The following is a 115,343-nucleotide window of genomic DNA, read 5'->3' on the forward strand; positions in this document are numbered from 1 at the left end:
AAAATCACTCGTTTTTGTCGATATATTCCGACAATCAATTGTACTGCCTGTTTGATAAATAACCAAGTACTACCCATAACATACGCGTTTGGGGTGAACACCTCTGGCAGCGGGGCCAGAGGTTAACCAACCTCCTCCCATAGTTCGATGCTGTTCCCTTCAGGATCCTGGATATGAACAAATTTTCCATACTCAGAAACCGCAATTTCATCCAGGATAGTTACTCCCGCACTTTTTAGCTGCTCAACCAACTCGTCAAGCTGCTCCACCCGGTAATTGATCATAAATTCCTTTGAAGAGGGTCCAAAGTAAGTCGTGTCTTTGGCAAAGGTGGCCCAAATAGTGGTTTTTTCTTTGTTCGGCTCTTCAGCATCGCGCCATTTGAAAATGGTTCCGTACTCCGCCACCGGTAAACCCAGATGACGGGCATACCACTCATTCATGCGATGCGGGTCATCACATTTGAAAAAGATGCCACCTATTCCCGTTACTTTTTTCATGTTTAGTCGTTTCAGTTCGTGTTGCCAATACTAACACCGTCAAAACGTAATCTATTTCCGTTGTTACCCCATTTAGCGAGTTGAGGAGGGAAGACCAGGCAAATTGCCCAAAACTGAGGCCGTTAGCGGAATTGTATAAGCCGTCCAGTGATGTTAAAGGGTAGGTGTGTGAAACATATTCAACAAAGGCAGGTCAATCGGATTCGTCACCTCCCTAGTATATACTTTGCCTATCCGGGGTACTGCGCAGGACGAGCAGCAACGTCAGCTCAGTTATTTTGAACGAGTGTTGGTCAGCAATGCCATAACTTTATGTGTTTCTCCAGGCGATAAGCAACTTGTCAGAGTAAAGGCAGCGGTCTCCAAACAAAACGAAATTAGTCCGGGAGCAATGAATCACACGTTGATTATTAGAAGAGTATACCCGCAGGCGAAAATTTGAAGAAGGGTCGGTTACAATTTGTATGCGACTGATGGCGCTGACAGGCCATTCTACTGGTTAGGCTGCTTGACTGGGACGCTTAGCTATTCGTGTTGATCACTTCGTAACGGGCACGTACAAACATGAATATGCCGTAGCAAAACATGCCCAGAGCGACGGCACCCAGCATAAACGAGCCGTAACTGGCTTTCTCCAGAAAGGCAAACGCACGGCTACTGCCTCCGGCCTGGCTGGCATTTGCCTCCATGGCCGCTTTTATACATAAGTATCCGATCAGCCCCCAGACGATGCCCCGGGCTATATACCCAATCTTGCCGGACCGGATAATCATCTCCTTCATTTCGGTTTTGATAGAGGAGGTCCGGACATTCTTCAAGTATTTGCCCGACAAGGCGCGGTAAATCTGGTACACACCAATACCAATGATACACAGCCCAATGAAGCCGACAAGCCACTGTCCAACCGGTTTCTGCAGCACTTCCCGAAGGAGGGTCTGGCGCGAACTATCTCCGCCCTGATTACCCTGGCTACCCAGTACCATCCGGAAAGAACCATAAGCCAGGAACCCATAGACTACCCCGCTGAAAGCATAGCCAATTCGACGACCAATGCCCTTGGCATCGGTCCCTTTGTGCTCGTTATCGAGAAACGCCTGCGTTAGCCGCCAGAGGGCGTAGCAGACTAAACCGACAGCCACCAGTGCCAGCAAAACCTGTCCAAACGGTTGCTCCAGAATAAATCGAAAGACTCCCTGTTTGTTGAGATTTTGTTCCGAACGGCCGCCGATTTCAAACGCAGCCATAAAAGCCAGTATGCCCACCAGGCAGTAAACAACTCCTTTGGCAACCAGGCCAAGCTTGGCAAACCGCTTTACCCATTCAGGCTGGGTCGTGGGTAAGTGGGATGATAGGCTGGATAAGTTAGTCATCTAAATCAATTTATTCGGTCTTCTGTAATTGATAAAATTGATTTTAGCTACTAATTGTTTTAGGCTTGGCTGCGGTACAAGCTGGTGAGGGTTGAAGGAGGGTGATGTTAGCCAAGAGCGGGCTGATTCTCCAACAGATGGACTCACCGCCGACCTTTGCTGCATAGCGTATTTGACCTATTGATGATTATATGACTGTATTTATGACCATTGGCTAAACAACTGACCAACGGTGTTTTTAATACTGATTTATTCGTGGCAAGGACACAATTCGGATAATAAAATCCTGAACTGATATGCAACGAAATAGCTTTTTGAAAGCCTGCCTGGTAACAACTACCTTTTTAGCCTCTCCATTCGTATGGGCAGCCGACACCCTAAAGCGCTACCGGGTTGACAAAGGTTTTAAAGTCGATGCGGGCAATGACCGTTTCAACCATGCCATTTCCCTTTTTGATGGCGATACCTTTATGACGAAGGTATCCACCAAAGACACCAATGGGGATCTGTATGTTTATGAATCCACTCGTGTAAAAGAAGGTGGCCCCGCTCTGCACACCCACTTCGATCAGGATGAGATGTGGTACGTACTGGAAGGGGAATTTTTGATTAAGGTGGGTGAGGTTATTTATCAGGCCAAGGCTGGTGATAGCGTGTTTGGCCCGCGAAACGTGCCGCATTGCTTTGCCAAAATAGGCACCGGTAATGGCCGGTTATTGATGACCTTCCAGCCAGCGGGTAAAATGGAAACGTTTTTTCAAAAGGTAAGCGAAGGGGCATTAAAAACGATGAGTGAAGCAGACCAGGACAAATTCCGGGAGGAACATGGGTTTAAACGGGTAGGCCCTCCAATCAATCAGTTGAAAAAATAGCCCCTGCTTACTGATTCACTAGTTGCGTTTTCACGACGGACTGGTCGGCCAGATCCTCACTGGCGGTTTTCAGGATGATATCACCCGGCTTTAGATCACCAAAAATTTGTGTTTGACCTGACGAATCGTCGCCTTTTTGGACTGTTACCCGAACGGCTTTTCCATCAACCACTTTGAGGACAAACGTACGGTCGATGGTACTGATGATCGCCGATTTGGGGACGTACAGACTGCCTGCCCGGGAGGAACTGACGGGCAACCGAACCGAGGCAAACATGCCCGGTTTCAGTTTATTTCCCTTATTCTGAAAGTCGATCTCAACGAGTTCAGAGCGGGTTTCCGGTCGAACACTATTGGCAATGCGGTTAATACGCCCGGTAAACGATTCATTGGGGAAACTACGAACGGAAAATTGAACCGGAGACCCCCGGTGGATATCGCCCAGGTACGCTTCCGGAACGGCTATACGCAACCGAAGCCGGTCAAGCTGTTTGATCTTCAGCATGGGTACACCATTTTGGCCGCCGGGTCCGACGAATGCTCCCGGCGACAGCCGACGGTCGGTAATGACGCCGGTAAAGGGAGCCGTTATTTTCAAATAGCTGACCAACTGCTGTACGGAATTATAATGGGCATTGGCCGCTACAACGGCCAGACTATCCGAAATGGCTTTGGTACGGGACGCGTCCAGATCGACGGGCGAAATGGCCCCCAGCGTTCGGCTGGTTCGTAATACGCGCAGGAAAGTGCCTTTGCTGGCTCCGTAAACAGCTTCAGCCGCTTTTACTTTCGAATAGGCTTCGGTTAGGTTGGCCGTTAATTCGGGGGCTTCCAACTCGGCCAGTACCTGCCCTTTTTTTACCTGGTCCCCTATATCTACATGCAGCGCTTTTACGTAGCTGCTCACCCGTGGATACAGGTCGGTTTCATAGTAACTTTCCAGCTCGCCGGGTAAATTTAATTCCGAAGTTGGCCGCGAATTAGCCACCCGGATGGCTTCGTATCGGACGTCTTCTTCAATGGGAGCTTCTTCCATCCGGCTTTTTTCGGCCGAGGAGTTGCCGCACCGGCTGAACAGAAATCCTATCCCGATCAGTAAAGTCAGACGTAAACCGGGTCGGAGCACAGCATAGAATATCTCAGAATATAACTTCATGGTGTTGATCGTTTTTAATAGGTTAAACTGGTTTCGGACCGCTCGGTAAGGGCATCGGGTGTTCCATCATAGACGGTGCTGGTTGGGTCATCCGGGTCGAGTGAGGGCGAATCGAAGTCCGTTTTGCGCTGGATAGCGGCAAAAACGACGGGCAAAATCAGCAGGGCCGCAATCGTCGAAAAGAACAGACCACCAATTACCGCCCGTCCCAACGGAGCGGTTTGTTCGCCTGACTCCCCCAGTCCGCTCGCCATGGGGATCATCCCGGCAATCATAGCCAGGGCAGTCATTAAAATCGGTCGCAGACGAGCAGCTCCCGCTACCCGTGCGGCCGCCCGGGCATCCCGGTACCGTAGTCGCAGGGATTCTGCATTGGTCACCAGCAACAGGGCATTCGCAACCGATACCCCTACCGACATGATAATACCCATGTAGGATTGCAGATTCAGTGTCTGACCGGTTATAAGGAGTAAGATGAGGGAGCCTGCCAGTACAGCCGGTATGCTCACCAGAACAACGCTCGCTACTTTAAACGACTGGTAATTGGCCGCTAGCAGCAGGAAGATCACGACGATGGCCAGCCCCAGCCCAAACTGGAGACTACCGAGGGTTTCCTGAAGCAGTTGAGCCAGCCCCCTCAATTCGACCACCGATCCTTTGGGTGGATCTCCGGCCGAAGTAATGGCAGCCTGTACGTCGCGCGTGGCTGTACCCAAATCCATTTGGTTAATATTGGCGGAAACCGTAATGATGCGCCGGGGGCCGATGCGGTCGTACTGACCAGGAACGGTAGTTGGGATAATGGTGGCGATATCGCCCAATGTGGGCCGCAGCTGCCCTTTTACCAGTGGAATGGCCTGAATGTCGGCGACCGATTTCATCTGATCCTGCTCCAGTTGAATCTGCACCTGATAGGCAAACCCTTTGGACTGGTCGAGCCACAGGTTCTTGGCCGTAAATCGGCTCGACGAGGTAGCTGCTACCAATGACTTGGAAATCTCGTCGGTGCTGAGTCCCAGTTGAGCGGCCCGCTCGCGGTCGATCTTGATCGATACGGTCGGATAGCTGAGCGGCTGGTTGATTCGTAGGTCGCGCAGGTAGGGAATTTCCCGCAGCCGGGTCAGAAGTCGGTTGGCATAATGCTGTCCTTCGGTCAGGTCTTTACCTCCCACTAAAATCTCGATGGGGGTTTGTGCGCCCTGGCTCATGATTTTATCAGTCAGGTCGATGGGTTCGAACGACAGGCGTACGTTGGGCATTTTTCGACGCACCCGCTGGCGGATCTGCTCTTTCAGCGCGTCCATGGACTCGACCTTGTAGTCGTCTGACAGGTTAATCTGCAGCACGGCCTCATGCGGCCCGGCGTTAAAGACATACAGAGCGCTGGTACCATAGCTGGAGGGGGTCATTCCCACAAAGGCGGATGATATGGCGACATTTTTCTCACCTACAAGGTCATTGATCTGTTTGATCACACGTTTTGTCAGCGCTTCGGTCCGTTCGATACGCAGCCCCTGCGGCCCCACGATCCGCACCTGAAACTGGTGCGCATGGTTTTGCCGGGGCATCATATCCTGCCCGATCTGAGAAAACCCGATCCCGATCATCAGCCCGCAAACGATCACATATACCCCAATAACCAGGGTTCGATGAGCCATCAGCGTATCGAGCAGGCGGAGGTAACCCAGTTTAAATCGCTCGAAACCCGTCACCTTTTCGGGATGGGTGGCTTCGTAGTTCTCCTGCCTATTTTCGGGTTGATTGTTCAAGTCAGGCAGTATACTCAGGTCATGCGGGCTGGCGTGTTCATGGTTCTTCAGCCACCAGTTGGCAACCACCGGCACAAACACCTGGGAGAGCAGGTAAGAGACCATGATCGAAAAGCCGACCGAGAGCGATAAGGGCAGGAACATACCCCTGGGCACCCCGTTCATGAGAAAAGCCGGGGCAAAAACCGCCAGAATGCAAAGCGTAATGAGCAGAAGCGGAAACGACATTTCCTGGCAGGCATCCAGAATGGCGCGGGCTTTGGGTTTCCCCATCTCCAGGTGCTGGTGAATGTTCTCGATCACCACCGTTGCCTGATCGACCAGAATACCGATGGCCAGCGCCAGCCCCGAGAGGGTCATGATGTTGATGGTCTGACCCGTCAGGTTGAGCAGGAGAATGGCCGTCAGTATGGAAACTGGTATAGTCAAGATAACGATCAGCGAGCTACGCCAGTCGCCCAGAAACAACAGCACCATCAGGCCGGTCAGAATGGCCCCTAGTCCCCCTTCAACTGCCAGACTATGCACCGCCTGAGTCACGTATACCGACTGGTCAAATTCGTAGGTAAGCTGCACATCGTCGGGCAGCAGGGCTTTCATTTCGGGTAGTTTAGCCTTCAGTGCATTCACCACGCTCATCGTGGACGCGTCGGCACTTTTGGTCACGGGAATGTATACCGACCGCTTCCCGTTCACCAGCGCATACCCCACCGGAATGTCGGTGGCATCTTCCACGGTCGCTACGTCGCGCAGAAACACCGTTGGGCCGACCCCTTTTCGTAAGGGGATATTCATAAATTCACTCACCTTGTCGAGTACCGTATTGCTGGGCGTCATCACGGTATAGTCGCCCATCTGCACGCTGCCGGCGGGTGAAATCTGGTTGTTCTTCACCACCGACTGCACAATTTCGTCAGGTGTCAGCTCGTAGCTGCGCATCCGCTCGGGGTCGACTTTTACAACAACGGTTCGTTCGTTACCACCAAACGGAGGGGGGGCGGATGCACCGGGAATCTGGGAAAATAGGGGCCGGATTCGGGTGGAGGCCAGATCCTGCATCTCGCCCAGCGACGCCCGGCGGCTGCTGAACACCAACTGCCCCACGGGTAAGCTGGAAGCATCGAAACGCACGACCGTGGGGGGCACCGTGCCGGGCGGCAGGTAGTTCATAACCCGGCTAACCTGGTTGGCGACTTCGCCCGATACCTGCGCCATGTTGACGTCTTCGTAAAACGTACATTTAACCAGGCAAAGGCCCTGAATATTTTTTACCTCTACCGCTTTGATACCGGATACATACAGCAGCTGGTTCTGGTACCGGGTGGCAATAAAGCCTTCCATCTGGGCCGGGGTCATCCCGCCATAAGGTTGGGCAATGTAAATCGTGGGCAGGTTAAGCCGGGGAAAAATGTCGACCGGTATCTGGAGGAGGGCCAGCACCGCAAATAAAATGACACCCGCCATGGCAACGATGACCGTAATGGGTTTGGCTAGGGCTGATTTAATCATAATCGTTGCGTTAGCGGGGGAGTTGTAGGAGAAAACTATCGAGATCGCCGGCCGTAGCCGCGCGCAGGAGCAAAGCCCGCCAGACACTATTGGTTACCAGCGCCTGGTCGACTTCGGCCCGGTTGAGCAGCGCAGTCGTTTGGGTCAGCGCCAGAATATTGTCCAGGCCCGATTCGTAGCGGGCCTGTGCCTGTATATACGCCTGCTGGGCCGCATCCAGCTGAAGCGGTGCCTGCTGAGCCCGGGCCTGCGCCAGTTCAAGCTGTAATACCGCATTCTGACTGGCCGCCTGAATGGCTAATGACTGCTGATCGAACGATTCCTGGACGCTGTTGATGCGCTCTTTCTGAGCCGAAAGCTGGTATTTCGTACGAAACAGATCGGTTGGCCGCCAGATGGCCGTAACTCCCACAATGTAATTATAGGCGCGCAGGGGCAAACCGGCTCCCGGCGACGGGTCGATGCGGAAGCTGCCATCGGGCCGGGCCTGCTCGCCAATACCGGAGCCTCTTCCCTGAAGGGAGCCGAGGACCGAAATCGAAGGTAAAGCGCCAGCTTTGAGTAGGGTCTCGCCCGCTCTTCCCAGGTCGATGGCTTTCTGATAAGCCCGCAACTGGGGGTGAAGAGTCGATCCTGCCGGTGGGGCGACGGGCAGTTGGGGAATACGGTTATAAAACGCCAGCGAATCGAGCTGGACGTTCGGATTGGGCTGCCCCAGTAGTTCGGTTAGCCGGAGAACCTGCTGCTGAGCCAGCTGCTGACTTTCGAGCAACTGCAACCGGGCGCGGGCTACTTCGGCATTGGTGACCGAACTATCAATACCCGGCCGAAGTCCACCTTCGGTGCTGGCCCGGATGATGAGCTGAAGCGCTTGTGCCCGCCGAAGGTTAGCAGCTTGCAGAGCTACTGATTTGCGGGCGTTGAGGGCTAACAGATAGGCATCGCAAACCCGTACCTGGTGGGTAAACAATTCGCCTTCGTAGTCGGCCCGGGCTTGTTCAATGGCTACCCGCGCCTGATTTCGCCGAGCTTGCCGGCGCCCGAAGGTTACGGCCTCCCAGTCGACGACCAGCGAAGCACCGCTGCTCCAGCTCGCCTGGTTGTTGAACCCATCCGTACGAACACCTGAGATGGGTAGCAATAGCCCGCCGTTGGAAACGTAGGCCCCCCGAACCTGATTGGATGTCGCATTCAGGGCCTGTGCCTGCATACCCGCCTGGGGCAGCAACGACAGGTTCAGAACTTGTGCATCGGCTTCGGCCGCCCGGATCGTGGCCAGTTTACCCCGCAGAATCGGGTAGTTGGTGCGGGCTATGTCCAGCGCCTGCAACAAGGTAAGCTGGTTGGTTGCGGCAGGAGCCGTAGAGCCCGGTTGCGCGTTGGACTGGCCAGACCACAAACCGGCTACCAGCACCAGTACCCCTGCAAATTGTTTTTCTCCGCTGAGCATACACCTGATTCGATGAATAAGGGCAAAGCTACAGCCGCGATATTAGAGCCAGATTAGTGCCAGATTAGTTACTATTAGAGCCCCTCAAGCCGAACGAAGCGGCAGAGTGACATCCGTAATCGTCCCTCCGCCGGTGCGGGGCCGTAGCTGGAGTTGTCCCTGATGCAGGGTAATAATCCGGTGGGCCAGCGTTAACCCAATCCCGAATCCCTCCATCATCTGTACGTTGGAACCCCGCACCAGCGGCAGTAAAACCCGCTCTTCTTCGCCGGGTGCCAAACCAATGCCCCGGTCTTCGATGCGGATTCGGGCCCGCTGTTCGGTATCCATTTCCAAACATAATTCAACCGGTTGTCCACTCGAGTACTTTGCTGCGTTATCCAGCAGATTCAGCAGTGCGGTTTTAAGCAGGTGGGCATTACCCCAAACCATAACGGGCAATTGCTGTTCGATGATACCGTCACTGATTTGTACGGATAAGGCCTGCCCCGCCCGCTGTTTTCCCAGCGTATCGGCGGCTTCGAGCACAACTTCGACCAGCTCGATGGGCTGCCGGTCGAGTTGTGCATCGACCCCGTCAATCCGGGCCAGTTGCAGCAGGCCACTCGACAAGGCCGTTAGTTTATCGAGTTCTTTTACCGCCTGAGCCATACCTCGCCGGAGGCTGTCCAGATCGGTATCATATAACAGCGACGTTTCCAGCCATCCCTTCAGCGTCGTTAGGGGCGTTCGTAATTCATGAGAAGCCTGCGCGATAAACGACCGCTGGTTCTCTACCAGCTGTTCCTGCCGGACGAGTAAGTCATTGAACGCCTGAGCCAGCACGCCAACCTCATCGTGCGGATTATCGGCCTTCAGCCGGAACGGGACTGTGCTGGCCCCTGGCGCATTGATCTGAACAATCAGGTTGCTGAGCGGCTGGAGAGCCTGGCGTGAGAAAAAATACCCCAGCAGACTAACCAGCCCGATCGCCACCACATTACCCACGATAAACAGGTCGCGTAAATCATGCTGACGCTGATACCCGTCCTGATCGTAAGCAGTTGCAATGGCTACATATTCCCGCCCATCGGGAGACGGCGTAACCCCCGCGTAGGTGAGGGCAACGCCGTCTTTGGGGTAGAGGTGTCCCGGACTTTCGTAGGTGAACCTAACCAGCCTCTCCCGCCGGACGCGCTCCCGAAAGGCATTAGTCGATACAAAGTCGTTGGTTTGCTGGCTGGTGTAGATCAGGCTGTCGGATGGCGAATAAACGAACTCCACCTGCTCGAGCATGGACGTAATGACGCTGCCTGCCACCGATCCCCTGAGCGTGAGCAGTTGTTCCGTTACCCTGGCTTTCCGGGATAGCCGGTCTTCGATGGAGCGTTGCCGGAAGTTGGTATAGGTACTGTAGACGTACACCGAAAATATGAACAGAATGCTGGCTACCAGTAACGAAAACCAAAGAATAAGTTTGTGCTTGATTTGCATGCTCAACCTCGTAAAACATACCCCATTCCCACAATCGTGTGCAATAGTTTGGGGTTAAATTCCTTGTCAATTTTTTTTCGCAGGTAGTTGATATACACCTCGATCACGTTTGTCGTGGTATCGAAATGCAGATCCCATACTTTTTCGGCAATATCGACCCGGCTAACGGTGCGTCCCTGGTTGATCATCAGGTATTCCAGGAGGGCATATTCCCGGGCCGTCAGGTCAATGCGTTTTCCGGCACGGAATACCGAATGAGCCTCGGTGTCGAGTTCCAGATCGGCCACGCGCAACACGGTTTTCAATCCCGTTAAGTCGCTGTTTCGCCGGGCCAGCGCTTTGATCCGCAGCATCAGCTCCCGAAACGCGAAGGGTTTCACCAGATAGTCGTCGGCACCAGCGCCAAAGCCGTTTTCTTTGTCGGGCAGGCTGTCCAGCGCGGTGAGCAGCATAACCGATTGGCGGGGTAGTGCCTGCTTGATCCGCCGACATAAATCAAATCCGTTGATGTGCGGTAAATTGACATCCAGCACAATAACATCGTAGCTGTGGTTGTCGGCCAGACTTTGCCCCACCAACCCATCATATGCCAGATCAATTTCGTAGCCTTCGCTCTCGACGCCTTTGCGAATGAACGAGGCCAGGCTTACTTCGTCTTCAACGAGTAGTATTTTCATAGTGAGTGCAGGGGAGGGCAAGAGTCGCAGTTTAGGAATGCTTTTTCAGGAATTGTTTGATTCGCTCAACCCAGGCCCACAGTCGAATATCGGTCGGTTGTCTGGCTGCTGGCAGCTTGCCAATCGGGGTGCCCGGATCAGCCGAAAGGGCTGCCGACTTTGGCACCACCAGTTGCTGGGCTGCATAAAGACTCTGGTGGCCCGACATCAGAAAACTTATGACGCAGGACAAGGCGGCATACGGGGCAATTGACGCACCAAACAATTCAACCGCCAGCATACTGGTTGCAATGGGTGTATTGGTGGTTCCCGCCAGCAGACTTACAAAGCCGATAGCCGCAAAGGTGGATTGATCTGCCCCGACCAGATTGGCGAAGAAACTCCCGGCCGTTGCACCGATAAATAATATCGGCGTAATGACACTACCACTCCGGCTGATACTGAGTGTGATGACCGTAAACAAGGCTTTCAGCAGAAAGGCATACCCTTTCACCGGCATGCCGCGAATGCAGTCTTCCATCAAATTCAGGCCTAATCCTAAATAGTCTCTGGAGAACAAAAGGGTCAAACCGACCAGAATTACCCCGCCCAGCAGCCCCTTTAAGGGGCGCCAGAGGGGGATCGCCTGGGTAAAACGCGTACTGCTTTGGATGACTCGAATGAGGGCGTAGGCGCATACTCCAAAAAATAACCCACCCGCCAGTAGTTGCAGGAAAAAACCTTGCCCGAAAGCCGGAACAAATTTCAGGGGATAATAAAAGAACGTGACCCCAAGGGCCGAAGAAACCTGGTAGGCCGTTAGAGAGGCTACAAAGGCGGGCAGTAGTACATCATAAAAAATAACCCCAACGGCCAATACCTCTATGCCAAACAAAGCCCCCGCCATGGGCGCGCCAAAGACACAGGCAAACCCGGCACAAAAGCCACAAAGGACCATCTTTCGGCGATCAACGTCGTCTACCCGAAACAAATTGGCGCAGACGCTTCCGATACCTGCGCCAATCTGGGCGCAGGGGCTCTCTTTACCCGCTGAGCCACCCGTTGCCAGAATAAGTACCACATTAATGACTTTGGTTGGAATGAAGCCCCCTTCCAGCTTGCCGTAATTTGTATTGATGGCCTCAATCAGGGTGTCGGTTCCGAGATGACGCTTCAAAACAAACTGGCTGAGTAGATTGGCCAGAAAGAAGCTGAGTGGCAGCAGGTAAAAGATAGGCTGATAGGCGTTGCTCTGTTCAATAACGTAATGAAGAAAGCGGATGAATCCCGACGCAACAAAGCCCGCCAGACAGCCGATGAGACTGGCAATGATCAGCCATTTCAGCACTGAAAAGAATAAGATCACTTCCTCATTAATCCGCATTAGGATGTAAACTGTAGAAGTGTACACTCAGTTTATCCGGGCTGCTGGTTACTGCCGGCGGGTAAGCAATAGCTGAAAGGGACCAATAGGACTGGTTGCCCCGGTTAGCGCCCTTATTTACTGGCAACGACCTGCCCATCTCTGTATGCAAGAACGGCTGCCTTATAGCCAATACGCATGGCATTGACGTACAGCGTGTCGCCAGGGTCGAGGGGTATAACCGAGTCGGAATAGACATCCCAGACGGGTTGGGCAGGCACTTTTCCGCCCGTTTTCGCGCCCGTCATAATGACAAAATCCCAGCTCTCGACGGTGTGCATGTCCGTGACGTCCGGCTTGCCCGCTTTCACCACCCGGTACCCAATAGATGCCCCTTTGGTGGCACAGGCCAATGTTACCCCGCCGGAGGCCGGTTTCACCTGCGGTGAAGCGGTAGCCGGGGGCTCGTCCAGACCATTCCACATTTGCCGGAGCATTTCCCGTTCGGGGGTGGCGGCTCTATCGCCCACCTGCCTGATCCACTGTTGATACACGGCCTGTAGCTCGTTTAGCTTGCGCTTATGAGCAGGGTCCGTTGCCAGATTGTGCAGTTCGTAGGGGTCATTTTCCAGGTCGTAGAGCTCTTCCACGGGTTTGGTGGTAAACCAGCTCATCGGTATTGGACCAAGCTTCCCGGCATCCCGTAAGGCGATGATCTCCCGCATCATCGGTATGCTCATCCGGTACTGGATAGGCTGATAATAGGGCTTCTCGGGCATGTAGTTATAGAGATAGCGGTAACGCTTATCCCGCACCATACGAACCCGGTCATATTCCGTATCCATCCGGTCGCGGGCGGCAAACACATACCGGCGAGCGGATTTAGCTTTCTGTTTTCCCAGAAAGGCCTGCCCCTGCATGTAATTTGGAATGGGGATTCCGGCCAGTGAAAGGACCGTCGGGGCAAAGTCAACGGCACTGATCAAGTCGGCATTGACGGTACCGGCGCTGGAGGCTCCCGGAAACCGGATAATGAAAGGAATGTGCGTTCCCCGCTCCAGTATCTCCCGCTTCGTCCAGGGTAGATTACCGCCGTGATCACTATAGAAAAAGATAATCGTGTTGTCATACAGGCCATCCGCTTTCAGCATCCGAATAAGTTCGCCAACCTGGCTGTCCATCCGCTCAACGTTGGTCAGCATGCGGGCAATACCCTGACGAACCACTTTCGTGTCGGGGTAAAGGGGCGGCACGTTCACCTGGCTGCCATCAACCAGCAAACTATCTTTCCGGCTAAACAACTGGGATTCATGCGTAATCATGAAATTGAAAACGGCAAAGAAAGGCTTGTCTTTGGGTCGATTCCGAAAGGAGGCTGCCGGCCCATTTTCATCCCACACCGTTACAGGAGCCACAAATTGATAATCCTGCTTCTCGTTGTTGGTGCAGTAATAACCCGCTTTTCGCAGGTACTCCGGAAAGCATTTTACATTTTCAGGAATGACGGCCGAATACGGGGGAACCGGCTGGTACTTAGGGTCGCCACCGGTACGCATATGCTGCGTACCGATCGACTGCTGGTACATCCCCGTTATAATGGCCGATCGGCTGGGCGCGCAAACACCGGCGGTGGTGTAGACATGCGTATAGCGTACACCTTCCTTCGCCAGTTGATCGATGTTCGGGGTTTTCACCTCTTTATCCCCATAAGCCCCAATGTAGGGCGACGTATCTTCGCAGGTGATCCAGATAATGTTGGGTCGCCCTGCCGCTTGCCGGTTGACGACCTGTTGACCCGAAGCAGTGCCTACACCGGCCCAGACGAGCAGAACAAATACCAGGTGGGCAATCCGTTTCATGACAACAGAATATAGAAGGTTAGGTTATTGCGGACGGCTCTCAAAAATCGTTAAAGCTTCGGTATCCTTGTTTTTGACAATATGCGCCTTTAGCTGCGTTTTCAGGGTGGCCGTTATTGTCTCGTATCCTTTTTGACCGTACACGTTTTTCAGGTTGTGCGGGTCTTTTTGAATATCATATAGCTCCCAGAAATTCTCAGGTCCATAAAAGCGGGCAATGGTATAGCGATCCGTACGAAGACCGAAATGGGGTGACACGTGGTGCGGCTCCGGATATTCGTAATAGTGGTAATAGGCCTGATCCTGCCAGTTGGCTTTCTGTCCCGTCAGCACCGGTAAAAAGGATTTCCCCTGCAGCTCACCGGGAATAGCCGTACCCATAATATTTAACAAAGTCGGTGCCCAGTCGACATTCGACACGACACTGCGTACCTGGGTGCCGGGTTTAATAACGCCCGGATAACGAATAACGAACGGCGTTTTCAGGGATTCCTCGTAGATCCACCGCTTATCGAACCAGCCGTGCTCGCCCAGGTAAAAGCCCTGGTCGGAGGTATAAATAACGACCGTATTTTTGGCCAGACCTGTTTGGTCGAGGTAGGCGAGCAATTTACCAATGTTGCGGTCGAGGGAGTTGGCGGTCGCTAAATAATCCCGCATGTAGCGCTGGTACTTCCATTCCACCAGAGCTTTACCGCTGAGCTTCTGCGCGTCGAATTCGCGGCTGACACGATTATAATACGTCGAAAAGGCTTTCTTCTGCTCCGGGTCAAGCCGCTTGTAGGAACCATTGCGCACATAGTTTTCCAATTGCTTATCCCGCTCCGGAGTAATGGGCTGATTCCCGAAATAGGCTTCATTCAATTCCTTTTTCGCCTGATCCATCTTCGATTCATCCAGGTCATAATCCACGTGAATTTTCAGGTCTTCCTTGAGCCGCATCGTTTTATCGATGGTCATATCCTGCTTCTGAGCCGCCAGCCGCCCTTCGTATTGGTCGTAAAACGTGGGGGGTATCGGAAACGTGACCTTGTCATAAGCGCCCAAATCCTCAATGGCAGGCATCCACTCGCGGTGGGTTGCTTTATGGCCCACCACCAGAAAGAAGGGCTTGGACGTATCCCGCTTCTCCAGCCACTCGGTCGAAAGCTGTGTCACCACGTCGGTAACATAACCGGGATAGCGTTTGGTCTGGTTTTGCGAGTTGACAAAATCCGAGTTGTAGTAGCTGCCATGACCGGGCAGGATGTTGAGGTAATCGAAGCCGTGGGGCAGGCTACCCAGGTGCATTTTACCCACCCAGGCGGTTTGGTAGCCGTTTTTTTGTAACTCTTCCGGAAAAACGGGCTGGTTGATGTCGAATACTTTTTCGTTTAGTTTATAGCCGTTGGTATGGCTGAACTTACCCGTCAGCAACGTTGCCCGGCTGGGTCCACAAATCGAGTTGGAGATGATGTTATTGTAGAGGATGGCCCCTTCCCGTGCAATACGGTCGATATTGGGCGTTTTCGCCAGCTTGCTCCCGTAGGCACTGATTGCCTGTGAGGTGTGGTCGTCGGAGATAATAAAGATAACGTTGGGTTTCGATGGCGGTGCAGCGTTTTCCGTTTCGGGTGAAAAAGCCGGCACGATGACCACCAGCAGCCCTAGTAAAGTCACTCCGGTTAGCCAGTTGGGCAGGGATCGTAAAAACATACGCTGAGAATTTTATGGGTTAATCACTTACAAACCGGGAACGGGTAGTTGACAGAGCGGTATCGGGACTCGATTTTATAGAGATCGGTGAGCGATAACTGCTGCTTTTTGACTCATTGCAAAGAAAGAACTTGCCCTGCTCTACCCGTTTGGGAGTAGCTAACTCCTGAGTGCCGTAGCTCCGGGCAGGCCCGGCTGGTTCTTTGAGGTTTACTTAAATTTTCTGAAGAACTTATTCCTGGTGTAACGAGAATCATGGATGTACTCATACTTAAATATTTGAATATCAATAGCTCGTTTTTGTCATCCCGACGAAAGGAGGGATCTTGGGTAAGTTGGAGCACTTCACTATTACCCAAGATCCCTCCTTTCGTCGGGATGACAAAAACGAGCCTTGCTTAGTCGTTAAAATGTCCATTATTCACGGTAGGGTAAGGCAATTAGCAGTGACAAAAACCTGCAAACGTGCGCCAAACCAGGAATTACTTTTCATACGGGTTGAGTTCGCCCTCCTTAGGCCGGAAGGATCGATGGAACGGGTTCCGCAGAATGACATCGACCATAAAGGTAATCGTTGTATTAAATGGGCTCAGGGCGTCGCTTCGATAGGTTTGATATAATAATAAACCGACATCGATATCTAGTTTCAGGGGACCACTTGTTTGATGCCGGTAATAACCGGAACTTTTGTGAGCTTTAGCCGGCTTGCCTGATACCCATTCAGATCATGAGCAATAGCTGGATTACTTGAATTTCTTTTGTTGTTTAAGTGCAAAGTTGACTAACAGAATCAGCACGGGAACTTCGATCAACGGCCCGATCACGGCGGCAAAAGCAGCCCCGGAATTGATACCGAATACCGCGATGGCTACAGCAATACCCAACTCAAAATTGTTACCTGCGGCCGTGAAAGCCAGTGAGGTTGATTTGCCGTAATCGGCACCGGCCCGTTTGGACAGGTAGAAAGCCGAAAAGAACATGATAGCAAAATAGATCGATAGCGGAAGGGCGATGCGCAGCACGTCGAGCGGAATAGAAACAATGAGCTGTCCCTTCAGGCTAAACATGACCACAATCGTGAACAGTAACGCGTAGAGCGTTATTGGACTGATAGCAGGCAAAAACGTTTGTTCGTACCATGTCTGGCTAAACACTCGTGTGAGGAGCATCCGTGAGAGAAGACCCGCCAAAAAGGGAATGCCCAAATAAATGAAAACGCTTTTAGCTACTTCGCCAATGCCGATCGTTACGCTGTAGCCATGCAGCCCGAACAGGGGCGGCAATACGGTGATGAATAGCCAGGCATAGACGGAATAGAAAAACACCTGGAAGATGCTGTTGAAGGCCACCAGGCCAGCCGCGTATAGCCGGTCGCCACCTGCCAGATCGTTCCAGACAATCACCATCGCAATACAACGGGCTATGCCGATCATGATCAGACCCGTCATGTATTCGGGCTTATCAGGTAAAAACATAACCGCCAGACCGAACATTAGCAAAGGGCCAGCAATCCAGTTTTGCAGAAGCGAAAGTGCCAGGATTTTAGTGTTGGCAAACACCTTGGGCAGTTCTTCATACCTGACTTTTGCCAGCGGAGGATACATCATCAGAACCAGGCCAACGGCCAACGGCACATTTGTGGTGCCGGAAGTGAAACCATTGATGAAGCGCTCCGACTGCGGGAAAAAGTAACCGATGCCCACACCGATCAGCATCGCCAGGAATATCCACAGCGTCAGAAATCGGTCGAGAAACGATAAACGGGGGGTACTCATGATTGGGTGGTTTAAAGCGTGCGTTTCATCACGATTGCCGATGAGGGGCAAAGACCGCTGAACTGCCGGGTTTGCTGGATGACTTCGGGCACAGTATCCCGGCTCACAAAGGCAAAACCGCAGCGCGTAAAATACCCCTCGGCAGTAGTAGTAATCAGGTAGATTTCTTTCAACTGCATGGCTTCGGCGGTAACTGCCAGGCGGTCGATCAGTTGAGCCGCAATGCCTTTTCCCTGATGAGCGGGGTCGACGGCCACCGAACGCAGTAGGCCCACCGATCCGAAGGACTCAAGACCCGCTACGCCCACGGGAATTCCCTCGTCTTTGGCCAGGACGAAATGGGGGAGGCCCGCCGGTAAGTCCTCGGTGAGCAGATCGCCTTGTTCAAGCAAAGCCACAACGGCTTCTTTCTCGTCCGGCCGGGCTGTTTCAATAGAAATGTCCATGAATAGTGCAGGATGGGTTCACAGAATCAATTCTTAACAAACTTCATGTACGTTTCGAGTTGATTGATGATTGGGCAGTGTTGGGCGTGTTAGTTACAGCAATCCGGGCCGCAACAAGCACTGCCGGCTGGTTTTGTATCAGCGCTGCGGACAGGCTTCCGGGCAAAGACAGTCACACTGTAGATCCCTTTGTTCCGTTGGCGGTACTCCGCAATTTCGTCGGCAGACAAATAATTTTGCAGCACCGAATCGGGCAGGTTGATCTCACGTTCTTTTTGCACCTGAATATCCGTAAATCCGTTCTGTTTAACGAGTTGCAAATAAGCGTCCTTCTGGATAGCCCCCGAAACGCAGCCCACATACATTTCGGCATCCTGCTGTAACCCTGCGGGTAAGTCGCCCAGCAGCACAATATCGGATATGCTGAAATGGCCACCGGGCTTTAAAATACGGAAGGTTTCGGCAAAGGCTTTCGGCTTGTCGGGAACCAGATTCATCACGCAGTTACTCACCACCACATCCGCCAAATTGTCCGGTAAAGGCATGTCTTCGATATCGCCATACACAAACTCGACATTAGTAAATCCTAACGCTTTCGCATTCTTGCGGGCGCGGTCAATCATAGCCGGGGTCATATCCAGGCCGATCACGCGTCCCGTTTCGCCCGCTTCTGCACGAGCGACAAAGCAATCATTGCCAGCGCCCGAACCCAAATCCACCACTGTGTCGCCGGGTTTGATCCGGGCAAGTTGGGTTGGTAGTCCGCAGCCCAATCCCAAATCGGCATCGGCTACATAGCCAGTTAATTCCTGGTAATCCTGAGCCATGACAATGGGCACGTTGGCTTCTGGTTCAGATCCCGGCCGGGATTGGTCACAACATGAAGTAGGGCCACAGCAGCCAGCAGTATCGGCCGGACCGTTGTACGGTTGTTCAGCAATGGCGCCGTACTTCTGGCGTACGGTTTCTTTGATTTGCTCGGCAGTTTCCATGTAAATCTCTATCGTTTAAATGTAATATTACGATTGAAGCGGGTAAAAAAATAGCTGCGGCCTTAACAGCAAGTCGCCGTACCAACGACTGTGTCGAACAGCGAGCCAAAAGCTTGCCGTGCTTCTTCCCATACAGTCTCGTTGATGCAGTAGCAAACACGGGGCGGATTGATCTCTCCCTGAATGATGCCAATGCGCTTTAACTCTTTCAAATGCTGCGAAACGGTTGCCTGGGCCAACGGCAATTCATCCACCAGATCACCGCAAACGCAGGCTTTTTTCCGGGCCAGCATTTGCAGGATAGCCACCCGTGCCGGATGCGCGAAGGCTTTCGCCAAATCCGCAAGGCGATTCTGTTCGTCGGTGAATATTTCGGTTTTCGTCACTCCCATGGTGCAAAGGTAGCCTATAATTAATTCATTGTAATATTACGATAAGAGCTTTTTTGTTCTTTTTTTCGGCATTTTATTGGTCCACAGGCTGGTAGTAAATACCAGCGAGAGGAGCGCAGTACGTACAATACGCTGTCTTTCTGATGCATCTGCCGCTGGTAACCGGAAAGGGTCTGCTGGAGCTGTACGGTCTGATCAAACATATAAGCCTCCTTTTGTCGGGCTTCGTCAATTTGCTGATTCTGTTCATTAAGCTGGTACACATTCAGCAAAAGCGACCCCAACAGGACCAGCAGTAGTCCATAGGTGGCTGTGCCCTGAGGTACTGCACCCGGCAATTTCCCATCAACTAAATTCGATAACTTTTTCATGGCCATCTGCCCGAAAGGGCTTTATTGAACGAAAGTTCTGACAGCCGGATAAGAATGAAATGAGAATTAAATTATAAACTGTGCCGCCTGATAACCCAAATAGATTGTCAGGCGGGTAGGGGGGCACTGTCTTCTTCGGCTGCCGGCAATTGGATGCTAACCGTTGTGCCTGCATTGCCCGTGGAATCTTTTTCCGCATGCGTTGGCTCCAGGGTGATCTGTCCGTGATGGAGCTGGATAATCTGTTGGGCAATCGCCAGCCCAATGCCAAATCCGTTTACCTGACCAACATTACTGCCCCGTACCAAGGGTTTAAACACATGCGGTCGGTCGGCTGGAGCAATACCTCGTCCGTGGTCAATGACGCGAACCTCATAGGTTTTCGATTCATTCGGAGTCGGTTGCAGGATCACCTGCACGGGAGCCTGGGAGTACTTACAGGCGTTTTCGATGACATTGGTGAGGGCGGTGGTCAGGAGTGGAGCCGTGCCGGTAACGATAAAGAAACCATCCAGCCCGTCGTCAAAAGAAAGATCGATACCTCGATCCGGGTATTTACGCTGTACCTGGGTCACGGCCTCCAGCAGACAGGTATCCAGCCGAACCGCATCGGGTGCCAGTTGCTCACTGCCAATCTTGGCCAGATTCAGCAGGCTATTGGTCAGATGAATGACTTTTCGTACTTCGTCAATAGCCGACTCCATGCTGAGCCGGTACGCTTCGGCCTCCCGGTCGTAGGTAAGGGAGGTATCCAGCGTACCCAGCAGATTGGTTAGCGGAGTGCGTAACTCGTGCGATGCGTTAGCGACAAACTGCCGCTGGCTCTCAAAGGAGCGCTCCAGTTGCTCCAGCATGGTATTGAACGTGATGGCTAGTTGAGCAATCTCATCACGGCGGTTGCCTTCGTGCAGACGGGTATGAAGATGGGCTTCAGAAATGTGCCGTACTGTCTGTGTCAGGGTGCTGAGCGGTTGTAGAAATCTACCGGCAAAATACCAGCCCGCCAGCAGGATGAGCATCAGTCCACCCAGGTTGCCAATCAGCAGAAGCATCAGCAGGTTATACCGCTTGGAACGCCCCAACTGGTCGAGGCCGGCCACGAAAATATAGTAGGGTTGCCCCCGGTGCATAAACGTCGTTCCTATCCCTTCGACTTGCCCGATGGTAAAGCGCCGAATTGGCAGTTGGGTTGGCCGTTTTCCGTCGGTGAGTTGGCTTACCTGCCGTAACTGAGGCAGTAGCTTCTGTTCCTGCCTGTCGTATTCGGCATACTTATTATCGAAGAGCAGGGAAAAGCGATTATCGTAGATGCTCACCTGCTCGCTCGTGAGTGTAATTAAATCGCTGGCGGGCACGCGGGCATTTAGCAGGTGGGTTACATCCTGCCGCCCGATCAGCACCCGGCCGTACACCCTGGCTTTGGCCTGTAACTGACTGTAAAACTCCTGTCGGCGATACACCGAATAAAACGCGTAGATAAATACCGAGAAGGTAAGCTGGATCGCCAGCGCCAGACAGGTAAAAACAAGGGTAAGTTTGTTGCGGATCAGCATACGTTACTCTTCGCGAAGAATGTAGCCCATGCCCACTACGGTATGCAGCAGTTTAGGTACGAAATCACGATCGACTTTCTTTCGCAGATAGCCCATGTACACATCGATGACATTGGTATTCGTGGCCAGATTAACCTCCCAGACCCGCTCGGCGATATCGACTCGCGAGACAACCTGACCCTGGTTCCGCATCAGGTATTCCAGCAGGGCATACTCGTGGGAGGTCAGCGGTATATGTTTGCCAGCGCGAATGACCTGTCGGGCGTCGGGGTCCAGAACCAAATCGGCTACCTGCAAAACACGTTGCCGCTCCCGAAAATGCCGACGGGTCAGGGCCTGAACCCGCCAGAGTAATTCCCGAAACTCGAAAGGCTTACACAGGTAGTCGTCGGCTCCGCTGCCAAATCCTTCTGCCTTGTCATTGAGGCTGTCGAAGGCTGTGAGCAGCAGCACGGGTATCTCGTTGGTCTGCTTGCGGATGTAGCGACAAAGTTCAAAGCCATTCAGATACGGCAGGTTGACATCCAGAATAACGACATCGTATGAATTTTCCTGAAAGAGCCGCCAGCCAGCTTGCCCATCGGGGGCAAGCGTCACCTCAAAGGCTTCGGCTTCAAATCCCTTACTGATAAAGGTGGCAAGTTTCTGATCGTCTTCAACTACTAACAGTTTCATAAGTGAGTGGTGAATGGTCGTACCCGAACGGATACGGCTATAAAGTGCTGGCAATTGGATTAAAAGCAAATTAAAATAAAAGTGGATTATCCGCCCTATTTTTCTATTTAATTACGGGCGGGCCATTTAACAGCTTCTTAATTCGCTTCTCAATTCACTCTTAAGTTGCCGCCAGACCTTTGGGGCGTAAACCTCACGAAGGAGCTATTCATTCGCCCAGATACAAGGGCGAAGGTAATAAAAAGCCTCTTTGAGGCTCAGCAACGTCTGCATTACACCACCAACACCCGATTCGTCAAGCTCATGTCCATTATGTTCCGTTATCTGCTTATACTGGTGACCGGATGGTTCCTCACCGCCTGTGGTTCTAAACCTGAGACCAGCCAGGTTCCGACATCCCGAGCGGATTCAACCAGTAGCTACCTCACCGATTCCGTTCGGCGCATCAACCCCGAAAGTGAACTCACGCTCAATGGCACCGTTACCTTCGATCAGGATAACGTGGTGCGGGTATTCCCTCTGGTGAGCGGTAATGTCGAAAAGACGACCGTTACACTAGGCGCTTACGTACAGAAAGGGGCGGACCTGGCGCTGATTCGCTCTGGCGATATCTCCAACTATGTCAATGATTACAAGGGCGATCAGGCTGATCTGGAGGTGGCTCAGCAGAACCTGAAAACGGTCTCTGCTCAGTTTAAGGCCGGGTTTGCCTCCGAGACGGACTTTGTGACAGCCAGAAATAATCTCAAAAAAGCCGAAGATGAATTAGGCCGTTCCACCAACGTGCTGCGGGTTTATGGAGGGAGCAGCACGTCGGGCCAGCCCTATTTTACCGTAAAGGCCCCCATTTCGGGTTACATCGTCGAGAAAAATGTGAATACTGGCCAGGATCTACGCGCCGACAATACCAATCCCTTGTATACCATTTCGAGTCTGCAGCGCATCTGGGTGTTGGCAAACGTCTATGAAACGGATATCCCCGAAATCAAGCAGGGCCAGTTGGTCGATGTGCAGATATTGGCCTACCCGGATAAAGTCTTTAAAGGCAGAATTGATAACGTGAGTAGTGTACTGGACGAACAGGCTCGCGTGTTAAAGGTTCGGATTGTGCTCGAAAACAAAGAAGGATTACTGAAGCCGGATATGTTCGCCACCATTCACGTCCATTTGCCCTCGACAACCGACACGGGCAAATCACTTGCGGTACCCCAAAAAGCACTGGTCTTCGACCGGGACCACTATTATGTGGTGGTGCAGACCGGCCCGGATAAGTATGACGTGCGCGAAGTGAACGTGCTTCGCAACACAACCCGCTATGCTTTTGTAACGGGCGGGAATTTGAAGCCCGGCGATCAGGTGATTACCGAAGGCAGCCTGTTGCTGTACAATGATCTGACCAATTAAGCCAAACGAGTGACTATCCGCTGGTACTTCACTTATCGACCATTCGCCTTTTATGAATACCTTCATCCGAAGTCTGATTACGTTTTCGCTGACAAATCGATTTGTCGTTTTCTTTGGTATACTGCTCCTGGTGGTGGGTGGTGTCGTTAGCTTTTTAAATACACCGGTCGAAACCTTTCCCGATGTTACCAACACGAATGTTGTTGTGATTACCCAGTGGCCCGGTCGGTCGGCGGAGGAGATTGAACGGTTCGTAACCATCCCTCTCGAAACAGAACTGAACTCGGTGCCCCGTAAAACGACTCTACGGTCGGTTTCGCTGTTTGGACTTTCGGTCATCACCATGATTTTCGAAGACGGTGTCGATAATTTCACGGCGCAGACCAATGTAGCGAATCGCATGGCCAACGTAACGCTTCCTGATGGCGCCACTGCCGAAGTCGAGCCACCCTATGGCCCCACCGGCGAAATCTACCGGTTTACACTGGAAAGCAAAACAAAGGACGTTACCGAGCTGAAAACCCTACAGGACTGGGTCGTCGAACGCCAGATCAAATCCGTTCCCGGTATCGCCGATGTCGTAAGTTTCGGTGGGAAAGTTAAAACGATTAATGTCGATGTGAACCCAACGCTGCTGGCCAACTACGGTTTCACCGCCCTCGATGTCAGCCAGGCAATTCAGCAAAGTAACATTAATGTGGGGGGCGACGTGATCAAGCAGGGCAACCAGTCGCTGGTGGTACGGGGCATTGGCCTGCTGACAAAACCCGACGATGTGGCCGGGATTATTATTGACAACGTCAACGGGGTGCCCATTAAAGTGAAAGACGTAGCGGTTGTGCGGGAGGGCTTTCAACCCAGGCTGGGCATTGTTGGGCGCGATGCACAGGACGACGTGGTCGAATGTATCGTGGTGATGCGTAAAGGAGAAAATCCCAACGAGGTAATTCCCGCCCTGAAAGCCAAGATCGAGGAGTTGAACACGCAGGTGCTACCCCCCGATGTCAAGATCAAAACGTTTTACGACCGGACCACCCTGAACGACTATACCCTGCACACCGTGGGTGAGAACGTGCTGACCGGTATTTTTCTGGTTACGCTGATTCTGCTCATTTTCCTGGCCGATTGGCGCACCACGCTGACCGTGGCACTGGTGATACCGCTAGCACTGCTCTTTGCCTTTATCTGTCTGCGGGCGCGGGGCATGACCGCCAACCTGCTGAGCATTGGCGCCCTGGACTTTGGAATCATCATCGACGGGGGCGTGGTGATGGTCGAGGGGGTATTCGTCATGCTGGCGCACCGGGCCGAAAAAATAGGCATGCTGCGCTTTAACAACCGGGCCAAGCTGAGCTGGATTGTCTCAACGGCCACCGAGTTGGGTAAGTCGATCTTCACCTCGAAACTTATTATCATCACGGCCCTTTTGCCCATATTCGCCTTTCAAAAGGTTGAGGGAAAGCTCTTTAGCCCGCTGGCCTGGACTATTGGTTTTGCTCTGCTGGGGGCGATGATTGTGAGCCTGACGCTTATCCCGCTGCTGTGCGCGGTGTTACTCAAAAAGAACGTACGGGAACGTAACAATCCGATTGTGAATGGTCTGGAGCGAGGCTATACGCCCGCTCTGGCCTGGGCCATACGTAAGCCCCGCGTCATCATTGGTATCGGATTGGGTGCGCTGGCGTTTGCCATTTACATATTCCTGGCTCGTATCGGATCGGAGTTTTTGCCGCAGTTGAATGAAGGTTCCATCTATGTACGCGCATCGCTGCCCTATTCCGTGTCGCTGGACGAAAGTTACGCCTATACGCGTCGGTTCCGGGCCATTTTCAAGGAGTTTCCGGAAGTGCGGGGTGTTATTTCCCAAACCGGCCGCCCCAACGACGGAACCGACCCAACCGGATTTTTCAACAACGAATTCTTCGTGGATCTATACCCCAAAGAAGACTGGAGACGGGACATTAGCAAGGAAGAACTGATCCGGCAGATGCAGCAAAAGCTGGCCCGGTTCCGGGGTGTTGACTTTAACTTCTCGCAACCCATCTCCGACAATGTAGAAGAAGCGGTGTCGGGCGTAAAAGGCTCGATGGCGATTAAGATTGTCGGGCAGGATTTGAACATACTCGATCAGCAGGCCACAAAAGCATTAGCGGTAATGAAGCAGATCAAAGGGGTGGAGGACCTGGGGGTATTTCGCAACCTGGGGCAGCCCGAGTTTCGGATTACACTGGATCCGGCCCGGCTGGCACAGTATAATGTACCAACGGATGTGGTGCAGTCGGTCATTGAAACGGCTATTGGCGGTAAAACCGCTACGCAATATTATGAGGGCGAACGGCGCTTCGATATTAAAGTGCGCTACGACGAACGCTTCCGCTACTCCCCCGATCTGATTGCCAACCTGCTCGTACCGACCCGCTCGGGCTCAAAAATACCCCTCAAAGAACTGGCCGACATTGGCACCCGATCCGGCCCGGCTTTTGTGTACCGCGAAAACAACGCCCGCTTCATTGCCATTAAGTTCTCCGTCCGGGGGCGCGACCTGGGCAGTACAATTGCCGAAGCCCAGAAAAAAATGAGCCAGGCGATTAAATTGCCAGCCGGGTATCAGCTGCGCTGGGCGGGCGAGTTTGAGAACCAGACGCGGGCCGAAAAGACCCTGATGATCGTGGTGCCGATTTCCATTACCATCATTTTCCTGATCCTGCTGTTCACATTTGGCAGCCCGATTGATGCCACGCTGATTATTCTCAACGTGCCTTTCGCCCTGATCGGCGGCATTCTGGCGCTCTGGCTAACCGGTATCAACTTCAGCATTTCGGCGGGAGTAGGATTTATCTGTCTTTTTGGGGTGTCGGTACAGGATGGCGTTATTCTCATCAACCGATTCAAGGAAAACCTTAAGGAGAAAATGCCTATTCTGGAGGCCGTTCGGGAAGGAGCCCAGACCCGGGTTCGGCCCGTCGTCATGACCGCCCTGATGGCTTCGCTCGGGCTGTTGCCGGCCGCCCTGAGTACCGGTATCGGCTCCGAAACACAGAAGCCGCTGGCCACAGTCATGATCGGCGGTCTGATGACCTGTACCGTTCTGTCGTTGTTAATTCTGCCCGTTATGTATAATTTGATTCACGGCCGCCGGGCAGAAAAAATAGCTGACCGGAAAAAGCAGTCTGCCGTCAGTAAGTAATGATAACTTGCCGGAAGGTGATTGACTAAGAGAAAAAAGTAAGAAGGCCTCTGAAGTTGTACGAAACCCGTTGTTCGGCGTTGTGCAACTTCAGAGGTCTTTGCTTTCACTATCGGTACGGCTGATCAACCACTGGATTGACGTGAATAGTAGAGTTGAGCATTTGATTATCAAGCCTTCAAGTGCCGTAGGTACGACAAGTTTGTAGATGTGAGTAGCAATCATGTTTTTTTGAGGTGATGGGCTGAGATTTCTGTTTCAAACGCGTTACAGTTCCGATAAAGATTCGGAGAAAGTGGTCTCCCCGGATGGAATGATCAGCTTAGGTATTTCCCTGATTCGTTGGACGTTTAGCCCAGACACGGGAGTGTTGTTATGAGGTTTAAGGTACCATTTTAACCAAGAATAAACCCATTTTCAATCCCGTTTTTAGTACTGCATCAGATATTTACGGCTGGTGAAGCAGTGGATTGTCAGGGTCGAATTGCCGGACAATTGTCTCATTGGGATTCGTTTTACTGAAGCGAAATGAATGCAAAACATAGCCCGGGTTTCCATACCCCGTCGCGCCATTGGTGGCGCATGTTTACCAGCACGATCTGGCTCATCGGCTTGCTTGGTACCAGCACGGTGGGCGTTGTGGGCTGGAGTATTTATCAACGGCATAGGCCGGGTATGCCTGTCATGCTGGATAATAAATCCGAGTTTCGCACCCTGGTGTCAAACGATTCGATTACCCGGCACGACAGCCGCAATAAGGTACTGGCACGGGGCCAAAAGCTATCCGGTACGCCGGTAACGGTTCATTAAGTACTTGTGCAGTAGTAATCAGGCAAGTGGTAGATTTGTTAAGAATTGGATAGTCAATTAGTTAGGTACAGAAAACTCGTGAGCCGATTTCCTGTTTACAAATCATTTACTACATAACAAGACCAAACGTAAAAGGCAGTGGAAGGTTGGCGTTATGCCCCCACTGCCTTTTACGTTTGGTCTGCTGATCACGTCTGTAGACGAGCGCCCTGCGGTTCTTCTACTGCACGGCTTTTAACCCTTCTCAGCCTTTATAGGTAGTCATTCATGATTTTATAAATACCCTTCGCTACTTTCCGAATGGATATCCTACGCGCCGGATGGCAAATGATGAACAGGCTGGTAGGCTTATCAACTTCAGATTCTAAGCTTTCTAACCTGACGAAGAACTTTGCCGTTATCGTCAAGAAATACGTGTTTTCCTGCTTTGTCTTTCGCCAGTTCGACCCGGTACACAACCTTTGTCGTTTTTGGGTTTAGTGTAAAGCGCTCCTGGTTACCGAGTACCCGCCAGTCCGAAAACTGTTCGTTAAGCGTTTTCATGACGGATTCCGGCAAAGCAGCCTGATTAAGGGTTTCTTTGTAACTGAGCAGCTTACCTGTTCTGTCGTATGTGGCATCAAACTTCATGTTGTCACTTGAGGCCTGAACATTGTAAAAGCGAACGTCTGACGAGCCGCTGTTGTCCACTTCCTGAACGGCCCACTCCCGGTCTTGCAACGCCTTGGGCAAAAAAGAGATGTCCTTGACGATGACATCGGGGAAATCATTTTTCACCGCTGTCATAACCTCCTGCGGTTCCTCACCCTTTTTGACCCGGGTAATGGTAATGAATTTGTCCCCGGTGCCTTGCGCCAGGACGGCTTCTGATGTCAGACAGAACAGCACCAGTGTGAAATGAATGGTTTTCATGACTAATAGATTGGTTTATTGATTCGAAAGTGTAGTCTGGAATTCCCCTGTATGTAGCCACTGCTGAACTGCCTGGGCGACAGGCCAGCGGGCACTTTCAGCTCTGGTGGAGGAAAAACAGGGCTGCTCCGGCATCGATGGATTCTTCCTCGCCTTTAAGTTGGAAGTACGGATTCGTTTTCAGACTCTTCACAAATTCCTGATTATCGCTGTAGACCATCTCCAGATTGTGCTTGCTGATGGGGTAGAGATCCGAGTCGGCAGACCGGCTGAAGAAATACAGACTTGCGTAGCGATACGAATTCAGGTCAGGATGAACGATACGGTACACCAGCATATCATTTTCATTGATTATTTCATAGGTGAGGCCATCCACTATGCGGTAGTCTTTACCATGTTTGCGAAATCCCCACGTCTTTGATTCAGGAAATTTCTCCGTTACTCTGGGAGACTGCACACAGATATAGCCCCCTGGTGTATTTGCCCAAATGTGATCGCCGGGGGTGTTATCGGCAAAAGTTTCGACCAGGTTGCCGTTGGTAAAATCAGCGACACTCAGATACACCCCATTGTCGGCCAGCTTAACCGGATCTGAACCGGGAGTGGGGGCGTTGACTGCGTGGGGTAGCAGCACCGTGAGGGTGTACGCTTCATTATTGAACGAAGTTGGCTGGATTTGAGCATTGGCCGTAATACCGGCGAAAGCGACAAACGAGAGAACGAGGGAGTAGTTCATACGAAATAGTGTTGTTTATAAAGTTTAACTTTTTTCCGGATGGGTGTACAGTTACTGCATAGCTTTCAACGAATTTGTCATGATCGGGGCGGGCGTTGCAGTGCTAGGCCCCCGGTGCCTGATGGATAGAACAAACGTAGCGGGCCGGGTTAAGAAACGTTTGTGATTTATATTAAAAGACGCTTAACATACACCACGCTTGGCGCGATTCGACCGCGGTTGTATATAACAGTATCCCAATAAAACCGATAGATCAAACTAATTATGACTATCACTTAGGAAAGCTTTTTTCGAGGGGCCGCTAGTTAGGACCCTTATTTTAATACCCATTAAGAAGGTAAGTACCCTGTGCGCCTGAATGCATTTGACAAATAAGACTGGTTGGCCGATCAATATTTATCATCAATGAACGGAAAAAAAACAGAGAAGTGCTCCGTTTATCTGAGTAGATCAATCTGTATATATACCTACCTATCAGTAGGTTTAATGACTGATAGGCAGGCTTTACCTGATTCGATACTGTGAAATATACTTTACTTGTTTTACTCGTACTGGCAGGCTCGTCCCTGGCAGTGGCACAGCCCGTTAAACGGCTCTATATCGCCAACGATGATCATACCGATTACATGTGGACGGCCAACGAAGCTGCGTACGATTCGGCTTTCGTTCAGATGCTGGATTATTACCTGCACCAGATCGATTCGACCCGACATAGCCCGGCCGACTTTCAGGCTCGCTTCAACTGCGATGGCAGTTACTGGCTTCGGGCTTACCAGAAATACCGATCGCCCACGCAGTTCAACCGGCTGATAGCCGCTATTAAGTCGGGTCATATCAGCAGCCCGCTCAATACGCTGGTTAACACCTACGGCGCCCAACCGACTGAAGCCGTAATACGCGGTATGTACTACGCGGGTAGTCTGGAACGGGCGTATAAACTGCGGTTCCGGATGGCGCAGACGATGGAAAACAACACCATTCCGCTGGGATTAAGCTCGCTCTGGGCCGGATCGGGCGCCAAATATAGCTATAAGGGGATTGGCGGATATGGTAGCCAGATGACCTATGCATATCGGGATAATCGCCGGAACCAACTCTACCACTACACCGGTCTGGACGGATCGAGGGTGCTGATGAAATGGTACAATTACAACGAAAAAATAGCCGCTCCACTCGGTGGGTATGCCGAATGCCGGTTGTATCCGAAAAATAGGCCTGCAAATGTCAGCCAGACCGAAGAAATAAGCCGGGTTATTACCAAACTGGATGCGCTCTGCGATACGGTATCCGCTAAATCTAAGTATCCGTTTAACGTAGCCGGGGCGTTTGGCTATGGTTGGGATGATCTGGAAACGTATGTGTCGAACCCGTTCATACAGGCTGCCCGAAACGGCACCACAGCGAGCCGGCAAGTACGGGTTTCCAACGAAGAGGACTTTTTTGACGATGTGGCCCGCTCGTATCCCCGCCTGCCCTCGGAGTCGGTGAGCTACGGCAATGAATGGGATCTGTACTGCGCGTCGATGAACGAAACGACCGCCAGGGTTCGCCGGTCGACGGAGAAACTACGGACGGCCGAAGCGCTGGCATCGTTGGTGGCCCTGAAAACGCCCGACTTTGCCAATCGCCTGTCACCGGCCCGTAATCTGGCCTGGGAATCGTTCGGTATGTACTGGGAGCATAACTGGACTGCCGACGGCCCCGTGAAACAACCCGTGCGGGCCACCTGGCAAAACAAAATACAACGGCAGATCACGGGCTATGTCGACTCGTTGTACCGGCTTTCGGCCAGTGCCCTTGGCGCACAGATCAGAAAAGCCGCTAATCCACGTTTTTTTGTCTTCAACCCCCTCAGTTGGAACCGCAACGACATTGCTGATCTGGCGTATACGGGAACCACTCCCGTCTGTGTCGTCGATATTTCGACCGGCAAAGAAGTCGCCAGCCAGTTGATCACCAAAGGAGATGCGTCTTTTCTGCGCATCTACGCCGAGAACGTACCGTCGGTCGGGTATAAAGTATTTGAGGTAAGGACCGGAACGCCGTCGGCCAGACCCACAGCCGCTACCGTTTCGGGCGAGTACATCAGCAACGGTCGGTATCGTCTGCGACTCAGCCCGTCGGGAGCCATCACCGAACTATACGATGCAAAAGCCAGCAACAAGCAACTGGTGAAAGCTATCGACGGCAAATACGTGAATGATCTGGGCGTGCTGGACGTTAACGAAGGCCGCCCCGTCGTGGCCGAAAATGTGGGGCCGGTGTCGGTAACACTGAAAGCCGTTTCGCCGGTTCCGGTGCCGCACACGGTTCGGGTAACTCTGTTTGCCAATACTTCGCGCATTGAGGTTGAGGATCATATTCAGGCGAATTTCACCGACGTAAAAACGTGGTCGTTTTCCTTCAACCTCAACAAGCCAACCACCCGCCACGAAGAACTGGGAGCTATTCTGACTGCTAAAAAAGAAACGCGCGGTGGGCATTATGCCGCCCAGAACGCTCGGCTCGACTGGCAGACATTCAACCACTTTGCCGACATGAGCGAGGCCAGCTACGGCATTACCCTCTCCAATGTAGACTGTAGTTTTTTTAAGCTCGGCCAGAGTGCCGTGGATTCACTTTGGGAGCAATCGGCCCAGCTTCACGCACTGGCGGGTGGACAGGTCGATACCAAACGTGAAGACAAAGGCGTATTGGGAATACGCGGCCAACATGGAGAGACCAACTTTTTGTATCAGTTTGCGCTGATGACCCATGCCTCCGCTTTCGAGCCTTTAGCCGCCATGAAGTTCTCGCTGGAGCACCAGAATCCACTGACAACGGGCTGGGTCACCGGATCGATGGATACGTACCCATCGCCAGCGTTTTCGCTGCTGCACACCAGCGACCCTAACCTGCTGCTGTGGAGCCTGAAACCCAGCGAAGACGGTATCGGGCAAGGCCTGATGGTCCGGTTCTGGAACGTAGCCAACAAGCCCGCTACCCCGACCTTAACAACTACCTTACCCATTCGGCAAGCCTGGCAAGCAACGCATATCGAAACCAACGAGCAGCCGTTAAAACCCGCCGGGAAGCAGCTACAGGTCAGGTTTGCCCCAAATCAACTGAACACATACCGCCTTCAATTGGCTAATTGATAAGGATTTAAAAAAATTCGTTATCGGAATAGATCTTGAGGGGGACCAAAATCGGGCTGGTCAACTTGTGCAGCAGCCAGGCAGAAGCCATACATTTTGCGCCCACCGAAACCAAAGGCGGGGACCGTTTTTTGCGGCCTATCGCCGACGCGATCCGCCAGTTCAAGGCTAGAGCGACTGCTGAACAGGCCGTTCTGCTGGGGATTGGTTTTGGCGTACGGAGGTTTGTGTTTGCCGACGGAACCGTAGACCAATGAATTTAGAAGCGTCCCTGCAACAGAAACTGGTCGGTGCGGGCGAATAGGAGGGAGTAAAAGCTGAAGTCACTTTTGTTCGTATCGATCCGTTTTTCCAGTCGAAGCACCGGGCTTCCGAGGTTAATTTGAAGTTGACCGGCAATGGATTGATCGGCGGGCAGGGCCTGAATTTTCTGCTCGCCCCCTGTAACGACCAGACCATACTTTGTGCGCAGCAGATCGAAAAACGAGCGATTCGCCAGTCGCTGACGTGGCAAATTGGGCAGATACCGATTTGGTAAAATCAGCTTTTCGTAAAATACGGGCGTACCGTTGACCGCCCGAAGCCGGTCCAGACAATAGTACATCGCGTCCGGGGCTTCATCGGTCGGGTAAAACAACAGCTCTTTGGGGAAGGTACAAAGGTACGGTTTAGTGAGAATAGCCGTTGTGATTAACTCGGGCGAAAGCTCGGTCAATACCACCGTCTTCTCATCGACACCGACTGCGTGCGTTTTCAGGGACATGACGCCCAGTCCAATCGGAATGGCCTGTACAATACTGCCTTTCCCCTGGTGCTTCCGGATATACCCTTCCTGAACCAACAACGACAGCGCCTGCCGGATTGTAGGCTGGGTCAGCCGGTATTGCTGTTGGAGCACACTTTCGGAAGGTAATAGGTCTCCGGCTTTAAATACCCCCCGGATGATGTCCTGCCGGAGCGTTTCATATAAATACTGGTATTGAGGAACGCGGTTTAGCTGGTCAGTCATAGCGCTAATAAAGATAATAGATCGAGATTGAATCGAACCGTGTTGTCATCAAAACTTATTATGCTATATTAAAATAGATCATTAAAATGGACTTTAAATCAGTAAATTATGATATAAATTTTAAACTTATTATAATAAGTTATTTGAATTTGAGCCGATTGTTTATACCTTCGAACCAATAAAAAGGAAAGCTACAAAGTCAACGCAATGGGGCAGTGGTTAGCACAGAAACGAATTGTGATCATTGGCGGAACAACCGGCCTGGGATTATCGGCGGCTAAGTCGTTTGTCGACGAAGGGGCATCGGTGATCGTGGTCGGGCGGAATGCCGAAAGTGGTCAGCTGGCTGAAGCACAATTGCAGGGGAAAGGCATTGCCATCAGCGGTGACGCCACGGACCAGGCTACTGCCCGAATGGCTATCGAACGCTGCCAGCAGGAATTCGGAGGTTTCGATGGCCTATATCATGTGGCTGGGGGCAGCGGCCGGCGGTTTGGTGATGGCCCCCTGCATGAACTAACACTCGATGGGTGGAATTACACGGTTGCGCTGAATCTGACGTCGCTCATGTTATCTAATCAGGCCGCTGTGCAGGCATTTCTGGCGCAGGGAACCGGTGGTACGATTCTGAACATGGGCTCGGTGCTGGGCTCACGACCATCGCCGACCTATTTCGCGACTCACGCCTATGCCGCCACCAAATCGGCCGTTATTGGCTTTACTAAATCGATTGCGGCCTATTACGCACCGAATAATATTCGAATCAACGTATTGGCTCCGGCGCTGGTCGAAACGCCGATGGCGCAACGGGCCGCACAGGACGACACGATTCTGTCCTTTATCCACACCAAACAACCGCTGGACGGCGGGCGCATTGGCCAACCCGGCGACCTCGACGGCGCGGCCGTTTATTTTCTGTCCAACGCATCCCGGTTCACCACGGGGCAGGTGCTGTCCGTGGATGGCGGCTGGAGCGTTGTCTGAACCGCCAGACGGCCCGGCCCTGCGGGATTTCTACAAATTTTAATTGATTTTCAGGATTACTGAAAGTAACCAACAAAGCCTTTTTGCGCTATGCACTTTGCGAGTCCGGGATTTGAATGATTGTCTTGATTACTGAAGGAAATCCACTCGTTACCTAACAAGCTCTTTTTGAATGTGTCAATGCAATTACTAGTCATCAAGAAAGTATTCAAAATCATATGAAAATCCCGCAGGGCCGCCTGGCGGTTCAGACAATCGGCATTGATTTAGGCGGTACGCGTATCAAAGGGGTGCTGATCGACACCACCACAGGTGCCGTTCTCCATCAACTTGTTACCCCAACCGGCGACGGTGACAGCAGCAACTGGCAACAGGCCGTGGCAGATACCGTGCAGACGTTGAGCCAGCAGGCTACCGGGCCGGTGCTAGGTATAGGCTTGTCAGCACCGGGGTTGCCCACACCCGATAACACGGCCATTGCGTGTATGCCCGGCCGATTGCAGGGACTGGAAGGACTCAATTGGTCGGATTTTCTGGGCAAGCCGGTTCGGGTGCTCAACGATGCACATGCCGCCCTGATGGCCGAAGCCCGCTTTGGTGCGCTCAACGGGGTGCAACATGGCCTCATGCTCACGCTGGGTACGGGCGTGGGGGGCGGCCTGTTGCTGAACGGACAACTCTACCAGGGTTTTTTTCAAATGGCCGGTCACCTGGGGCATAGTACGGTGAATGCTGATAGTGTGCAGCCCGACATTACCAACATGCCCGGCAGTCTGGAAGATGCCATCGGCAACGTAACCGTCGGCAAACGCTCGTTCGGGCGCTACCAGACCACTCACGAGCTGGTCGATGGGTACCGGCAGGGTGAGCCGCTGGCTACGCAGGTCTGGCTTACCTCAATCCGGCAACTGGCCGTTGCACTGGCCTCGTTCGCCAATGCGTTCTCGCCCGAAATCATTGTGCTGGGTGGCGGAATCATGCAGGCCGATAAGGCCTTGCTCGATCCGCTCCAAACCTTTTTTGACCTGTTCGAGTGGCGACCGGCGGGTAAAAAAACCAATATTCGAAAAGCATACTTCGAGGATTGGGCCGGGGCTATTGGCGCAGCGGCTTTTCTAAATCAATAACCTAGTTCTTATGAATCTTACTACTGCGTATATCCAACGCTCCCGCGACATCTTAACCACGATCGAAGCACAGGCGCAGGCCATTCAACAGGCCGCCGAGTGGTTTAGCCAGACCATTCTGGCCGGACGCATGGTTCACCTCTTTGGTAGCGGCCACAGCCGGATCATGGTGGAGGAAATGTGGCCGCGCTACGGGTCGTTTCCAGGTTTTAACCCCATCGTTGAGTTGTCGCTTTCGTTTCATAACCTCGTAGTTGGGGCCAACGGACAGCGTCAGGCCATGTTTCTGGAAAACGTACCGGGTCTGGCCCAGCGTATCCTTCGTAATTATGATCTGTCAAGTCTGGACTCGGCCCTGGTCATTTCGTCCAGTGGCTGCAACGTGGTACCCATCGAAATGGCCGAACTATTTCAGCAGCACGGGGTCAAAGTGGTCGCGCTGGTTACGAAACAACATGCCGAAAAAAGCACCAGTAAACGACCCGACGGCAAAAAACTAAGCGATTTCGCCGATTTGATTCTGGATACGGGTGCCCCCGTAGGCGACGCCATGATTACTGTTCCGGGACTGGACACACCCGTTGCCCCCGGCTCAACGGTGGGTGGTGCTGTGCTGGTCAACTGCATCAAGGCCGAAACGGCCCGATTGCTCACCGAGGCCGGGCATCCGCCCAGGGTCTTGTCGGCGGCAAACGTGGTCGGTTCCGAACGAGCGGTTTCCCTCTTTGAAAGCGCCTATGACGAACACGCCCACCGGCTGGCCAAACTGTACCAAAACGTTGGTATACCGTCCTACGTGAGTGGCCAGGGAGTAACCCCAACGCCCCAACAGCCAGGATGAACTGTCCCGCTTCTTTAAATTTTTGCTTGTAAGATGGCGACCGTTTTAAATCATCTCCACCTGCCGCTACTGGCCGAACCCGACATTCTGGTGATCGGTGCCGGTTCGGCGGGTTGCGTGGCGGCCCTGTCGGCTGCGTCCCACGATCCAACCCTATCCGTGATGCTGGTCGAGCGGTATGGTTTTCCGGGGGGATCGTCTACCCAGATGCTCGATACGTTCTACGGCTTTTTTACGCCCGGCGCTACGTCCCGCAACGGCGGACCGCGCAAAATCGTGGGCGGCTGGCCCGACCGCATCGTCAACGAACTGGATAAAGTGGGCGCGGTGTTTCTTCGGCCCAATACATACGGGGCCGGCACCGGGGTGAACTACAACCCCGAACGACTGAAACTCGTCTGGGATCAACTGATTCAGCAGCAGGGCATTCGGTACTTGCTTCATTCTACGCTGATCGACGTAGCCATGGAAGGCGATCGTTATGTCTGTATTTTCTGGAATAAAGGCGGTATTCAGAAGGTGCTGGCCCGGCGGGTCATCGACGCATCGGGCGATGCCGATTTCTGTCATCTGGCGGGATTTGCCTACGAAACGGCTGGGCAGCAGGAACCCGCCCAAAGCCTGACGACGACCTTTCGCATGAGCAATGTGGAACTGGACGAGTACGAACGGGCGGGCGGAAAAAAGATGCTGGCTCTGAAAATGAACGAAGCCGTTACCAGCGGACGGCACCCGCTGCCCCGCAAAGAAGGGTCGGCCCACGAGATGAACGCCCGGAAGTGCATCTCTACCGTGGCCGTCAAAGTAGCCGGACTTTCGGCCCTGAATGCCGACGAACTTACCCAGGCGGAGGTGGAAGGACGACGGCAGGCATTCATTTACGAGGACTTTTTTCGGGACGATGTGCCCGGTTATCAGGATGCCAATATTATTGGACTTTCGCACCAGATTGGTGTTCGAGAGACCCGGCGGGTGTACGGCGAACACCGCCTGACAAAAGAGGAATGCCTGGCCGGGCTCCTGCCCGACGACCGTATTTTCCTTTGCGGAGCCCCCATCGAAGACCACCGGCACGATGCAGGCGGGGCCGATGAAACCTATTGGGAGTACATTCCCGGTTCGGGGGTGTATGGCGTCCCCTACGGCACGATTGTACCCAAAGGAAGCCGGACGGTCTGGGTCGTTGGTCGGTGTTTTTCGGCCACGCACGACGCCCATGCCTCGTGCCGGTCGATGGCGCAAACCATGTCGATGGGGCAGGCAGCCGGATTGGCAGCTGTACAATCCATCCAAAACGACGAAGCGGCTAATGCATTGAATGTGAGCCAGCTTCAGCAGAACCTGCGTAAGCTGGGGGCCATTCTGGACATCCCGGATGTCGTAGCTGATACGTCGCGAAACGGCTGGCAAAACAATAGGGTACCGCAGGCAGAAGTCAACGTTCAGCACTAACCTGATCTCCGTTATGTCCTTTATTCGAACCGTTTTGGGCGATATTCCGTCCGCGCAGGCGGGTATCACCTACGCCCATGAACACCTCATTATCGAGGAAAGCTTTCCAACGCTGGCCAACCCCGACTTTTTGCTGAACGATGTTGACAAGGTATCGGCCGAACTGACCGAAGTATATGCGGCTGGTGGTCGAACGATGGTCGATACCATGCCCGCCAACTGCGGCCGGAACGTGCTGAAACTGGCGGAGGTGTCGCGTCGAACGGGAATCCACATTGTGGTGCCAACGGGTATTCACCTCGAACAGTATTACCCGAAATCCCACTGGCGGTATCAGTATTCCGAAGATCAGTTGACGCGTCTGTTCATCGCCGATGTGGTCGACGGGATTGACCGGTACGATTACAATGGGCCGGTCGTCGCGCGAACACCACACAAAGCCGGTATGATCAAACTGGCCACCGGCGACGACCCCATCACGCCACATCAGGAACTGATTTTCCGGGCCGTTGTCAATACCCACCGCGAAACGGGCGTGCCGATTCTGACCCATACCAACGCGGGCCGTCATGCCCTGGCGCAGGCCGAACGCTTCGATAAACTCGGGGCTGATCTGCGTCACGTTGTCATCTCCCACGTTGATCGCTGCCAGGACGTTGTCTATCATCGTGAGGTGTTGAAAACGGGCGTTCGGGTTGAGTTCGACAGCGCTTTTCGGTGGAAAAAAGGAGAAGAAAACGGGACATACCGGCTGCTGGAACTGCTACTTCCCGATTTTCCGGACCAGATCACAGCCGGGATGGATGCTGCCCGAAACACCTATTGGCGCTCCTACGGCGGCTCTCCGGGTTTAACCTACCTGCTTATCACCTTCCGGGACGAACTCGACCGGCGCGGGTTGAGCGAGTACTGGAACCGACTGATGATTGATACGCCAGCGGCTTTGTATAGCTTTAGTGAAGCCTTATAGACCAATGCCATCCTAACCCGAATACGCACGAACTCAGGACAAAAATTTCTCCGTCAGCACAGTGACACTACCGCCCTGCCGGCGGGCGCCAACTGGGATTCTGTAAGCATGAAACTGAGTGAACCACCTGATCTGGCAACGAATGGCCCTGCAGTAGGGCAGCTTCATTGGCCGTAAGATACCCGATTAGGGACAACCTACTCTTTGATTGACTGATTGTAAACCCCTTTCCTGTATGACAACCCATTTGGTTGCTGGCGCATTTACGACCCTTTGCCTGCTCGTAGCCCAAAAGGACACGGTTCTTGTCCAGACGATTGATACGTCAAAAGACCGGGTGAAAACAGATTTTTCTATTTCCCTGCCCCGATTGGGCAGCGTGAAGCCCCGTTCTATCAAAGAGATCGAATCTTCCACCTGGCTCATCGACAGCGAGACGATGGATCGCGATTTTACCGATTATGACCAGTACAAAGAATATTCGTTCCGTTGGGGATCAAGCGGTTGCGGATGCAGTCGGGCAGTATCTACACCTTTACGGACATCCCTATTTACGACGGACCTATCCTGATTGCCGATAAAAGCCTGGTGATTTTTTTAGTGACAGTTTACGGATTGTTTATAATTAAATCGCTGACTATCAGTGTATGATTTGTCTATATGTAGTTTATCCTGCCTGTAACCTGCCCCGCCAGGACATCACTTGAGGGACTCGTGCGAATGTCAAACGGCTAATATATGCTGGCCATTTTCACCAATCCGTTGCCGCGTCTCTTCGGTAATGTAGCGGCTCTGGTCGATTTGTTGCGGCTGGTCACGGTGGCAGAAATAGCTGTGAATGCTTCGCCGGTCTTTATCGGTCAGGTTGGTGGTACCTCCGTGCCAAACGTGCGAGTTAAAGATAAAGACAGACCCTGCGGGCGCAATGATCCGGATTTCGTCGGGGTGTTTATCAATGGGGTCGGCCATGGCCTCGTCGGGTAAACGATTCAGTTTATGGGTTTTCGGTACAATACGCGTGGAGCCGTTGGACTCAGTAAAATCGTCCAGCAGCCAGATACTCTTGCAGACCTGGTACGCGCCATTGACAACCGTATTTTTCCAGTCGACATGGAGTTTTTGGTGCCCTTTACCTGGTTTGGCGGCCCGGTAGTTCAGAGATGACAGCTTGTATTGCTGACCCAGAACGGCTTCGATCCCCGCCAGCACGCGGGGATGGGTGTAAAAGACATCGAACACATTCCCCTTGTTGACCAGATCGGCCAGCCGGTCGGCCCCTTCTTCTTTAGGATGGCGGATGTATTTCGATTGTGCCAGTTCATGGCCGGCTTCTTCGCCTTCCAATGCCAGTAACTGGTATATCCGATCATTGACCCGATCCACCTGCTCGGGGGTTAACAGTTGCCCCAGGTTCAGGTAGCCGTAGGTGTCTAAAAATTTGATTTCCTCTTGGGTAAGCATGGTCAGCTGGTTTCGGCTAGACTAATTATAGGTAAAACTTACTGGACTTAAGCGTTGTCAATCTACCGCATAAATGATTTGACAAGTTGCACAAACGTTTCTGCATTTCGATAAACTGCAATATGCTCACCGGGCAGGCTTCCTGTTTTTGCCTTGGGGAATTCCTGAGCAAGTAGCTTGTCAACTTGCTTGTTCGGTGCAATGGTTGCCGTTCCGGTTAGTACAAGTACCGGCTTTTGAAAAGCATGCAGCTTGTTGAGATCAACGGTATAGTTTGGCGTGGCCGATAGGCCCCTCAGCCGGTCTTTTTGTTTTATCCATTGCGGCCACATGGGGTGCTGGCGGATATCTGAGTTAGTACAATCTGAAAGTTTGCATCGAAAGCTTTTTACCATATCTTCAGTTATGTTGGCATTGGGCGTAAAGTGGCTGGTCAATTCTTCGATGCCTTTCATTTCTTCCGTCAGTTGTCCTTTCTGCCTAGCCAGATCAAACAGGGGTGCTTCAATCAGCACAAGCGATCGAACCCGGTCAGGGTAATTCAGGGCGAAATCAAACGCGATGACGCCCCCGTAAGAATGCCCGACTACTATGACGGGTGCCATGATGTGAAGCGAATCAAGTGTTGTTCGTATGGCTTTACTTTCGGTTTTTACCGAATAATTACCGGGTAGCTTTCTGCCTTCGTTGGCATACTGAACGTTGAATTGTTGCAGTCGAATGACCAGGAACGAATCTGCCAATAGTTTTGAGTGAGGGGCATAAGCCGTCATATCGAAGGTACCCCCATTCAATAACACGATGGGCTGGCCATGGCCTTCCATAAGTAGCTGTTTGGTTTTTGGCTGAGCCTGAGTAACGAGCGGAGCGATGAGCAAAAGAAACAGTATTATTTTCATGGCAGAATGTTAGTTAAGGGTGGTAATTCATTCGTCAACAGGCGCTTATCTTGCGAGCAGTACTACGAATAAAGCGTCTAATTATGTACGTCTACTGACGCTTTGTGTGAACGGTAGTAATTCGTAAATCCGCTCTAATTGACGTAATCACTTACTAAGTGATTTTGCCAAATCACCGTTTACGGGCAACAATAACCCCACCAGATTCCCTTTTGAGGTTGCTGGTGGGGAGGAATGTATAATTAAATAGGTATCTTAATAAATTCTTACGTAAGCGGCTTATCGTTAGGTAGTGAAGACTTCCCGCATGGTGCCACCCCAGCCGTTTCCTACTTTAACTTTGGTGGTCCAGGTGGGCTCACCCGTGAGAAAACCATGATGACGCCACAAATAAAGGTCACCGCCATTCGTCGTTGTGCGCCCATAAAAAAAGCCATTTCCAACCGCCCAGATTTTATCGATATCCTGCCAGCCGCTGCCCACCCGCACGGGGCCGTGCCAGATGAAATATCCCTGATCGTAGCCGTAATGCCGGTACCAGAGCAAGGTGCCGTCGGGCAGCGTGGCGTAAAGGCACCCGTCAGGCCCGGCAGTCAGGGCCACTGCAGCGTTCCATCCGGTACCAACCTGGAAGGGCCCCTGCCAGCGAAAGGTTCCGTCTCGCCGACCCAGGTGTCGATACCACATCAGTCGGCCATCCGTCGTGACGGCATAGATGACGCCCCCGTCACCCGCAAATACCCGGGCGAAGGATGCCCAGCCAGTTCCAACTTCTTTCCCTCCCTGCCATTGAAACTGCCCCTGGTTGCGGCCATCGTGGAAGTACCACATCAGTTTGCCATCCGTAGTGATGGCGTAAATCACGCCGTCACCCCCACCGAAGACTGACTTAAAACTGTTCCAGCCGCTCCCAACGGCTTTTGGGCCTTCCCATTCCCGCGCCAGCCGGGCTCGTCCGGTGTTTCGGTACCAGTTAAGTGTGCCTTCCGGGGTTATGGTGTACAGGTTCTGCGCAAGGCGACCCTCTACGGGCCAATCCTTACCGCCCCAGGAAGTAACTCCCCCCATCAACCCGTCTTCTTGCGTATGGATCAGTAGTTGAAAATACTGATTGCGGTTGTCGCCCCCGAAATCGATATGCGTGTCGATGCGGTGAGCTGTCGTGCCGGGGTCAATCCAGGTTCGGCGCGTAACGGCGTCGGCCGCCTGTACATACGACGGATCAACGCCAATGCGCAGTTGACCACGCCATCCGTCGTGGACAGTGTCCCAGATGCCAATGGATTCGCTCCTGTCGAAGCCGGACCCCGCACCAACTGCCGTACCCCGCGACATGACGACCCCAAAAGGCAATTTGTTCCACCAGGTTCGGCCCCCGGCCCGGTAGGGGTCGCGGGTGTGCAGGTACAACTCAAACGGCTGACCGCCAATGTCGCAATGAAGCCCGCGTCCATCGTCGACAAAGTGGCCCACAACATCCAGGACCCGACCATCCTCCGCGTACCAGGTACCCAGACTGATCCGGCTGCCGGAGTCGGGCAGCCGACCATTGCCCCGGATATTGATGAACCGGCGGATAATCAATCTGCCCCGCCAGCCATCATGATCCGTTTCCCAGCGGCCCACCCACATGGCTGCCCATTGCGTCTGAACGGGTTGTACGGCGGTGATGAAATACATCGAACCGTACTGGATGGTAAAATGCGGATCGTTGGCATACAGCATTGTGGTGAAACCTGGCAGACTCTGAGAGTTTTTGATAGCGAAGGTCTGGGTATCGTCGTCGTAGCCATAAATTAACAGGACATGGCCCCCTCGGTTAAAATTGTCGTAAACATTCACCACCACATCATACCCGTCGGAAAGTGTCTGGCGTATGTCACCGTTGGTAAAATTGTCTTTTTTACCAAAGGACTTAACGCGGTATTGGGCAAACCAACGCCCCATCAGGGGGATGTTTCGCAGATCGAACTCAAACCAGTCGGCCTGTTCCCGGGTACCGCCCCCCGCCCCCGAGAGCGCCATTCCGGTGTTCGGAATGGAATTTGCCAGATTCTGGAGAGGTCCCTGGTCGATATAAGGTACATGGGCAGAAAGAGGTACGGCCCAGTAGGAGAGGTGATGAACAATATCGGCACTGCCCTGAAAACCCACCAGCGAATGAATACCCGGACCACCCACGTGATTTTCATGGGCTTTGGACAGATGAAACAAATACTGCTCGGAAAGATCAACATGCACCCCAATGCGGGCGTAAGCCGCTTCCAGTGCGGCAATGCCGGCGAACGCCCAGCAAGTGCCCCGTGAGCCCTGGCTTACGTTTAGTGTGGTTTGCCATTGGCGGTGCGAAACTTGCCGGGATAAGGCAGCAAGGGAAGATTTTAACGTAACGATGGGGCCGGACAGTTGCTTGATCCGTTCGAGTCGGGGCAGGAACGTATCGAGGGGCTCAACCAGGGTCTGTGGATCGACAGAATCCGCAACGGAATCCAGAAACGAAAAGTGCTGGGGAGCTTCCGGCGAAACGTCGGAGGAAATGGGCAGGGGAACTTGCAGGTCGACTAGGTTGCCGGACAATGTGGTAGTTTCCATATGAATTGTTTGGTTAAAGCTGGTATGAACAGACGGAGAGGTGCTGCTCCTGATCTTCATTGACACCGTTTGTTGTTGAGCAGAAAAGGGGATCGTATCGCCGTTTTCTGGATGCTGGCGGCATTGGTAAGCGCTACTTCCTTACCCCAGCCTTTCAGGGTGTTGAATTTACTATTGGTCTTCATGTCCATTACGACACACAGGGGATCGCCCCCGCCATCATTACCAGGACCCCATTCCCAAACCAACCACCCGATGTCGAGCCGCTGGGCTTCCGACAAAATAGTTTTATAGTCAACCTGTCCTTTGGGACCGCACATACTTTCTCCACCAGCGTAGGCGCCGTAAGCGGCAAATTCTCCCACAATAAAAGGCAGTCCGGCGTTGAAAGCGGCCGTAAATTGGTCTTTAATGAATTGGGGTGTCGCCCCAAACGCGATTGGCCAGTAGGTATGCACCGAGAAGAGAATGTTTTTGTCCGGGTCGGCCTGGATCACGCCCGGTCCGGTGCGGACCAACTGCTCGAGGTTTTTGCCATAGTCCGTTGCATCAATGACCAAAGGCGTGTGGATACCCGCCTGCCGAAGCTGCTGAACTGCGCTCGTATAGCCCTTCGTAAATTGGGTGTCGGTAACCTGATCGTCACCACACTCATTGGCAATATTGAGCAGCAGGTATTTCTCGTGTTTTCGAATAACGGTTACTATATCGGCCCGTTTCCAGAAGTTGACCATCTGGGCCAGCTTGCTCCAGTCGCCAGTGGCATCATGGGCTTCCACCATCGGAATCATGTTCTGAGCAACACAGGCAGTAATCAGTTTATCGAGATCGGCCGCTTTGGTAGGCTGGCCGTTGTCTTCCACGCTTTGCCAGACGATGCGGACGCAATTGGCACCGGATTGCGCAATTTCTGAAAATGAACTCCCCGTCCGGTCTGTCCAGATATTCATTTTGTTGACGCCCCTCAGCGTGATTTTGGTGCCGCATGGGTCGTATAAAAATCGGTCTTTAACGTAAAATCCCGGTTTGCCGGATGGAGCAGGAGTTGCCATAGTCGTCGAATCATTGGTTTGGCTGGTACAGGTTCTCAGCGTCATGCTGATCAGGAAAAATAAGCTGATGAGGAATGTATTCATGTCAATCGCGGAGAAGGTTAACGTCTGTAAAGGTCATTGGATCAGCACGGGTTGGCAATAACCCTTTACACCCATTGATTTAACGGGTTTCTCTCTTATTTTCACCACCGGTTTGCTACCTGATGGGGGCAGGTTGAGCCGTCATGCCTGAGAATACAGGTGTCTGCGATCAGAGCCGTTTGCCAACCGCTTCTTTATGCGCTATCCTTATGAGAAGTAAGCCATTGGTCATGGTGGTCACCATCCTACTACTTCTGAGCGGGCCGTTAGTCAAGCTGCATGCTCAGGCACCCAATGTAGTATTCAGCCATTTGGCGGATAAAAGTGCGTTTCCGAGTCTCACCGTGTACAGCATTGCCAAAGACAGGCAGGGATTCATTTGGTTTGGTACGCGCCGTTGCCCCGTTCGCTTTGATGGTCAGTCGTTTCGAAACTTCCTCTTTCCCGAATCGTATTTGATAACGGGAATGGCCGCCGACTCGGCCAACCGGATGTGGGTCGCCAGCGACAGGCGGGGTATCTGCCGCATAGACCCCACCACCCTCCAACTAACACCGGTTGCCAACACGCCCCCAACGACCGGCTATCTGTATAAAAGTTTCACCGGCGAAGGCTGGTTCAGCACAGTCAAGGGCATCGGACGAATCAATTTTCAGACGAACCGGATCGACCAGTACGCCCTGCGGCAAACGACGTATCAGGGTTTGAAGGCGAAAGGATTTTTGGAAGACCGGCAGCACCGGTTGTGGGTCATTGGCAGTGACAATGGATTGTTTCGGTTCGACCGCCGTACCAATCGCTTCGAGTGTGTCCTGGGACTCGATTGCCCTGATCCGAAGCGCAGGCAGCTGATATACTTCAGCCGGGGCTGCGTGGATGCCAACGGGATTTTCTGGATTGGTACGTACGGGCAAGGCCTTTTACGCGTCGACCCCAACACTGACCAGTTTGCGTTCTTCAGGGTTCCCAACGAGCCCAATCGCATGTCGTGCGTTGAAGAAGGTGTTGACGAGAATGGGAAGCGGATTCTCTGGGTTGGCGATGAAAACGGACTGCTGGCCTTCCGGCCCGACAAGCAGCAGTTCTTCCGGATGACAACCATTCAGTCGGCGCCGTTTCAGACGTATGTTCTGTATCGTGATCCGGGCAGCGGCATCGTATGGATTGGCACGTCCATTGGCGTGTTCAGCTATAACCCCCGGGATAACCTGATCCGAACCATTGCCCTGCCTACGTCATTGGTTCGTCGGCCAGTTGTGGTGAATGTAATTACCGCCGACAGACAGGATACGTCAGGTCAGACCTTTTGGCTGGGCTTATCGCATACCGGCATGCTGAAGTGGCATCGGCCTACGAATCGCTTTACCCTTATCCGGTATCCTCATGCCGAGTCAGAAGCCATGTGGTTTCAGCAAACGAATCAGCAGCTCTGGATAGGCCTTCGGGAGTGGAGTTATAAAGGTGACGGGGTTGTGGTTTACGATACCCGTGCCAACCGATTTGTAGATATTCCCGCAGCAAAACGGGCAGGAAAACTGTTTTCCGTCCCGTTTGTCGATCATGGCCTGATCGACAAACAGCAGAGGTTATGGGTGGGAAATAATGATGAGGGTGTCCGAGTACTTGATTTGCGAACGGGGGAGCCCCTGCGGTATTGGGCAGATTCCTGCCTGGCCGCTTTGCACCGCAACAATAACTTCCTGACAGGGCTGGCCCTCGACAGCACCAATCGAATATGGCTTTCTACCTACAAAGGACTGTATTACGTGGCCGAGCCGGGGCATCGCTTTATTTGGGCCGATGGCGCAATACCGGGGCAAAAACGGCCCGATGATCTCGCTACAAATGCCCTTATGATTGCCGGAAACGGCCATGTGTGGGCGGCCCGATGGGGTAGTATTACAGAGCAGACGGCAAACGGGCGCTTGAGTACCCTGTTGTCGGCCCGCAATGGGCTGTATGATCGTGAAAACCGTCGCCTGGTTGAAGACGGTGAAGGAACGATATGGATCGGGAACTTCGATGGTCTTTATAGGTACAGACCAGACACCAAACGATTCATGCGGTTAACAACCCGTGATGGGATAAGCCAGAATACCACCACGGCAGCGCTTTATGTGCATCGGGGAACGGAACTGTTTGTAGGTCAGCAGGATGGGATTAATCAATTTGATGTCATGCAGTTGCACCGCCGGACCAGCCTGCCGCCGGTTGTTATTACAGCCTTCCATGTGCATGAACAAGAGCGCCCGCTCGATCCTGCCCGCCCGGTTCAGCTGGTTCGGACGGATAATGCCTTTAGTGTCGATTTTACGACGTTGACCTATAGTCAACTGGCTAATATCCGGTACGCTTACTTCCTGGAAGGATTTGATAATCAGTGGCACCAGAGTGGCGCATCGCAGCGGGCATACTACACAAACCTGGGACCTGGGCAGTATAGGTTGCATTTACAGGCGACCGACTCGTTTGGTAACCTGAGCAGGAAACCCATTCAGTTGTCTATCGAGATTCTGCCCGCTTACTACGAAACCTGGTGGTTTCGGCTGTTGCTGGCAACGCTGGTCATTAGTCTATTATATGGGCTGTATAGGTACCGTATCAATCAACTGATGCACGTTTTGCAGATCCGCAACCGGATTTCGGCCGACTTACACGACGAGATTGGCTCGTCGCTGAGTAGTATTGGTATACTGGGTACCATGATCCGGCTAAATCTTCCGTCCCAGCATCCATCGGGGGCAATGGTTGAGCGGATCGTTACGGAAGCCCGGCAGGTAAGTAACTCCCTGGATGATATTGTGTGGAGCATCAATCCAAATAATGACGATCTAGGCAGTTTTATCGCCCGAATGAATCGGTATGCCGCTGAGCTATTCGAAGCGTCGGGTATTTCGTATCAAATTGCCATTCCTGATTCGGTCCAGCAACTGAATCTGCCAATGGAAAAGCGGCAGGACCTGTATCTTATCGCGAAAGAAGCGGTCAACAACTTGGTCAAACATGCCCAGGCGACGCAGGTCTCACTTAAGATCAACGTTGAATCGAATCGGCTTCATCTGGAAGTGTCCGACAATGGTGTGGGTTTCGACCCGCATGCCGAAACCCAGCGTAACGGTGTTCGAAATATGCTGACAAGGGCAAAGAAGCTGCACGGCGAACTGACAATAACGTCGGCCCCGGGACAGGGGACTTCCCTGAAACTAAGTTTCCCCATAGCACCCTGACCCGAAAGGGTTATTGACAAACCAGTGGCAAATCAGGTAATTTGAAGCGGAAATAGCGTTGCCCTAATCGGTGTGGAATGTCTTCCGTCTGCTTCTCTTTGTGCCTTCTCAGTTATTAACTCCTGCATTATGATAGCCGTATCCATATACGAAGACAATGACGAACTTCGGTCGCTGCTCAAGCTACTCATCGAGAGCAAAGAAGAATACACCGTTGTGGGAGCCTACAGCAATGGAATGCAGATTTTGGAACAGGCAGCCCGCGACAAACCCGATGTGGTATTGATGGATATCGATATGCCCGGGCGAGATGGTATTGCGTGTGTAGCTTTACTAAAAGAGTCCAATGTATCTATCCGGATATTGATGCACACCGTGTTTGACGATGACGAACGATTATTTACCTGCCTCAGTAAAGGAGCGGATGGATACTTATTGAAAAAAGATACCTCTACTCATCTTTTAAATGCCTTGGGAGAAGTGGTTGAAGGGGGTGGGCCCATGTCGCCCGGTATTGCACGGCGTGTCCTGAAAACATTCATGCAGGCACCCGCCCAAAAGAACCTGAAATACGGCATTTCGGAACGTGAACAGCAAATCCTTCAACTCCTGACAAAAGGGTATACCTATCGAATGATCGGCATCCAATGTTCCATTTCGGTAGAAACGGTAAGGCGGCACCTGAAAAATATCTATCAGAAATTACACGTACAATGTGGAACGGAGGCAGTTGCCAAAGCCCTCCGGGAACGAATTATTTGAGGTTAATCCGGGCGTATGCCGGGGAGCACATCGGATAATCGTTAAAATTGATCGTGCAATTAAAAAGCTGGAAATTTGTAGCGATTTGGCCACAAATTTCCAGATCTATATTGATCGAAACGATCAGGTCGCTTAAGAAGCAGCAGCACATCACCCGGTACGCTAACTTCCCGCCATCACTGACCTACTGAAACGATTGATCAAAACGGTTGTTGAGCTTCAGGAGCGCGGCTAATCGGGTTATGTATAGTCTGGAAAGAAAACCCAACGAAAGGCCTTGGTACGAAAAGGCTTTTTTCAGGTTGATGCTATCGAGCAGAAACCGGAAGATCCACATTCGTTGAATCTTACTACCGTATAAATTATAATCCTGCTTAGCCTTACTCTTATATTCTAACCCATCCAACTGATAGGCTTCTTTCGCATGCGCCAGTAACATCCGTTTAATATAGTCAAAGGATAACCGTTTGGCATCGATATAATGGACAAAAGTTAATCGTTCATCATACCATATCTTATACCCGTTGAGGAGTATAAAATAACACAGCTCAATGTCTCCCCCGGAGGATAAGCTGGATCCTTTCCGGTCAGAACTGATGAAGTCATAGTTGCTCAGACTGGTTAAGGCCTCCCGTCTGATAAAGCATCCGGCCCCGTACACCCAACCCCGGCACCTGGACAGGTCACCGGACGTGGGTGCCTGCTTGCCAACGGCATAATACATGGCATATTGATCAAACCACTCTGGTTTGGGGCCGCCATATTCAGCAATACCCAACCCCCCTAATCCGCCGATCGATCTGTTATTTTCGAGAATCGAATAGCCAGTGCTTAAATAATTGGGATTTAGCCAGTTATCGTCATCGCAGAACAGTAGATAATCGTATTTGGCTTCACCTATTCCCTTCTGCCGGGCAAAGCTCAATCCGGGTTGACTTTCATAGACTACTCTAAACGTTAAGCGGGTCGAACTGTACTTGGCCCACTCTGTCTGAGCCACCTCCACGGTATTGTCGGTGGAAGCATTGTTGACCAGAATGATCTCACAATGGAGCGAAGCGGGAATTGTCTGCGCAGCTAAATGCCGAATTGTTTGCGGTAATTGTGACGAAGAGTTATAACAACAGATGATAACACTAATGCCATTCATAGAAGATAACGTCGTTAAAATTCGTTTGAGGTTGTATTTAAAAGTTAATCACAACCCACACGCAGGCCATTAATGGCCGCTGACGGGTTCTTAAATTTGTCAGTTAGTCAAGCTATCCCTGAGGGCTTGCCCTAAAGAACTGTTCAACGAATACTCGCGAAGAGTTGCCAGGCATAGGTTGCCGGCATTAGTGGATAGAACAGGGTACGTACTACATCGACGGGTCGGGTAGCGTCCGTATTCAAGAAGGTGTGGTTTACCCCTAAGTGGCCAGGTGTGGAGTTGGCTGAGTTAGGAAATAAAAGTTAGGCTTCTGGGCAGGTAAGGCCTACAAAAGGGTTAAGAGAGAGTAATCATAAGCTAATGAACACGTCGGTGTGGATCAGTGTAGGCTTACCCTATTGCAAAGTAAAGATGTATATCCATCGATGAAGCGTCATGACTGTTAATAAACAAAAAAAATGATGCTATGGCCCTTAATGTTTATTTTAAATATATGATACTACTTTGCTGTTTGTCAAATTGAAGAATAAGATACGTGCGTGATAACTATACGACCTGAAACAAAAAATGTAACAAATTGTCGTGATAAGGGATTTGACCGTAATTGTCCTGTTTAAAATGACCTAACTCCGGCTCGCTGGTTCATTCAGGGGAAGCTTATTCTTTAGGAACTAGTACAAGCGATTGACCACAGTAATGCGGTCAATTGCCCCCTGAAAGGTCATGTGCGTTGCGTAGAACATAATATTGATCGAGGGTAGTTACTGGCCCTGTAAAAGATCGACATCATCGATTGGCTTAGGGGCATCACTTCGCTGGAAGGGACGGAAGCTATGGAAATGGATTGGCAGGACTACAGTTAGCTTTATTACTTAATAGTAACCGAAAAATGGGTAAATCGGGCACTTCATCGAAATGAGTTCTCATTAATGAGGTTGTTGAAACAAATTTGTGTCGTTACATCAAAAACGAAAATCTTTTGTTTAAATAAACTCATTCGCTACTAAACGATGAAACTCAACGACGAAGAATTAATCCGCCAGCATTTCACAACAAATCCCGCTGTTTGCTTCGAAATACTTTACAACCGCTATGTAGAGAAAGTCTACAAACGGTGTCTATCGCTGACTAAAGACACGGAGAAAGCTCAGGATTACACCCATGATATTTTTATCCGCACCTTCGACCGGCTGGACCGTTTTGAAGGAAAATCTACTTTTTCCACCTGGCTCTACTCGATCTCGTTCAACTATTGCATGGACCAGTTTAAGGTCACCAAGCGATTACCGATGATGAGTTTGGAAGACCATGAGACACATCAGCTAGCGGATAGTGAAGACGAAACGCCCCTGGAAGAACGTTTGCAGCTACTCAATCAGGCGCTGGGTCAGCTTTCTTCCAAAGAAGCGGGTATCCTGCAGATGAAGTACCAGCAGGGTCTGCAAACCCACCAGATTGCCAACCAACTGGGTTTGCAGGAAAGTGCGGTTAAGATGCGCCTGAGACGTTCCCGTCAGAAAGCGTACCAATATTATAAATTGGTGGCCAATCAATAGGGGGTGGGCAAACCTGCGTTTCGCCCCGTTTGTTAATCCACCAACACTTTGTAGAGTAGGTTTGCCTAAACTACGCTTACTGTAGAAACACTGATCTTTACCAGAGCAATCTGCTATGAACAGAAAACGCAAATCCTTCTTGCCGATTCTACAGCTTGTCGTTTTGTCCGCGTTCCAATTAGGTGGCCTTACCGCTTTTGCCCAGGGGCCGGGACCGGGTCAACGAATACCGCTTCCGCCTATACCCATAAAAGGGGATACGACCCATACCCTTTCCAGATACTTCACGCTGGCGTCTGCTGCCAAAAAAGCACCGGACGACAAGGGCTTTATTCAGCGTTGGCTTGTGCTGGAACCGGTAAAGAAAGATATTGTCAGGAATAATATATTCACCGACAACTACCTTAGATCCACGTTTTCGACCGATAATTTTTCAGGCGATTTCACCGTCGTTCCCCGAAATGGCGAAACGGTAAACGTAGGAAACCAGTCACTGAAATGGTATGCGTTGGACAGTAAGGCCTTTAACGTTAACTTATACCATTTTACCTATGCCATCAACAAGCCAAAATACGGGATACTTGTCTGGCTTGTTACGGTCATCGACTGCCCCCAGGAAATCCAGAATGTGCGGATGGCTGCCGGGTGTAATTCGGGTAGTATGTGGTGGCTGAATGGGCAGGAAGCCTTACTGCTCTCTGGCGACAGGGACATGATTGCCGATAATGGAACGTCTGCCCGTTTAACGCTCAAAAAGGGACGGAACATTATCCGTGGGGCTGTCATAAACGGACCGGGTATGGCAAATTTCTGCGTTCGTTTTTTGGATGAAAGTGGATCGCCCGTGAAAAACCTCCGTATTAGTTACGAGTAAGTAACCTGACAAGACCTGTAAGGCCGTAGAGACCTTACAGGTCTATATGCATAAAACCACTCACTTCATGAGAAGCCTGAAAATACCTTTCCTAACCACCCTGTTCGCCCTGATATTCACCCAAAGCGTAGTGGCACAGGTCGGAAGACCTTTTATCCATGATCCCTCGACCATCGCTGAATGCGACGGCAAGTATTACACATTCGGGACGGGTGGTGGCGGATTAATTTCCGATGATGGATGGACCTGGCATGGGGGCGGGGTGAGACCGGGTGGTGGAGCGGCCCCGGATGTCATCAAAATTGGCGATCGTTACCTTGTCATTTATGGTGCAACCGGGGGGTCGCCCAGCCACAAAGGGGCCATCCTGACCATGTGGAACAAGACACTGGACCCTAAATCCCCTGATTTTAAGTACTCAGAGCCGGTAGTCGTGGCCACCTCAGATGGCTATGAAGAGAACGACGCGATTGATCCAGGTGTCATGCTGGATCCGACAACCGGACGCCTTTGGCTGAGTTACGGCACTTATTTTGGCTTCACCCGCCTGATCGAACTGGACCCCAAAACCGGGAAGCTCAAGGCCGGGAATAAACCCGTCGATGTAGCTATCGTGTGTGAAGCCAGCACGCCGGTCTACCGCGACGGCTGGTATTATCTGCTGGCCACGCATGGCAGCTGCTGCGATGGAGCCAACTCTACTTACAATGTGGTCGTGGGTCGATCCAGAAAAGTAACCGGCCCTTACCTTGATAATGTAGGTAGAAGCATGTTGGAAGGGGGAGGCAAGATGGTGGTGGCTACCCGGGGAGGGTTAATCGGACCAGGGCATTTTGGACACATCGTGCTGGAGAATGGCGTTGAAAAAATGTCGCTCCATTATGAAGCCGATTTAGAGCAGGGTGGCCGGAGCGTATTAGGCATACTTCCGGTGGTTTGGAAAGATGGATGGCCTGTTGCCGGCGAGAAATTTAAAGAAGGCACCTATGAAATCGAATCTGTACGAAGAGGCTATGGCTTGGAGCTGGCCGTTGATTTTACCAGAATGGCCGTTGGCCCACGAGGATTTGGTCAGCCCAATACCGATCCAATAAAGCCCGTTCCGGCTCAGCAGTTAGCCGATGTGATGAAAAACTGGCCAACCGGGACAATTAATGTTAGAATTGGCGATTACATGGCCCGCCCCCATCAAAAATGGACGATTACCGATGCACCTGATTCCACGGGGTATTTGGGTGGTCCTTACTATAAAATTGTATTGGCAGGAACTGAGCGGGCCTTAGTGGCAACCGCGAACGCCGAAGTACAAACCGTACCGTCATTTACCGGCGCACCCGAACAGTTATGGCGAATCGATCAACTGACGGATGGTTCCTACCGGATAATGCCCAAGGTTGTACCCAATTCAGGAAAGAAGTTGGTGCTGGTATCTTCTGGTGACAGCACACCGACATTGGCCGAATTTGATTTTAACAGCGATAATTCCAAATGGAATTTCAAAGCTCACTAACGAATTTCTAGTGTTTTACTCACTTTATCGTTCTGTTCGCTGCCAACTTAACGGCAACGAACAGAACGAGTTTTTTTATGCACGTTTAGCGTAAGGGCTGCAGGGCTGACTTAATTTGGCTTACTCATTTGTGAACTGAATAATAAAACCGCCTTTGGGCGATAATGCGTATTGCCAGGTAGACGTGACCGGATGAGTTTCTGTTTTAAACGTCATTAATGGATCGTCGCCTTCCGAAATGATTCTAAATTTTGAAAAGCCCTTTGCATACTTGGACAAATTTAGGCTGACAGGTATTGATTTATTCGTCCCGTTGATACCCACAATGTAAGAAAGACGGTCTTTCTGACGGGAAATGATGATCTGCTCCCCCGGCTCAGCCACAATGCTTTCTGTTTTGTCCCAACTGGCAGGCATGTCTTTCAATAGCTGTCGAACCGATACAGGAAGTGATTCAAACGTCTCTTTTGAATCCGCAAAATTGATAACTCCCGACGTATAGATCATCGCCGTAGCCAGTTCATGAACTGCGGTGTTCAAGCGGGGATATTTCCGGATGGTGAGGGCAAATGGGGTGTAATCCGTAGGACCGGCTACATTTCTGGTGAAGGGTATTACGGTATTCTGCTCGGCAGCTAAGGCCGGATACCTGGCTTCATAAAAATAATGTTCTGTTCCTAAAACCGATTCGGCGGTCATGAAATTGGGCCAGGTCCGATGCCAGCCCCTGGGAACGGTCGTGCCATGAAGATTGACCAGTAAATGCTCTTTCGCGGCATCCTCAAAAAGAGATTGAAAACAGGCCATCACCTCTTGCCGGTCCGAGCACCAGAAGTCAATTTTAATCCCTTTGACACCCATGGCCGCCAATTCTTTAAATTTCTGTCTTCTCTTTTCCGGATCGAAATACGCAGCCGAATAGGCCCATACCATGGGTTTGATTCCGCTGGCAGTCGCCTTGGCAATGATTCCCCCTTCGGCATTGGCTTTCTCCCAGCCAGCATCAAACAGCGTATAGCCGAAACCGAACGAGGCCGCCAGGTCCGTGAATGCGTTATACGTTGCAGGCGAATGATCCTCGGGGTGTGACCACCAGGACCAGGTAGCTTTGCCCGGTTCGATCCAGGACGTATCGTCCAGTTTAGAGGCAGGTGCCAGATCTGTAATCAGGCTGGACAGCAGGATGTCCCCGGCCTGATCACCAATGATGATGACCCGCCAGGGCATCGTCCAGGGAAGGCTGTAGGTTGGACGATTGTCGTTGCCCAGGGGAAGGTTATATTTTTCATCTTTTTCAGCAAACGCAATTTGGTACAATCCACCCGCTGAGTTGGGGGCCAAATGACAACCGGGAAACGACCCATCCGTTCCCGACTCAGCCAGCAACACCCAGTTTTTCTTACCATTTACCTGAAAAAGAGCAGGCATACACCACCCCACAGACGGGTTACGGGGATTACTGATCGAGTCGCCGGGGTGTATATTTACGTAAAAATCTTCGTAGCCCGGGGTAACCTTACCCGCTTTATTATACGGCTGTAACCAGCCTTTGGCTTCTTTTTCGATCTGAAATCCGGTAATCTCACGATTGATCACCCGTATTTTTTTATCCTGATCCGGAAACCGGTAGCGGAAAGCAACGCCCTCTTTTCCGGTTACTAAATCAATGATCAGCTGCGCTCCCGACTTATTTTTAAACGTAATACTCTTAGTTTCAAAGGCATGATCTATCGATTTGACGTTCCCCACTTTCAAATCGTATTTCTCACGTCTTACGTTAATGGGTGAAACGTTAACGACGGAGAGTCCGGTCGTAAAATTCTGGTCATCACAGTCAAGGCCAAGCGGAGAATCGGAAATAATAATTTTATTCTGGCGCGTCACCCGGTACTTCAATTCCCCTTTTTTAGTCAACGACAGTGTAATTTTATTTGGTCCAACCTTCGAACTCAGGTCCATCGATTGGCTTGCTGCTTTAAAGCCACTAAAAAGAAAAAGTACGAAGGCGAAAAGGGTAAAGGTTCTGTAAATCAACGTAGTTCTCATTCTGCAAATTCGGTTTGTTTTTGGCAACCAGGGGCGGTTTATAACTGAAGGCACCAGTTCTCCCTAAAGAGAGGAATCTGTTCGCTTCGTGTTTTAAATAAAGACGTCGGAACGCTTTATTTCTACCCGGCAGTCCATCCGTACAGCTAAACAATTGAGTTTATGGCTGACTAAAAACAAGCGTTGGCTGCTTGATTGAGGACCGTGTAGATTTACTTCCTTTTAAAACTTATACAAGTGAAAAGATCGTGGTGATAATGCTTATATTTCCATCCATTCTTCAAAAGTCTACCTTCTATGAATCGTAAAATTTTGATCGTTACCGGCGATGGTGGCGAAAGTTACGAAACCCTATACGCCGTTCACCGTTTTCAGGAAGAGGGCGACTCAACCCTGATTGCCGCCCCTGCCAAACGGCGGCTTAACCTGGTTATGCACGATTTTGAACCGGGTTGGGATACCTACATTGAGCGACCCGGCTATTGCTTGGCCGCTGACCTGACCATTCAGGAAGTAGTCGTAGATGACTACGATGCAATCTTATTACTGGGCGGCCGCGCCCCCGAATACCTGCGTAACCATGCCCAACTGCTGGAGGTCGTCCGCGAATTTGACCGGCAGGGGAAATGGGTATTTGCCATCTGTCATGGAATTCAGATTCTGGTGACTGCCGGCTTAGCCAACAACCGAACGCTTACGGCTTATGAACATGTACGAACAGAAATTGAGATGGGAGGTGGAACGTATTCTACCGAACAAGCCGTGCGTGACCGAAACATAGTTACGGGGCAAACCTGGCAATCGCACCCGGAGTTTTATCGGGAAGTATTTGCCTGCCTCCACGAACTGGAACGGGTGTAGAAGTGAAGGGAAATATACGTGATCGCTGTCTGGTGTAAAACGGGCGTTTCCTTTTTATCGGTTGGTACGATTGACTTTCATTCCTGTTTCCTTTGCACATTTGTTAAATTATCATCAAGGCAATACAGCTTATGACCAGTATCAAAAACGCTCATTACGCCTATAAAATCCTTTTTTTAGGCCTTGCAGGACTATTCATTACAACTCTTTCGCTAGGGCAAACGACTGGTACGGCCGTTACGCTGGGCGGTAAAACAATTCACACCGTTGGTAAACTACCCGCAGTGGGAACACCCGTTAAAGAATTCACATTGACCGGTGTTGATCTTTCTGATAAAACGCTGGCCGATTACAAGGGCAAATATGTGATCATGAATATCTTCCCAAGTGTGAACACAGGCGTTTGTTCCAAATCGGTGCGGAAGTTTAATGAGGATGCGGCTGGACTAAAAAACACGACTGTGCTCTGTATCTCCAAAGATTTGCCATTTGCCCAGAAAGCGTTTTGTGGTGCGGAAGGAATTAAAAATGTCGTGATGCTTTCTGATTTCAGAACTGATTTTGGCAATTCTTACGGCGTTCAAATTGCCGACGGTCCCATGAAAGGTCTGTTAAGTCGTGCGGTGATCGTCGTGAATCCCGAAGGAAAAATCGTCTACGAACAGCAGGTGCCGGAAATAGGGCAAGAGCCTGATTACGCTGCCGCCATAGCGGCCATTAAATAGGGGCCGGACAAGGCAGTTTGGTATAAAGACCTAACCTTTTATCTCCGTGACACAACAAAACAGGCAGGCCATGTGGTCTGCCTGTTTTGTTGTGTCCAGGGGTAGCAAATAGACCTCGTAAGCAGGACGTTATGATGGTTTGCGACAACGTATTCTGTACACACTGCAGGGTGCTGCTAATCCGGAGGTGTGCCACTTGACTATCAGGTAAAATCCGATAGTTTTGAGTTGATTTAGCTTAATATATCCTCATCATGAAGTCCCTGAATTATTCCCGCTATGATTGGCTACTGCAACTGATAGTTTTACCACTTTATATCGGTCTGCTCAACTACATCATGATCGGCGATGCGTATTGGCACAACAGGGCTACATTCGGGTTGGCAACGGGAATAACGTTTATTGAGTCCTATGCTAACTGGTTAATTAATAATCAGATATCCTTGTATATAAGTCGGGTTTACAACGATCCTAAACGGTTCTTCCGACGCTCCCTGATTCGGTTTGCAACCACGGGAATGTCGTCGACAGTCAATGCTCTCCTGCTATACGGTTTCTTCTGGCTCATCGCGTTACCCGGATTTGAGTTCAATCTTGCCCGACTGGGTTTTGCCGTGCTGTATACCCTGATTATCGTGATGATCGTGGTGATCACCTACGAAGGCATGGATACATTTTCGTACTGGCAGCAATCGCGTACGGAAATTGATACGCTCAGCAAAGCCCAGCTACAGGCCCAGCTCGATGCTCTTCGTCAACAAGTCAACCCTCATTTCCTCTTCAATAGCCTCAACGCGCTCATTTCGCTCATCGACGAAGACCCCCGACAAGCCGGGGCTTATGCCGAAGAACTCAGTTCGGTGTATCGTTACCTGTTGCGCGCCAACGAGTCACCCTTAGTGCAGCTGTCCAGTGAACTCGACTTTGTCGATTCCTATTACCATCTCCTGAAGACCCGACACGGCGATTCGCTCACGCTGGTGAGGCAAATTCTGCCGGGTACGGAGGCCCGCCAGATTCCCCCGCTTACGCTGCAACTGCTGATCGAAAATGCCGTGAAGCACAATATAATCCTGCCCGAACAACCGCTTACCATCGCATTGAAAACCGATGAGCAGCACCGGCTGATCGTGTGCAACAACCTTCAGCGCAAACCCAGCCGGGCGTTGAGCAACGGTGTGGGGTTGAGCAACATCCTGAGCAAGTACCAGATGCTGGGCCAGCCCGCGCCCCTGATCGAAGATGACGGGCGCGAGTTTCGGGTCATTCTGCCGCTGGTGTGAACGTCACGTTTAGGCTTGCAGGGTGGTAGCCCTTGGTACTTGGCCGATTCTTTCGACGGCTGTTGTGTTCCCGCAACATAGCCTGTCAATTGCCCAAATTATGGATCAACAAGCAATCGGCCGGGGGATAACGGCTTTCGATGTGTAGATAAATTCCCGTTCATATCCTTATTATTCCGGTTCAGTCCGTGCTTCCGGCAACTGACGCGGAACGCCGATGGCTTTCGAAAATGGTACTCCCAACTTTGTTCTGGTTAACGCAGCAAATTGTCGTAAACCAGACATCGAACAGTAAACAACAAATCGCCTTTTCGGCACGAACCGCTAATGAAAAATTTATTTCCACTTCTAGCGCTGGCAGTTTTGCCCTTTAGCCTGTCGGCTCAAACAAAATCGGCCACCCGCAAACCAGCCTCGTCGGCCCATCAGCCCGTTATCCGCTCGTCGGCCAGCCGCCTGAGTACTCGTCCCGCTTCAACCAACGGCCCACAACGGGCAAAACAAGACGAGGCAACGTCCGCGGCACAATCCGCCCCATCCAAGCCAGCCGCGGAGCCCGTGGTGTCGGCGGGGGCTCCCGTTTCCGTGCCCGCGTCTGCCCCGACTCAACAGCCCGCCGTTGCAGCCTCAACCAAGTCCGTTGCACCAGCTCGCACAACAAAACCGGCACCAGAGTCGCGTGAGCAGGCTTTAGCAGGACGCAGCAACCAAAGCCGTTTTCGGGTTGGCTTACGACTGGGAGCCAATGGATCAACGGCCTCTAGCATCGACGTGTCTGATTTTGGTAATGCAAGCGTTGAGCCGGTAACGGGCTTTCATGCAGGGATGGTGTTCAGTATTGGTAAACGTGCGTTCACAATTCAGCCGGAAGTGATGTACTCACAATACGGCTTCAAAATCGCATCGGGTTCAGATTATCTTCAGCTAAAAACAAACACGATCGAAGTGCCTGTTCTGCTTAAATACAGCTTTGGACAAGGCTCTGCGCGCTTTTTCGTCAACGCCGGACCAACGGCAACGTATCTGCTGGGCGGCAAGCTCTCCTACAAAGAAGATGGCGAATCGGGCGAAACCGATATGGAGGTAGGTGCCAATGACGGGCGGCTTAACTTCGGCGGTTCACTGGGGCTGGGCCTTTCGCTAAAGGTCGGGACGGGGAGTTTCAACATCGAAGCACGGGGCACGTATCTGACGACCAATACGCCCGACGTCGCGATCCAGAACGGTAAACTTTCGGTAGCGTACCTGATCCCATTGGGTGGCCGGTAAACAACAAACAACAGGCTTAATCCTGACAGCCACCCCCGCATTTCCAAATCGGAATGCGGGGGTGGCTTTTGCCGTTTACCAGCTTCAACTCTCGTTGCTGGTTTACCGGTGAAGAATTAGTCCTGGAGCAGGCATTTGTCGACGCATTCAGTTGAACGTGTCGGTATCAGCACCTGAGCAACGTCAGGCTGACGCGCTTTACCGATAGCCTGCTCAATGGAGTCCCCGGCGAATGCTCCCATGATACCCAATCGTGATTGGATACTGTACCATAAACCCACCCACGTCTTGTACAACGGGGTGGGTTCGAGTAAATGGAGAGTTGCGAGCGGTAATTACTTGTCGGCCAGTTGCCGTTCGGCAGTTTTTTGGGCGATGTTGTTGTTGTGCTTCGACACCGTTTTCAAGTACTCATAGATGGCACCCACCTCGCGCTCCGACAAGGCCAGTTTAGGAAGCATCGGATAGCGCAGGACACTGCCGTCAGGCCGGACGCCCATCCGCACGGCTTGGACAAACTGTTCCTTCGTGTACTTGCGGGCAATGCCGGTTTGCTCGTCAAACGTCAGGTTGGGCGTCAGGATAGGCTTGCCCTGTTCGTCTTTCAATTCGATGCCACCGCCGTAATATCCTTCAGTCAGGGGCGTATTGACATGATCCTGCTTTATCATATCGGCCGAGTGGCAAACGTAGCAATCTCCAAACGCGTCGGCGGTATATTTACCCAGCGCAACCAGGTTGTTCGAATCGGGTTTGGCAATGAAGTGCTGCGGATAAGGCAGCGGCTTCATCACCGTATGCGTCAGAAGTTTTGAGAACAGCGACAATTCGGTTGCAGGGGGCTCTTTCTTCGAAGGTTGCACCGGGAACCGATCCGATTTAAGATAGGCCACTACCGATAGTAAATCTTCATCGGCCAGGTTAGGATACTGCGGCATGACTGGCGCGTAGGAGCCGTTTTTTCGAATGCCCGTTCGGAGAAAATAGAGCAGTTCTCCGTCGGTCCAGTTGCCGATGCCTTTCTCTTTATCCTGCGTGATGTTCTTCGAATAAATGGCGCCGAAAAGATCAGGCACGTCTTTCATTCGCTTGCCGGTCAGGCGATTGTCGTTGTCGCCGTGGCACTCCATGCATTGGATGCTGGCGATGACTTCGCCCCGGGCCACGCGGGCGGGCGTTGCCTCAACGGTGATTTTCGGGAGGCTGGGCGGGTCGTAGGCAGGTACGCCGGTGGCAGCAACGTACCCAACAAAAGCGGCAATTAAGAGCAATAACGTACCCAGCACTAGGCCGGTGATTTTTAGTACTTTTTTCATTGTAGTGATTGTTGTTTGGAAATGGATCATTCATTCTCTCCGCTACTAGCCGCATCACCAACCGGCTGTCGTGCCGGTTCGGCTTTGGCAATCGAATCGTTCGGAACAGCTGGTTGGAAGTTACCGCTTGGAGCCTGCGATGTAAAGGTTACATCCACCGCTTCGATCTCATAGCCCGATGTGGATGAACTGGCAAAAGCTGCGGGTGAAACGGATTCTTTTGAGGTTCGCAGTGTGTCTTGCGCCACCTTGAATGACTGCGGTGAAGCCCCTTCAGGCCAATGCCCCGACAACCCGATTGCGGGTGACGTACGAACGGCGTTTCAACGACCGTTTTCGCGGGTTCATGCAAGTGTGATGGCGGTTCACCGGCAAGATAAATGGCCTGCTGGGGCAACAGTGCCAATTTTGGGCTGTCGAACAACGAAACGTTCCCAACAAAAGCCATCTTCTTTTAACAACAAATCCAATGACACAGTCACGCACACACCGCCAGCGCGCGGCCCTTTCCCCCATGAAAAAGATTTCTACAATACCCCTGTTGCTGGTTACTGCCTGCCTGCTGCTCCTGGCAGGATGCAAAAAAGAAACCGAAACTGAGCCTGTTCCAGTTGGGGCGGTAATAGCCAATGCCGGTCCTGACCAAGCCATTCAGGTAGGTCAAATCAGTACGCTCGATGGCTCGAAGTCGTCCGACAGCCAGAGCAAGCCGCTAACCTATGCCTGGACTATGGTTCGTAAGCCCGCCAAAAGCACAGCCACGCTGGTCGATGCCAACACGTTCAAGCCGACATTCAAAGCCGATGAGGTTGGCGAGTATGAAATTGAACTGACCGTGAGCAGCCCCAACGGCAGGGCCACCGACCGCGTCGTGGTCGCTGCATCTGCCGCCGAACCGCTGGCGATTACTAGTAGCATCACGGTTAAAACGAACTTATTGGACCGTGTTCTGAATCCCGACCTGCCGGACTATATCGTTACCAAAAGCATTGATGTAACGGCAGAACTGACCATCAACCCCGGTGTGGTTATCGCCTTTGAGCGGGATGTGCGGATGAACGTGAACGACAACGGCGGCTTGCTGATCGCCAGGGGTACCGCCGAACAGAAAATAAAATTTGTGGGCGTGCAGCGTACGAAAGGGTACTGGGTAGGCATTTCGCACTATTCAGGTAGCAATGCTAACCTAATGGAGTATGTCGAGGTGCAAAACGCCGGCAGCCGCCCTATCTACAGCGTTACCAAGGCTGCATTGTACCTGTCGGGGGGGAGCCGGGCGCAGATGGCACTCAAAAACACACTGTTTGCTCAAAACGACGGCTATGGCCTTTATGTGTATGAGGGAGGTATTTTGCGTGAGTTTGCTCAAAATGCATTTAGCAGCAATACGGAGGCCGGCATCCTGCTCGACGCCAATAACGTAGCCAAACTCGACCCGGCCTCCACCTTTAAAGGTGGCAACGGACGCGATGTGGTGGAGGTTACTCCATCTGGCCTGACGGGCAGCGGAGAAACGGTGTGGGCGGGCTTCGCCGACAAAACGCCTTACCGGCTCACTGGTGACCTCACGGTTGGCTCGGGTTTTCGGCTCGAACCGGGCGTAACGATGGAGATGAACCGTGATGTTACCATTCGCATCAACAGCGAAGCGTATCTGACTGCCAAAGGGACCGATACGGAAAAAGTAATCTTCACAGGTGCCAACCGCACAGCGGGCTTCTGGCGGGGTCTCATCTGCTATTCGCCCAGTGCGAAGAACGTCCTGGAAAACGTGGAGGTAAATAATGCCGGTAGTATTGCCATTGTGTCAGGCAAGAAAGCCAACGTGGCTGTGTACGGAACCAAATCCGCTCTATCTATCACCAAATCACGGATCATGGGCAGCGGAGGATATGGTGTTTATGTTGGCTATGGCTCATCGGCCAACGCCGACCTGCCAACGGCCAATACCTTCAGCAGCAACGCCGATGTAAACGTGCTGATTGAAAAGTAGTGGGGCAGTACCAATGGTTCTTGGTCATAACACCACGATCAAGCGCCATTCATTAGCAGACTGACGTAGTAACGTCCCCGGTAGCCCAGTTTGCTGCCGGGGACGTTACCGTTTCATCCCATCTTTGTACCGTTTCAGCCCTGGTATTCGACGGGCCAAGCCAAATGCTGATTTACTACGGTCGATAAATTGTTACTTTTTTGAGACGGCTACGGTATGTGCACTTATGAGAAACTTGTTAACTTCCGGTACGTTTGTAACACGTTTGCTTACTCAATCTGCTAATCCGTTGATACGCCCGAACGACAAATGGATTCGACTGGTTGGTATTCCGCTGCTTATACTGGGTGTCAATCTGTTGTTTCTGCAAGAACTTCAGTACCAGTGGAAATCCTACCTGATCTGGACGGTGGTGGGTATTGCCTTCACCCTGTTGCTGTGGGAGGCCGATATGCGATGGCTGCTGTATACCCGGCAGCGGTATGCTTCTATTGAACAAACGGACCGGCGGGTGATAATGACATTTGCAGGATATCTCGTGATTACGGCAATTCTGGAGTCGATGTTTATCGGCCTGTCGAATCTATTGACCCGCACCAATGCTTATTCCGTCGGTATAGAAACTTACCTGAAATGGATCGGCATTTGGTTTATCGGGGTTCTGCTGATCGGGACCGTATTTGAGGTAACCTACTATTTGCAGAAGTACCGCGAGACTGTTCAGGAGTCGGAAGCAATGAAAAAGGCGGGGCTACAGAGCCAGTACGACAGCCTTAAAAATCAGGTTAATCCGCATTTTCTGTTCAACGCGCTCAACTCACTCTCGGCACTCATCAGCGAAGACCGCGAGCGGGCAGGGATGTTTCTGGACGAACTGAGCAGCGTGTACCGCTACCTGTTGCAGGCTGGTCAACGCCCGCTCGTGACACTGGCCGAGGAAATGAATTTTCTATATGCCTACCGCTACCTGCTCGACGTGCGGTTTGGACCGGCCCTGTGCTGGAACATCAACGTGGACGATCAATGGCTCGACCTGATGCTGCCCCCGCTCACGCTGCAAACGTTACTCGAAAACGCTCTGCGACTGAATACCCTGCTAGCCGAAAGACCGCTGACGCTCACCGTTGCCACGCAACCCGGCAGTATACTACTGGTCGGCAACACCCTGCAACGCAAAAAAGCCCCCGTACTGGCTCCCCAGGGTGGCCTAACGTTGCTGGCTGCCCGTTATGAATCGTTGCACCTTCCCGCCCCGGTTATTGAAGACGACGGGCAGCAGTTCTGCATTCGATTGCCGCTTATCCGTAAAGAGGATGTGTTTTCTCAGGAACCTGCCCCAAACGTACCGGCTTAATGGAAACGCGCTATTCCAATCAGGATGAGTTGATGCAGGCGCTGGTCTTACCCGTGTTCATCGGCACTATGAACAGCATCCTGCTCGGTTCGTACTATTGGACCGACTGGCACGTGTTTGTGCTGGCAACAGCAACGCTGGGCCTGCTCTCGTTTGGCGTGTGGCAGTTGAACAACGCCATGGGCCTATACGTGAACCGGCTGTTTCCGCATGTTCACCAGACACTTATCCGGTCGTTGGTTTTGTTAGCTGGGTGCCTGGTGGATGGATTTACCGTCATCTTCATGGTTTTCTTACTCTTCCAGTGGATTGATGGCCATTGGTTTCCTATGCCGCCCGGTCGGCTACTCTGGGCGTTGCTGGCAGAGTTTGTGACTGTAACGCTGGTGATTGCGCTTTACGAAGGCATCCGGGCATTTGAACGCTGGGAGCGTGCCCTGCGTGAAACGGAAGAATTGAAAAAGGCCAGTCTGCAGAACCAGTTTGAAAGTCTGAAAAGTCAGATCAACCCGCACTTTCTGTTCAACAGCCTCAACACCCTGTCGTCTCTAATCGAGGAAGACCCCGTGCAGGCAGAAGTATTTGTGGAGGAAATGGCGAGCGTGTACCGATATCTGCTTCGTGCCAACGAAATGCCTATGGTCTCATTAGCCGACGAACTGGCTTTTGCACAGTCATATTTCCACCTGTTGCGGACCCGCTACGGAGCCAACATTCAGCTGAAACAGGCTATAGATGAGCAATTCATACACCATCTCTTGCCGCCACTGACGCTCCAGTTGCTGTTGGAGAACGCCGTCAAACACAATATCGTCCTGCCCGAACAGCCCCTCCGCATCAGCATCAGCACAAGTAGTGAAGGCCTGCTGGTGGTACAAAACAACCTCCAGCGAAAAAATACGCGGGTGTTTAGCCATCAGGTGGGGCTGGCCAACATCGCCACGCAATTCCGCCTGTTGGGGGAAGGTGCCCTTCGTGTCGATGACGACGACAAGTATTTCACGGTCACGCTGCCGCTGATCCGGCCCTAAGGAGTTATTTACCCATCCAGCGTTTGAAATCGGTGGCTCGTTCGCGACTCACAAGTACTTCCTCGTCAGGGGTGGGCCTGAGCGTCAGTTTAAGTTTGTTGTTGAAATACGGGTGAATCTGCTGCACCGTGTCGATGGCGACGATAAACTGCCGATTGGCCCGAAAGAACTGCGCCGGGTCGAGCATCGCTTCAAGCTCGTCGAGCGTATAATCGAGTGAAAACTTCTGGTTTGTTCGCGTTCGGAACAGACTCACGCCGTCTTCGGAATAGAAATAGGCAATCTCGCTTACCTCAATTGGCACCCACTGTTGCAGGTGCTTCACCAGGAACCGACGGCGGTAGTCGACCGGCTGCACCTGTTGCCGCAGCTGTTGTACCAGCGCGTCGATGTTTACCTGTCCCAGTCCGTTGGCTGGACCGGGAGGAGTATCGCCGTTAGTGGTGTTGGTTCGTGTCTGGCGGTATTTAGCTAAACTCGCTTCCAGCTCATGCCGTTTGATGGGCTTTAGCAAATAATCGATGCTGTTAACCTTGAAGGCTTTTAGCGCGTATTCGTCGTAAGAAGTGGTAAAAATAACGGGTGCACCAACGTTCGTTTGCTCAAAAATCTCGAAACTCTGCCCGTCGGCCAGCTCAATGTCCATCATAATCAGGTCGGGGGAGTTGAGTTGACCAGGTACATTGGCATTTAGCCACGCTACAGACGCCCGCACACTCGCTGCCGTCCCAACGATCTGAATACTATTATCCACATCCTGCAAGAGCTTTGTGAGCTTGCGGACGGCCAACTCTTCATCTTCAATAATCAGGACATTCATGGCAGGCGCTTTTTTTTTCAAATCAACGAGGACTAGGATCAAAAATCAATGCCTGTCGGCTGAGCTAGCATTTAAGGCGGCTGGACCGGAAAAATTACCGGATCAGTTGTATTCGCACCAATCTCCTCAACAGGCTACCGCTAACGAAAATGAATCGATCACCGGTTTTGAATCCTCGTATTTTCACCGGCAATCAATAGATGCGAACCTCTTAAGCCTCCTTAATCAATTACTTATCATGAAAAAAGCCTTTGATTACATTGTCATTGGGAGCGGCCATAATGCCCTGATCGCAGCGGCTTATCTGACAAAAGCGGGACGACGTGTGCTGGTTTTAGAAAAGAATGACCGACCCGGTGGACTCGTGCGCACCGACGAATTGACACTGCCTGGTTTTAAGCATGATACGTATTCAGCCGCTCATCCGCTCTTTACCACGAGTGCTGTTTACGCCGAGTTGGAGCCCGAGTTGTCTCGTCGGGGCCTGCGCTATGTAAACACCGATTTGCCAACCGGTGTGTCTATGGCGGATGGGTCGACGGCTGTTGTGCCCCGAACAGCGGAAGCACTCATCGCAGAAGCCGAACGGCTCCATGCAGGTGATGGAGCTGCCCTGGGCGAAATGCTCCATGCGTTTACCCCCTACGTTGGCCCGGTATTTAGCCTGTTTGAACAGGATCTGGCTTCCCCGCAAGCCCGGGAGACGCTCGCTAAACTGATCCAGGACCCCGCCTTTAGCTACTTTGCGTTTGGTACCGCCCGGCAACTGATCAGCACCCTTCAGTCTGAAACCCTGAAGGCTATGCTGGCCCCCTGGGTCATGCACCTTGGTCGCACACCCGACGAAGCAGGCAGTGCTATCTGGTTGCCGTTAGTCGTACTGGCCCTGATGGGGGGCGGGATGCCCATCCCGGAAGGGGGGAGCGAGATGCTGGCCAAAGCGCTGGCCGCGCTGGTTACCGACTGGGGCGGCAGCATTCGGTGTGACTGTTCCGTTGAGCAGATTCTGGTGAAAAACAAGAAAGCCGTTGGCGTACGAACGGCGCATGGTGAAACGTTTGAGGCAGGTCAGGGGGTCATTGCTTCGGTCAATCCAGATCAGTTGTACCTCCGCTTGTTATCCGAAACGGCAGTCGATACGGTTCTCAAGGGGCAAGCCGCACGGTTTCACTACGGGAGAGGGTGCGTGCAAATCAGTCTGGCCTTGAACGAAGCTCCCCGCTGGCGTGACGAGCGGTTTCATCAAATCGGGCAGCCGCATCTTTCCAGCGGACTGGACAATTGTACGCTGGCCATTGCCCAGGCTATGTCTGGTCTATTGCCGGTCGACCCCACGTTTACTGTCGATTGTTCGTCCAATCTGGACCCTGGCCGCGCTCCGGTTGGTAAAGCGGTTATGCGCGTACAGGTGCTGGAGGTGCCCACTCAACCCAGGGGCGATGCAGCCAACCAGATCAAGCTTGGATCGAATCAGTGGGATGATTCCCTGAAAGAGCGATTCGCTGACCGTATCCTGGACATTGTTGAGCAGCACATCCCCAATGTGAAAAGCGCCTTGTTGGCCCGCCATATCCTGAGCCCTGCCGAGTTAACCCAATTTAGCCCAAACCAGGGGCCGGGCGACCCGTACGGCGGATCCCATGATTTATCCCAGAGCTATATTTATCGGCCCTTACCGAATCAGCCCAGCCATCGGACGGCCATTTCAAATGTCTTCATGGTGGGAGCGGCCACCTGGCCTGGTCACGGGATTAATGGTGGGTCAGGTCGTATTGTCGCCCAGGAAATTTTGAGGTCAACTGTACATACTGTTTACTAATGCCGATCGGTCAGCCGGGTGCTTACAATGGCTAGTATACCCTTATTTCATTTGGTGATGTAAACGTATGTCATTAAATGAAATAGGGGATGGGTAGAAATGGGAAGTGCGCTTATTTGTTACTCGTTTGAGAAATTCAAAAAGAGATCTTTGCTGGTTTCCTGTCCCCTCAACCTACTGATGAAACGTGTCACTTACCCCGCCATCCTGCTGACCCTCGGCCTGCTCAGCCTGACCGGAAAACCCACTACCACCGACTGGCCAGAATACAATGGCGGGCCGGATCGAAACCATTTTTCCCCGCTCACCCAGCTTAATCCCGGCAACGTGGCGGGTTTAAAAGTTGCATGGGAGTATGCATCGGGGGGTGTCGATACCCTCAAAAATAACACCCAGATTCAGTGTAATCCGCTCATTATCGACGGTGTGCTCTATGGAGTTTCGGCGGGCTCGCAGGCTTTTGCCCTCGACGCGGCCACGGGCCGGGAGCTTTGGAAAACGGCCTTCAACGACGATACCTTTGCCATGAACAGCCGGGGCGTTACCTACTGGACCGATGGACGGGAGGCTCGGATCTTCTTCGCCTACGGCTCGCTGCTTTACGCCCTCGACGCCCGAACGGGAAAGCCGGTGACCAGTTTTGGGAAAGGCGGCAAAATAAATTTAAAAGAAGGCCTTGCCCGTCCCGGAGCCGACGAATACGTGGTGAGTAATACACCGGGCGTCGTGTATAAAAATCTACTTATCATGGGCCATCGGGTGTCGGAGATTGCACCGGCACTGCCCGGCGATGTGCGCGCCTATGATTTGCGTACGGGGCGACTCGTCTGGACGTTCCACACCATTCCTCACCCCGGCGAATATGGTGCCGAAACCTGGCCTAAAGACGGCTACCGTAACTTCGGCGGAGCCAATAACTGGATGGGTATGGCCATCGACCGGCAGCGCGGCATTGTGTATGTGCCCACGGGGACTGCGGCATTCGATTTATACGGGAGTGACCGGCCCGGTAAGAATCTGTTCGGCAACAGCCTGATAGCTCTCGATGCAGGCACGGGGAAACGGCTCTGGCATTTTCAGACGATCCATCACGACATCTGGGACCGCGATATTCCGGCTCCTCCCAACTTATTCAGCGTCGTGCAGGGGGGCAAAAAGGTGGATGCCGTTTCGGTTTTATCCAAACAAGGCTTCCTGTTCGTCTTCGACCGGGTTACGGGTAAGCCGCTGTTCCCGATTGAAGAACGACCGATGCCCGCTTCCACCGTTCCGGGGGAGAAGGCCTGGCCCACCCAGCCGATTCCCCTTAAACCCGCGCCGTTTACCCGGCAATCGTTTTCTGAAAGCGATATCAACGACTTTGTAACCGACCGAGACACCGTGCTGGCTCAGCTCCGGCGCTGGCAATCGGGTAAAGAGTTCATTCCCCTTCCATTGAGCCCCAACCGCACCGTGTTTTTCCCCGGTACCGACGGTGGTGCCCAGTGGGGTGGGGCAGCGGTGGACGAAGCCGGTATCATGTATGTTCCCGCCAAGCAAATACCGGTTACCATGGGACTGGTTCCAACCCCCGTCGGCTCTTCGTCTGCCCCGGCCGTTGACCGCACGGGTAGCCAACTTTACCAAACCCACTGTGCTTCATGCCACGGCCAAAACCGCGAAGGTAGTCACGACGGCAGCTATCCGGCTCTAACAAGCATTTCACAAAAACGCGACCAGGCGTCCGTTGGGCAGGTTCTGGCTAAAGGGCAGGGTATGATGCCTGCCTTCACCCATTTAAAGGAAGCCGAGCGGAAAGCTATTGTGGACTTCTTGTTCGGTAAAACCACGACGGTCGCCAGTAAGGCGAGCCTGAACACGGCGCCTTATCACCATACTGGGTTTACCCGCTGGTACGACCGGGCCGGGTACCCTGTGAGCCGGCCGCCCTGGGGTACGCTGACGGCGATCGACATGAACACGGGCGAGCATCGTTGGCAGGTCCCGCTGGGCGAGTACCCCGAATTGGTGGCGAAGGGTCTGCCGCCAACGGGCACCGACAACTATGGGGCTCCGGCCGTTACTGCGGGCGGTTTACTTTTTATCGCTTCCTCCCGCGATGAGCTGATTCGGGCTTTTGACCGAAAGACGGGCCGTGAACTCTGGCGCGCCAAACTGCCCGCTGCCGGGTATGCTTCGCCGAGTACTTACGCAGTCAATGGCAAGCAGTACGTGGTGATTGCCTGCGGGGGTGGTAAACTCAAAACCAAATCTGGAGATCGGTATGTGGCATTTGCCTTGCCGTAATTTGCCCGCCACTCAGTTAATCGTTTCCTGCCGCCCGATCGTACCCGTTGTGATGACGGGTACGATCGGGCGGTAATTCCATATAGCCTCACTACCAGTTACCCGGAAAACAATATCTTCTTTCTGAAGGCACTGATACTGGAAAAGCAACTAAGTTTGTTAGCGCAACCTGATTGCTGCTCAGGCCTGGCCGTTACCTGATGCCTTGGGTTCACGGTCCCTGGTTTCATAAAAAAGTAAGGCGAATGATCTCGAAAACAAGTGGTTATGCGATTCGGGGATTAGTGTATCTGGCGCTGAAAAGTTCAGAAGTACACAAGATTGGTATCCATGAACTGGCTGCTGAACTGAATGTACCCCAGCCATTTCTGGGTAAAATCATGCAGGGCCTGGTTAAGCGCGACATTATCAGCTCGACAAAAGGTCCTAATGGCGGGTTTTACATCAACGACCGGACGCTGACGACAACCCTGATCGACGTCGTCGACGCCATAGACGGGTTGGGGCTCTTTCGTAAATGCTTCCTGGGACTTCCTGAGTGCGACAGCGACAAGCCCTGTCCGCTGCATCATCATGTAATTGGCATTCGGGATTCATTACAGCACACCCTGCAAACCTTGCGGGTTCATACCCTGGTGGATGACCTGGAAGGCGGCTTATCCGTACTGACCCGAATACCCAGGCACGCTGACAATATGTAGCCATCCCTCATTCCCCTAATTCATTAAGTTCTAAGTAATACTTAAACTGGCTATCTACTGTGAAGCGGGAGACTTGCGATACCGTTCCCGGCACGCTGTTACAGATAATCAGCGGGGAGTTGTCTTCCAAAACGGCTGATTAGGGTACATGCGAGCCTGCAAACTGAGTAAACGGTTGAAAATATGTCGCTTTTCTGCAATGATAACTAGTTCAGTACCTGTACATTTGTCTTGTCAACGACACTATTCTTTAACAAGAAACCACATCAATCATCATGAACACGAGTTACCAGGAATTTAACCTTGTTTCCGCTCTCCCCTCCATCGTAGTACGTTACTTTCTGCATGCCTTTTGGGGTGCAGGAACAGATTCTTCACCCGGACGATTATTACGTCTACGCCTTGTTTAATGATTACCGGCATACGTTACCCAGAAGCGTTTTCGTGGCTCTCTACCGATATACCGTCCACTATAAAGCGGTAGGTATCGGCAGCAAGCTCAGCATTCGGCTTAAGCTCTAATGCCTGCTCATGGCGTTAAAGGTACCGGCAGCGTCGCTGTTCAATCATGTTTGTTAATGCAGCGGTTTTGGCCGTTACAGGGCTGGTTTGTGCCTTTTTCAGTCATCCCGATGCTTCTAAATAGAAAGACAATCTACCTTCTGTTCAAAAAGTATGATAAACGATACTATGAAGGCGATGTTCACCTACCAAAAATTGCCTAAAACCGTCACGAATGTCTTTTCGGCACTCATGACGCCACTGTTTTAGTCTTTACCATTTCCTCTTTCAATTAATACCAATTTACTCAATAATTAAAACGTATATGATTTACCGAACACGTGTATTAAGCGTATTACTAGCCGCAGCGCTGGGCTTTAGCTGCCAGGATCACCGGGACCTTTCTACCATTACACCTACCGCTACTACATTTGCCACAGGCCTGGTAGCGCCGATTGGCGTCGAAACGGATGCTTCCGGGCGTGTGTTCGTCAGCGAGCAGGGAACCGGTAAAAACGACGGCCGGGTCTCCGAAATAACGCCCGACGGCCAGGTCCATCCCCTCATTACCGATTTGTATTCCTTCAAACGTCCCGATAACGAACTGGACGCCACGGACCATCTGCTCATTGCGAATGGTATTCTTTATGTGCTGAATGCGAAAGGGCTCTACCAGTTAAATCTGGCTACACAGAAGACGGGCGATCCGGCAGTTTCGGCCGCCAGCCTGACGCCGGAACCCATTCAGAAGTTTGTAATCGATCAGGCCCTGAAAAACGATACCGGCGAATCACACCTATATAACATGGTTCTTGGGCCAGATGGGGCGCTATACTTCGCCGATGCTGCGGCCAATGCCATCGTTCGTCGCTCGTCGGCTGGCCAGTATAGCATTGTTACCGAAGTTCCGGGTATTCAAAATCCAAACCCGGCCGGTCCGCCACCGGGCCCGCCCGTCATCCAGTCTGTGCCTACGGGCATCACCTACGATGGGAAGCAGTTTGCCATCAGTACGTTGCTGGGTTTTCCATTTCCGGCGGGTAAAGCTTTGCTCTATCGGATGGATCTGGCCGGAAATCTCAGTGTGTTTCAGCAGACGTTCAACAGTCTGGTCGATGTGGAGAATGACGGCAACGGTAACTACCTCGTGCTGGAACATGCCGTTTTCGGCCCAACCGGTTTTGCGCCCCAAACAGGCCGATTACTACGGGCTAAAGGCACCTCCAGCGAAGTATTACTCGACAAGTTGAACCTGCCAACCGATCTGAAAATACTGGATAACCATACCGCTTATTTGACCAGCCTTGGAGACGGTGCGCTCTTAAAAGTTACGTTTTAACTAATTTCTAAATGGGTGAGGCTCTACATTCTGGTTTCAACGCGACCCGATAAAGCCTCACCCATTAAACAAAATAGGACTGCTGATGCAAATGGTTGATTATTAATTTCAACAACCATTCATCTAACGGTTAACCCATCTTAAATCAAACTCCTTTTTACGAGATGTTTTGTCTTCATCCGTTACTATTCGTCCGTTTAAACCGATCTGGCTCTACATGGTAGAGTTAAATTGAGTTAACTGTTCATGCACTTCAGGGTTCAGGCAGGCTGCGGAACCGGTTCGATACTGTTTACAATAGCCCAGCCGAGACTAATAGCCAGAGCATCTTCGGCCAGTGCCACAACCGGGTCTGGCAAGTTCAGTTCATGGTCCAGCCACTGCCGTAAATGGTAAAATGCTACTGTGCCCACTACTGTTCCGAGGCCCCCTGCAACAACGCCCGCCGGGATGTAAGCGCCTTCTGCCTGACTCAGGAATCCTCCGCAAGTTGCCCCCGAAGCTACCCGTGCGGCAAACGCAGCAGGCATGGTGCGATCTGGCACATTGGGCACTTTATCCCCGATAATTTCGCCACCGGCCAGTGCTTTAAGGCCCAGCGATACGGAGGGCATCGCCAGGTAATGAATGGGTTGGCTCGGCTGTTTGGTCGGGTAGGTCCGAACCAGTTTATGACTAAGCAGGGCTGGGGCGATCAGGGAACGCATACCTGCAACGATGCCAAGGCCAAAAGCCTTCAAATAGGACTGATTCATTGATAAAATAAAGTTTGGTGAAAAGGCCAACCTGCCGGGCGTACCACGGGCTACCTGCGCGGGTTAGCCATTGATTACTGTTCGTCTTTAAGTGATTGCATGTCGATCACAAACCGGAACCGAATGTCGTTGTCCATCATCCGGGTAAAGGCGTTGTTGATGTCCTTCATGGCAATAACTTCTACCTCGGGCATAATTGAATGCTCGGCGCAGAAATTCAGTACTTCCTGCGTTTCGGCAATGCTGCCTATGATCGAGCCTGCTACACTGCGTCTGTGCATGGCCACTTCCATGTTGTTGAGCGGACTTTTATACTTGCCCAATAATCCTACCGTAACCAGCGAGCCATTCTTTTTCAGCAGGTTCACATACTGGCTGACATCGAAGGGATCCGGAATGGTGATGAGCAGCATATCGAACGTCAGTTCGTGGGCAGTCATCGCTTTTTTGTCGCTCTCGATGAGCACGTCATGCGCGCCCAACGCCTGGGCCGCTTCTTGTTTGTCTTCACTGTGGGTGATGGCCGTCACCTGGGCACCCAGTGCTTTTGCCAGCTGAATGGCCATGTGTCCGAGCCCGCCTATCCCCACAATGCCCACCTTATCGCCCTCTTTGACGTTCCAGTGCCGCAAAGGCGAATAGGTCGTAACGCCTGCACACAAAATGGGTGCTGCTCTGCTCATATCGAGGGCGTCGGGAATACGCAGCACAAACGACTCTTTGACGACGATACTGGTTGAATAGCCACCAAAGGTATTGTAACCGCTGCCGTCGGGCTTCATGTAGCCATTGTAGGTCGCCGTCCAGCTAACAGGCCCTTCGCAATAGTTCTCCTCGCCTTCCCGACAGGAATCGCATGTGCCGCAGGAATCGATCATACAGCCAACGCCTACATTGTCGCCAATTTGAAACTTTGTGACGGCGCTGCCAGCCTGCACAACCTTACCCACAATTTCGTGGCCGGGTATGCACGGATATACCGTGTTGGCCCAGTCATTGCGCACCTGATGCAGGTCAGAGTGGCAGACGCCACAATAGAGAATATCGATCAGTACTTCGTCGTCTTTTGGCGCGTTGCGCTCAATATCCATACGGGATAAAGTACTGAACCGATCAATCAGCGATGCTTTGGCACCGTAGGCTTTTACATTTAAGGATTCCATGCACGTGTACGTGATAAAAGGTTGTAAGCTGTTACAGACATCGGCTACTACACCTGTTTTGTTGCCGATAGCAGCAGCTCATGTAGGTGATTCAGTCGCTGTTAACAGCGACGGTTACGTTACCCTCATAGGTGTGCTGCTACCTACGGCGCTGATGTGCGTATTTGAGCACTCGTGCGCTGTTGTCAGTTAAGCAAACTCCACCCGTAGTAGTTAGTCAACCCGTGTTATAAAAAATAGTTATGGGTTCGAAAGCAGTTGTTAGTCATCGGCGCTGGGTAGCGTTATGCCAGGGCAGCATGATGGACTACAGTGCTGATTGGACCGGGCCGTTAGTGAGGTATGTAGACGCCATACAGCGGTGCAAACTGGAGTCAGACAGAAATTTGTATCGGAAATGCTTACCTCTTATACTAGTGGCTTTATTGGAGGCAGTTTCATTGCAGAAAAGCGTTAAATAGGATTTAAATAAACTGATGAAACGTTTTTGCTTACCCTGTAGTTAATACAATCCTTCTCCGTGTCAGATTTTGTTGACTGGCTGATAACGAAGTCTTTGCACTCCTTGGAGAAGGATTTCCTTAAATCATAAGTGAGTACGTTTTACGCCCACTGCTTTTTTTAGACTATAAATGGAAGAAACTAAAGAGAATGTTCATCGCTCTGAAACGCAGAGTACTGAACGCATTACCAATGATTTACCCAAGCGTGACGAGTTACTCCTGACACCTGACGAACAGCGCATTAAAGATGCCTTTCAGGACCACGACTGGAATGAGATAAAAACCGCCGATTCGTGGGTCATTTTTAAAGTGATGGCCGAATTTGTTGAAGGATTTGACAAATTGGCCAAGATTGGGCCTTGCGTGTCAATTTTTGGCTCTGCCCGTACCAAACCCGATAGCCCGTATTATAAGATGACCGAAGAAATTGCAGCCAAACTGGTTCGGCATGGCTACGGTGTCATTACGGGTGGAGGACCCGGTATTATGGAGGCTGGGAACAAAGGTGCCTTCGAACAGGGAGGAAAATCCGTTGGTCTGAATATCAAACTGCCGTTTGAACAGCACAGCAACATTTACATTGACCCCGACAAGAGCATTAACTTCGATTTTTTCTTTGTCCGGAAGGTTATGTTCGTCAAATACGCACAGGGTTTTGTAGTGATGCCAGGTGGAATGGGTACGCTCGACGAATTGTTTGAAGCGTTAACACTCATTCAGACCCGAAAAATTGCCCGTTTCCCGATTGTGCTGGTTGGTAGAACCTATTGGCAGGGGCTGATTGACTGGATTACGGATGTGATGCTCGGCGAGCAGCACAATATTAATCCGGAAGATATGAAGCTCATCAGTATTGTTGACACACCCACCGAGGCCGTCAAAGTGATTGATGAGTTCTACAATAAGTATTTATTGAAGCCTAACTTCTGAGTAATACCGGGCCTCCGGCCGGAGGCCCGGTGCTATTTAAAATGGGGTTTCCTGACTGGGGTCGGCATTGCCGAAGTTCGACATGGTGTTCGCCTTGCTTTTAAAGACGCTTCCTGCCGAAGGTTGGGGGCTGTCGAAGCTGCTCAACCCGTTTACTTCGGGCGCAAATCCCTGGGCCTGCACCGGTTCGAAATACGAATCGAGATCGCAGAATTTAGTGAACTTATTGATAAACCGAAGTTGAATCGTATCGAGCGAGCCGCTTCGGTTTTTGGCTATGATCACCTCGCCAATACCCGCTGTTGAGTTGCCGTTTTCATCGGCCGTGATGTTGTAATATTCCGGGCGGTAGAGGAAGCAAACCATGTCGGCATCCTGCTCAATAGATCCCGATTCACGAAGGTCGGACAGTTGTGGTTTTTTGTCGCCACCGCGGGTCTCTACGGCCCGGCTCAACTGCGAGAGGGCGATGACCGGCACATTCAATTCCTTGGCCAGATTCTTAAGTGCCCGCGAAATCGACGCAATTTCCTGTTCGCGGTTACCACCCCGTCCGGCGGAGGTATCACCGGACATCAGCTGCAGGTAGTCAATAACGACCATCTGAATGTCGTGCTGGGCTTTAAGACGTCGGCATTTGGCCCTTAATTCCAGAATGGATAAGGCTGGGGTGTCGTCAATGAAAATGGGCGCTTCGGTCAGCCGCTGAATTTTGTGGTGTAACTGGGTCCACTCATGCGGGGCCAGCGTACCTTTCCTGATTTTCTCTGCGTCAATTTCCGCTTCGGCGGAGATCAGACGATTGACAAGCTGAACGGCCGACATCTCCAGTGAGAAAATGGCAACGGGTTTTCCGTGGTCGACAGCGGCATTCCGGAGGGCACTTACCACAAAAGCGGTTTTACCCATGGCTGGCCGTGCCGCCAGGATAATTAATTCAGTTGGCTGCCAGCCCGATGTCACACGATCCAGATTCGTAAATCCGGAAGGAACACCGGTTAAGCCTTCCTGATTTTTCTTGGTTTCAAGTTCATTGAGCGCCATCCGAACAATGGTGCTCATGTCGGCGTAGTTCTTCTTGATGTTCGATTCCGAAATCTTGAAGAGCGACTGTTCCGTGCGGTCGAGGAGTTCAAAAACGTCGGTTGTATCCTCGTAGGCATCGCGCAGAATCGTCGACGACATGGCAATCAGCGCCCGTTTCAGCGCCTGCTCCGACACAATCCGCGCGTGGTATTCAATGTTAGCCGCCGAGTTGACCCGAAAGGTCAGCTCGGAGACAAACCCACCTCCACCGACCAGTTCAATCTCCCCCGTTTTGCGTAGCTGCTGTGTAACGGTTAGCAGGTCAATGGGATCGGAGTTACCAAACAGCGTCAGGATCGCCTGATAAATTCGTTGGTGAGCTTCCTTGTAGAACGTTTCGGGTTTAAGGATATCGACAACAGATGAAAGAGCATCTTTTTCGATCATCAGTGCACCAAGTACGGCTTCTTCCAGATCCAGCGCCTGGGGAGGCAGCTTTCCAAGGCCTGTATCGAGCCAATGATTTCCGGCTTGCTGACGACCTCCGGCGAAAGCCGAGGGTTTACGAAGGTGTTGATTGGGGCGGGCGTTATTCTCCATCTGTTAATGCAAGTTTACGCAATCTTCTCCCCATAAGGCAAGCCCAGCATAGGCAACGTATAGGCTAATCATGCACCAAAACGTTCGTAACATTCTGGTAATGTTGATGCTACCGCCTGAAAAAAAAACCAAATAATTTAAGCAACGAATGTGGGGTTGGTTCGCGTACATGATACTGGTAACGGACAGAGGTCTGTACGTCAGCAAGATAACTATTTTTTAACATAAAAAACCCGATTTATTCAAAATAAAACCATCGAATAAGAAACGGTAGTGGATGAATAATTTTTCGGGAAAACGTGTTGTAGAAGGAAAGAAAACGCTTACTTTCGAAATCACACTTTAACGTTATTCATCGTTTGGTCGAAAAAGTCATCACCCTCGACAATGTATCGCTCATCGACTTTCTGGGCGTAGAGAACCACAATATCAAAGAAGTGGCGGCTGCGTTTCCCATGAGCAAAATTATCTCGCGTGGCAACGAGATACGGATCAAAGGTACAACTCCGGAAATAAGCCGTATCAGTGATATTCTGGACTCGCTGATGGAACACTATCAGAAGTACGGTAAAATCACGCATGAAAATATTCAGAATTACATCAGCCACAGCGGTCAGCCAACAAATGGCTCGGGGATCGTCCCGCCTGTGCCGCCCGATGATGATGAAGTGCTGGTGTATGGAACGCGTGGTGTTGTAGTACGGGCAAAAACGGATAACCAGAAACGCCTGGTCGAAGCCGCCGAGAAACACGATTTAGTGTTTGCCGTGGGGCCGGCCGGTACCGGTAAAACGTACACAGCCGTGGCTATTGCCGTGCGCGCATTGAAGAACAAAGAAGTTAAAAAGATCATTATTACGCGTCCGGCCGTTGAAGCAGGGGAAAACCTTGGTTTTTTGCCGGGTGATCTGAAAGAAAAGATCGACCCATACCTGCGTCCAATTTACGATGCACTCGATGACATGATTCCGGCAGAAAAACTAAAATTCTATACCGAGAATCGAATTATTGAAATTGCCCCGTTGGCCTATATGCGTGGGCGTACACTGAATAATGCATTTATTCTGCTCGATGAAGCGCAGAACACGACATCTATGCAGATGAAGATGTTTTTAACGCGGATGGGGCCGACTTCAAAAGCAATTATTACCGGCGACCGGTCGCAAATCGACTTACCAAACAAGCAGAAATCGGGTTTGGTTGAGTCGGTCGACATTTTAAAAAATATCAAAGGAATCGCTTTTGTTGAGCTTGATGGACGGGATGTGGTTCGTCACCGGCTCGTTCGCGAAATTATTACAGCGTATGATAAAGCAGGTCAGTAATAACCTGATGAATAGTTATCGAACCGGCTGGCATTGGCTGGCCGGTTCGTTTTTGTGTTTGCTAACCACGGTCGCCTGGTCGCAGGCTGTCGACGAATCCCTGCTGAACCGCTGTGGCGTTGTTGAACACGAACGGATTCTGCAGCATCGAAACCCTAACCGACTGCAGCAAATCAACGAATTGAACCAACTCATCGATAAAGCGCAAATCGATGGTAAGTCGCTTCGGCAAGCTGCTGATGAAACGGTATACCGGATTCCGGTGGTTGTTCACGTGGTGCATAACAATGCGTCACTGGCCGTTGGCGGAGCTAATAACGGTAATATTTCGGACGAGCAGATACAGTCTCAAATTCAAGTACTTAACGAAGATTACCGGCGAAAAGAGGGAACGAATGGGTTCAATACCAGCCCTATTGGTGCCGACGCTCGTATTGAGTTCTACCTCGCGACAACCGACCCCAGTGGGAAACCGTCTAACGGTATAACCCGACATTATTATGCCCAGAAGTCGTCATTTGACGTTTTTAATGACGACCTATTGCTCTCTCAGATTGCCTACTGGCCCAGTAACCGGTATCTGAATATCTGGGTAACTCGAATCGATAGTTACATTGGTTATACGCAGTTCCCGTCTGCAGCTGACACGCTTAAAGGATTGCCTGCCAGTTCCAATGAGTTAACTGACGGTACAATTATTGACTATCGGTATTTTGGAAAGCGGACAGGAACCGTTAGCAGTTCATCGCTGTATGCCCTTGGCCGTACGGCAACGCACGAAATTGGGCATTGGCTGGGACTGATCCACACCTGGGGCGATGGCAATGGCTGTGCCGAAGATTATGTGGCGGATACTCCGCTTACGGAAGATCGTTCCAATGTGTCCGTTTTAACAAATTGTCGGCAAACCTACTCGAGTTGTGTGAGCGGTATTCAAACGCGTGACCTGATCGAAAATTACATGAACTACTGGCCCGATGCCTGTATGAATATGTTTACAGCAGGTCAGGTTGCCCGTATGCGGCTGGTCATGACGCTCAGTCCACGCCGGGCACAGCTCCTAAAGTCGGTTCTTTCGCCACTCACCGAAACCGATGCACTTACGGTGAGTGTTTGGCCAAACCCAATTACCACGACAGAGTCCTCCATTGATGTGCAGCTGAAAGGATCTCAAACCTTTGACGTTGATTTATTCGATGCTGCCGGTCGACAGTTGAGAAGTTATACCTATACCAATTCGCCCAGCACGCGGGTAACCATACCCGTAATTGGGTTGGCAACCGGGGTGTATATTGTGCGGGTCAAAACCGGCAGTGAGATGGTAAGTAAGCGCCTGCTGGTTCAGTAAAAACTAAAAAGCCACTTTATGATTCGTGTTTTACCTATTTCAAACCCGTCGGACCTTGAATCGGCTTTTGCCATTCGCCGGCAGGTTTTCGTTGAAGAACAGCATGTTTCAGCTCGTGAAGAATACGATGAGTTTGAAGACACAAGTACCCACTTTCTGGCCCGGTTCGATGACACCCCCTGCGGTACTGCCCGCTGGCGACGAACATCTAACGGTGTTAAGTTAGAACGATTTGCTGTTTTAGCCGCTTTTCGTGGCAAGGGCGTTGGTAAAGCATTGGTTAAAACGGTTCTGGACGATGTGTTTAATCAGCAACCCGAACCTATCGAACGTATTTACCTGCATGCACAGGTGACTGCTATGCCCTTGTACGCAGGTTTTGGCTTCGTTGCCGTTGGCCCGATGTTCGAGGAAGCAGGCATCCAGCATTATAAAATGGTACTGCCCGGCTCTGCGTTCAACAGAGAATGAAAGGAAACCCGTTTGTTCGGTACGCGGCTGCGCTGATTAGTGGTATTCTCCTGTACGTGTACCATCCCAACCGGACAGTTGTTCCGCAGGTGGCACTTCTGCTGGGGCTTGGATTGCTTTTTTGGGGAATTCGTCAGACGAGGGATAAACTCGTCAAGCCGATCCAGACGGCATCCGGCCTGGGCGGTCTATTGGTTTTAATGACCTTGGGCTGGGGTATCTCGTATCAGCATACGGCCAGCAATCAAGCTGATAACCTGATTCACCTTACCGATACGCTTCGTGCCTATGAAGGAGTGATCGCGGCTCAGCCGGAAGAACGGGCCAAAACATTTCGGGTAGAGCTGGCCGTTCGGCGGGGAAAATGGACGAGCCGGCAAGAGGAGCCATGGAAACCGTTAAGTGGCAAAGTTATCGTCTATCTGGATAAGGTGGGCCAATCCATGCCACATTATGGCGAGGTCTGGCTGGTAGCGGGTTCTCCCAGACCGATTGATCCACCCCTCAATCCCGGTGAGTTCGACTACAAGCAGTACCTCAGCTACCGGAACATCTACCACCAGCAGTATCTGCGGCCCTACGAACGAACGGTATTAGCCCTTGACCCACCCAATCGTATTACAGACATCGCCACCCGTGTGTACCGCTGGGCCGACAGTGTTTTTGCCCATCAGGTTGGAAATCGGGCGGAAATCGGGATTGTCAACGCCATGATTTTAGGGGTAAGAGATGATCTGGATACGGACTTGTACCGGGCGTACAGCGCAGCGGGGGCCGTGCATGTGCTTTCGGTATCGGGGCTTCATGTGGGCATTCTGTTCCTTGTTTTAACGTTTCTGCTTAGTTTTTTGATTAAACGCCCTCGGGGTAAACTCCTGATGGCGTTTCTACAACTAACTATTCTGTGGTTCTATGCCTTAGTTACCGGGTTTTCGCCCCCAGTGTTGCGCTCGGCGGCCATGTTCTCCTTGTTTATCATAGCGAATGCATCCGGTCGTCAGCAACAGTTTATCAATTCTTTGGCAGCTTCTGCCTTTTTTATCCTGTGTTTCGATCCGTACGCCTTGTTTTCGGCGGGGTTTCAGTTGTCGTATCTGGCCGTTGGGGGAATTGGTGCGTGGCAGTCTCCTCTATATCAGTCGATAACCTTTCGGTCCAAACAGATTGACAAACTATGGAAGTTGACCGCGGTAGCGCTGATTGCTCAACTGATCACCTTCCCGTTAGGTGTTTACTACTTTCATCAATTTCCTACGTATTTCCTGCTGGCCAACCCGATTGTGATTGTCATGTCGAACATACTGTTGCCGCTGGCCATGGCAACCCTGGCTTTTAGCTGGGTGCCTTATCTAAATGACCTGCTCGGTTGTTTATTGGAAAAAACGGCCTGGGTGCTTAATTCCGCCGTTATGCACACGGGTGCGCTGCCCGGGGCCGCCTGGGATGGTCTTTGGATTACCCTACCGGCTATGGGGTTAATTTATGTGGTTATCTTCTGTGGTGCAGCGTTACTGATCACACGTAACAGAGCCTATTTGTGGGCAACCAGCCTGGCAGCCCTGTTCGTCGCCGGTCTAACCATATGGGACGATTTCGAGCAGGCCAATCAAAAACGGTTGGCCGTGCATTTTCTGCCGCATCGCACGGCGGTCAGCCTAACCGATGGGCATCAGAGTGTGCTGTTGACCGATGTGGATACCAGCGATACCCGCTCTTTCGACTTTTACCTGAAAAATACCTTTGGCCAGTGGGGTGTTTCGAACCTGGCGATCATCAAAACCAGCCAGATTAGCCCGATAGCGGCTGCAATCCCGAAACGTCTCCCGTGTTATCAGACTCGTGCGTACACCCTCTGGGTATGGCGGGGTAAAACGCTGTTGCTGGTCAATCAATTAAGCGGGCCAAATCATTGGCGATTACCGGCTGTCGTCGATTTCCTCGTTATCCGTCGAAATGCCCTGCGTGAGTGGAAACAACTCAATGGCAGGGTGGTGGCCCGGCATATTATTTTCGATGATTCGAACAGAACGCCCCTCACGGATAAGTTGCTGGCCGATGCGAACAAGTTGGGTATTGCTTGTTATTCGGTACGCCAGATGGGGGCTTACATCGCTGATCTGGAATAATGGCTGATGTCCTTCACTTAAAGTTATTCTTTACTTAAATCAACTTTCGATCTACAGAAAGGCGGCTAAGTGAAAATAAGCTATTTCACTTAACCGCCTTTATTTTATTGATAAAGAGACTGCCTATCGGGTGTACAGTGCCCCTTTGGCAATAGTTGATTCGTATTCGTAATTGATGGTTTCCAGAAACTTACCCGTTACCCAGCCAACATCTGCATTGCGGACAAAAACGAAACGTCTGGGCGTTGAAGGCGTTGAATAGGCTTTCATAATGGACTCAAGCCAAAGCGCTCCCACCACGATTTGTTTTTCATTGAGTAGATTCTGAACGGTCGAAATATTTTGCTCGGCCTGTGCCCGAAGGGTGGGGTTGGCAATGTTGCTCAAATCAGGCTTTATCAGTTCACGATAATCGGATAAGGCCAGTTTTTTGAATCGTTCAACATCATCCGGGGTGATGGCAACGGCGGTAACACCCGCTTTTTCGGGATGCAAATAACTAATGAGTGCCCATACCAGATCCCCGCCAATGCCAACGGTTCTCCGTTGCTGCAATCCACGGTTTTCGGTATTGACCCGTTTGGCTAACTCCGCATCGGCAACGGATTTAACGACCCGCTGGGCTTCGCGTTTAAACGCATCCAGGTTGAGGGCGCGCTTGCCGTCGATTTGTGCCACCAGAGAATTGATGCCTACTGGTATATTGAAGCCATGAAAGGTTTTGGCACCCATCGGCGTAACCTGATCAAAATAGCCCCCCAGTGTACTGTTGCTGCCAATATCAAGTGCCGAAGTCGTTGGCCACACTTTACGGGGAATGGCGCCAATGGTGAATAACTCAGCTTCGCGGCTGGCTGTCATCGACGTGTCTATCTTCAGATTGCTGTTCGGCAATACACGCGACAACTGATCGTAAAGTTTACGCTGGCTGGCCGGATTTTTGGCAAGCTCTTCCCGAACATCGTTGCTCAGCACAATAAAAACCCGTTCGTTAGGAATGTTGTACCGCTGTACAGAATCCAAACAGACCTTCAGCGCGTCCTGCTCCGGTTTATACGAGGCCGATGCATCGGCAAAGAGCGTAACCGCCGGATTGGCAATGTCAACCGTTGTTTTAATGTCTTTCTCGTAAAAGTCGGTTTCGTACCGCGTTTTGAGAATGGCGAGTTTGATCGTAGACGTACCAATCTGGATACCGGCGTACAGGTTTTTGTTCGATAAATTACGGACGATCTCATTCACACCCCAGGCGCTGGCTACATATTTCAGTTTAAGATACTGGCTTCGTGCCCGCTCCAGATACTGTAATGCTGTCGTCGTATCGCGCAAATCGCTGTACGAAAGGCCCAGCGATTCATTGGTAACTGCTTCCCAGTAAAAACTAGAGGTGCGCACCGCCGGAAGAGCGCGCTTCAGTAAATTGATCGACTCGTCGGGTTTGTCGACGGCCCGGAGCGTGCTGGATAGTTTAATATATCGAATGGCCTGGGTAAGATTTTGCGCGGGCTGAGCAAAAACCAGTGTCGACAGGAAGCTAAAGACCAGGAAAAGAGATGTAAATCGTTTCATAAGCAGGGCAACTACAATTAGGGTATTGCCGCACTTACGTAGAAAATCAGGATTTAGACTTATAGGCTAGGTGGAAAATGAGTTTACGGCCCAAAAGACGCTGGAAAGGGCTATTATTTAAACAAAATAATCGATTTTAGGGTTGGCTGGGCGCTTTGCTCAGCGAGTCTTTTTTGGGCGCTGCCGGACGCCAGCCGCCAATCTCTTTTTGCATGGCTTCCTTTTTAGACTGATACATCGTCCATTGTTCGGGGGTAAGGATGGGCTTAAGTTTCTCTTCCTTTTCTTCGTTAAACATCATCATCACATCCCTGACCTGCTTGATGGCTTCGGGCGAAGGTCGGCCGCCACCCGTTCCAATGATGTCTTTGATGGCATCCTGCTGCTGGCTGGCATACTCATTGTTCAGTTGTTTGACCGCTTTAGCCTGGTCTTTGCTCAGGTCCAGATTTTCTTTCAGCCATTTCGTTTCTTTCATGGCCATATCGCCGGCAATATTCGGTACTGAGGCACGTGGTGGGCTGCTCGGCATATTCTGACTCATGCCGCCCATCCGGCCGCCATACCCGCCGTACCCACCACCATAGCCACCATATTGGCTAAACGCGTGGAGACTGATAAACAGGAAAAGGATACAAAAAAGCGATGTTAGTTTAATCATGACAGTTACAGGAAATAAATGAGTTGCCGTCTGGCTTCTGATTTGGATATACAGCGTTTATAACACAAAAATACAGGAAGTTATTGGGCTTTCAGATGCAGTAAATCACTAAACTTTTTTACTAAACCTGCCGTTGTCAACTTGTATGGAAATGCTCGAAAAAATCCGCAAAGCGTACACCGAGTACGTATTGGAAAACGGTAAACAACCCACCTCAGTCTTTCAGTTTGCCAAAAAATTAAAACTTACTGAAGCTGATTTCTACACCCACTATACATCCTTCGACGCCATCGAAGCGGATGTCTGGCTCGCTTTCTTCAGCGATGCCAAAGCGACTGTCGATGCCGATGAAACGTACCAAAGCTATTCGGTTCGGGAGAAGCTACTGGCGTTTTACTACACCTGGATCGAGTTGCTGAAAGCCCAGCGCAGTTTCGTTGTGTATAGCTATGGCCGTCTGCGCGCCGGGAGCAAAGGCCAGGGCCTTCGGGGAATGACACCCAAAGCACCGGTTTTGAACGCGTTTAAGGACGAATTCTTTGATTTCGCCCGCGATCTGCTGGCCGAAGGCCGGGAAAGTAAAGAGGTAGAACCCCGCCCGTTCATTACCGACCGCTACCCGAATGCACTCTGGGGCCAAACCCTGTATCTACTCGATTTCTGGGTGCGGGATGTGAGTAAGAACTTCGAGAAAACGGATTCTGCCATCGAAAAGTCCGTCAACACTACCTTCGACCTGATCGGCCGGTCGCCGTTGGATACCCTTTTTGACTTCGCCAAGTTCATGTACCAGAATAAATGAGCGAAAGCATGAAAGAGGGTACGAGTGTAAGTTAAATAAGCACTCGTACCCTCTTTCATGCTTTCGCTCTTTCACCCTTTCGTTCATCACAAATGAAAATCCAAACATCCGTTCCGACAGGTAAAGTTGCGCGTGCCAGCCAATTTATGAAAGCTGGGGTAAAGGTTGGCGGTAACTATATCAAGCACTATAGTAAGAAGCTGATGGACCCCAGTTTGTCGAAAGATGAACTACATCAGGACAATGCGGCCGATATTTACGAAGCCCTCAGTGAGCTGAAAGGATCTGCCCTCAAAATGGCGCAGATGCTGAGTATGGACCGGGGGCTGTTGCCAGTCGCGTATTCCGACAAGTTTACGATGGCCCAATACTCGGCTCCGCCTTTGTCAGGACCTCTGGTGGTGAAAACCTTTAAAACGTACTTTGGAAAAACACCCGCTCAGTTGTTCGATAAGTTCAGTATCGAAGCGGTGAATGCCGCCAGCATTGGACAAGTGCATCAGGCCTGGAAAGATGGTAAGAAACTGGCCGTCAAAGTGCAGTATCCCGGTGTCGCCGATGCGGTTAGCTCCGACCTGAAAATCGCTAAACCGTTGGCTGTTCGCTTGTTGAACCTAAATGAACGGGATATTGACCGGTACATGGGTGAAGTAGAATCCAAACTGCTGGAAGAAACTGACTATGAACTCGAATTGAAGCGGTCTATTGAGATTTCGGAAGCCTGCGCCCACATACCCGGTCTGGTTTTCCCAAAGTACTATCCGGAGTTATCGTCCAAGCGGATTCTGACGATGGATTGGCTCGATGGCTTCCATCTGAAGGAGTTCATGAAAACGAACCCGTCTCAGGATGTGCGGGATCGAATCGGGCAGGCGCTGTGGGATTTTTATGATTTTCAGATACACACCCTGCGGCAGGTTCATGCCGACCCGCATCCGGGCAATTTCCTGATGCGTGCCAACGGCACTATGGGTGTGATTGACTTCGGCTGTGTGAAAGTCATCCCCGATTTTTATTACGACAACTACTTTCGGCTCGTCAATCCCGATACCCTGGAGGATGCGGCTCTGACGGAAGAGATTTTTGAGAATCTGGAATTCATCACCGATGCTGATTCACCGAAAGAGCGGCAGTTCTTCTCCGACCTGTTTAAAGACATGACCCGGATGCTGGCTGAGCCATTCGCCGTTGATACGTTCGACTTTGGTGACGACGCTTACTTTACCAAAGTGTATGCCTTTGCCGAAGGGTTGGCCAACGTTCAGGAGTTGAAGAACTCAAAAGTGGCCCGCGGCTCGCAGGATGGCCTATACGTGAACCGTACTTATTACGGACTCTACGCCATGCTGAACGAGCTGAAAGCCAAAATTGTGACGACGAAACCTGAATGGCTTCGGTCGTTAAAAGAAGTTGCCTGATAGTTTATAAAACACCATGGCCATTTATAGCCCACGGCTCAAACCGTGGGCTAATGCATTTTGATAGATTTAACTTGCAGCCGACTGGTAAATACGCTCGACGATTTCCTGCAAAATAACACCTTGTTCGGCCGTACATACGTTCGACGGTTTACCATGGCAGGCATCCAGAAAAGCGGCTGTGTTTTTTAGCTGGATATCAACTTCCTCCAAGTAGGGGAATTGAATATCCGCCAGCTCACCCGCTATTTCGGTGTGCATGGCGAAGGGGAACAGCTTCACCCCGCCTTTGCTACCGAAAATCTCCAGATTTCGGTCTTTATCGGTCTGCGTATTCAGCGCAAACGACGCCGAGAGCATAATCGACGCCTTATTGGGAAACAAGAGGTAAGCCGTAGCGGCATCTTCGACCTCGAACGTTTGCGGGTCCCAATTGCCCATAAGCCCTTTGCCACCCGATTTTCCAATCAAGTCATAGGTGTTGCCCAATACCTGATCGGGGGTGGGGTAGCCTAGGGCGCAAAGGGCTAGATCGAGCACGTGGACGCCTAAATCCATGAGTGCGCCACCGCCCTGCATGGCCTTATTGGTAAAATAACCCCAGCCCGGTATGCCCCGCCGACGCAGGAAATGGGCTTTTATGTGGTAAATATCACCCAGCAGGCCATCCGTTTGGCAGCGCGTTAGCAAGGCCCATTCGCTCGTTTGACGAAGCTGGAAATTATAGGCCAGTACCCGCCCCTTCGCAGCCGCCAGCATGGCCATATCGCGGGCATTCTGAGCCGAAATGGCGGGTGGTTTCTCACAGAAAACGTGGCAGTTGTGTTCCAGCGCTTCCATCGTTTGCGGATAATGCAGGTTATTGGGTGTGCAGATCACCACCACATCAGGCGAGCACTGGCGGTAGAGCTCATCCGTGTTATCGAACGCATGCTCAATAGTATGTTTATCGGCAAGGGCGCGGGCTTTGATGAGATCGCGGCTGCAAACGGCCACTAACTCGACTTGTTCAGTTAGCTGTTTTAGCGCCGGAATGTGATTTTTATCGGCAATATTGCCTCCGCCAACAACAGCGGCTCGTAAGCGGGTCATATATAATGGGTAAGGAGTAAATCAATTCGACACCCAACTTACTCACTTAGCGAGTATACACAATAACGCCACATGAAGATTTTACTGGCTCCTGATAAATTCAAAGGTTCCTTAACGGCGTCTGCCGTTTGTGTCGCTATGGCTGAGGGCATCCGGCTGGTGGTGCCAACGGCCGAAGTAATATCGGTGCCCATGGCCGATGGCGGAGAGGGCACCGCCGAAGTACTGACGGAGGGTACCGCCGGAAGCTGGCATACATTAACCGTGCAGGACCCGCTCGGGCGCCCCGTTGAAGCAGGGTACGGCATTTCCGGTGATGGTACAACGGCTTTTATCGAAATGGCCCAGGCATCGGGGCTTCGGTTGTTAAAAATGGCGGAATATGATCCATTTCAAGCCAACACGTACGGAACGGGCGAGCTATTGGCTGAAGCCATGAAGCGGGGTGTGACGCGGATCGTACTGGGTATTGGCGGAAGTGCCACCAACGATGCGGGCACGGGGATGGCGTCGGCCCTGGGCTGGCGTTTTCTGGATAAAACGGGGCATCAACTCCGTCCTTGTGGCGGCAATCTGGCTCAAATTGTTAAAATTATCCCACCAGAATCAGCCTGGACCGGCTCTGTTGATGTGGCCTGCGATGTGACGAACCCACTCGTTGGGCCGCAGGGCGCTACCTACATCTATGGGCCGCAAAAAGGGGCCAAACCCGATGATTTGCCCATTCTGGATGCCGGAATGAGACATCTCGCGAACCTGCTTCACCAGCAGTTCGGGGTCGATTTATCCACGATGCCGGGCGCGGGAGCCGCTGGTGGCCTGGGCGCGGGAGCCGTTTTGTTTCTCAAAGGCCAACTGATTGAAGGCGTTAACTTATTGATGCAGCAGACAAACTTAGCTACGATAATGGTGGGTGCCGATCTGATCCTCACCGGCGAGGGCCGGATCGATCACCAGACTTTACAAGGTAAACTGATCGCGGGCATCACCCGGTTGGCCAGTGAACAGCACATTCCGGTAATCGCCCTGTGTGGTACTCTGCAACTCGACCCGATGGAACTGGATGCGTTGGGGCTAGCCAGTGCTTTTTCCATCGTTCCAGGGCCGGTTAGTTTGGACGATGCCCTGACTCATGCAGCTGTCTATCTAAAACGAACTACAGCTCAGGTAATGCGGTTGATGGTATAGGATTGGCCGGCTATGCGTTCCATTTAGCCGGTCCGCTCCGTATCTTTACTGAATGTTACCAACCACCGATACACCTGTTTTGACTACTGAAGTCAGTAAGGCTCCCACTGCCAGCGGTACGTCTGCCAAACCGCGCTTCGATGATATTTTCATGGATTTGGCCGTTAACCTCGCTAAACGGTCGCATTGCATCAAGGCGCAGGTAGGGGCGGTGCTCACCCGCGATACCCGAATCATCTCGATTGGCTATAATGGTCCCCCGGCGGGTACGCACAACTGCGACGAAGAGTTCCCCGGTGTTGGTTGTCCGCGTGATTCAAAAGGGTCCTGCTCACTGGCCCTTCATGCCGAGCAGAATGCCATTCTCTATGCGGCCAAAAATGGTTCTGAGATCGAAGGGTCCACGATTTACGTAACCTTATCGCCCTGCATTGCCTGCGCTCGGATTATCTACAGTATGAAGATCGCCCGCGTCGTTTTTCTGAACTCGTACGCCGAATACAAGGGAATACCTTCCGACGAAGGTGTCGATTTTCTGCGCCGGTTTGGTGTGACGGTCGAGCGGTACGTGACCAGTTCAGGGGTCAATATCGGCGCTGATTTACCTATTACCGAACCAATGCCATGAATATTCTGGCGCATGGGTATCTATCCGGACCTCGCTCATCAAACCAGTATACGGGTTTGCTCGTGGGTAATTTCATTGGTGATTTCATCAAAGGCGACCCCGCAAAACCTCGGCATAACCTGCTGGCCGACGAGATTACGGGCGTTCGGATTCACCGCGCCATCGATTCATTTACTGACGCGCATCCCGACGTGGCCGCCGTCCGTGATTTACTCCATCCGCGCTGCCATAAGTATGCCGGCGCGGCTGTCGACATCTTTTTCGACCATTTTCTGGCTATTAATTTTACGCAGCTCACCGGCGAATCGCTGCCTGAGTTTATCGGTAGTTTTTATCAGACCATAGAGGAGAATGCAGCTCGTCTGCCAACGGGGGCAGCCCGCATGGCCGAGTACATGATCCGGCAGGATTGGCTCACCAACTACCAGTATGCGGAGGGACTCGATCGCTCGCTGAAGGGCGTATCCCGCCGAACGGCCTTCCCGTCGGGCCTGGATACGGCGATCGAGGATTTAGAGCGCTACTACGAACGGATTGCCCGACATTTCAGTTATTTTTGGCCAGCCTTAGTCAGTCACATTCAACAGGTGCGTACAACATTGACCACTTACTCATGACTCAAAAACGAATTATTTCATCAATCCTGGGAATCGTTCTTATCCTTGGCCTCGTCATAGCCCAGACGGGTTGGAACAAAGCCGAACCCTGGCGCCCCGATCAGCTACTCGAACCCGCCGATCTGGCCGAAACGATTAACACACCCGGTGCAGCCAAGCCGCTCATTATCAGCGTTGGGCCGGCCGCCACGATCAAGTCATCTGTTGGCGTTGGCCCCGGCAGTGAAGCCGATAATCTGGCGAAGCTGGAAAAGCTGCTGAGCAAAGAGCCCAAAAATCGGGAGATCGTGATCTACTGCGGGTGCTGCCCCTTCAAGAACTGCCCCAACGTGCGCCCGGCCTTTACAAAACTGAATGAAATGGGATTTAAAAACCATAAACTCCTGAATCTGGCCAAAAATCTTAAAACCGATTGGCTCGATAAAGGGTATCCGGCGGTGGAGTAGATCACAAGTCCATCCTACGATCAGTAAAATTAGGGATCCGGTGAAGTATCATAAACGCTGATACTTCACCGGATTTTTAGTTAAGTTATCCCCTAACCGGAGAATATAGTTAAACTAGTGTGACAGTCCGAGGAGGTAACACAAAGCGCACAGAGGTCAAAAGGCAGCAAGGTACCATATGTTATTCCTTTACCTACTGAAGCCCGAAGCAATCTTGGTGGTGGACCGGATGGGCACAATCACAGAATATCCCTACGCACAGTCACTTGACAAAAATAAGTTTTGCCAAAAGAAAAATGCTCAATGAACATTGACCGTGTCAACCGGGTCCGACTCGACTATGGGCGGTTGGGATCGCCAGTACCAATAGAATGGTAATCCGGTGGCGATCAGGCCGAGGCCGGTCAGAGCTTCTCGGGGTTGATTTATGAGGGTCATGATGACCAGCAGGGTACAGCACGCCAGAAAAAGCAGCGGTACGACAGGATACCCGATAACCCGATAGGGCCTTTCCAAATGAGGCTGCTTGAACCGAAGCAGGACAACGCCCAGCGCCGTGGAACCATAAAAAATAAAGGAGGAAAAGACCAACGTATCGGTCAACTGGTCGAAGCTCCCCGACCAAACCAGCACAATGGACCATGCCCCCTGCAGCAGGATAGCAACGGATGGCGTTTTAAATCGGGGGTGGATAACCGCGACGGACTTGAAGAACAAGCCATCCCGTGCCATCGCGTAGAAAAGGCGGGCGGGCATTAAAATGGATGCGTTGGTCGCATTGGTAGTCGTCACCAGAATCAGGACCGAAATAAACACGGCTCCAATCCCGCCAGCTGCTTGTCGTACCACCTCGACAGCCGCAATTTTATCGGGTGTATCGGCAAATTTTGCCAGCGCATCAATGGGGAGTACGTACAAATAGACCACATTCAGTAACACATAAATACTGACCACGATGCTGGTGCCTATACCCAGGGAGATGGGTAAGTTTCGCTGCGGATGTTTAATCTCCTCGCCGATATACCCAATCTGATTCCAGCCTTCGTACCCCCAAAAGGCACCCAACGATGCCATAACCAGCGAGCCAAGCAGGGTATGGTGCTCGTTAGGTACAAAATTTGGTATGGCCTGTGTGATGTGGTCTACCCGACCGGATATAGCCTGAAAGCCCAGAATAGCAATGATGAGCACGGCCAGAAACGTCAGGTAGATAAGCCCCCGGCTAAGGCCTTCGGCAAAAGATACGCCCCGGAAATTCAGGAAGCTCAGAAAACGATCAGTGCACTGGCAATGCACTTGACAACCCCTTCGGGTGAATGCTCGGCTGCTCCGGTGAACGTGATCAGTGACTGACTAAAAACGTGTGCCAGAGCCGCTATCGTCGCTGTTCGCATAACGGTAAAGGCACCCCAGCCATACAGAAAGGCGAATAGACGCCCGTATACCTTCTTGAAATAAACGTATTCGCCCCCCGACTGTGGGAACATGCCCGCCATTTCAGCATAAGTCAGTGCCCCGGCCAGACTGATCATTCCGGCAATAATCCAGCAACCGATTACCAGCAGAGGAGAGCCCAATTCGGCGGCCATCGGCGCTACTTTCTTGAACACACCGGAACCGATAATGCTGCTCACTACCAATAAAATAGCGGAACGTAGATCAAGAGAACGGGCGAGTTTTGTCATGTGTTTTTTGTCGGTTGTTACCGTCAGATCGGTAAGCGTTTAGGATTGACAACAGGCTAAATAAGTCAGTAGCGCAGGCATAAAGGGCGTCATGCCCTTATAGTCCAGCATGGCCCTGGGCGTCGTTTTGAAGACGTTTGCCAACCGAGCGGCAGCATCCGGCCGCTCGCTTATTTCGTCCGAAAGCCGGTTCTGGTACGTATGGATGCCGAATAGAATGGCCCCCGAACGCGGCAATCGGGTGAGGGATTGCCGTTCAATACGGACATGCAGGTTTTCGCCGATAATGTCAGGGGTTAAGTCGGGTGCTCGTTCGGCCAGGAGTTTGTCCAGAGCAGGCGTGTGGCGACTCGTCATGTCCAGTTGATCGGAAATCTTTACGCTCCAGTTCAATCGCCAGACCGGGCGGCCAGCGGGCAGGCGCTCCATCAGTTTCTGGGCCGACCGGATCATGGGTTCCACGATGGGGATAATGGGTTCGTGAATTTGCCAGAAAGGCAATCCAATCTTTTCATCAAGGCACCAGCCGTTGCCAAAACATAGCTGCCCGGCAACCAGCGAGGCTTCCGGCCCCGCCAGTAAAAGCAGGTCTTCCTGCACCTGGCGTCCTACCCAATCGAGCGGCTCCATAGCCAGCGAATTGGCGTCGCCAAAGGTGAAGGTCGTTTGGTCGTTCAATAACTCATTGGACCAATGCCAGCGGCTACCTTCTTTAAGAAGGGAAAACTGGTGTGGCTCGAGCTGACTTAGTGTCGTCAAAATAGCTTCCAAAACTTCCCATTGAGCCAGTTCATTCCCTGGCAGTGCCTGATAGTAGTACGCCGGTAATTCGGTGAGAAGTTGTTTTTTTAGTGCCGTTTCTGTTGCATAATTACTATCCAGCTCTACAAGAGACTCGTTTTCGGACAGGGAAAGTGTGCCCATCTTGTCGTTAAACTGTTGTCCGAAAGGAAAGTAGGAGAGCATTGACGCTTTATGAAATTTTGGTTTGAAAGCTACTCGTTATTGGAAATAGAGCGCAGCAATAATGAAATGGTAGAATTCGGGCCTCTGTGCTTAACCAAAATGTTTTACAGTCGGGTGAGACCCAGACCAGGGCCACCGGTGGGCCGCATGTAGCCATCTTCGAGAATGAAACCGCCTGATACGACGTCTTCTGCCAGATCGAAACTCCCGTCGAGGTCGATGTAGCGTGTGTTTGGACAAGCGAAGGCTGCATGGAGAGCGGCCGTTATGCTGATGCGACTTTCGTCATTACATCCCCAGAAAAGCGCAATATCGGCCGGTCGGGCAATGTTCGCGATCTGGATAGCCGATCGGATACCGCCACACTTCATCAATTTGATATTGAAGATGCCAAAAGGCCGGGGCCGCTGGGAGAGTTTAATGGCAGCTTCCGGATCTTTTAAGGACTCATCGGCCGCCAGCAGGCAACGGGTATCATCCGGCAAGACAAGCAATTCATGCTCCAGACCAACCGGCAGCGGCTGCTCGATCAGTTCGATGTTCATGGATTTCGTATGCGCCAGAAACCGATTGAGATTCGTTAATGTATAACCCTGATTGGCATCGACGCGAATGATCAGCGATGGGCCGAAGGTTTCGCGGAGTTTTACAACGCGCTCGATGTCTTCGTCAACCTCCACGCCCGTCTTCACTTTGAGCACCCGGAAGCCTTGCTGCACATAAACAGCCGCTTCGGTCAGGGTATCGGCCGGATTCATGATGCCGATGGTCACGGACGTGGGCAACGTGCGGATGGTCCGGCCGTAAAACTGAACTACAGGAATCCCTAAAAATTGAGCAAAAGCGTCATGAATGGCAATGTCCAGCGCAGCCAGGGTGCCGGGCGCCTGGGGAAACTGAATTCGGGCGTCGTCGATCAGTTCATGCAGGGAGCGGATATCCCGGCCAATCAGGCTTGATATCCAGTCACTTTGCAGATTGAGAAGCGTTTGTTCCGGCGTTTCACCGACCACATCGGGGTCGGGGTTGGCCGCGCCGAGACCAACCAGCCCATTTTCCAGTTCCAGTTCAACAAAAACGTTTTCTACTGCCGATGTTGTCTGATACGCAATGGTATAGGGTTTGGTGAGGGCCAGATCCCGACAATAGGTACGGATGGAGTTAATGCGCATGGGCCAGGGACAGTAAGGCTTGAATACCGGGTATTATTGAGTCTACGCCTTCTTCCAACGGCAACAGTACCGGAATCCCCAGCCGCCCGGCATATTCCTGCTGAAAGGCGAAAGCTTCCTCGTGCGAGCAGCCTTCCGTGTTCAGGGCAAGCGCAATGACCGTTGAGCCATAACACCCAATTAGGGCAATTTCTGACTCGACAGACGGAATTTCGCCCCAGGCGGGCAAATGATCGTAATACCTGCGTTTGGGCGCATGAACCAAAACGACATGCCGGGCATTGCCGGAAACCAGAAATTCCGAGCCGCAGGGGCCACTCGGATTACGAAGCGAAGCCTGTCCCTCAATAAGCAGTACATCGGCTCCCGTTTCGCGCCAGCATGAGACCAGCGCATGTTCCAGTTCACCCGATACGAAATCATTGAGGGTCGAATCGAAGATGAATCCGTACCGGACGCCCTGCAGCCAGCCGGTTTGCCCCGTATAAATCATCTGGGCATTAATCTGTTGTCGTTCGCAGGCTTCCCGAATCAGCCGGGTGGTGGTGCGTTTACCTAACGCACAGTCAGTACCCATAATGGCTATGATGGGGGCCGTTACCTGATTGATCTCACCCGTCCAGAAATGCAGTTCATGTCGAGCTTTGGGTCGCCGAACGTCGATTAATTGGGCTCCTGACTGCTGCGCCAGCGCCACCAGGTCAGGCTTATCGTTCAGAAATTCATGGAGTCCGTTAACAACCGAAAGGCCCTGCTGAAGACAAAGCTTGATGTCGGCCAGCATGTTCGCCGGTAAAATACCGCCATTGGTTGCCACCGCAACGATGGCGTAGGAAACATCGGAAAGCTGGGTAAGTGCTTCGGTAACCGAAGCAAAAATGGGAATGTTTCGATTCGTGCCGTCGAGTACGCTTCCCGCATCCTGTCCGGCCGTGGGCGCATCGACTACCGCCACAACCGTGTACCGATCGGTGCCCCGGATCAGGCCGTGAGCTGTTTTAGCATCGGTTGTTGTCAAAAGGCCATCGGTAAGCAGTATAGCTTGATTGGTCATGTAAGGTTAGGAGATTTACTGGTTAAAAGTAAATTTTTATTCTTAAAATTGATTTGTTTGCCAAACGATACAGGATGATTTTCTGAAAAATGAAATAATATTCTTATCCTGTGTCTAATTAACTACGCCCGACATGCCGTTTTATACCCGATGCTTACTGCAAATAAGCAGTCTCATTTACTTGTCCCTTTTCACCCTTCAGGCACAGCCCGCCGACCGGCTGTTACCTGGTCGGTTGAAAACACTTGACTCAGCACTGACTTACCTGCATGAGCGTGCGCTGTTCAACGGGGTCGTGCTGGTCGCAGAAAAAGGGGGGGTGCGTTACCGGAAGGCCTTCGGAACGGCTAATATGGCTACCAACGAACCGCTGACAATGCGTTCAGCGTTTAATCTGGCGTCAATCTCGAAACAATTCGTTGCCCTGATGGTCATGCAGTTGCAGGAGAAAGGGAAGCTCCGGTACGACGAGACCGTTCGGACTTATCTGCCCGATTTTCCATATGACACGATCACGGTTCGGCATTTGCTGACGCATACTTCCGGCCTGCCCGAATACGATGGGCTAATGCAACGGTATGCCGGACCGCTGGACACACTGACAAACGCGGGCATGCTGCAACTGTTGCGTCAGTACAAACCACCACTTTTGTTCAAGCCGGGTACGCAGTGGTCGTACTCCAATACCGGCTATGTCTTGCTGGGGTCAATCATTGCGACGCTGGCAGGAATGCCGGTGGAACAGTTCCTTGATCAGCAAATCGTGAAACCTTTAAAGCTGAAAAACACCTATGCCTATTATTATACGAGCCAGACCAAACCTCACAATCGGGTATATGGATTCGGGCGGGAGAATGGTAAAACCGTTTCCAATGACCTTATTCGGCTGGACGGTGTCATCGGCGACGGGAATATCTATTCGTCGGCTGAGGATCTGCTGACATGGGAACAAGCGCTGGCGACGGAAAAGCTGGTCAGGCAACAGACAATGCGGGAAGCCTTCAAGCCAGTTGAGCTGATCGGGAAACGCACCTATCCGTACGGATTTGGCTGGTTTATTGAAGATGGCGGCAAGACCCTGGCGCATACTGGCAGCTGGGTTGGCTTCCTGAACGTCATGGTCCGGTACGTCGAAAAGCAGCAAACGCTGATCGTGCTCAGCAACAGTAGCGAGGGAACGGCCCGGCGGGTGGCCCGTGACATTCTGGAAGGCAAACCGTTTACGTTGCCCCAAACGAAACTCATCACGAACGTTCGGCTTGTTGATGGAACCGGTACCCCGGCCCGGCTGTCGGCGGTTCGGCTTCGAAACGACCGGATCTGGGAAACCGGTGCTCTGACGGCTTTCCCGGACGAGCCCGCCACCGACGGACATGGCCTGGTACTGGCACCGGGATTTATTGACAGCCATAGCCACCATGTGTCGGGGTTGAGTCGCCAGCCCGATGCGCCCGCCCTTGTCAATCAGGGGATAACAACCATCGTGTCGGGGCAGGATGGCGGAAGCTGGGCGATGGATACTTTACAGGCTCAATTCAGGCGGCAACCCGTGGCGGTAAATGTGGCAAGTTACACGGGGCAGGCTACGTTACGGCAGCAGGTGATGGGCGCAAATGGCTTATACCGAACGGCAAAACCCGACGAAGTGGCTCGCATGAAAGATCTGTTGCGAGCCGAGTTGGCCAACGGGTCGTTGGGATTGTCGACCGGTCTGGAGTATGAATCCGCCTTTTTTTCGAGCCGTGACGAGGTCATACAACTGGCTCAGGTAGCCGCCGATTCGGGGGGGCGGTACATGAGCCACATCCGCAGTGAGGATATTTCGCTCGACGATGCCCTGGATGAGATCATTCAGATTGGGCGAATGACAAAGATGCCCGTCCTGATCTCCCACCTTAAAATTGCTCTGCGGGATAAATGGGGGCAGTCGGCCCGAATTCTGGCCCAACTGGAGCGCGCCCGTGCTGAGGGCATTAACATCTCTGCCGATTGCTATCCGTATGATTACTGGAATTCAACGCTGCGGGTACTCTTCCCAAAGCGGGATTACACAAACGCAGCCAGCGCCGAATTTGCCGTCAACCAGCTCTTCGATCCCATGCAATCGGTATTGGTTCGCTTTGCCCCAAACGCGGGGTATGCCGGGAAAACGGTTGGGGAGGTAGCGGCTCTGCGTCAGGAAAAACCGGCACAAACGCTGATGGCGCTAATCGGGCAAGCGTCGGCCTACGCAAAAAATAACCCAGAAGCCGAGGGTATTGAAGCGATTATGGGAAAGTCGATGGATGAACCCGATGTCGCTAACTTTCTGGCCTGGCCCCATACCAATATCTGTTCAGATGGGTCGAATGAGGGTCATCCACGTGGCTATGGTGCGTTTACCCGCGTATTAGGGCGCTATGTTCGCGAACAGAACATTATGCCGCTCGAAACTGCCATTCGGAAAATGACCAGTCTGACGGCTGAACACCTCGGCCTGACGGATAGAGGGCTGATTGCCCCCGGCTATTACGCTGATCTGGTATTGCTGAATCCGGATACCGTGCAGGATAATGCCCGGATCGGGAGCAACAAAGCGTTGTCCAGCGGCATTGAAGCCGTATGGGTAGCCGGGCAACTTGTGTATCAGGGACAAAAAACAACCGGTGCACATCCGGGCGTTTTAATTCGGCGGAAGTGACCGGAGATCGTTAATTTTGTCCGCAAAACGAAGTACCGTAAACCGAATACCCATTTTGATCCCTGCAGTTGACGCCCTGTTAAAAGACATCCGAAATAAACGGATTGCACCTGTTTACCTGATTCATGGGGATGAACCCTATTACCTCGACCGAATTGCCGAAGAACTGGAGAAAGTAGCGGTGCCCGTAGCCGAGCGCGGTTTCAATCAGTTTGTTCTCTTCGGTAAAGAGACGGATGCCGGAGCCGTACTGAACTATGCCCGGCGTTATCCATTCATGGCGGAGCGCCAGCTGGTGCTCGTTAAAGAAGCCCAGCAACTAAACGGCATCAACGACAAGTCGACCCAAACGCTATTTGAAGATTACGCCCTCAACCCACTCCCGAGCACGATTCTGATGCTGTGCTACGTAAAGGAAGACGGCAAGCCGGGTCTCGACGAGCGAAAAGCCTGGGTAAAAGCCTTCGGCGCGAAGGGGAAACTGCTGGGCGTTAAGAAACTGTACGACAATAAAATCCCAGATTGGGTGGGGGAGTACTGCCGGGAACAGGGTGCTAAAGTTAGCCCGAAAGCCTGTCAGCTTCTGGCCGATCATATCGGGAACGATCTTAAACGGTTGGCGGGAGAAATTGATAAAATTCTGATCAACCTCCACGTGGGTGAGGAAATCTCCGCTGCCACTGTAGAGCGACTGGTGGGTATCAGTAAAGAGTATAATGTCTTCGAACTTCAGAAAGCCCTTGTGCAACGCGATGTGGTGAAGGCCAATCAAATCGTCGATTATTTTGGCCGTAATCCCAAAGACAATCCATTGGTGGTTATTTTGTCGCAGTTATTCGGGTATTTCAGCAAAGTAATACTGGTACAGGCGTCAAAAGATCAGACGGATAAAGGACTGGCTCCGCTGTTGGGCGTCAACCCCTTTTTCGTTAAAGATTACCTCTCGGCCGCCCGCACATTTCCGCTCCCCAAAGTGGCCGCCATTATCAGCGCCATCCGCCGGGCCGACGCCCGTAGTAAAGGCATAGATTCGCCGACTATGAACGAAAGTGATATTCTTCGCGAACTGGTATTTGAGGTGTTGCATTAACTACCGGTGTACAGGATAGCAAGATGCTGGCCAGCCGCTAGGCTGGAAGGATTGTATAGCTCATCCACTTTTTTCTCCTCTATCCATCTAATATTCTTGGTATCCCCAAGTCAAATTCGCTCCTAGACAATAAGCCCGCTAGGTACTCTCAGCCATTTTGTCTAATATTGCAACATTGTTGCATTAATGAAGTTTAGTGATCAGGATAACTTGATTACAACCTGGCAAATGGGTGGTTTAACTAAAATAGGTTTACTAATAGGGTTGTGGGTAGTTACAGAAGCAGGTTGTTGGGCGCAAACCAACGCGTGTACCAATGTGCTAAAAGGACAGATAGTGGGGCAGGACAACCGACAGCCGCTCGTTGGGGCGACCCTCTATGTTCGGGAGTTGAAGACGGGTGCTGTTGCTGATTCAACGGGTTATTTTCAACTCGGTCAGCTTTGTCCCGGAAAATATACTGTTGATTTTCAGTTTGTTGGTTATAAAACCATAACACAATCAATCGTTATCAGGCAGGTACCGCTGGTTAACCTGAATTCGGTAATGTTGGTGCCTGATAATCAAACCTTGCAGGAGGTTGTTGTAACCGAACACCGGTCGGAAGCGCAGCAACTGCTTCAGACGCAGGTAAGCCTGTCGGGGGCGGCTCTCGACCAGACGAGGGGGCAGTCCCTGGGCGAGAGTTTGAAGGCACTTACCGGGTTATACTCCATTCAAACCGGCCCCAGCATCTCCAAACCGGTCATTCATGGCCTCTACAGCAATCGAATTATTGTGCTTAATAACGGCATCCGGCAGGAGGACCAGCAGTGGGGAACGGAGCACGCGCCCCAAGTCGACCAGTTTCTGGCGTCCCGGCTAACAGTAATCAAAGGAGCGGCCAGTATTCGCTACGGCTCCGACGCCATAGGGGGCGTCATCCTGGTAGAGCCCAGCGCCATGCCTACTCAGCCTGGTGTTCGGGCGGAGTTGAATCTAGTTGGGGCGACGAACGGGCGGATGGGCGTAGCTTCGGGTTTGGTAGAAGGGGCCTTTGGCCGGAAACTTACCGGATTGAGCTGGCGACTGCAGGGAACCCTGAAACGGTCAGGATACGTCAAAACCCCTGCTTATTACCTCGAAAATACCAGCTATCACGAAACTAACTTCTCCGGCGATCTGCATTACGATCACAAGAATTTTGGTGTTGAATTGTTTTACAGTCAGTTCGATACAAAGGTCGGTCTTTTCACCGGGGCACAAGTGGGTAGTTTGGCCGATTTGTACTCGGCCATTAGTCGGTCGGAGCCGCTGGTGAAGCCGGCCTTTTCTTATGCGCTGGACCGACCGTATCAGGCGGTTCAGCATGATCTGTTTAAAGGGCGCGCCCATCTTCACCTGCCCAGGGGAGGCACCTTAACCGCTACAGTGGCCCGGCAGCAAAATACCCGCCGGGAGTATGATTATGTGTCGTTCAGTGGAATAACGACGCCCGAACTGTACCTGAAACTAGTTACCCATACCACCGATCTGGTTTGGGAGCATGCACCGATCAGGACCCGGTCGGGTGGCCAGGCGGGGCAATGGTCCGGTAGTGTGGGTGTCAACGGCATCACACAGGGCAATGTGCGGCAATACCTGTTCCTGATTCCTAATTTTCGCAATTATGGAGCCGGAGTATTCGCCATTGAGCGCTATGCGGTGGGGCGTTTGACGCTGGAGGGCGGGTTGCGTTACGACTACCGATGGTTACGGGCCTACTTCCTCGATGAAGTAACGAAGCAGACGTATTATACGACTCATAACTGGCAAAACGCCAACGGGTCGCTGGGTATTGCCTACCAGCTCCGTTCCGATCTAACCCTTACCGGCAATCTAAGCACCGCCTGGCGAGCGCCCAATGTGGCTGATTTGTATTCAAACGGACTGCATCAGAGTGCTGTTGCCTACGAGCGGGGGAATCCCAATTTACAGCCGGAACAGGCTTTGAACAGTAACCTGGTGCTGGCCTATGCCGGCAAACGGCTAAGTGGCGAGATTGGCGTTTACGCTAACCGGATCGATAATTACATTTACCTCAAGCCAGATTCGGTACCCATCATCCGCCAGCGTGGCGCTTTCCCTTCTTACACCTATAATCAGGTACGCGCTTCGTTTCGCGGTGTCGATGCGACGCTAACGTACACCTTTACGGATCGGCTGTCATTGACAACGAAAAATTCGCTGCTGTTTGCTTACAACCAGACGGATCAGGACTATCTCGTTTTCATCCCCGCCAATCGGTCCGATAACACATTGCGTTACGATTGGGCTCGGTTGGGAAAACTCACTAAACCGTACGTGTCGGTAACCGGCTTGTACGTATCCCGGCAAAACCGAGCCCCCTCCGTAACAACCAGACAGGAGAACGGAGCCGTAATTTTCACCGGTGATTTTGCACCGCCACCACCTGCCTATTTTCTGTTGGGAGCTGAGGTTGGTTTCCAGACTCAACTTGGAAAGCAGTCTCTTCATGTCATCCTGAGCGGTACAAACCTTGCCAATATAGCTTACCGCGACTACCTGAACCGATTCCGGTATTTTGCTGATGAGCCCGGCCGTAACCTAATGCTCAAAGTAAAACTCCCCCTGGAGTTTTCCAAGAGGCCTTAACACCTTACCATTTTTTATCAACAACCTGTTTCACAATTAATCTCAACAACCATGTCGTACATCCAGAAGCCGATTCTATTTATCGCTTTCCTGACGCTTTTCGCTGGAGCCTGCAAGAATGACGAAACGAATGTAGCCCCAACAGATGATAATGAAGCGATTACCACGGCTACCTTAACGCTGACCAATAAAGCGGTGCCCACCGACATCATCACCGCCACAATCGACAACCTCAACACCACGGCTGACTTTAGTAAAGCAACATTGAATTTGAAAGCCAATACCAGCTACACAGGTGTAATCTCACTACTAGATAAAACAAAGACTCCAGTGCTCGATGCAACGGCGGAGATCAGGGAGAAAGCAAATGAGCACCTGTTTGTCTATACCCCCAGCACAGGCGTAAATCTGACCGTTACATTAACCGATAAAGACACAAACCCCGCACCGGGTCCCTATCCCATTGGCCTGATCACCGAAATGAAGACCGGTGCAGCTAGTTCCGGTAAACTAAAACTTGTCTTACGCCACCAGCCAGATACAAAGAACGGCTCGGCCACGCCCGGCACGTCGGATCTGGACACCGATTTCACAGTAGTGATTCAATAGGCATGCTACACCAGTTTGCCAAAAAGAGTTGAGATGATATGACACGTCAAAGATTATTATAAAAAACAGGAAATTTTTCCCAGACACTTTTCCTGTTTTTTATAATAATCTTTGACGTGTTTTTAGATATGCTTCCTTATAAAAAAGAATATATTATAACTCATACTCAATAGGTAGAATAGCTATATTTCACTGTCTGTCCACTAATTCAAGCTGAATCTTTTTTTTGTTTGCTGGGTGTATTTCAAGAATAAGCTCATACATTGAAATTTTTACAATCTCTATATAAATTGCCTAAGTTATTAAATGTATAAGCCGTACCGATTAAACTAATTTCCATAGCTTTTTTGTATAGTGAATCAGCTAAAGCAACGTTGCCTTATTATCCTAAAAAATGAGTATGTATTGGCTGCTTTTATATTTTTAATTATAAGCGGAAATATATGATTTTTTTTGCAGCCTGGATTAAGCCTAAATCTCTATTCATGTGTCCTGAATTGTTGTGTGCAAAGGCTGGCTAAGTAGGGTTTATCTTTCTTGATTTATTGAATAATTCTATTGCATCCTTTATGAAGCCTTGATCCTTTTTTGAAAGCCCTAGAAAGTTGTAAACGTAATGGTCTTTGGGTGCAAGTTGATTCGCTTTAAAAAACAGGTTATAGGTTTTATAGGCTTCTTTGAAACGGCCCTGATCTCGTCTAAGCAGCCCTAAATCGTTATAGGCTTCAATTTGCGTAGAATCTATTCCGATTGCTTGCAAGTACAAATTTTCAGCCGCTTTGAAATCTCCCTGTTCATTTTTGATTGCCCCTAATTTAATGTACGTATATGCGTATTTGGGGTTAATATATATTGCTTGCTTATACAAACTTTCTGCTTCTGGAATTAATCTCTGGTTTCTTTTGAGTAGCCCTGAATTTACATAAGCTTCCATCTGTTTAGGATTAACCTCAATCGCTTTCAGATAAAATCGTTCAGCGTCTAGAAATTTACCTTGATCTCACTTTAAATTCGCCAGCGTGTTGTACGCGTATACTTGATTCGGGTTAATTGTTGCTGCCTGAAGATAAAAATTTTCAGCAATCAGTGTATCTTCTCTGTTCTTTTTTATTAATTTTAATAAACCTGGATTAATATAAGCGTTAGTGCTTTTAGGGTTGACTTCAATTGATTTTTAAATAACTTCTCAGCCATATTATCATATCCTTGATTTCTTTAAAAAGATTGAAGTTATTATAAGCAGAGGCATTCAAGCTGTTTTCCTGAATTGATAATTTAAAATAGTTGGCCGTTTTTGACGTATCTCAGGCTAATACATGTTTTCTATTAAGGCTAAGATCAAATAGGCGTCAGACTTATCCGATATAGTTAAAGTGGGTAATTTATTGATTAAAAAAAGCTTGTCCTCGTTTAGCTTACTTTTTTCATAATGATAATTTGCTACCGTGATGGGCCGGATCTTTTTTAATTTACTCGCTTCTATTTTTGAAATTTATTTTGATATACAGTTAATACGTACGTTTGTTTTAGGCATCCGAGAGGAACGATGTTCAAGAAATGACCACGGGCTTCAACTGTATTATCCTGGAAACAAATATTTATTGGGATGAACGAGACCTTTTATTCGTTGTTGTCTGATAATCAACAGGCGTAGCTTCGGTATTATATAGCTTAACCGGCTTGGAGTCTTTCAGTTACAGTACATCGCTGGTTTGCTATTTAGTGTGGCTGGTTGAGGGACGTTTGGAGAACACATGGGATGGTTAAGCCTGTTTTAGCGTCTTCGCCTGATAGTTGGATAAGAGGATTATTGATTGCTCCGGCAGTCCGGTTTAAAATACGTTTCGTTTACAGCCAGCTTAATGAGTTGTACAGGTGGCTAAGCAATGGGGAGCATATTTGGTTTGCCAGCGCGGGACTATTGCAATTAAAAGAAAAACTCCTTAATCAGTTGATAGACAACCAATTAAGGAGTTCATTTTGGTAGCGGGGAGCAGGATCGAACTGCCGACCTTAGGGTTATGAATCCTACGCTCTAACCATCTGAGCTACCCCGCCGTTTCGTTTCACAAAAGTAAGAAAAATTCGTCTCAGCGCAAATAAAGCCGTTGACTTTCGCAAAAAAAATCGTTTACCTTTGCCAAGTACCCCTTATTTTAAGGCACATACAATATGGAGAAATTTAAGTTTATCACCGAATACGAACTTCGGGCATCTCCCAAAATGCTGTTTCCCTACATCAGCACGGCTTCCGGTCTGTCGCAATGGTTTGCCAGTAAGGTAAATACCATGCCGGAGCAGCGGTTTGATTTTCAGTGGGACAACGAAAGTCACATAGCACGGCAGGTTTCTATGCGGCAGAACAAAGGGGTACGGTTCGAGTTCCTGGATACCGATGAAGAAGGCACCGATAATAATTATGTAGATTTTCGGGTCGACCAGAGCGAACTGACGCAATCTACTTTTCTTCGGGTAATTGATTATTCCAATACGACCGATCAAGAAGAGCTTCAGGACCTGTGGGACGGGCTTATGGATAAATTGAAAGAGATAGTGGGTAGTTAAAAATAGTTAAGGAGGGCTGATGATGGAACCGCAAAGGTGTTCCCGTACGTATATATAGGTAGCCAGTACCCTAAATCGTCGGGGCCATTCCTTCGGTACAGCAGGATGAAGAAAATAGATAAATTAGTACTTGGCTCTTTTTGGGGGCCGTTTTTTTTAACCCTGGGCGTCGTCATCTTTATTTTCCTGATGCGACTCCTAATGTTTTATATCGACGAGTTCGTTTCCAAAGATCTCGATCTGGCCACGTTTGGTCGTCTGCTCTTTTACTTTTCCCTGTTGACAATCCCAACGGCCCTGCCGCTGGCTGTCCTCTTGTCTTCATTAATGACGTTTGGCAATCTGGGCGAATTTTTTGAACTCACTGCCCTGAAAAGCGCCGGTATTTCCCTTACCCGGGCCATGCGTCCGTTGCTCATCGTTGCCATTGGCATCAGTGCATTTTCGTTCTGGTTCAACAACTCGGTAGCTCCCTGGGCTAATCTGAAGGGATACAGCCTGCTCTACGATATTAAGACGGCCAAAGCCACGTTGAATCTGAAGGAGGGTATCTTCTACAATGACCTGCCAGGATACAGCATTAAGGTTGACCGTAAATTAAAAGCCGAAAAGGGAAGCACCACCGGCGATCTCCTCAAAGGACTGGTTATCTACAAACACCCGATTAGTGGTCTGGAAACAGGTAACCGCGAGATCATCCTGGCCGATTCCGGTCGTATGTATACGGATAAAGACCGGACTTACCTTGTTTTTCAGCTTTTCAACGGCAACGATTATCAAGAATACTCAGACAATAGTATCAGTTACGCCAGCAGCGGGCCAACAGCCCAGGGCGCACAGTTTATGCGGAATGGGTTTAAGGATTATAAACTCGTAATTAGTCTGGAGTCGTTCGGGATTAAACGAACCGATGAGAACCAGTTCGAATACCACGAATACATGAAAGACCTGAAGCAGCTTTCTGCCCTGACTGATTCGCTGCGGAAAGATTACAAAAATACCAGCCTGAGCGTAGCCGGAAACTCCCGACAATATTATAATTACCAGTTCAAATCCGATGCAATCCTGAAACAGAAAGTCCTGAAGGATGGGAAATGGGTCGATTCTCTATTAGCTGCCCATAAAATACCCCAGCATGAACTGGCTCAAATCGCCCTGAACCAGGCTCAGAATATTTTGTCGTACTCCACCTCGAACGTAACCTACCTTACCGAAAAAGAAAAAAATGTCTGGCGCTATCAGCTGGAGAGCCATCACAAGTTTACACAAGCCATCTCTGTCTTTGTCATGTTCCTGATTGGTGCGTCGATGGGGGCCATTATCAAGAAAGGTGGTTTTGGTTTACCGGTGCTTATTGCCATCGTCTTTTTTATTTTCCTGTATATACTGACCATCGCGGGGGATAAGTATGCCAAAGACGGTCTGCTCTGGGTGCCCATTGGGGCTTGGCTGGCGAATATCGTCCTGTTTCCTTTTGGCCTGTTGCTGATGCAGCGTGCCCGGCACGATTCCCGCCTGTTCGATAAAGATGTGTACGTTATTGCCTGGGAGCGGTTCCGAAAGCGATTTGACAAAAGGAATACGCTAGTAAAGAGTGAGGAGTGAGGAGGTTTGCTTTGATAGATACCACTTAATAAATTGCCACATACTTCTATTCACCGATATATTTCACTACCTTTGCACCCGAATTCAATTTATTAATCAAATTAGCTGTCTGAAGATGTATCTAACGACCGAAAAAAAACAGGAGATATTCTCCACCTCGGGCCACGCCAAAAGTGCAACGGACACCGGGTCGGCCGAATCCCAGATCGCGCTGTTCACTTACCGGATCAGTCATTTAACTGAGCACCTGAAAGTTCACAAGCACGATTACGGCACACAACTGGGTTTGTTGAAATTAGTTGGTAAGCGTCGTCGCCTTCTGAACTACCTACTTAAGAAGGATATCACGCGGTACCGGGCCATCCTGGCTGCGCTGGGACTCCGGAAGTAATTGGGTCACCCCAAAAAAGGGAATCTACCACACAGTAGATTCCCTCATTTTTGTTGTTTCTACTTGGACTAGACGTGGTGCAAACCCTTGCTGGACACAACGAGTAAACCGGTTTTCGAACCGGCGCGGTTTAAAGCTGTAAGAAGACGTATTCAAAATCTGTTGTATGTTTGAAATCACCACGCAATCCGTTGCGCTGCCCGACGGGCGGGAAATTACCATCGAAACCGGCAAACTGGCCCGACAGGCCGACGGCGCGGTGGTTGTACGGTTAGGCGACACCATGCTGTTGGCCACCGTCGTATCAAGTAAAGACGCCAAAGAGGGCGTTGACTTTCTTCCTCTATCCGTTGATTACCAAGAGAAATTCGCATCGGCTGGCCGTATTCCGGGTAGCTTTCAACGGCGCGAAGGTCGTTTGGGCGATCACGAAATCCTGATAAGCCGTTTAGTAGACCGTGCCCTGCGGCCTATCTTCCCCGATAATTACCATGCCGACACGCAGGTAATGATCACGTTGATCTCTGCGGACCCTGAAGTTCAGCCCGATGCTCTGGCGGCTTTGGCAGCTTCTTCGGCGCTGGCCGTATCGGATATTCCGTTTAACGGACCTATTTCTGAAGTACGTGTTGCCAAAATCGACGGGCAGTACAAGATAAATCCAAAAACGTCTGAGCTTGAGCGTGCAACTATCGATCTGATTGTAGCCGCTACGGAAAAAGACATTTGTATGGTAGAAGGCGAAATGGACGAATGTTCAGAAGCCGAAGTTGTCGAAGCACTTAAAGTTGCTCACGACGCCATCAAAGTACAATGCCAGGCGCAGAAAGAACTCGAAGCCAAAGTGGGTAAGACCGCCAAGCGGGAATATAACCACGAAACGCACGACGAAGACCTTCGGGCCGCTGTCCGCGCTGCTACCTACGACAAAATCTATGAAGTAGCCCGCCGGCAGAATCCAAGTAAAAAAGGCCGTTCGGAAGGCTTTAAAGCTGTTCGTGATGAATATTTAGCGTCTTTCCCGGAAGGAGCAGAGGTAAATGTGGGTTTGATCAAAACCTATTTCCACGACCTCGAATGGGAGGCCTCCCGTCGGTTAGTACTCGATGAGCGGACTCGTCTGGATGGTCGGAAGTTAGATCAGATTCGTCAAATCTCGGCTGAAGTTGGGTACCTGCCCGGCCCCCACGGTTCGGCGTTGTTCACACGGGGTGAAACCCAGTCGCTGACAACCGTAACGCTCGGTACCAAGACGGACGAGCAGATTGTGGATCAGACGATGTTCCAGGGCTACAGTAAATTCCTGTTGCATTACAACTTTCCCGGTTTCTCAACCGGTGAAGTGAAGCCCAACCGGGGAGCCGGCCGTCGTGAAATTGGTCACGGAAACCTGGCTCACCGTTCGTTGAAAAAAGTGCTGCCGCCTGCCGAAGAGAACCCATATACCATCCGGATCGTATCCGACATTCTTGAATCGAACGGCTCGTCGTCTATGGCAACCGTTTGCGCCGGTACGCTGGCCCTGATGGATGCCGGGATCAAGATCAAGGCTCCCGTTGCCGGTATTGCCATGGGCCTGATTTCGGATGGCGATAAATACGCCGTTCTATCCGACATCCTGGGCGATGAAGATCACCTGGGCGATATGGACTTTAAAGTTACGGGAACCGAAAAAGGGATCGTAGCTTGCCAGATGGACCTGAAAGTGGATGGTCTGTCCTATGAAGTGTTGGCTCAGGCTCTCGAACAGGCCCGTTTAGGCCGTTTGCATATCCTCGGGGAGATGAAGAAAGGCCTCGCTGATGTACGTGCTGACCTGAAACCGCATGCACCCCGTGCAATGGTTATCAAAATCGATACTAACCAGATTGGTGCCGTTATCGGACCCGGCGGTAAAGTAGTTCAGGATATCCAGAAAGATTCCGGAGCCGTTGTGAACATCGACGAGCATGACAATGCGGGCTGGGTTAGCATTTTTGCTACCAGCAAGGAAAGCATGGATAAAGCCATTTCCCGCGTGAAAGGAATCGTTGCGGTTCCCGAAGTAGGCGAAACCTATGTTGGCAAAGTAAAGACAATCCAGCCTTTCGGGGCCTTCGTTGAATTCATGCCGGGTAAAGATGGTCTTTTGCACATTTCCGAGATCAAGTGGGAGCGTCTGGAGACCATGGATGGCGTCCTGCAGGTCGGTGAAGAGGTGACGGTGAAGTTGATTGACGTGGATAAAAAGACCGGAAAGTATCGTTTATCGCGTAAAGTTTTGCTGCCGAAGCCAGAGAACAAAAATGCGTAAGTCATTGTTACTTTTTCGTGTAACGCATCGTCATACGTTTGCGTTATATAGTCACTCCACCGGGGACAACGGATTATGAGACAGCTAAAAATTTCAAAACAGATAACCAATCGCGAGAGCCAGTCGTTAGACAAGTACTTGCAGGAGATTGGTAAGGTGGACCTACTTACGCCCGATGAGGAAGTAACGCTGGCCCAGAAAATTCGTGAAGGAGACCAATTGTCGCTGGAGCGGTTGACGAAGGCAAACCTGCGTTTCGTTGTATCGGTTGCCAAACAGTATCAGAATCAGGGTTTATCGTTAGGTGACCTGATCAATGAAGGGAATCTTGGATTGATCAAGGCTGCCCAGCGCTTCGATGAAACCCGCGGATTCAAATTTATCTCGTATGCCGTCTGGTGGATTCGCCAGTCTATTCTTCAGGCTCTGGCTGAACAGTCCCGAATCGTTCGTTTGCCGCTCAACCGGGTTGGCTCACTGAACAAAATTTCGAAGACGTTCTCCGATCTGGAGCAAAAATTTGAGCGGGAGCCGTCGCCGGAAGAACTGGCCGCCGTACTTGAGATATCAGCTGCCGAAGTAGTTGATACCCTGAAGATTTCGGGTCGTCACGTATCTATGGATGCGCCCTTCGTACAAGGGGAAGAAAACAGTTTGCTCGATGTACTTGAAAATGATGGCGAGGACAAACCCGATTCGGGTCTGATCAACGATTCGCTACGAAAAGAAGTACAGCGGGCACTCTCGACGCTCACCCAACGAGAAGCAGATGTAATTACGCTTTACTTCGGTTTGAACGGCGAACATGCCATGACACTCGAAGAAATTGGTGAAAAATTCAATCTAACCCGCGAGCGGGTTCGGCAGATAAAAGAAAAAGCCATTCGTCGCCTGCGCCATACCTCACGGTCGAAAGCGTTGAAGACCTATCTGGGCTAAGATTCCTGTTTGCTTGTGAAAACGGCTCCTGCGAAAGTGGGCGCCGTTTTTTTGTTGAGTCAACTAAACAACCGTTTACGAAAAACTCCATTCGTTGCTCAACTAGCCATTCTATTTTTAACTGGATACATACACATCCCGCTAAGAAATCCCCGATGTTACGCACACTTATCACCATCCTGGGTCGCCTGTACACCTTACTGGTATCGATTGTAGTTGCGCTGATTCTAGGGGTGGCAACCTGGGGAATGTGGCAATACTACCGCGACATACGCCTGTTAGATGAATTTTCTCAAAAGGGGAGACTCATGACGGTGCCGGTTACCCAAGCTGCGCAAGAACAGCGTTCCTGGCAGGATGTATTCAGTAACAGCATATACTTAACCGTCGAGTATCGGGGGAAGGCCTATCCCTGTCGCTTTATTATGGAAAGTGGTTATGTAGGGAGCGGGGATCGGGTGAAGCTGCTTTATCACCCTGATTATGATCGTTTTCGCCAACCACGACCCATCCTGAAATATGATGAATCGAACCGAAAATCCCGATTGATCGGGTGGTCCTCTATTCGGGATATTACCCCGTTAAATCGACTGCTGCTGTTGTGTCTACTGTTGTCATCGGCATCGTTCTTTTTTATTTCTGGAATTATCGTCAGTATACTTCCTATCCCATTTTTACAAGGTATCGCTCGTTTCGTGTTAGTTTTGGCCCTTGGGTGTGCTGCTATCTTTTTTACGTACGACACCATTTCTTATTTTAACTATTATCAGCTTCTGAAAAAAGAAGGCCAGGTTGTTTCCGTTCCGATTCTTTCTACAAATAAAACGGCTCACGGGCGTAAATACAGTTGGTACACTTATGAGGCAACGATTTGGCATCAGCGTCGGGAGCGGGTTGTGCCCATTAGTGAGGATGACTTTGATAACCATACAGCATCGCCCCGCCGTTTTATGCAAGTGCGCTACGCTGCGGCTGTTGACGATCTGATGTCTGACGATTTTACGCCAGATTACTGGATCATTGTCATGCCACTGTTTTTCGGCCTGCTTGTTTTCTTGGTCGTACGGCCTGGTCGGCTTACGGCAGATCGTGTTGATTAGTGCTGGTGTCGTTTTGTGATTGTGGAGGTAACCAGCAGTATACCATCTTCAAACCGATTGGCTGTAATCTGGTGCCATTCGGGTTGCTGTGCTCGTTCGTTTGGTAGTTCAATTTGTAATGGTTCACCGGTTTCGACTACCTGGACATACTTTGTGAATAATGAGATTTGTTCAGTGTCGTTATATAAGGCTTTGAAACTGGTTTTGTACAGTTCCACAACCGAGGGATTGGTTCGCTGTCCTAATTCATTGACAAGCGGTACCAACTGAAAATCAACGATTGTGTTTCGTTCGTTCCGGACAGATTTGAACAGCTGAATACTTACGGGGGCGTGCGTCAGTATACTCTGAAGAAAGACCAGCAGTCGCTGCACCTGCGAGTGATCGGTAATGTCTTCGATGGCAAGTAGAATTGCCGCCTGACCCTGTAACCGAACGACCTTGCGGGCATTCAGGCGCAGGACCTTCTCACCTAAATCCTGAAAGTGGTGGGTCATCTCATAGGCTTGAATCGGAGTGTTATGGTTAATAACCTTATCGAGTAACGACCGTAAGGCGGGGATATCCCATTGTCGGTTGCCCAATTCATACAAAAGGCGACCAATCGAATCGTCGGCTTCTACCCGGAAAGTTTTGAAAAAGGCCCGATTGGCACTGCGTACCCGCAAATCTTTGTCGAGTACGAGTACCGTTTCCCGAATCGTTCCAAAAATAGCATCCGAGTAATCATAGGCTTCCAATAATTGATCATTACTCAGCTGTAGTTCCTGATTGATGGTTTGTAATTCCTCGTTGTTGGATTGTATCTCTTCTTTGCTGGTCTCCAGTTCTTCGTTGATACTCTGCAATTCTTCATTGCTGCTGATAATTTCCTCATTGGCAGATTGAAGCTCCTCTCGTCCGGCTTCCTGTTCTTCCAGCATCGACCGCATCTCATCGCGCAGAGTAGCCAGCTCATCTTCCAACTGTTTGATCCGCCGGTTCCGGAGTTGAGTTGGGGCGGTGGGAGGCAGAACCGCCGGGGCTACTTCGTTGAAAATTACCAGCACCAGCGGCTCTTGGTTCTGTGATAAAAAAGGAACCGCAGTAATCGTTATGTGGTAGGTTTCCTCCCGGACCCGAATCAGTATCCCGGTTTTAGAGGCTGGCTGTCCTAATTTATGGGCTTTGCCGATGGCGGCCCGCAAATCAAAGACAAGTTCAGGGCGGGCCATTTTCAGGAGATTAAAATTAGCCCGGCCCGGGGCGGGCTCCAGAAACAGGCTGGTTGAACCCTGAAATCGGATGATCTCCATATCTTTATTGATAACGACGGACGCCGGTGTATACTGGCTAAGCAGCCCGTTCACGCGTTGGTCCAAATCGTCGGGCTGGCCAGGTTTATACTGCATAGACATGAGTTGAATCGCTTTTTTATTCCGCGCATCTGATGTATATCCGGTAGACAGAGAAGCAGACAGATTAAGAGGAGGGGAGATATTGGCTCTCTCCTGTTGCTCATCACGAGCAGGAGAGGTTTCAATGATTGATCGTTGATGTAATAAGTCCCCAAACGGGAATACCGATCGAGTTGCAGTCGTTTTACGGGCGTAAACTTTAAACGTCTTGGCTACCTGCGTAAACAGCCTGGTATACGATCCAACTGTTTCTGCCTTTCCAAGTATTAAGTAGCCCGTTGGGTTCAGTGCATAATGAAATGTGGCAATTGCTTTTCGCTGGAGGGTAGTGTCCGTATAGATCAGTAAGTTACGACAGCTAATCAGATCGAGATGGGAAAAGGGCGGGTCGACAAATAAATTATGGGTCGCAAAAACGCACACATCCCGGATTAGTTTACTGACGCAGTACCCATCCTGATCCTTCGTGAAAAAACGACTCAGGCGCTTTGGGGAAACATTTGTCAGTTGGCTGGCTGAAAAACGACCCATCCGGGCGCGGGCAATGACCCGCTCGCTAAGATCAGTAGCAAAAATTTGAGTAGGTACCGACTTATCGAGGTGGTCCTGTGCTTCCAGTAGCAGGATAGCCAGTGAGTAGACCTCTTCGCCCGTCGAGCAGGCTGGAATCCATAGTCGGAAAGGTTCGTTCTCGGGCTTGCCAGCGAGAAGCTGGGGGAAAAGCACCTTCCCCAGGTACTCCATGGTATCGGGGTCTCTGAAAAAGCTGGTTACGTTAATAAGTAGATCATTATAGAGTAAACCGGCTTCTGTGGGGTGCTGCCGCAGATAATCCATGTAGTCCGTTAACAACCGAAGTTTATAAAGGGCCATTCGCCGAAGGACCCGTCGTCGAATGGTCGCCGTCTTGTAATGCGTAAAGTCGACTCCAACGAATTTTCTTAATAACTGAAGAAGCGCCAGTAACTCTCCATTATCAGGCTCTGGTAGCTGGGACTGGCCATTTTCTTCCTGCGATTCAATCTCGGCTGTATCCTGAATGAAATTCTGCTGATGGCTTAACCAATCTAGTTCACGAGCAATTTCACGGACGGGTAATACTTTGTCGACGACCCCCTCAGCCTGAGCCGATACGGACATTCCCTGGAACTTCGCCGTACCATCCTGGGCAAAAGTGATCCCGTTGGCGGCTTTAATGGCTTTTAACCCCAGGGTACCATCCGCCGATATGCCCGATAGCAGCACACCGATGGAAGTGGCTCCCTGTTGTTCGGCGAGGGAGATAAAGAACTGATCGATGGGCAGATGAGCGGGTACCAGGGGGCGTTCCTTAACTGTAAATTGACCATTCACTATATACACCTCTGCATGAACCGGGATTATGTAAACGTGGTTAGCGTTAATGTGCATGCGGTCCATAGCATTCAGAATTGGCATTTGGGTAAACGCTGCCAACCGTTCCGAAAGCTGACCCGGCTCATCCGTAGACTGGATGTATGTAAAAGCCCACCCGCTGGAGGGCGATAAATGTACCAG

General features: G+C 51.2%; 93 protein-coding genes, 1 tRNA gene and 1 pseudogene (1 of these 95 running past the window's edge). 50 read left to right on the forward strand and 45 right to left on the reverse strand.

Annotated features, from left to right (window positions below; translation table 11 throughout):
- Window positions 1–122: 122 nt before the first annotated feature.
- Window positions 123–500: a VOC family protein gene (locus ACYVJM_RS01145; protein WP_461146370.1), complete on the reverse strand. Its 378-nt coding sequence runs from the start codon at window positions 498–500 to the stop codon at window positions 123–125.
- A gap of 521 nt (window positions 501–1,021) precedes the next feature.
- A complete protein-coding gene (locus ACYVJM_RS01150; protein ID WP_461146371.1) occupies window positions 1,022–1,870 on the reverse strand; it encodes a DUF1206 domain-containing protein in 849 nt (282 codons plus the stop codon).
- 296 nt (window positions 1,871–2,166) lie between these two features.
- Here ACYVJM_RS01150 and ACYVJM_RS01155 point away from each other — a divergent pair, with 296 nt between their 5' ends.
- Window positions 2,167–2,742 carry a cupin domain-containing protein gene (locus ACYVJM_RS01155; protein WP_461146372.1) on the forward strand — a complete coding sequence of 192 codons (576 nt, stop codon included), beginning with the start codon at window positions 2,167–2,169 and terminating at the stop codon, window positions 2,740–2,742.
- Between the two features lie 7 nt (window positions 2,743–2,749).
- Here ACYVJM_RS01155 and ACYVJM_RS01160 read toward each other — a convergent pair whose 3' ends face one another.
- The 15 genes from ACYVJM_RS01160 to ACYVJM_RS01230 all read right to left on the reverse strand — a co-directional run bounded on the left by ACYVJM_RS01160 (window position 2,750) and on the right by ACYVJM_RS01230 (window position 21,876).
- A complete protein-coding gene (locus ACYVJM_RS01160) occupies window positions 2,750–3,898 on the reverse strand; it encodes an efflux RND transporter periplasmic adaptor subunit (protein WP_461146373.1) in 1,149 nt (382 codons plus the stop codon).
- A 14-nt stretch (window positions 3,899–3,912) separates the two neighbouring features.
- Window positions 3,913–7,176, reverse strand: coding sequence for an efflux RND transporter permease subunit (locus ACYVJM_RS01165; RefSeq protein ID WP_461146374.1), 3,264 nt, complete (start codon window positions 7,174–7,176; stop codon window positions 3,913–3,915).
- A 10-nt stretch (window positions 7,177–7,186) separates the two neighbouring features.
- A complete protein-coding gene (locus tag ACYVJM_RS01170; RefSeq protein ID WP_461146375.1) occupies window positions 7,187–8,626 on the reverse strand; it encodes a TolC family protein in 1,440 nt (479 codons plus the stop codon).
- A gap of 84 nt (window positions 8,627–8,710) precedes the next feature.
- Complete coding sequence (locus tag ACYVJM_RS01175; protein WP_461146376.1) at window positions 8,711–10,099, reverse strand: sensor histidine kinase; 1,389 nt, start codon at window positions 10,097–10,099, stop codon at window positions 8,711–8,713.
- A 2-nt stretch (window positions 10,100–10,101) separates the two neighbouring features.
- Window positions 10,102–10,776 carry a response regulator gene (locus ACYVJM_RS01180; RefSeq protein ID WP_461146377.1) on the reverse strand — a complete coding sequence of 225 codons (675 nt, stop codon included), beginning with the start codon at window positions 10,774–10,776 and terminating at the stop codon, window positions 10,102–10,104.
- A gap of 31 nt (window positions 10,777–10,807) precedes the next feature.
- Window positions 10,808–12,139: a chloride channel protein gene (locus ACYVJM_RS01185; RefSeq protein WP_461146378.1), complete on the reverse strand. Its 1,332-nt coding sequence runs from the start codon at window positions 12,137–12,139 to the stop codon at window positions 10,808–10,810.
- Between the two features lie 113 nt (window positions 12,140–12,252).
- Window positions 12,253–13,977 carry a sulfatase family protein gene (locus tag ACYVJM_RS01190; protein ID WP_461146379.1) on the reverse strand — a complete coding sequence of 575 codons (1,725 nt, stop codon included), beginning with the start codon at window positions 13,975–13,977 and terminating at the stop codon, window positions 12,253–12,255.
- Between the two features lie 24 nt (window positions 13,978–14,001).
- Window positions 14,002–15,672, reverse strand: coding sequence for a sulfatase family protein (locus ACYVJM_RS01195; protein ID WP_461146380.1), 1,671 nt, complete (start codon window positions 15,670–15,672; stop codon window positions 14,002–14,004).
- A 743-nt stretch (window positions 15,673–16,415) separates the two neighbouring features.
- A complete protein-coding gene (gene arsB / locus ACYVJM_RS01200) occupies window positions 16,416–17,447 on the reverse strand; it encodes an ACR3 family arsenite efflux transporter (RefSeq protein ID WP_461146381.1) in 1,032 nt (343 codons plus the stop codon).
- An 11-nt stretch (window positions 17,448–17,458) separates the two neighbouring features.
- On the reverse strand, window positions 17,459–17,893 hold the full coding sequence (arsN2, locus tag ACYVJM_RS01205) for an arsenic resistance N-acetyltransferase ArsN2 (RefSeq protein WP_461146382.1): 435 nt from the start codon (window positions 17,891–17,893) through the stop codon (window positions 17,459–17,461).
- 89 nt (window positions 17,894–17,982) lie between these two features.
- Window positions 17,983–18,885, reverse strand: a complete 903-nt coding sequence (locus ACYVJM_RS01210) for an arsenite methyltransferase (protein ID WP_461146383.1) — start codon at window positions 18,883–18,885, stop codon at window positions 17,983–17,985.
- Between the two features lie 62 nt (window positions 18,886–18,947).
- On the reverse strand, window positions 18,948–19,277 hold the full coding sequence (locus tag ACYVJM_RS01215) for an ArsR/SmtB family transcription factor (protein WP_461146384.1): 330 nt from the start codon (window positions 19,275–19,277) through the stop codon (window positions 18,948–18,950).
- A 20-nt stretch (window positions 19,278–19,297) separates the two neighbouring features.
- Window positions 19,298–19,648: a hypothetical protein gene (locus ACYVJM_RS01220; RefSeq protein WP_461146385.1), complete on the reverse strand. Its 351-nt coding sequence runs from the start codon at window positions 19,646–19,648 to the stop codon at window positions 19,298–19,300.
- 107 nt (window positions 19,649–19,755) lie between these two features.
- The gene (locus ACYVJM_RS01225) at window positions 19,756–21,201 is read right to left on the reverse strand and encodes a HAMP domain-containing sensor histidine kinase (protein ID WP_461146386.1); all 1,446 of its coding nucleotides are present in this window, start codon (window positions 21,199–21,201) and stop codon (window positions 19,756–19,758) included.
- Window positions 21,202–21,204: 3 nt separating this feature from the next.
- Window positions 21,205–21,876, reverse strand: coding sequence for a response regulator transcription factor (locus tag ACYVJM_RS01230; RefSeq protein WP_461146387.1), 672 nt, complete (start codon window positions 21,874–21,876; stop codon window positions 21,205–21,207).
- 165 nt (window positions 21,877–22,041) lie between these two features.
- Between ACYVJM_RS01230 and ACYVJM_RS01235 the strand changes: the two genes are divergently transcribed.
- The 3 genes from ACYVJM_RS01235 to ACYVJM_RS01245 all read left to right on the forward strand — a co-directional run bounded on the left by ACYVJM_RS01235 (window position 22,042) and on the right by ACYVJM_RS01245 (window position 27,277).
- Window positions 22,042–23,280 carry an efflux RND transporter periplasmic adaptor subunit gene (locus ACYVJM_RS01235; protein ID WP_461146388.1) on the forward strand — a complete coding sequence of 413 codons (1,239 nt, stop codon included), beginning with the start codon at window positions 22,042–22,044 and terminating at the stop codon, window positions 23,278–23,280.
- A 52-nt stretch (window positions 23,281–23,332) separates the two neighbouring features.
- Window positions 23,333–26,467, forward strand: coding sequence for an efflux RND transporter permease subunit (locus ACYVJM_RS01240; RefSeq protein WP_461146389.1), 3,135 nt, complete (start codon window positions 23,333–23,335; stop codon window positions 26,465–26,467).
- A 528-nt stretch (window positions 26,468–26,995) separates the two neighbouring features.
- Entirely contained in the window at window positions 26,996–27,277 is a 282-nt protein-coding gene (locus ACYVJM_RS01245; RefSeq protein ID WP_461146390.1) for a hypothetical protein, read from the forward strand.
- A 357-nt stretch (window positions 27,278–27,634) separates the two neighbouring features.
- Here the strand turns inward: ACYVJM_RS01245 and ACYVJM_RS01250 are convergent, their stop codons facing one another.
- Both ACYVJM_RS01250 and ACYVJM_RS01255 read right to left on the reverse strand, forming a co-directional pair.
- Window positions 27,635–28,189: a hypothetical protein gene (locus ACYVJM_RS01250; RefSeq protein ID WP_461146391.1), complete on the reverse strand. Its 555-nt coding sequence runs from the start codon at window positions 28,187–28,189 to the stop codon at window positions 27,635–27,637.
- A gap of 97 nt (window positions 28,190–28,286) precedes the next feature.
- Window positions 28,287–28,925: a hypothetical protein gene (locus tag ACYVJM_RS01255; protein ID WP_461146392.1), complete on the reverse strand. Its 639-nt coding sequence runs from the start codon at window positions 28,923–28,925 to the stop codon at window positions 28,287–28,289.
- A gap of 521 nt (window positions 28,926–29,446) precedes the next feature.
- On the opposite strand from ACYVJM_RS01255, the gene ACYVJM_RS01260 reads away from it, so the two are divergent.
- Complete coding sequence (locus ACYVJM_RS01260) at window positions 29,447–32,062, forward strand: glycosyl hydrolase-related protein (RefSeq protein WP_461146393.1); 2,616 nt, start codon at window positions 29,447–29,449, stop codon at window positions 32,060–32,062.
- 35 nt (window positions 32,063–32,097) lie between these two features.
- Window positions 32,098–32,319, forward strand: a complete 222-nt coding sequence (locus tag ACYVJM_RS01265) for a hypothetical protein (protein ID WP_461146394.1) — start codon at window positions 32,098–32,100, stop codon at window positions 32,317–32,319.
- 2 nt (window positions 32,320–32,321) lie between these two features.
- Here the strand turns inward: ACYVJM_RS01265 and ACYVJM_RS01270 are convergent, their stop codons facing one another.
- A complete protein-coding gene (locus ACYVJM_RS01270; protein WP_461146395.1) occupies window positions 32,322–33,071 on the reverse strand; it encodes a GntR family transcriptional regulator in 750 nt (249 codons plus the stop codon).
- 207 nt (window positions 33,072–33,278) lie between these two features.
- On the opposite strand from ACYVJM_RS01270, the gene ACYVJM_RS01275 reads away from it, so the two are divergent.
- From ACYVJM_RS01275 to ACYVJM_RS01300, 6 genes are all read left to right on the forward strand, one after another.
- The gene (locus tag ACYVJM_RS01275; RefSeq protein ID WP_461146396.1) at window positions 33,279–34,055 is read left to right on the forward strand and encodes an SDR family NAD(P)-dependent oxidoreductase; all 777 of its coding nucleotides are present in this window, start codon (window positions 33,279–33,281) and stop codon (window positions 34,053–34,055) included.
- A gap of 218 nt (window positions 34,056–34,273) precedes the next feature.
- Window positions 34,274–35,182, forward strand: coding sequence for an ROK family protein (locus ACYVJM_RS01280; protein WP_461146397.1), 909 nt, complete (start codon window positions 34,274–34,276; stop codon window positions 35,180–35,182).
- A 10-nt stretch (window positions 35,183–35,192) separates the two neighbouring features.
- Window positions 35,193–36,023: a sugar isomerase domain-containing protein gene (locus ACYVJM_RS01285; RefSeq protein WP_461146398.1), complete on the forward strand. Its 831-nt coding sequence runs from the start codon at window positions 35,193–35,195 to the stop codon at window positions 36,021–36,023.
- A 33-nt stretch (window positions 36,024–36,056) separates the two neighbouring features.
- On the forward strand, window positions 36,057–37,475 hold the full coding sequence (locus tag ACYVJM_RS01290) for an FAD-dependent oxidoreductase (RefSeq protein ID WP_461146399.1): 1,419 nt from the start codon (window positions 36,057–36,059) through the stop codon (window positions 37,473–37,475).
- 13 nt (window positions 37,476–37,488) lie between these two features.
- Window positions 37,489–38,445, forward strand: a complete 957-nt coding sequence (locus ACYVJM_RS01295) for a phosphotriesterase family protein (protein WP_461146400.1) — start codon at window positions 37,489–37,491, stop codon at window positions 38,443–38,445.
- Window positions 38,446–38,680: 235 nt separating this feature from the next.
- Window positions 38,681–39,016, forward strand: a complete 336-nt coding sequence (locus ACYVJM_RS01300) for a hypothetical protein (protein WP_461146401.1) — start codon at window positions 38,681–38,683, stop codon at window positions 39,014–39,016.
- Window positions 39,017–39,168: 152 nt separating this feature from the next.
- Here the strand turns inward: ACYVJM_RS01300 and ACYVJM_RS01305 are convergent, their stop codons facing one another.
- From ACYVJM_RS01305 to ACYVJM_RS01320, 4 genes are all read right to left on the reverse strand, one after another.
- On the reverse strand, window positions 39,169–39,906 hold the full coding sequence (locus ACYVJM_RS01305; protein ID WP_461146402.1) for a phytanoyl-CoA dioxygenase family protein: 738 nt from the start codon (window positions 39,904–39,906) through the stop codon (window positions 39,169–39,171).
- A 62-nt stretch (window positions 39,907–39,968) separates the two neighbouring features.
- On the reverse strand, window positions 39,969–40,805 hold the full coding sequence (locus ACYVJM_RS01310; protein ID WP_461146403.1) for an alpha/beta fold hydrolase: 837 nt from the start codon (window positions 40,803–40,805) through the stop codon (window positions 39,969–39,971).
- A 285-nt stretch (window positions 40,806–41,090) separates the two neighbouring features.
- Window positions 41,091–43,397: a tachylectin-related carbohydrate-binding protein gene (locus ACYVJM_RS01315; RefSeq protein ID WP_461146404.1), complete on the reverse strand. Its 2,307-nt coding sequence runs from the start codon at window positions 43,395–43,397 to the stop codon at window positions 41,091–41,093.
- A 56-nt stretch (window positions 43,398–43,453) separates the two neighbouring features.
- Window positions 43,454–44,533: a glycoside hydrolase family 5 protein gene (locus ACYVJM_RS01320; RefSeq protein ID WP_461146405.1), complete on the reverse strand. Its 1,080-nt coding sequence runs from the start codon at window positions 44,531–44,533 to the stop codon at window positions 43,454–43,456.
- Between the two features lie 209 nt (window positions 44,534–44,742).
- On the opposite strand from ACYVJM_RS01320, the gene ACYVJM_RS01325 reads away from it, so the two are divergent.
- Together ACYVJM_RS01325 and ACYVJM_RS01330 are read left to right on the forward strand one after the other, a co-directional pair.
- The gene (locus ACYVJM_RS01325; protein WP_461146406.1) at window positions 44,743–47,760 is read left to right on the forward strand and encodes a ligand-binding sensor domain-containing protein; all 3,018 of its coding nucleotides are present in this window, start codon (window positions 44,743–44,745) and stop codon (window positions 47,758–47,760) included.
- Window positions 47,761–47,889: 129 nt separating this feature from the next.
- Window positions 47,890–48,522, forward strand: a complete 633-nt coding sequence (locus tag ACYVJM_RS01330; RefSeq protein WP_461146407.1) for a response regulator — start codon at window positions 47,890–47,892, stop codon at window positions 48,520–48,522.
- A gap of 184 nt (window positions 48,523–48,706) precedes the next feature.
- On the opposite strand, the gene ACYVJM_RS01335 is transcribed toward ACYVJM_RS01330, so the two are convergent.
- Window positions 48,707–49,672: a glycosyltransferase gene (locus ACYVJM_RS01335; protein WP_461146408.1), complete on the reverse strand. Its 966-nt coding sequence runs from the start codon at window positions 49,670–49,672 to the stop codon at window positions 48,707–48,709.
- Between the two features lie 1,013 nt (window positions 49,673–50,685).
- Between ACYVJM_RS01335 and ACYVJM_RS01340 the strand changes: the two genes are divergently transcribed.
- The 3 genes from ACYVJM_RS01340 (at window position 50,686) to ACYVJM_RS01350 (ending at window position 53,615) form a co-directional block, all read left to right on the forward strand.
- Entirely contained in the window at window positions 50,686–51,231 is a 546-nt protein-coding gene (locus ACYVJM_RS01340) for an RNA polymerase sigma factor (RefSeq protein WP_461146409.1), read from the forward strand.
- A 115-nt stretch (window positions 51,232–51,346) separates the two neighbouring features.
- Window positions 51,347–52,105, forward strand: a complete 759-nt coding sequence (locus ACYVJM_RS01345; protein ID WP_461146410.1) for an acetylxylan esterase — start codon at window positions 51,347–51,349, stop codon at window positions 52,103–52,105.
- A 67-nt stretch (window positions 52,106–52,172) separates the two neighbouring features.
- The gene (locus tag ACYVJM_RS01350) at window positions 52,173–53,615 is read left to right on the forward strand and encodes a family 43 glycosylhydrolase (RefSeq protein WP_461146411.1); all 1,443 of its coding nucleotides are present in this window, start codon (window positions 52,173–52,175) and stop codon (window positions 53,613–53,615) included.
- A 120-nt stretch (window positions 53,616–53,735) separates the two neighbouring features.
- Here the strand turns inward: ACYVJM_RS01350 and ACYVJM_RS01355 are convergent, their stop codons facing one another.
- On the reverse strand, window positions 53,736–55,661 hold the full coding sequence (locus ACYVJM_RS01355; RefSeq protein ID WP_461146412.1) for a glycoside hydrolase family 97 protein: 1,926 nt from the start codon (window positions 55,659–55,661) through the stop codon (window positions 53,736–53,738).
- 297 nt (window positions 55,662–55,958) lie between these two features.
- On the opposite strand from ACYVJM_RS01355, the gene ACYVJM_RS01360 reads away from it, so the two are divergent.
- From ACYVJM_RS01360 to ACYVJM_RS01375, 4 genes are all read left to right on the forward strand, one after another.
- Entirely contained in the window at window positions 55,959–56,522 is a 564-nt protein-coding gene (locus tag ACYVJM_RS01360; RefSeq protein WP_461146413.1) for a DJ-1/PfpI family protein, read from the forward strand.
- 131 nt (window positions 56,523–56,653) lie between these two features.
- Entirely contained in the window at window positions 56,654–57,247 is a 594-nt protein-coding gene (gene tpx, locus ACYVJM_RS01365) for a thiol peroxidase (RefSeq protein WP_461146414.1), read from the forward strand.
- A gap of 254 nt (window positions 57,248–57,501) precedes the next feature.
- Window positions 57,502–58,530: a sensor histidine kinase gene (locus tag ACYVJM_RS01370; RefSeq protein ID WP_461146415.1), complete on the forward strand. Its 1,029-nt coding sequence runs from the start codon at window positions 57,502–57,504 to the stop codon at window positions 58,528–58,530.
- Window positions 58,531–58,857: 327 nt separating this feature from the next.
- The gene (locus ACYVJM_RS01375) at window positions 58,858–59,799 is read left to right on the forward strand and encodes a porin family protein (protein WP_461146416.1); all 942 of its coding nucleotides are present in this window, start codon (window positions 58,858–58,860) and stop codon (window positions 59,797–59,799) included.
- Between the two features lie 116 nt (window positions 59,800–59,915).
- On the opposite strand, the gene ACYVJM_RS01380 is transcribed toward ACYVJM_RS01375, so the two are convergent.
- The 3 genes from ACYVJM_RS01380 to ACYVJM_RS01390 form a co-directional block, all read right to left on the reverse strand.
- Window positions 59,916–60,041 carry a hypothetical protein gene (locus ACYVJM_RS01380; protein ID WP_461146417.1) on the reverse strand — a complete coding sequence of 42 codons (126 nt, stop codon included), beginning with the start codon at window positions 60,039–60,041 and terminating at the stop codon, window positions 59,916–59,918.
- 93 nt (window positions 60,042–60,134) lie between these two features.
- Entirely contained in the window at window positions 60,135–61,115 is a 981-nt protein-coding gene (locus tag ACYVJM_RS01385) for a c-type cytochrome (protein WP_461146418.1), read from the reverse strand.
- A 26-nt stretch (window positions 61,116–61,141) separates the two neighbouring features.
- Complete coding sequence (locus ACYVJM_RS01390) at window positions 61,142–61,363, reverse strand: hypothetical protein (protein ID WP_461146419.1); 222 nt, start codon at window positions 61,361–61,363, stop codon at window positions 61,142–61,144.
- Window positions 61,364–61,629: 266 nt separating this feature from the next.
- On the opposite strand from ACYVJM_RS01390, the gene ACYVJM_RS01395 reads away from it, so the two are divergent.
- The 3 genes from ACYVJM_RS01395 to ACYVJM_RS01405 all read left to right on the forward strand — a co-directional run bounded on the left by ACYVJM_RS01395 (window position 61,630) and on the right by ACYVJM_RS01405 (window position 65,493).
- Window positions 61,630–63,108, forward strand: a complete 1,479-nt coding sequence (locus ACYVJM_RS01395) for a PKD domain-containing protein (protein ID WP_461146420.1) — start codon at window positions 61,630–61,632, stop codon at window positions 63,106–63,108.
- A gap of 265 nt (window positions 63,109–63,373) precedes the next feature.
- Window positions 63,374–64,462, forward strand: a complete 1,089-nt coding sequence (locus ACYVJM_RS01400; protein WP_461146421.1) for a sensor histidine kinase — start codon at window positions 63,374–63,376, stop codon at window positions 64,460–64,462.
- Window positions 64,462–65,493, forward strand: a complete 1,032-nt coding sequence (locus tag ACYVJM_RS01405; RefSeq protein ID WP_461146422.1) for a sensor histidine kinase — start codon at window positions 64,462–64,464, stop codon at window positions 65,491–65,493. The genes ACYVJM_RS01400 and ACYVJM_RS01405 overlap by 1 nt, the downstream gene beginning before the upstream one ends.
- A gap of 4 nt (window positions 65,494–65,497) precedes the next feature.
- Here the strand turns inward: ACYVJM_RS01405 and ACYVJM_RS01410 are convergent, their stop codons facing one another.
- Window positions 65,498–66,313 carry a LytR/AlgR family response regulator transcription factor gene (locus ACYVJM_RS01410; RefSeq protein WP_461146423.1) on the reverse strand — a complete coding sequence of 272 codons (816 nt, stop codon included), beginning with the start codon at window positions 66,311–66,313 and terminating at the stop codon, window positions 65,498–65,500.
- Window positions 66,314–66,551: 238 nt separating this feature from the next.
- Here ACYVJM_RS01410 and ACYVJM_RS01415 point away from each other — a divergent pair, with 238 nt between their 5' ends.
- From ACYVJM_RS01415 to ACYVJM_RS01435, 5 genes are all read left to right on the forward strand, one after another.
- Window positions 66,552–68,132 carry a phytoene desaturase family protein gene (locus tag ACYVJM_RS01415; protein WP_461146424.1) on the forward strand — a complete coding sequence of 527 codons (1,581 nt, stop codon included), beginning with the start codon at window positions 66,552–66,554 and terminating at the stop codon, window positions 68,130–68,132.
- A 180-nt stretch (window positions 68,133–68,312) separates the two neighbouring features.
- Complete coding sequence (locus tag ACYVJM_RS01420) at window positions 68,313–70,418, forward strand: outer membrane protein assembly factor BamB family protein (protein WP_461146425.1); 2,106 nt, start codon at window positions 68,313–68,315, stop codon at window positions 70,416–70,418.
- 245 nt (window positions 70,419–70,663) lie between these two features.
- Window positions 70,664–71,119 (forward strand): RrF2 family transcriptional regulator, encoded by a 456-nt coding sequence (locus tag ACYVJM_RS01425; RefSeq protein WP_461146426.1) that lies wholly within the window; start codon window positions 70,664–70,666, stop codon window positions 71,117–71,119.
- A gap of 345 nt (window positions 71,120–71,464) precedes the next feature.
- The gene (locus tag ACYVJM_RS01430) at window positions 71,465–71,641 is read left to right on the forward strand and encodes a hypothetical protein (RefSeq protein WP_461146427.1); all 177 of its coding nucleotides are present in this window, start codon (window positions 71,465–71,467) and stop codon (window positions 71,639–71,641) included.
- 304 nt (window positions 71,642–71,945) lie between these two features.
- Window positions 71,946–72,959 carry a ScyD/ScyE family protein gene (locus ACYVJM_RS01435; RefSeq protein ID WP_461146428.1) on the forward strand — a complete coding sequence of 338 codons (1,014 nt, stop codon included), beginning with the start codon at window positions 71,946–71,948 and terminating at the stop codon, window positions 72,957–72,959.
- Between the two features lie 260 nt (window positions 72,960–73,219).
- Here ACYVJM_RS01435 and ACYVJM_RS01440 read toward each other — a convergent pair whose 3' ends face one another.
- Window positions 73,220–73,714 (reverse strand): DUF4126 family protein, encoded by a 495-nt coding sequence (locus tag ACYVJM_RS01440; protein ID WP_461146429.1) that lies wholly within the window; start codon window positions 73,712–73,714, stop codon window positions 73,220–73,222.
- 74 nt (window positions 73,715–73,788) lie between these two features.
- On the reverse strand, window positions 73,789–74,877 hold the full coding sequence (locus tag ACYVJM_RS01445) for an NAD(P)-dependent alcohol dehydrogenase (protein ID WP_461146430.1): 1,089 nt from the start codon (window positions 74,875–74,877) through the stop codon (window positions 73,789–73,791).
- A gap of 632 nt (window positions 74,878–75,509) precedes the next feature.
- Between ACYVJM_RS01445 and ACYVJM_RS01450 the strand changes: the two genes are divergently transcribed.
- On the forward strand, window positions 75,510–76,310 hold the full coding sequence (locus ACYVJM_RS01450; protein ID WP_461146431.1) for an LOG family protein: 801 nt from the start codon (window positions 75,510–75,512) through the stop codon (window positions 76,308–76,310).
- A 36-nt stretch (window positions 76,311–76,346) separates the two neighbouring features.
- On the opposite strand, the gene dnaB is transcribed toward ACYVJM_RS01450, so the two are convergent.
- Window positions 76,347–77,936, reverse strand: coding sequence for a replicative DNA helicase (dnaB, locus tag ACYVJM_RS01455; protein ID WP_012926511.1), 1,590 nt, complete (start codon window positions 77,934–77,936; stop codon window positions 76,347–76,349).
- A 359-nt stretch (window positions 77,937–78,295) separates the two neighbouring features.
- On the opposite strand from dnaB, the gene ACYVJM_RS01460 reads away from it, so the two are divergent.
- Genes ACYVJM_RS01460 through ACYVJM_RS01475 form a run of 4 tightly spaced genes read left to right on the forward strand, consistent with a single transcriptional unit; the run spans window position 78,296 to window position 83,206 of the window.
- Window positions 78,296–79,261, forward strand: a complete 966-nt coding sequence (locus tag ACYVJM_RS01460) for a PhoH family protein (RefSeq protein WP_461146432.1) — start codon at window positions 78,296–78,298, stop codon at window positions 79,259–79,261.
- Window positions 79,242–80,609, forward strand: a complete 1,368-nt coding sequence (locus ACYVJM_RS01465) for a M43 family zinc metalloprotease (RefSeq protein ID WP_461146433.1) — start codon at window positions 79,242–79,244, stop codon at window positions 80,607–80,609. Before ACYVJM_RS01460 ends, ACYVJM_RS01465 begins: the two co-directional genes overlap by 20 nt.
- An 18-nt stretch (window positions 80,610–80,627) precedes the next feature.
- On the forward strand, window positions 80,628–81,080 hold the full coding sequence (locus ACYVJM_RS01470; protein WP_461146434.1) for a GNAT family N-acetyltransferase: 453 nt from the start codon (window positions 80,628–80,630) through the stop codon (window positions 81,078–81,080).
- Window positions 81,077–83,206, forward strand: coding sequence for a ComEC/Rec2 family competence protein (locus ACYVJM_RS01475; RefSeq protein ID WP_461146435.1), 2,130 nt, complete (start codon window positions 81,077–81,079; stop codon window positions 83,204–83,206). Before ACYVJM_RS01470 ends, ACYVJM_RS01475 begins: the two co-directional genes overlap by 4 nt.
- Before the next feature lie 123 nt (window positions 83,207–83,329).
- Here the strand turns inward: ACYVJM_RS01475 and ACYVJM_RS01480 are convergent, their stop codons facing one another.
- Together ACYVJM_RS01480 and ACYVJM_RS01485 are read right to left on the reverse strand one after the other, a co-directional pair.
- On the reverse strand, window positions 83,330–84,775 hold the full coding sequence (locus tag ACYVJM_RS01480) for a tetratricopeptide repeat protein (RefSeq protein WP_461146436.1): 1,446 nt from the start codon (window positions 84,773–84,775) through the stop codon (window positions 83,330–83,332).
- A gap of 136 nt (window positions 84,776–84,911) precedes the next feature.
- A complete protein-coding gene (locus ACYVJM_RS01485) occupies window positions 84,912–85,436 on the reverse strand; it encodes a hypothetical protein (RefSeq protein ID WP_461146437.1) in 525 nt (174 codons plus the stop codon).
- 145 nt (window positions 85,437–85,581) lie between these two features.
- Between ACYVJM_RS01485 and ACYVJM_RS01490 the strand changes: the two genes are divergently transcribed.
- Complete coding sequence (locus ACYVJM_RS01490; RefSeq protein WP_461146438.1) at window positions 85,582–86,238, forward strand: TetR/AcrR family transcriptional regulator; 657 nt, start codon at window positions 85,582–85,584, stop codon at window positions 86,236–86,238.
- Between the two features lie 92 nt (window positions 86,239–86,330).
- Window positions 86,331–87,656 (forward strand): ABC1 kinase family protein, encoded by a 1,326-nt coding sequence (locus tag ACYVJM_RS01495; RefSeq protein ID WP_461146439.1) that lies wholly within the window; start codon window positions 86,331–86,333, stop codon window positions 87,654–87,656.
- Window positions 87,657–87,725: 69 nt separating this feature from the next.
- Here the strand turns inward: ACYVJM_RS01495 and ACYVJM_RS01500 are convergent, their stop codons facing one another.
- Window positions 87,726–88,748 carry a Gfo/Idh/MocA family protein gene (locus tag ACYVJM_RS01500; RefSeq protein ID WP_461146440.1) on the reverse strand — a complete coding sequence of 341 codons (1,023 nt, stop codon included), beginning with the start codon at window positions 88,746–88,748 and terminating at the stop codon, window positions 87,726–87,728.
- A 72-nt stretch (window positions 88,749–88,820) separates the two neighbouring features.
- Between ACYVJM_RS01500 and ACYVJM_RS01505 the strand changes: the two genes are divergently transcribed.
- The 4 genes from ACYVJM_RS01505 to ACYVJM_RS01520 are packed head-to-tail and all read left to right on the forward strand — an operon-like array spanning window position 88,821 to window position 91,627.
- Window positions 88,821–89,936, forward strand: coding sequence for a glycerate kinase (locus tag ACYVJM_RS01505; protein WP_461146441.1), 1,116 nt, complete (start codon window positions 88,821–88,823; stop codon window positions 89,934–89,936).
- 52 nt (window positions 89,937–89,988) lie between these two features.
- Window positions 89,989–90,564 carry a deoxycytidylate deaminase gene (locus tag ACYVJM_RS01510; protein ID WP_461146442.1) on the forward strand — a complete coding sequence of 192 codons (576 nt, stop codon included), beginning with the start codon at window positions 89,989–89,991 and terminating at the stop codon, window positions 90,562–90,564.
- Window positions 90,561–91,181, forward strand: coding sequence for an acyl carrier protein phosphodiesterase (locus ACYVJM_RS01515; RefSeq protein WP_461146443.1), 621 nt, complete (start codon window positions 90,561–90,563; stop codon window positions 91,179–91,181). Before ACYVJM_RS01510 ends, ACYVJM_RS01515 begins: the two co-directional genes overlap by 4 nt.
- Complete coding sequence (locus ACYVJM_RS01520; RefSeq protein ID WP_461146444.1) at window positions 91,178–91,627, forward strand: rhodanese-like domain-containing protein; 450 nt, start codon at window positions 91,178–91,180, stop codon at window positions 91,625–91,627. Before ACYVJM_RS01515 ends, ACYVJM_RS01520 begins: the two co-directional genes overlap by 4 nt.
- Window positions 91,628–91,927: 300 nt before the next feature.
- Here ACYVJM_RS01520 and ACYVJM_RS01525 read toward each other — a convergent pair whose 3' ends face one another.
- From ACYVJM_RS01525 to ACYVJM_RS01545, 5 genes are all read right to left on the reverse strand, one after another.
- Window positions 91,928–92,923, reverse strand: coding sequence for an APC family permease (locus ACYVJM_RS01525; protein WP_461146445.1), 996 nt, complete (start codon window positions 92,921–92,923; stop codon window positions 91,928–91,930).
- Complete coding sequence (locus ACYVJM_RS01530; protein ID WP_461146446.1) at window positions 92,893–93,312, reverse strand: amino acid permease; 420 nt, start codon at window positions 93,310–93,312, stop codon at window positions 92,893–92,895. Before ACYVJM_RS01530 ends, ACYVJM_RS01525 begins: the two co-directional genes overlap by 31 nt.
- A gap of 39 nt (window positions 93,313–93,351) precedes the next feature.
- Window positions 93,352–94,278: a heme-dependent oxidative N-demethylase family protein gene (locus tag ACYVJM_RS01535; protein ID WP_461146447.1), complete on the reverse strand. Its 927-nt coding sequence runs from the start codon at window positions 94,276–94,278 to the stop codon at window positions 93,352–93,354.
- Between the two features lie 104 nt (window positions 94,279–94,382).
- Window positions 94,383–95,450 (reverse strand): mandelate racemase/muconate lactonizing enzyme family protein, encoded by a 1,068-nt coding sequence (locus tag ACYVJM_RS01540; RefSeq protein WP_461146448.1) that lies wholly within the window; start codon window positions 95,448–95,450, stop codon window positions 94,383–94,385.
- Window positions 95,440–96,504 carry a DUF1611 domain-containing protein gene (locus ACYVJM_RS01545; protein WP_461146449.1) on the reverse strand — a complete coding sequence of 355 codons (1,065 nt, stop codon included), beginning with the start codon at window positions 96,502–96,504 and terminating at the stop codon, window positions 95,440–95,442. The genes ACYVJM_RS01540 and ACYVJM_RS01545 overlap by 11 nt, the downstream gene beginning before the upstream one ends.
- A 181-nt stretch (window positions 96,505–96,685) precedes the next feature.
- Between ACYVJM_RS01545 and ACYVJM_RS01550 the strand changes: the two genes are divergently transcribed.
- The 4 genes from ACYVJM_RS01550 (at window position 96,686) to ACYVJM_RS01565 (ending at window position 103,517) form a co-directional block, all read left to right on the forward strand.
- Window positions 96,686–99,184, forward strand: coding sequence for a serine hydrolase (locus ACYVJM_RS01550; RefSeq protein WP_461146450.1), 2,499 nt, complete (start codon window positions 96,686–96,688; stop codon window positions 99,182–99,184).
- A gap of 55 nt (window positions 99,185–99,239) precedes the next feature.
- Window positions 99,240–100,274, forward strand: coding sequence for a DNA polymerase III subunit delta (holA, locus tag ACYVJM_RS01555; protein WP_461146451.1), 1,035 nt, complete (start codon window positions 99,240–99,242; stop codon window positions 100,272–100,274).
- 186 nt (window positions 100,275–100,460) lie between these two features.
- On the forward strand, window positions 100,461–102,908 hold the full coding sequence (locus ACYVJM_RS01560) for a TonB-dependent receptor (RefSeq protein ID WP_461146452.1): 2,448 nt from the start codon (window positions 100,461–100,463) through the stop codon (window positions 102,906–102,908).
- 51 nt (window positions 102,909–102,959) lie between these two features.
- Window positions 102,960–103,517 carry a hypothetical protein gene (locus tag ACYVJM_RS01565; RefSeq protein ID WP_461146453.1) on the forward strand — a complete coding sequence of 186 codons (558 nt, stop codon included), beginning with the start codon at window positions 102,960–102,962 and terminating at the stop codon, window positions 103,515–103,517.
- 517 nt (window positions 103,518–104,034) lie between these two features.
- Here ACYVJM_RS01565 and ACYVJM_RS01570 read toward each other — a convergent pair.
- The 3 genes and pseudogenes from ACYVJM_RS01570 to ACYVJM_RS01580 all read right to left on the reverse strand — a co-directional run bounded on the left by ACYVJM_RS01570 (window position 104,035) and on the right by ACYVJM_RS01580 (window position 105,575).
- Window positions 104,035–104,385 carry a hypothetical protein gene (locus ACYVJM_RS01570; protein WP_461147720.1) on the reverse strand — a complete coding sequence of 117 codons (351 nt, stop codon included), beginning with the start codon at window positions 104,383–104,385 and terminating at the stop codon, window positions 104,035–104,037.
- A pseudogene (locus ACYVJM_RS01575) lies at window positions 104,362–104,505 on the reverse strand (hypothetical protein); the annotation flags it as partial. The pseudogene ACYVJM_RS01575 and the gene ACYVJM_RS01570, both read right to left, overlap by 24 nt.
- A 993-nt stretch (window positions 104,506–105,498) precedes the next feature.
- A tRNA-Met gene (locus ACYVJM_RS01580) sits at window positions 105,499–105,575 on the reverse strand.
- Window positions 105,576–105,689: 114 nt separating this feature from the next.
- Here ACYVJM_RS01580 and ACYVJM_RS01585 point away from each other — a divergent pair.
- The 6 genes from ACYVJM_RS01585 to ACYVJM_RS01610 all read left to right on the forward strand — a co-directional run bounded on the left by ACYVJM_RS01585 (window position 105,690) and on the right by ACYVJM_RS01610 (window position 112,410).
- Window positions 105,690–106,082, forward strand: a complete 393-nt coding sequence (locus ACYVJM_RS01585) for an START-like domain-containing protein (protein WP_461146454.1) — start codon at window positions 105,690–105,692, stop codon at window positions 106,080–106,082.
- Between the two features lie 105 nt (window positions 106,083–106,187).
- Window positions 106,188–107,687 carry an LptF/LptG family permease gene (locus ACYVJM_RS01590; RefSeq protein ID WP_461146455.1) on the forward strand — a complete coding sequence of 500 codons (1,500 nt, stop codon included), beginning with the start codon at window positions 106,188–106,190 and terminating at the stop codon, window positions 107,685–107,687.
- A gap of 115 nt (window positions 107,688–107,802) precedes the next feature.
- The gene (gene rpsO, locus ACYVJM_RS01595; protein ID WP_012926579.1) at window positions 107,803–108,078 is read left to right on the forward strand and encodes a 30S ribosomal protein S15; all 276 of its coding nucleotides are present in this window, start codon (window positions 107,803–107,805) and stop codon (window positions 108,076–108,078) included.
- Window positions 108,079–108,244: 166 nt separating this feature from the next.
- A complete protein-coding gene (pnp, locus tag ACYVJM_RS01600; protein WP_461146456.1) occupies window positions 108,245–110,371 on the forward strand; it encodes a polyribonucleotide nucleotidyltransferase in 2,127 nt (708 codons plus the stop codon).
- Window positions 110,372–110,446: 75 nt separating this feature from the next.
- Complete coding sequence (locus ACYVJM_RS01605; protein WP_009282104.1) at window positions 110,447–111,310, forward strand: sigma-70 family RNA polymerase sigma factor; 864 nt, start codon at window positions 110,447–110,449, stop codon at window positions 111,308–111,310.
- Window positions 111,311–111,465: 155 nt separating this feature from the next.
- Window positions 111,466–112,410 carry a hypothetical protein gene (locus tag ACYVJM_RS01610; protein ID WP_461146457.1) on the forward strand — a complete coding sequence of 315 codons (945 nt, stop codon included), beginning with the start codon at window positions 111,466–111,468 and terminating at the stop codon, window positions 112,408–112,410.
- Here the strand turns inward: ACYVJM_RS01610 and ACYVJM_RS01615 are convergent.
- Window positions 112,407–115,343, reverse strand: the 3' portion of a protein-coding gene (locus ACYVJM_RS01615; protein ID WP_461146458.1) for a CheR family methyltransferase. 111 nt of this gene lie beyond the right edge of the window; 2,937 of the gene's 3,048 nt are visible here — the last part of the coding sequence; its start codon lies off the right edge, out of view — the gene reads right to left on this strand; the stop codon is at window positions 112,407–112,409. The two genes, ACYVJM_RS01610 and ACYVJM_RS01615, sit on opposite strands and share 4 nt — an antisense overlap.

The sequence above is a fragment of the Spirosoma pulveris genome (assembly GCF_054781875.1).

Excerpts from the sequence above, each read along its gene's own strand:
- ACYVJM_RS01210 (WP_461146383.1), bottom strand. The coding sequence starts at position 18,885 with ATGGAAACTGCCGAGCAAATCAAAGAAACCGTACGCCAGAAGTACGGC.
- ACYVJM_RS01300 (WP_461146401.1), top strand. The coding sequence starts at position 38,681 with ATGACAACCCATTTGGTTGCTGGCGCATTTACGACCCTTTGCCTGCTC.
- ACYVJM_RS01215 (WP_461146384.1), bottom strand. The coding sequence starts at position 19,277 with ATGGGAGTGACGAAAACCGAAATATTCACCGACGAACAGAATCGCCTT.
- ACYVJM_RS01285 (WP_461146398.1), top strand. The coding sequence starts at position 35,193 with ATGAATCTTACTACTGCGTATATCCAACGCTCCCGCGACATCTTAACC.
- ACYVJM_RS01280 (WP_461146397.1), top strand. The coding sequence starts at position 34,274 with ATGAAAATCCCGCAGGGCCGCCTGGCGGTTCAGACAATCGGCATTGAT.
- ACYVJM_RS01225 (WP_461146386.1), bottom strand. The coding sequence starts at position 21,201 with ATGCTGATCCGCAACAAACTTACCCTTGTTTTTACCTGTCTGGCGCTG.
- ACYVJM_RS01220 (WP_461146385.1), bottom strand. The coding sequence starts at position 19,648 with ATGAAAAAGTTATCGAATTTAGTTGATGGGAAATTGCCGGGTGCAGTA.
- ACYVJM_RS01420 (WP_461146425.1), top strand. The coding sequence starts at position 68,313 with ATGAAACGTGTCACTTACCCCGCCATCCTGCTGACCCTCGGCCTGCTC.
- ACYVJM_RS01245 (WP_461146390.1), top strand. The coding sequence starts at position 26,996 with ATGAATGCAAAACATAGCCCGGGTTTCCATACCCCGTCGCGCCATTGG.
- ACYVJM_RS01160 (WP_461146373.1), bottom strand. The coding sequence starts at position 3,898 with ATGAAGTTATATTCTGAGATATTCTATGCTGTGCTCCGACCCGGTTTA.
- ACYVJM_RS01345 (WP_461146410.1), top strand. The coding sequence starts at position 51,347 with ATGAACAGAAAACGCAAATCCTTCTTGCCGATTCTACAGCTTGTCGTT.
- ACYVJM_RS01330 (WP_461146407.1), top strand. The coding sequence starts at position 47,890 with ATGATAGCCGTATCCATATACGAAGACAATGACGAACTTCGGTCGCTG.
- pnp (WP_461146456.1), top strand. The coding sequence starts at position 108,245 with ATGTTTGAAATCACCACGCAATCCGTTGCGCTGCCCGACGGGCGGGAA.
- tpx (WP_461146414.1), top strand. The coding sequence starts at position 56,654 with ATGACCAGTATCAAAAACGCTCATTACGCCTATAAAATCCTTTTTTTA.
- arsN2 (WP_461146382.1), bottom strand. The coding sequence starts at position 17,893 with ATGGACATTTCTATTGAAACAGCCCGGCCGGACGAGAAAGAAGCCGTT.
- ACYVJM_RS01250 (WP_461146391.1), bottom strand. The coding sequence starts at position 28,189 with ATGAAAACCATTCATTTCACACTGGTGCTGTTCTGTCTGACATCAGAA.
- ACYVJM_RS01405 (WP_461146422.1), top strand. The coding sequence starts at position 64,462 with ATGGAAACGCGCTATTCCAATCAGGATGAGTTGATGCAGGCGCTGGTC.
- ACYVJM_RS01170 (WP_461146375.1), bottom strand. The coding sequence starts at position 8,626 with ATGCTCAGCGGAGAAAAACAATTTGCAGGGGTACTGGTGCTGGTAGCC.
- ACYVJM_RS01610 (WP_461146457.1), top strand. The coding sequence starts at position 111,466 with ATGTTACGCACACTTATCACCATCCTGGGTCGCCTGTACACCTTACTG.
- ACYVJM_RS01370 (WP_461146415.1), top strand. The coding sequence starts at position 57,502 with ATGAAGTCCCTGAATTATTCCCGCTATGATTGGCTACTGCAACTGATA.
- ACYVJM_RS01415 (WP_461146424.1), top strand. The coding sequence starts at position 66,552 with ATGAAAAAAGCCTTTGATTACATTGTCATTGGGAGCGGCCATAATGCC.
- ACYVJM_RS01195 (WP_461146380.1), bottom strand. The coding sequence starts at position 15,672 with ATGTTTTTACGATCCCTGCCCAACTGGCTAACCGGAGTGACTTTACTA.
- ACYVJM_RS01190 (WP_461146379.1), bottom strand. The coding sequence starts at position 13,977 with ATGAAACGGATTGCCCACCTGGTATTTGTTCTGCTCGTCTGGGCCGGT.
- ACYVJM_RS01230 (WP_461146387.1), bottom strand. The coding sequence starts at position 21,876 with ATGAAACTGTTAGTAGTTGAAGACGATCAGAAACTTGCCACCTTTATC.
- ACYVJM_RS01275 (WP_461146396.1), top strand. The coding sequence starts at position 33,279 with ATGGGGCAGTGGTTAGCACAGAAACGAATTGTGATCATTGGCGGAACA.
- ACYVJM_RS01185 (WP_461146378.1), bottom strand. The coding sequence starts at position 12,139 with ATGCGGATTAATGAGGAAGTGATCTTATTCTTTTCAGTGCTGAAATGG.
- ACYVJM_RS01320 (WP_461146405.1), bottom strand. The coding sequence starts at position 44,533 with ATGAATACATTCCTCATCAGCTTATTTTTCCTGATCAGCATGACGCTG.
- ACYVJM_RS01270 (WP_461146395.1), bottom strand. The coding sequence starts at position 33,071 with ATGACTGACCAGCTAAACCGCGTTCCTCAATACCAGTATTTATATGAA.
- ACYVJM_RS01310 (WP_461146403.1), bottom strand. The coding sequence starts at position 40,805 with ATGAAAATAATACTGTTTCTTTTGCTCATCGCTCCGCTCGTTACTCAG.
- ACYVJM_RS01565 (WP_461146453.1), top strand. The coding sequence starts at position 102,960 with ATGTCGTACATCCAGAAGCCGATTCTATTTATCGCTTTCCTGACGCTT.
- ACYVJM_RS01520 (WP_461146444.1), top strand. The coding sequence starts at position 91,178 with ATGACTCAAAAACGAATTATTTCATCAATCCTGGGAATCGTTCTTATC.
- ACYVJM_RS01605 (WP_009282104.1), top strand. The coding sequence starts at position 110,447 with ATGAGACAGCTAAAAATTTCAAAACAGATAACCAATCGCGAGAGCCAG.
- ACYVJM_RS01465 (WP_461146433.1), top strand. The coding sequence starts at position 79,242 with ATGATAAAGCAGGTCAGTAATAACCTGATGAATAGTTATCGAACCGGC.
- ACYVJM_RS01500 (WP_461146440.1), bottom strand. The coding sequence starts at position 88,748 with ATGACCCGCTTACGAGCCGCTGTTGTTGGCGGAGGCAATATTGCCGAT.
- ACYVJM_RS01560 (WP_461146452.1), top strand. The coding sequence starts at position 100,461 with ATGAAGTTTAGTGATCAGGATAACTTGATTACAACCTGGCAAATGGGT.
- ACYVJM_RS01175 (WP_461146376.1), bottom strand. The coding sequence starts at position 10,099 with ATGCAAATCAAGCACAAACTTATTCTTTGGTTTTCGTTACTGGTAGCC.
- ACYVJM_RS01540 (WP_461146448.1), bottom strand. The coding sequence starts at position 95,450 with ATGCGCATTAACTCCATCCGTACCTATTGTCGGGATCTGGCCCTCACC.
- ACYVJM_RS01505 (WP_461146441.1), top strand. The coding sequence starts at position 88,821 with ATGAAGATTTTACTGGCTCCTGATAAATTCAAAGGTTCCTTAACGGCG.
- ACYVJM_RS01380 (WP_461146417.1), bottom strand. The coding sequence starts at position 60,041 with ATGGGAGCATTCGCCGGGGACTCCATTGAGCAGGCTATCGGTAAAGCG.
- ACYVJM_RS01450 (WP_461146431.1), top strand. The coding sequence starts at position 75,510 with ATGGAAGAAACTAAAGAGAATGTTCATCGCTCTGAAACGCAGAGTACT.
- ACYVJM_RS01545 (WP_461146449.1), bottom strand. The coding sequence starts at position 96,504 with ATGACCAATCAAGCTATACTGCTTACCGATGGCCTTTTGACAACAACC.
- ACYVJM_RS01485 (WP_461146437.1), bottom strand. The coding sequence starts at position 85,436 with ATGATTAAACTAACATCGCTTTTTTGTATCCTTTTCCTGTTTATCAGT.
- ACYVJM_RS01290 (WP_461146399.1), top strand. The coding sequence starts at position 36,057 with ATGGCGACCGTTTTAAATCATCTCCACCTGCCGCTACTGGCCGAACCC.
- ACYVJM_RS01470 (WP_461146434.1), top strand. The coding sequence starts at position 80,628 with ATGATTCGTGTTTTACCTATTTCAAACCCGTCGGACCTTGAATCGGCT.
- ACYVJM_RS01145 (WP_461146370.1), bottom strand. The coding sequence starts at position 500 with ATGAAAAAAGTAACGGGAATAGGTGGCATCTTTTTCAAATGTGATGAC.
- ACYVJM_RS01590 (WP_461146455.1), top strand. The coding sequence starts at position 106,188 with ATGAAGAAAATAGATAAATTAGTACTTGGCTCTTTTTGGGGGCCGTTT.
- ACYVJM_RS01155 (WP_461146372.1), top strand. The coding sequence starts at position 2,167 with ATGCAACGAAATAGCTTTTTGAAAGCCTGCCTGGTAACAACTACCTTT.
- ACYVJM_RS01510 (WP_461146442.1), top strand. The coding sequence starts at position 89,989 with ATGTTACCAACCACCGATACACCTGTTTTGACTACTGAAGTCAGTAAG.
- ACYVJM_RS01495 (WP_461146439.1), top strand. The coding sequence starts at position 86,331 with ATGAAAATCCAAACATCCGTTCCGACAGGTAAAGTTGCGCGTGCCAGC.
- rpsO (WP_012926579.1), top strand. The coding sequence starts at position 107,803 with ATGTATCTAACGACCGAAAAAAAACAGGAGATATTCTCCACCTCGGGC.
- ACYVJM_RS01440 (WP_461146429.1), bottom strand. The coding sequence starts at position 73,714 with ATGAATCAGTCCTATTTGAAGGCTTTTGGCCTTGGCATCGTTGCAGGT.
- ACYVJM_RS01490 (WP_461146438.1), top strand. The coding sequence starts at position 85,582 with ATGGAAATGCTCGAAAAAATCCGCAAAGCGTACACCGAGTACGTATTG.
- ACYVJM_RS01355 (WP_461146412.1), bottom strand. The coding sequence starts at position 55,661 with ATGAGAACTACGTTGATTTACAGAACCTTTACCCTTTTCGCCTTCGTA.
- ACYVJM_RS01410 (WP_461146423.1), bottom strand. The coding sequence starts at position 66,313 with ATGAATGTCCTGATTATTGAAGATGAAGAGTTGGCCGTCCGCAAGCTC.
- ACYVJM_RS01180 (WP_461146377.1), bottom strand. The coding sequence starts at position 10,776 with ATGAAAATACTACTCGTTGAAGACGAAGTAAGCCTGGCCTCGTTCATT.
- ACYVJM_RS01375 (WP_461146416.1), top strand. The coding sequence starts at position 58,858 with ATGAAAAATTTATTTCCACTTCTAGCGCTGGCAGTTTTGCCCTTTAGC.
- ACYVJM_RS01295 (WP_461146400.1), top strand. The coding sequence starts at position 37,489 with ATGTCCTTTATTCGAACCGTTTTGGGCGATATTCCGTCCGCGCAGGCG.
- ACYVJM_RS01335 (WP_461146408.1), bottom strand. The coding sequence starts at position 49,672 with ATGAATGGCATTAGTGTTATCATCTGTTGTTATAACTCTTCGTCACAA.
- ACYVJM_RS01435 (WP_461146428.1), top strand. The coding sequence starts at position 71,946 with ATGATTTACCGAACACGTGTATTAAGCGTATTACTAGCCGCAGCGCTG.
- ACYVJM_RS01530 (WP_461146446.1), bottom strand. The coding sequence starts at position 93,312 with ATGACAAAACTCGCCCGTTCTCTTGATCTACGTTCCGCTATTTTATTG.
- ACYVJM_RS01535 (WP_461146447.1), bottom strand. The coding sequence starts at position 94,278 with ATGCTCTCCTACTTTCCTTTCGGACAACAGTTTAACGACAAGATGGGC.
- ACYVJM_RS01305 (WP_461146402.1), bottom strand. The coding sequence starts at position 39,906 with ATGCTTACCCAAGAGGAAATCAAATTTTTAGACACCTACGGCTACCTG.
- ACYVJM_RS01385 (WP_461146418.1), bottom strand. The coding sequence starts at position 61,115 with ATGAAAAAAGTACTAAAAATCACCGGCCTAGTGCTGGGTACGTTATTG.
- ACYVJM_RS01515 (WP_461146443.1), top strand. The coding sequence starts at position 90,561 with ATGAATATTCTGGCGCATGGGTATCTATCCGGACCTCGCTCATCAAAC.
- ACYVJM_RS01165 (WP_461146374.1), bottom strand. The coding sequence starts at position 7,176 with ATGATTAAATCAGCCCTAGCCAAACCCATTACGGTCATCGTTGCCATG.
- ACYVJM_RS01350 (WP_461146411.1), top strand. The coding sequence starts at position 52,173 with ATGAGAAGCCTGAAAATACCTTTCCTAACCACCCTGTTCGCCCTGATA.
- ACYVJM_RS01475 (WP_461146435.1), top strand. The coding sequence starts at position 81,077 with ATGAAAGGAAACCCGTTTGTTCGGTACGCGGCTGCGCTGATTAGTGGT.
- ACYVJM_RS01340 (WP_461146409.1), top strand. The coding sequence starts at position 50,686 with ATGAAACTCAACGACGAAGAATTAATCCGCCAGCATTTCACAACAAAT.
- ACYVJM_RS01425 (WP_461146426.1), top strand. The coding sequence starts at position 70,664 with ATGATCTCGAAAACAAGTGGTTATGCGATTCGGGGATTAGTGTATCTG.
- ACYVJM_RS01240 (WP_461146389.1), top strand. The coding sequence starts at position 23,333 with ATGAATACCTTCATCCGAAGTCTGATTACGTTTTCGCTGACAAATCGA.
- arsB (WP_461146381.1), bottom strand. The coding sequence starts at position 17,447 with ATGAGTACCCCCCGTTTATCGTTTCTCGACCGATTTCTGACGCTGTGG.
- dnaB (WP_012926511.1), bottom strand. The coding sequence starts at position 77,936 with ATGGAGAATAACGCCCGCCCCAATCAACACCTTCGTAAACCCTCGGCT.
- ACYVJM_RS01325 (WP_461146406.1), top strand. The coding sequence starts at position 44,743 with ATGAGAAGTAAGCCATTGGTCATGGTGGTCACCATCCTACTACTTCTG.
- ACYVJM_RS01395 (WP_461146420.1), top strand. The coding sequence starts at position 61,630 with ATGAAAAAGATTTCTACAATACCCCTGTTGCTGGTTACTGCCTGCCTG.
- ACYVJM_RS01150 (WP_461146371.1), bottom strand. The coding sequence starts at position 1,870 with ATGACTAACTTATCCAGCCTATCATCCCACTTACCCACGACCCAGCCT.
- ACYVJM_RS01445 (WP_461146430.1), bottom strand. The coding sequence starts at position 74,877 with ATGGAATCCTTAAATGTAAAAGCCTACGGTGCCAAAGCATCGCTGATT.
- ACYVJM_RS01255 (WP_461146392.1), bottom strand. The coding sequence starts at position 28,925 with ATGAACTACTCCCTCGTTCTCTCGTTTGTCGCTTTCGCCGGTATTACG.
- ACYVJM_RS01480 (WP_461146436.1), bottom strand. The coding sequence starts at position 84,775 with ATGAAACGATTTACATCTCTTTTCCTGGTCTTTAGCTTCCTGTCGACA.
- ACYVJM_RS01315 (WP_461146404.1), bottom strand. The coding sequence starts at position 43,397 with ATGGAAACTACCACATTGTCCGGCAACCTAGTCGACCTGCAAGTTCCC.
- ACYVJM_RS01430 (WP_461146427.1), top strand. The coding sequence starts at position 71,465 with ATGCCTTTTGGGGTGCAGGAACAGATTCTTCACCCGGACGATTATTAC.
- ACYVJM_RS01585 (WP_461146454.1), top strand. The coding sequence starts at position 105,690 with ATGGAGAAATTTAAGTTTATCACCGAATACGAACTTCGGGCATCTCCC.
- ACYVJM_RS01360 (WP_461146413.1), top strand. The coding sequence starts at position 55,959 with ATGAATCGTAAAATTTTGATCGTTACCGGCGATGGTGGCGAAAGTTAC.